Raw genomic sequence first — 114,499 nt, forward strand, 5'->3', positions numbered from 1 at the left:
GTTCGCGGGGGTGTCCGCGGCATGGATGCCGCGGCCAAGCCCCCAGGGATGGGTTCACGGCGTCCCCCGCGAATCCAACCCGCCCGGCCAACCACGGCTGTTGCTTTCAGCGCTCACCCACGAGGGGCTGCGCCGTTGGCCGACCTTCGCCGCCGATGCGCGCATGAATCTGCGCAAGCGCATTTCTGTAATCGTTCCCACAACGCCGCACAGCAGCATCGCCGCTGACGAAGTTCCATTAAAAGTGGGCGCCAATTCACATTTTGACGCCGCGTTGATCCTGATCAATGGACTTGTCGCAATCGGCCTGCACAATGGCGGCCCGTTCGGCATGGCGCGCAGTCTTTGATGCAGCGCGAGGGGCGTCGGATGGGAAAGCAGTACTGATCCAACGGGTACAGGGAGCGCGGAGCACTGCCACTGGGGAGCGGCAGCCGCGCAGGTACCGACCGGGTCCGGCGGCCGGTTGCGTCTGCGGGGATGGGGACGCAACCGGCAACCTCTGCCTGAATGGGGCAGGTCAATCACAACGTCTTCACATTTCGCACTGAACGCGTGCAAATCGTTGTGATTCATGGTGTTAGGGGTTTTAATTCATCCATGACCTGCTAACCTGCGGTGATGATTCGACGTTCTCTGGCCTGCATGCTCACCCTCGGCCTGGTCGCCTGCGCGACCCAGCCGACGTCCCCACCGACTTCGCCACAGGCCAGCAGTACGCCGCGCCACCCGGCTGCCAAGCCCCACGGCCCGGCCGAGGCCGCGCCGGAAGCGACCGCGGCCACGGCAGCACCGGTCGATCTCACCCCGGTGCCCTTCGAGACCGCGCGCGCCAGATTCATTGCCGACACCGCCAAGCGCTACGGACTCAAGCCCGACGAGATCCGCAACGTGCTCGACCAGGCGCAGGTGCGCCAGCCGATCATCGCCGCCATGTCGCGGCCGGCCGAACGGGTCAAGCCGTGGAACGAATACCGGCCGATGTTCATCAGCAAGGCACGCATCGATGGCGGCAAGGCGTTTCTTGCCCGGCATCGCGCCGAACTGGACCGTGTGCAGCAGCGCACCGGCGTACCGGCGGAAGTGATCGTGGCGATCATTGGCGTGGAAACCAGCTACGGCAAGAATGCCGGCAGCCATCGCGTGCTCGATGCGCTGTACACCCTGGCCTTCTATTACCCGCGCAGTGGCGACCCGGCCAAGCTGGAGCGCGAAGTGCGCCGCGAGCTGTTCTTCCGCGATGAACTGGCCAAGCTGTTCGAGCTGGGTCGCGAGGAAAAGCTGGACATCACCACGCTCAAGGGCAGCTATGCCGGTGCGATGGGCATGGGCCAGTTCATGCCCTCCAGCTACCTGGATTACGCCGTGGACGGCAATGGCGATGGTCGCCGTGACCTGTTCACCAGCTACGACGACGTGTTCTCGTCCATCGCCAACTACTTCGTGAAGAAGGGCGGTTGGGTGCGCGGCGGCCAGGTTGCCGTGCCGGCCACGCTCGCCGCCGGCCGCGAGGAGTTCAACCCGACCGAGTGGATGCCCACCTGGTCGCTGGCCGACCTGGCCCAGCGCGGCTACCAGCCCAGCGCGCCGGTGCAGCCGGGTGCCACCGCCACCCCGATCACCCTTGAAGGCAGCACCGGCAAGCAGTACTGGCTGGGCTTCCAGAACTACTACGCAATCACCCGCTACAACCTCTCGAAGATGTACGCGATGGCCGTGTTCCAGTTGTCGCAGGCCATTGCCGGACAGGAGCTGCCCCCGGCATGAACATCAGATGGCTGGTCCCTGGATTGATCGTCCTCGCGCTGGCCGCCTGCAGCAGCGCGCCGAAAAAGCCGGCGACCGCCGGCCACGGTGGCAAGCCGTCCGGCACGGTGGTGCAGGGCAAGGGCGGGCGTCCAGCGCATTGTCCGGAGGGCTCGCCGTACGCGGCCGCCACCGAGGACCTGTCCACCCGTGGCAACTACACTGCCGGTGGCCTGTACAAGCCTGGCGTGAAAGACACCACGCCCAGTTACGTGCCCAACGTGGCCTGTATTCCCGAGCCGGTGGTGACCAATGAGGACCGCTCGGCGATCGGCAACAAGTCGCCCTACGTGGTGCTGGGCAAGCAGTACAAGGTGCTCGACGACACCCGCAACTACGTTGAACGCGGCACCGCTTCGTACTACGGCGCCAAGTTCCATGGCCGCCTGACCTCCAACCGCGAGGTCTACGACATGTACCAGTTCACCGCTGCGCACAAGACCCTGCCGCTGCCCAGCTTCGCCCGCGTGACCAACCTGGACAACGGCGAATCGGTGATCGTGCGCGTCAATGATCGTGGCCCGTTCCACGATGGCCGCGTGGTCGATCTCAGTTACGCCGCCGCTGTGCGCCTGGGCATCACCCAGCGCGGTACCGGCAACGTGGAAGTGCGCGCAGTGCAGCCGGGTGAAACCAACCTGATGGCGCAGAAGCCGTCGCGCCGCGAACGCCGTGCTGCTGAAGCGGCTGCCGCTGCCGTTGCCAGCGCACGCCCCGCACCCGCCGCACGTGCGGTTGCCGACAGCGACATCGATCGACTGGTCAAGCGCCTGCCGGCCGACGCCGCGCCCGAGCGCGGCCAGCCGGCTACCACCCAGGCCGCTGTCAGCACGATGCCGGAAGTGGCGGTCAGCAGCCTGCCGCCCAGCGCACCCGCGTCGCGTCCGGCAGCGCCGGTCGTGGCCACCGCCATGCCGCGCAGCCCGGCCCCGGCCAGCAGCCCCAGCCTGTCGCAGAAGGTGGTGGGCGCGGTGATGCTGCAGGTCGCCAGCTTCTCCAACCGCGACAACGCCAACCGGGCGATGGGCCAGCTCAACGCTGCCGGCATCGTCGGTGCCACCATCAGCGACATCGCTGCGGGCGGCCGTACCCTGTGGCGCCTGCGGGTTCCCGCCAGCGACCATGCCAGCGCGGCGGAACTTGCCGGGCGCATCTCGGGTCTGGGCTTTGGCTCGCCACAGATCGTCAAGGACTGATTCCGCTCGGGCCGGTGCTGCCGGCCCTTGCCACCTCGGCCTTACAATGGCCACCTCGCCCCATCCTTCATTTTCCGGCCGTCCCCTGGAGCCTGCTGTCCCATGAATTTCCGTTCCGCCGCCACTGCCCTGGCCGCCACCCTGGTGGTGGGCCTGGCCTCCGCCCAGACGCCGCTGCCGACCCCGGCCACCCCGGCGCCTGCCGCCGCTGCTGCCCCCGCCACCGTGGCCACGCCGCCGGCGCCTGCACCCAGCGTTTCCAAGGCCTGGGTGCTGATGGACTACGCCACCGGCCAGGTGCTGGCAGGCGAGAACATCAACGAACAGCTGGCCCCGGCCAGCATCACCAAGGTGATGACGTCGTACGTGATCGCCGCCGAGGTCAAGAACGGCAAGGTACGTCCCGATGACCAGGTGATGATGAGCGAACGCGCCTGGCGCGAAGGTGGTGCCGGCACCGACGGCAGCTACAGCGGCTTCCCGGTCAACCAGACCGCGCGCCTGGAAGACATGGAAAAGGGCATGGCGATCCAGTCCGGCAATGACGCCGCGATCGCCCTGGCCGAGCACGTGGCCGGCAGCGAAGAAGCCTTCGCTTCGCTGATGAACAGCTACGCCGCCAAGATCGGCATGAAGAACTCGCACTTCGTGAACGCCCACGGCCTGACCGCCCCGGGCCATCACAGCAGCGCCTACGACTTGGCCCTGCTGGGCCGCGCGATGGTGCGCGACTACCCGGAAACCTACGCGTACAACAAGATCAAGGAATTCCAGGTCGGCACCATCAAGCAGCCCAACCGCAATCTGCTGTTGTGGCGCGATGGCAGCGTGGACGGCATCAAGACCGGCCACACCTCCGAGGCCGGCTACTGCCTGATGAGCTCGGCCCAGCGCGGTGACCAGCGCTTGGTCGCCGTGGTGCTGGGCGGCGCGTCGGAAAAGCAGCGCGCCGATGACAGCCTGGCCCTGTTGAACTGGGGCTTCCGCTTCTTCGAGACCCACCGCCTGTACGAGCCGGGCAAGGCCGTGGCCGAGCACAAGGTATGGAAGGGCACCACCGACAAGGTGCAGCTGGGCGTGGCGCAGCCGATGCTGGTCAGCGTGCCGCGCGGTCGCTACAACGACCTGAAGCCGAGCATCGACGTGCCCAAGACCCTGGAAGCGCCGTTCACCGCTGGCCAGCAGATCGGCACCGTCAAGGTCACCCTGGATGGCAAGCTGGTGGCCGAAGCGCCGCTGGTGGCTGTGGCCGCCGTCGAGCAGGCCGGCTTCTTCAAGCGCCTGTGGGACAGCTTCTGGATGTGGTGGGAATCGGAATGATCCGCAGCCTGCTGCGGTGAATGAAAAAGGCCGGCGAATGCCGGCCTTTTTCGTGGGATCCCGCCGGGCATGGCCCGGCGCTACCGATGATCGGGTAGCGCCGGGCCATGCCCGGCGGACGCAGTCCCGGATTACAGCGAGCGATTCAATCCGGTGTGCCGACCAACGGTCGGCACCTACCCGCTTCACCATCAGCCCCTCGCTTACAGCGAGCGGCTGATGGTGAAGCTGCCGAACACCGGGGCTTCGCGCTGGCCATTGAACTCGCGGGTGCTGTGGTAACGGGCTACCGCGAATTTCCAGCGGCCGCGCATCACTGCCACGCCGTAACCGCCGTAGGCGACCACGTGGCGCTTGTCCACGCTGTGGCTGTTGCGGAACGTGTTGCCGTCCAGGGTGATATCGCGGATCACCCACGCCGCATCGGTGGTGGCGAACATGTGCCACGACCAGCCACTGGGCTTGCCACCCCGGGTCGGCGCGGTGTTCTCGCCGGCCGGGCGCAGCGGGGTGCTGCCGAAATCGTCGGGCAGCTTCCAGCCGAAACGCACTTCGCCGCCGACGTTGGCCTTGGTTTCCAGGTTGCCGATCGAGCCGCCGTAATGGCTGATCGCATCCCAGCCCCAGCCGTCGGCATTGATGCTGGCATCGCCCGGCCAGCGGCGCATGCGCTCGTGGGTCAGCATGAGCACCGGTTCGTTGTGCAGCTGGTTGTCCCAGCCCTGGAATTTCTCATCACCCAGCACGTCGTGCACCGCGTTCTGCACCTGCCGGCCCTGCGCCCACGGGCCCACCACGCCCAGGGTCAGCTGGGTGGTCTGCAGGTGGTCGCCGCTGCGTGCGTTGTAGCCGAAGCTGGCCACCAGCACGCCCGCATACGGGCGGTCGTCTTCGATCAGGTCCTTCCGGGTGAAATCGGTGGGGGTGAAGATGCCCTGGGCCAGGCTGAAGATCATGTTCTGCTGTTCGAACCTGCCCGGGTGCAGTGCCTCCAGGTGGCTGTTCACCCAGCGCGCCAGGCGCGGCAGGCACGGGTCGTCGGTGTAATCGACCAGGTTGGGCGAGACCAGGGTCAGCTGGGCGCCGTTGGTATAGCCCTGGTCCTGGTGGCGGCCGCCGAACAGGTCGTTGTCGACGCGGAAATTGACCTGCGGCGGATGCTCGCGCATCGCGTCCGGGCCGCATTGCTCGGCTGCGTAGGCGGAAAGGGGGAGGGCGGTGGCCAGCAGGCCGGACAATCCAAAGGATGCGAGGTAGCGCATGGATGGGATGATCATCGGGAAGGGGGCTTTTGTCTGTCGTTTTATGCAACGACACGGTACTCCCGGCGCTGTGATGGAACGAGCGCGCTGGGATCACTTGTCTGTTCCGAAAACAACATTGTCTGATCGATACAATCGGTTACCGCAGGTGAAGCCGCAGCGATGGGGCAGGGGCCCTGGGAGGTGGGTCCCAGCCTGAATGGATGTTCAGCTGCAACGCAGCGGCCCGCCTGCAGTGCCGCCGGCTTACATGAATACTCTTGGGTTTGTTGCCCTGCGGCCCGATAATGGGCGCATGGAAATCAAGTCCGACAACCCCGAACACGGCTTCCAGTTCCCCGGTCAGTTCGAGCTCAGCGCGATGGGCCCGGCCAACCGCGGCCTGGAGCATGAACTCCCCCGCCTGCTGCTGGCTGCTGGCGTCGACGTGGTGAACGAGCGCATCAGCTGGAAGCATTCGTCCAACGGCAAGTACGTCTCGGTGCGCCTGGTCTTCCGGGCCGAGAACCGTGAACAGTACGACGTGGCCCACCAGGCCCTGCGCGACCACCCGGAAGTGAAGTGGACGGTGTAGCCGTCAGCTGCGCTGCCGAAGCGGCTGCCCCCGAGGCGCGCCCGCCGCGCCCGGCGGTGGTCCGTGACCTGGGGCGCCAGGCCTACGAGCCGGTCTGGCACGCCATGCAGCGTTTCACCGACCAGCGCGACGATGACACGCTGGACGAGCTGTGGGTGGTCGAGCACGATCCGGTGTTCACCCTGGGCCAGGCCGGTAAGGTCGAACACGTGCTGGCGCCGGGTGAGATCCCGGTGGTCCACGTCGATCGCGGTGGCCAGGTGACCTACCACGGCCCCGGCCAGATCGTGATCTATCCGCTGCTGCGGCTGCCGCGGCTGGGCATCGGCGTGCGCGACTACGTATGCCGCATCGAGCAGGCCATCATCGACACCCTGGCGGAATGGAACATCGGTGCCGAACGGCTCGATGGCGCCCCGGGCGTCTACGTCGGCGGCGCCAAGATCGCCGCGCTCGGCATCCGCGTGCGGCGCGGCTGCACCTTCCACGGCCTGGCCTTCAACGTGGCCATGGACCTCGACCCTTTCCACCGCATCAACCCCTGTGGTTACGAGGGGTTGCAGGTGACCACGGTGCTAGACTTGGGTGGTCCGTCCGGGATGGACGCCGTCAAGCCGGTGCTGCTGGACCACCTGGCCCGCCAGTTCGGCCTGCTGCTGCAGCCCGTGCCTGAACTGCCTGATCTCTCTGCGGCCGCCTGACCGCCCCCGGAAACGCCATGACTGAAACCACTGCCCGCACCATTCCCCTGCAGATCGTGCAGGCCGAGCTTCCGTCCACCGCGCCGTTGCAGGCCGGGGTCAAGCAGATGGGTGGGGACAAGATCAACCGTTCGCCGGTGCAGTTCGCCGACGTGCCGGTGCTGCGCAAGCCCTCCTGGATCCGCGTGCGCATTCCTTCGGGCAATGCCGTGCAGAACCTGAAAGCCAAGCTGCGCGAGAACCGCCTGGTGACCGTGTGCGAGGAAGCCAGCTGCCCGAACATCCACGAATGCTTCGGCCACGGCACCGCCACTTTCATGATCCTGGGCGAGGTCTGCACCCGCCGCTGCTCGTTCTGCGACGTGGCACACGGCCGGCCGAAGCCGCCCGATGCCAACGAGCCGGCCAGCCTGGGCCAGACCGTGGCCGACATGGGCCTGAAGTACGTGGTGGTGACCAGCGTCGACCGCGATGACCTGCGCGACGGCGGTGCCCAGCACTTCGTCGACTGCATCACCGCCATCCGCGAGAAATCGCCGGGCACCCGCATCGAAGTGCTGACCCCGGATTTCCGCGGCAAGGGCCGCATGGAGCGCGCGCTGGAGATCCTCGCGCAGAACCCGCCGGACGTGTTCAACCACAACATCGAAACCGTGCCGGACCTGTACCGCAACGTGCGCCCGGGTGCCGATTACCAGTGGTCGTTGAACCTGCTGAAGAACTTCAAGGCGCAGCACCCTGAAGTGCCGACCAAGTCGGGCATCATGCTGGGCCTGGGCGAAGACTTCGAACAGATCAAGGCCACCATGCGCGACCTGCGTGCGCACAATGTGGACATGATCACCATCGGCCAGTACCTGCAGCCGACCGCGCACCACCACCCGGTGCTGAAGTACTGGACCCCGGACGACTACAAGGCGCTGGAAGTCTACGGTTACGAGCTGGGCTTCAGCCACGTGGCCTCCGGCCCGATGGTGCGCTCGTCGTACCATGCCGACGTACAGGCCAAGGGCGCCGGCGTCCAGTAAGCGGTTGCGCGATGCGCGCTACCGCTTCCCACGGTGTGCTGCGCACACCGTGGGCCCCGGCTTACCACCACCCACACCCCCGCCGCTTCGCGGCCGCCCCCTGACTCAGGGGGCTTGCAACCCGACGGCCTCCGTAACCTGATAGACGTCACCGCAAGGTGGGCCGCTCTTCAGCGATTCACAATTTGCTACACCGGCCCCGCTAGGCTGGTTTTCCACTGGAAGTGGACGGGTGACAAACCCGGCAACTTTCGGCACTGTCGTGGTGTCTGAACACCCTGCAGTCTCCCCCTTGGCAAGGCGCCTTCGAGCACGTCAATGAAATTCAAAGCCCCCGCATTCCTGATGGCCCTGGCGCTGGTCGCGCCGTTGGCGCTGGCGGCCAAGGCCGACTCGCCGGCGTTGCCGGCGGCGGCTACCGCCGATCAGGTGACCACCTCCAAGCTGGTATACGGCCTGTTGTCCGACAGCCGCTACGCCTATCGCCCGCGTGCGCTCGATGAAGCCACCTCCAAGGATGTGTTCAAGCGCTACCTGGAGACCCTGGACGGCGGCAAGCAGTACTTCACCCAGGCCGACATCACCCGCTTCGCACCGTTCCAGGCCGGCATTGCCAATGCCATCCGCGGCGGCGAGCTGGAGCCGGCCTTCCAGGTGTTCGCGGTCTATAAGCAGCGCGTCGGCGAGCGCGTGGCCTATGCGCGCAAGCTGCTGAAGCAGGAACCGGATTTCACCACCGACGAGCGCTTCGAGTACGACCGCAAGGACGTGCCGTGGGCAGCGTCCAACGCCGAACTCGACGAGCTGTGGCGCAAGTCGGTGAAGAATGACTGGCTGCGCCTGAAGCTGGCCGGCAAGAAGTCCGATGACATCCGCAAGACGCTGGACAAGCGTTACGCCACCCTGGAAAAGTCGGTCAACGAGCTGAAGGGCGAAGACACCTTCCAGTTCTTCATGAACGCCTACACCAGCGCGGTTGATCCGCACACCGATTACTTCACCCCGCGTACCGCCGAGAACTTCAACCAGGCGATGTCGCTGTCGCTGGAAGGCATCGGCGCGCAGCTGCAGCGCCAGGACGACGTGGTGGTGATCCGCGAGATCATCGCCGGTGGTCCGGCGGCCGTGGACGGCACGCTGAAGCCGGGTGACCGCATCGTCGGCGTCGGCCAGGGCAAGTCCGGGCTGGTGGAAGATGTGATCGGCTGGCGCATCGATGATGTCGTTGCCAAGATCCGTGGCGCCAAGGACACCCAGGTGAAGCTGGAGTTCATTCCGGCCGAAGCGGGCGTCGACGGCAAGCACCACACCCTGGTGCTGACCCGGCAGAAGGTGCGCCTGGCCGAACAGGCCGCCAAGGGCGAGACCATGACCATTCCGGCCGTCAATGGCGAGCCGGCACGGAAGGTTGGCGTGATCAAGCTGCCGACCTTCTACCAGGACTTCGAAGGCCGTCGTCGCAACGCCACCGATTACGCGTCGGCCACCCGCGATGTGGCCAAGCTGCTGGCCGGTTTCAAGACCGACAAGCTGGACGGCGTGGTGCTGGACCTGCGCAACAACGGTGGCGGTTCGCTGGATGAGGCCATCGAGCTGACCGGTCTGTTCATCGAGCAGGGTCCGGTGGTGCAGGTGCGCGAATCCGGTGGCCGGGTCACCGTCAACAGCGACCGCAACCAGGGCGTGGCATGGGACGGTCCGCTGGCCGTGCTGATCAACCGTGGTTCGGCCTCGGCGTCGGAGATCTTTGCTGGTGCCATCCAGGACTACGGCCGCGGCCTGGTCATCGGTGAAACCAGCTTCGGCAAGGGCACGGTGCAGAACATCGTCGACCTGGACCGTTGGCCGAGTGGCGAAGCCCAGCGCTTTGGCCAGGTGAAGCTGACCATCGCCCAGTTCTTCCGCATCAGCGGCAGCAGCACCCAGCACAAGGGTGTGGTGCCGGACCTGGCGTTCCCGGCCAGCGTCGATGCCACCGAGTTCGGCGAGAGCACCTACGACAATGCCCTGCCGTGGACCCGTATCGCCGCGGTGCCGCACACCCAGTACGGCAACTTCGCGCCGTTGCTGCCGAAGCTGGAAACGCGCCATGACGCGCGCATCGCCACCGACAAGGAATTCCAGTGGTGGAACGAGGACGTGGAGCAGTTCCGTACTGAAGCGGCGAAGAAGTACGTCTCGCTGAATGAAGCGACCCGACGTGCCGAGCGCGAGCGCCAGGACACCCAGCGCAAGCAGCGCCAGATCGTGCGCAAGGAACTGGGCCTGGCCCTGGACCCGTTGGCCGATGACAGCAGCGATGACGGCCTGACCGGCAACGAGCGCGACATCGTCAAGGATGCCGCCCGCGAGAAGGCCGCCGAGAAGCGTCCGGATCCGTTGCTGCGTGAATCGGCCTCGATCCTGGCCGACGCGGTGAACCTGCTGGAGGCCGACCGTCCGCTGTCGGCGCAGGTGCTGCCGCAGTCCACCGCCGCAGGCCGCTGGGCCGACTGATTGACTGAAAAAGGGGGACGGAGGGATCAGGTCGTTAGTGGCACAAACGACTTGATCCTTCCGTCCCCTTTTTGCATGAACCGGGTACAACGGTGGCGGACGGGACCGGTGTTTTCGACCCGGCGCACACGGGCACGGGGCTACCCTCGGGGATAACGTCTTCGCAGGAGTACCCATGCGGGCCTCCCTTCTTTCTGCTTCCCTGCTGGCTGCCACCAGTGCCTTGGCATTGACCGCCTGTGGCGGTCGTGCCGCCGACAGCAGTCTGCTGCGGGAGTCCTTCGACTCCGGCGACACCTTTTCGCGCACCGTCGATGGCCGTCCCGCCGAAGCCTGCGAAGCAGCCCGGCGCACGCTGCTCAGCCAGGGCTATGCGATCGCACGCTCGGACGATGCGCAGGTGGAAGGCAACAAGAACTTCCAGCCGCGCGAGGACGACCATGAGCAGCTGGTGCTGCGTATCTCGTGCGCGCCGCGTGGCAGCCAGGCGTTGGTGTTCGTCAGCGCCGTGCAGGACCGCTATGCACTGAAGAAGAGCCCGACCTCGGCCAGTGTTGGCGTGGGCGCGCTGGGCTCGGTGTCGCTGCCGTTCGGCAGCAATGACGACTCACTGGTGAAAGTGGCCAGCAGCACGATCACCGATGCCGAGTTCTATCGGCGCTTCTTCCAGCGCCTGCAGCAGTACCTGCCAGCGGCAGCGAAGCCAGAGCCGCAACCGCAACCGCAACCGGCCGCGTCGCCGCAGCCTCCTGCCGGGCCTGAGCCCCAACCAGCGCCGGCAGCAACGGACCAGGGCTGAGCGTGCGCGGCAGGGTGATGGCGTGGGCCCTGCTGCTGGGCTGGCCCCTGAGCACGCTGGCCGCTACAGCCGAGTGCAGCCAAGGCCTGCTGCAGCGGCTGGGATGGCGCTTTGAAACCGCAACGATCACCACGCCACAGGTACAGGGTGGGCCGGTGTGTACGCGTGCCTCGCTGGCCGAGGCGCAGGCGGCCGGTGATCTGCGCGTGCGTTGGCCGGGAACGCTGGCCGAGGCCGACAGGAAGGCCCTGTTGCAGCAGTTGCTGGATGACCCGGCCACGGTCTGCGCCTACGCCTTTGAACTGGGCGGCGCCGTGCAACGCGCTACGCAGGCACTGCAGGACAATGAATCCTTCCGCTTCACCGGTGTGCAGCTGGGCTGGATAGGCTTTGGCGCACGCGGCGCCCCGGCACAGGGTTGGCAGCGGGTGCGCAGCTTCGGCCGCGGCTATGTACCTGCCGCCAGCAACAGCCGCGCACTGGATGCGTTCTATACGGGCCACGTTCGTGCCGAGTGCGGTGTCGGCCGCCAAGTCGCGCAGCTGGCTACGCAGCGCGAGCTGTACGGCGATGCGGCCTTCGATGCGGAATTCGCGCCCGCCGAACTGTCCATCGGCACGTTCCTTGGCCTGCACGACACCGACAGCATCCTGCTGGGCGCGCAGGCCGGCCAGTTCATGGCCGACGGCAAGGCCGTGCGCACGTCGGCGATGGGGCGGCAGGCCTTTGTCGGGCTGCCGGGCTTCATCGAACACGTCTTCGACAAAAGCACCTTGGACGATCTGAGCAACCAGGCGGAGAACTTCGTCGTGGTGGAGGTGGGCGCAGGCGCTGCGCAGGCACTGGCGGAGCACGGTGGCCTGGCCTGGTATGACCAGCGCAACCGTGCCCTGTGGCAGCTGGCGCAGGGCATTCCGCGTGTCGGCCAACGCTATTTCGAGCGGCTGTTGTACGAACGCGATCCAGCGCTGCGTGCGCAGCTGGCCCCGCGCTATCGTGACGTCGTGCAGCAGATGGACCAGTTGCTGGACGATCCGTTCTACCAGCAGTTCGTGATCTACGCGCACCCACGCGGTATACGTCCTGTCGGCTACCACATCATTCGCCTGCTCGACCGGAATCCGCGCACGCCGTTTTCCATCGACCTAGCGTTGCACAATCTGCATACCACGCTCTACCGGCGTTGGCGCGAGGCGCAGTTGCGCCATTGCGCAGCCACCGGCAGGCCAGGCAGCCTGACCCTAGACCCCAACTGAAGGTGAAACAATGGATATTGCAATGATCGGCCTCGGCCGGATGGGCGCCAACATGGCCCAGCGCCTGCACCGCGGTGGCCACCGCGTTGTCGGCTACGACCCGGGCGAGGGCGCCCGCCAGCGCGCCGCCGAGGCCGGCCTGGAGGTGGTTGATTCGCTGGCCGCAGCAGTGGCCGCGCTGCCGGTGCCGCGCGTGGTGTGGCTGATGGTGCCCGCCGGCGATACCGTGGACCAGACGCTGGGCCAGTTGACCCCGCACCTGGCCGAAGGTGACATCGTCATCGACGGTGGCAACTCCAACTACCAGGACTCGATCCGTCGCGCCAAGGCGCTGGCCGAAGATGACCTGGGCTACGTGGACTGTGGCACCAGCGGCGGCGTGTGGGGCCTGCAGGAAGGCTACAGCCTGATGGTGGGTGGCGATGCAGCGGTGGTCGAACAGATCGCACCGCTGCTGCGCACGCTGGCACCGGCCGAGGACCGCGGCTGGGCGCGCGTCGGCCCTTCCGGCGCAGGCCACTTCACCAAGATGGTCCACAACGGCATCGAGTACGGAATGATGCAGGCCTACGCCGAAGGCTTCGCGTTGATGGAGCGCAAGCAGGAGATGGAACTGGACCTGGCCCAGGTGGCCGAGGTCTGGCGCCACGGCAGCGTGGTGCGTTCGTGGCTGCTGGACCTCAGCACCGAAGCGCTCAAGCGCAATCCCTCGCTGGATGGCATCGCACCGTATGTGGAAGATTCCGGTGAAGGCCGCTGGACCGTCGCCGAAGCGATCGCGCTGGACGTACCGGCCCCGGTGATCACCCTGTCGCTGCTCGAACGCCTGCGTTCGCGCGAATCCAATTCGTTCACCGACCGCCTGCTGTCAGCGATGCGCAACGAATTCGGCGGCCACGCCATCAAGAAGTCGTAAGCACCGGTTTTATGTAGATCCACGCATGGCGTGGATCTACTGTGTCGACCAAGGTCGACACCCACCAAGAGCAGGCCATGCCGTGTCGACCAAGGTCGACACCCACCAAGAGCAGGCCATGCCGTGTCGACCAAGGTCGACACCCCCCAAGAGCAGGCCATGCCGTGTCGACCAAGGTCGACACCCCCCAAGAGCAGGCCATGCCGTGTCGACCAAGGTCGACCCCCACCAAGAGCAGGCCATGCCGTGTCGACCAAGGTCGACACCCCCAAGAGCAGCGGACAACTGTCGAAGGCGGGGTGGGTCCGGTTGCGGGGGTGTCCGCGGCATGGATGCCGCGGCCAAGCCCCCAGGGATGGGTTTACGGCGTCCCCCGCAACCGGACCCACCCCGCCATCCCACGGAATGCCCGCTTTTGACGTTGACGTTGACGTTGACGTTGACGTTGATTCGGCAGGTGCAGGGCGCAGCCCTGCCGATCACCCCACCTGCACCCGCCGCCCTTCGCGCGCGCTATCCATCCCCGCCTGCAGCAGCCGCATCACCTGCAGCGCCTGCTGCGCGCTGACCGTCGGCTCGCCCTCACCCTGCATCGCCGCCGCGAAGTCGGCATACAGGCGCCGGTAGTCGCCCGGCAGGTTGTCCACGGTGCTGCGCAGGACGTTGTCCTCCGCATCGCAGTGCAGCAGCTCGCCGTGGCGCGGATCGATACCCCATCCCGGCGCACCTGGCGCGATGCCGCGACGCAGCTGCCCCTCCTGCACGTCCAGGCCATGCTTGATCCAACTGGCCCGCGTGCCATGCACGGAAAAACGGGGGGCAGGCGCAGCGACCAGTGAACCGGCATGCACGATCGCACGATGGCGTGGGTAGTGAAGCACCGCATGGAAATAGTCGATACCAGCGCCGCCTTCGCGCTGCACCGCAAGGTCCGCATCGATCGCCTGCGGACAGCCGAACAGCACCAGCATCTGGTCCAGCAGGTGCGGCCCCAGGTCGTACCACAGGCCGCTGCCCGGTCCGTCCTGCTCGCGCCAGCGTTCGCGCACCTGCGGACGGTAGCGGTCGAAATGTGCGTGGCATTCGGCGATGTCACCGAGCGTGCCGTCGGCAAGCAGCGCCCGCAGGGTCAGGAAGTCCGCATCGAACCGCCGGTTCTGGAACACGGTAGCGATGCGTCCAGCATCGCGCGCTGCGGCCAGCACCTGTTCGGCTTCGCGCACGCTCACGGCGAACGGTTTGTCCACCAGCACATGCTTGCCGGCGGCCAGCGCGGCGATGGCCAATGGCGCGTGCTGTTCGTTCGGCGTGGCGATGACCACCGCATCTACTGCCGGGTCATCGAAGACCTCCTGTGCGGTAGCGCGTACGTGGACGTCGCTGAAGGTGCGCAGCAGCGTATCGCGCTGCGAACTGACCACGCTGTGCAGGGCCAGCCCCGGCGTGTGCTGGATCAGCGGGGCGTGGAAGACGCGGCCGGCAAGGCCGTAGCCGATCAGGGCCAGTTGCAGCTCAGGGCGCATGGGAAGACTCCGCGCAGATCGTGAAGTGCAGGACAGGAACCTCAGGGTAAACGAGATGACTACGCGCCCGGAAGCTGAACCATTCCCGCTGCGGGTGCGCCCATTCACGTGAGCGTGACCGCAGCGCCACGCCTGCACTACAAGCACTTGGCGACACTGGGCGCACCAACCAGTAGGAGAACCAAACGATGAGCACCACGACCCGTACGCTGTTGGCTTCCGCCCTCACCCTGGGCCTGGCGCTGTCCTCCTCGGCCGCATTCGCCCAGGACGCCGCAGCGAAGAGCCCGCCGAAAACCGATCATTCGGCGATGACCCATGCAGACCGCCATGATTCCAACGAGCCGGTCACCGACAGCTGGATCACCACCAAGGTCAAGGCCGATCTGCTCGCCAGCAGCAATGTGCCGGGTACCGAAGTAAAGGTGGAGACGGTCAATGGCGTGGTCAGCCTGAGTGGCACCGTTGCCACCAAGGCGGAGCATGACAAGGCCATCGCCACGGCCAAGGGCATCAAGGGCGTGACCCGCGTTGATGCCGCCGCACTGAAGGTCAGTGCCGCCAAGCGTTGATCGACGCCGCAGGTTATCGGCAGGGGCGCTCCCACGGGGGCGCCCCTGTTTTGTGCTGTGGCGCCTGCTCGATACGTGCTGGTGGGCGCCTCGCCGAATGACCCATTGCCCCAGAGATGTGACCGGCTGCGCTATATTGCCGGTTCCGCCGTGGCCGGTCCTGCCCGGATCGCACTCCCCGGCTGAGCTGACGAGGAACTATGGCGCTGGTTTTCAGTGATGACATCTGGGATCGCTGGCGACTGCCTGCTTTGGCACTGGCAGCGGCAGCCATCATCGTGGTCCCGTGGTTGACCCTGCGCAAACTGCAGCAGGACAACGAACTGGCCATGGGCTGGGTGACCCATACCCAGCAGGTGACCGTGGCCCTGCAGCAGCTGCAGACCGACGTGCGCGACATCGAATCTGCTGCGTTGACGCTGTCCAAGGGCGTGGACGCGCCGGGCCTGCGCGAGCGCATGGGCAAGGCCAACGACATCCCCGAGCGTCTGGCCGAACTGGGCCGGATGACCCGCGACAATCCCGACCAGCTGATCCGCATCGGCCGCATCCAGTCGATGCTGGAAGGCCGGCTGGGGGTTGCGCGTGAACTGGCGAAGTCCGAGCCGAACAGCGACCAGCGCGAGCTGGTGCAGGACCTGAGCACGCGCTACCCGATCCGCGGCCTGGTGGAAGAGCTGCAGGCCAGTGAGGAAGCGCTGCTGGCCCAGCGCACCGCGCAGGCGGAGCGACAGAAGCGGCAGACCAACTTCGTGTCGTGGAGCTCGCTGCTGGTGCAGCTGGCACTGCTCGGCCTGGTGCTGTGGCTGCTGCAACGGCAGATCGGCCGCCGCCTGCAGGCAGAGCGGCAGTCGCAGCGCGCGGCGGCACGCGCGGCGTCGGTGCTGCAGACCGTGCGCGAACCGATCGTGCTGCTGGATCGCGAGCTGCGCGTGCAGCTGCACAATCCCGCGTTCTCCGAATTGTACGGGCTGCAGGATGAGCGCGCCGACGGCCTGCTGCTGGAAGACGTAGGCGAGGGCGCGTGGCGTGACCCGGTGGTGCGCCAGCGTCTGGCCGATGTGTTGCTGCGCGGCCGCGAACTGTGGGATTTCGAACACGAACAACGCACCGTCGACGGCATGTCCCGTTACATGCTGCTCAACGCCCGGCGCATGCCGCTGCCTGACACCGACGATGAAGTGGTGCTGCTGACCGTCAGCGATGTGACCGTGCAGCGTGCGGTGCAGACACGTGTTGAAGAACTGAACCGGCAGCTGGAGGGCAAGGTTGCCCAGGTCTCGGAGGTCAACCGCGAACTGGAAGCGTTCAGCTACTCGGTGTCGCACGACCTGCGCGCGCCGCTGCGCCATGTCGCCGGTTTCTCGGACAAGCTGTCGCGCCATCTGGGCGAGGCTGCCGACGAGAAGAGCCAGCACTACCTGGGGGTGATCTCCGGTTCAGCGCGGCGCATGGCCACGTTGATCGACGACCTGCTGGTCTATTCGCGCCTGGGCCGTGTGGCGATGCGCCAGCAGACCGTGGACATGCAGTCGCTGGTGGCCGATACGCGCGCGATGCTCGACGCGAACGTGCAGAGCGAAGCCGAGAGCAGTGGCCACGCCCATCAGGTGGAGTGGAGCATCGCGCCGCTGCCGATCGTGGTGGGCGACGAAAACATGCTGCGCCAGGTCTGGCTGAACCTGCTGGGCAACGCGGTGAAGTATTCAGCCAACCGCGAGCCGGCCAAGGTCCGCGTGGACTACCAGCAGCAGCCCGATGGCGGTCATCAGTTCACGGTCAGCGACAATGGTGCAGGCTTTGACATGGCCTACGCCGGCAAGCTGTTCGGTGTATTCCAGCGCCTGCACAAGGCCAGCGACTATCCCGGCACCGGTATCGGCCTGGCCAGCGTTCGCAGGGTGCTGACCCGCCATGGCGGCCGCATCTGGGCCGAAGCCGCACCGGATGCCGGCGCCACCTTCCACTTCTATCTTCCCCCCGTGCTCGACACGGACAAACAGGGCCCCATCGCATGACGACGCTGCGCACCATCCTCCTGGCCGAAGACAGCCCGGCCGACGCCGAAATGGCGATCGATGCGCTGCAGGAAGCGCGCCTGGCCAATCCCATCGTGCACGTCGAAGACGGCGTGGAAGTGATGGATTACCTGCTGCGCCGCGGCGCCTTCGCCAGCCGCGAAGAGGGCCTGCCGGCGGTGCTGCTGCTGGACATCAAGATGCCGCGCATGGATGGCCTGGAAGTGCTGCGGCAGATCCGCGAACACGATGAGCTGAAGCGGTTGCCGGTGGTGATCCTGTCCTCCTCGCGCGAGGAAAGCGACCTGGCCCGCAGCTGGGACATGGGCGTGAACGCGTACGTGGTCAAGCCGGTGGACGTGGACCAGTTCTTCGGCGCAGTGCAGACCCTGGGCAAGTTCTGGGCACTGATCAACCAGGCTCCGGAGATCGAGTAGGCCCATGCCCCTGACCGGTCCCGCGCTCGGCGCATTGCGCATCCTGCTGGTGGAAGATTCCCCGGAGGATGCCGAGCTGATGTCCGAACAGATGCTCGATGCAGGCCTTGAGGCCACCTTCGAGCGTGTCGAGAGCGCGGACGACCTGCGCCATGCGTTGGCGCGCTTCCAGCCGGACATTGTCCTGTCCGACCTGAGCATGCCCGGTTTCTCCGGCGACGACGCGCTGCGCATCGTGCGCGATGCGTTGCCGGAGGTACCTTTCATCTTCGTCTCCGGCACCATGGGCGAGGAGAATGCGGTGGCGGCCCTGCAGAAGGGAGCCAACGACTACATCATCAAGCACCAGCCGGCGCGCCTGCCGTCGGCCGTGGCGCGCGCGGTGCGTGAGGCGCGCAGCGCCATCGAGCGCTCGCGGGTGGAAACCGAGCTGATGCGCGCGCAACGGCTGGAAAGCCTGTCGTTGCTGGCCGCCGGGCTCAGCCACGATCTGCGCAACATCCTGCAGCCGCTGCTGATCATGCCGGACCTGCTGAAGGCGCGTACCGAAGATCCGCAGCTGCACCACCTGGCCGACGTGATCGCCGAATGCGGTCGCCGTGGCCATGAGATGGCCGAATCGATGCTGTCGTTCGTGCGCGGCTCGCGCAAGGCCAGCGAACGCATCCACATCGATGACCTGTTCCAGGCCGTGGCGCTGCTGTTGCGCAGCAACGTGCCCGATGGCGTCCGTCTGGACTTGGTGGTCGAGGATGAGGGGCTGGTGGTCGATGCCAACTACACCGAGTTGCAGCAGGTGTTGTTGAACCTGGCGCTCAACGCGATCCAGGCGATGCCCCAGGGTGGCAACCTGAGCCTGACCGCCAGCCATGGTGGCCAGCGCGATGGCGAGGACTGGCTGCGCATCGCGGTGGTCGATGAAGGCACCGGCATGGATGCGGACACGTTGTCGCACCTGTTCAACCCGTTCTTCACAACCAAGGCCGATGGCACCGGGCTGGGCCTGATTTCCTGCAAGCGCATCGTTGAAGGTGCCGGTGGCAGTATCCACGTCGACAGCCAGCTGGGGCGGGGCACCTGCTTCGAGCTGCGCTTGCCGATGCATGCCAGCGCCGAGGGCGGCGAACCGATCGAACAGCTGGTGGCACTGGGCAGTGGCCAGTCGATCCTGGTGGTCGATGGTGAAGCCACCCGCCTGTCGCTGTTGGGCAATGCACTGTCCAGCCAGGGTTATCAGCTGCAGTTGGCCTCCGATGGCCCGGCTGCGCTGCGCTGGATGCAGCAGGAGGCGATGCCGGCGCTGGTGATTGCCGATGCCGGCTCCAAGCTGTTGTCGGCCAGCCAGCTGCTGGGCGAAATGGCCACGCTCGGCTACCGCGGCCCGGCGCTGGTGCTGGAAGACGCTGCCGGGGAGATGCCCGAAGATGTGTTCCCCGCTGGCATCGAGGTGCACCTGCTGCGCAAGCCGCTGCAGATGCAGCAGGTCTTCCGCGCGGTGGCCGACGCGCTGGGCTGAAATCAGGGGTAGTGCCGGCCGCTGGCCGGCACCGCAATGATCCGACCACACGCAGTTGCCGGCCAGCGGCCGGCACTACCGGTCCTGGGGTTCCCACGGGAACCGCGGCAGGCTTTCCACCGCCTGTTCCAGCCGTCGCGACCAGTTCTGGTGGATGTCGGCATACAGCGGCGAATCGGCGCCCAGCCGCAGCTGCTGGCTGATCCGCAGTTCGCCGGCGCGCAGCAGCGCCAAGTCGACCGGCAGGCCCACCGACAGGTTGGAACGGATGGTCGAATCCAGCGAGACGATCGCCGTGCGTGCGGCATCTTCCAGGCGCGTGGACGGGGTCAGGATGCGGTCCAGGATCGGCTTGCCGTACTTGGACTCACCGATCTGCAGATAGGGCGTCTCCGGCGAGGCGGCAATGGCGTTGCCCAGCGGATAGACCATGTACAGGCCGGGCTGTTCACCGGCAATCTGTCCACCGAAGATCAGCGTCGCCTGGGTGTTCACCCCGTCGTGGCCATGCTCGGTGTGCTGGCTCTGTACCTGACTGTCCACCAGCAGGGAGCCGACGTAGGCCGCAGCCTCGAACAGATGGGCCATGTCGCGCAGGTTCGGCGTGCGCCGCTCCTCGGCATCGCGCTTCAGCCGCGACACCAGCAACTGGGTCGTGGCCAGGTTGCCAGCGGCCATCACCACATAGGCGGCCTGGCCGGGATATTCGAACACGTGCAGTTTGCGGTGCACGCGGACATCGTCCAGCGCGGCATTGGTGCGGGTGTCGGCGGCGAAGACCAGGCCCTCGTCCACCTCGATTCCAACGCAATAGGTCATGTCGGTGCCCTATCATATGCGTCCCGGATTGTAGGCAGGCCGTTGTGACGATGGCATGCCCGCGCTCCACCTGATTGCCGTCACCGGAACCGCATGACCACCGTGCTCCTGAGCCTGGGCAGCAACGTCCATCCCCGCCGCTACCTCCACGCTGCGGTGGCGGCCCTGCGCGAGCGCTTTGGCGCGCTGCAGGTGTCTGCCGCCTACCGCACCGCTGCCGTCGGTTTCGACGGTCCGGCCTTCCTCAACAACGGCGTTGCCCTCGAGACCGACCTGCCGCTGCAGGAACTGGATGACTGGCTGCATGCGCTGGAAGATGCGCATGGTCGTGACCGCAGCGGCCCGCGCTTCTCCGACCGGACCCTGGACGTCGATGTGGTGTTCTATGGCGACCTGGTGGTGGAGGGCCCCGGCCATCTGCGCATTCCGCGCCCGGAACTGAAGCATGCCTTCGTGCTGAAGCCGCTGGCTGACATCGCCCCGGGCTTCGTCGATCCGGTCAGCGGCCTGGACCTGGCCACGCTGTGGCGGGCGCACAAGCAGTTTGGCGAAGCGTTCGAGGTCGTGGACCTCGAATGACGGGTTGTTGTTGCCGCTGCGCTCGCCAGGCATGGCCCGGCGCTACCGGTAGTGCCGGCCGCTGGCCGGCAACATTTCAGCTGACCGTACGCCCACCATCCACGCGCAACGTGTGGCCGGTGACGAAGCTGGCCTCGGCCGCCAGCCAGTAAACTGCTTCGGCGATTTCCTCGACCGTGCCGATCCGCGCCAGCGGCGTGCGCGCCAGCAGCGCCTCGCGGGCGAAATCGTCCTTGCCCTGTTCCGGCCACAGGATCGCACCGGGTGCCACCGCGTTCACCCGCACCTTCGGCGCCAGTTCCAGCGCCAGCGAGCGGGTGGCCATTTCCAGCGCGGCCTTGGCCATCGTGTAGGCAATGTGGTCGCGCATCGGGTCAGTGCCGTGCAGGTCGGTCAGGTTGACGATGCAGCCATGCTGGCGGCGCAGGTAAGGAGCCGCAGCCTGGGCCAGCAGCAGCGGCGCGCGCGCGTTGACCGCGTACAGCTCGTCCATCGCCTCGGCGGTGACCTGGCCGAGCGGGGTGGGGAAGAAGTTGGAGGCGTTGTTGACCAGCGCATCCAGGCGGCCGAAGTGGGTGACCGCCTGCTCGACCAGATCGGCCAGGGCATCGGCGTCGCGCAGGTCGGCCTGCAACGCCAGCACGCTACCGGGGCGCTCGTTGTCCAGGTTGAAGGCGGCCTGCTGCAGTTCGGCGCTGGAGGTATGGGCGTGCAGCACCACCGACCAGCCACAGGCGTGGAACTGGCGGGCGATGGCCGCGCCGATCCGGCGTGCGCTGCCGGTGATCAGGGCCACGGGGGCGGTGTCACTCATCGAGGGTCCTCCAAGGCTCGGCTATCCTGTGCACCATTGTCACCGCATTCGAAGACGCCATGCAGCCTACCTTCCCCCTGCCCGAAGCCGATGCCCTGGCCCACAGCGATCAACTGGCCGCCGCCCTGCGTGCCGAGATCCTCGCACAGGGGGGGGCGATGCCATTCTCCCGCTTCATGGAGCTGTGCCTGTACACGCCGGGCTGGGGCTACTACAGCGCCGGTGCCAGCAAATTCGGCGGCAGCGGCGATTTCACCACCGCACCGGAACTCGGCAGCCTGTTCGCCGGCAGCGTGGCCAATGCACTGGCGCCGGTGTTCGGCCAGCTCGATGCGCACGCGCGGATGCTGGAACTGGGCGGCGGCACCGGTGCCTTCGCCGAGGCGGTGCTGCTGCGCCTGGCCGAGCTGGAGGCGCTGCCGGCCCGTTACGCGATCCTCGAACCCAGTGCGGACCTGCGCCAGCGCCAGCAGGAGCGCCTGCAGCAGAACCTGCCGCCCGAACTGGCCGGCCGGGTGGAATGGCTTGATCGTCCGTTCGAGGACGACTGGGACGGCGTGGTGTTCGCCAACGAGGTGATCGATGCGCTGCCGACACCGCGCTTCCTCATCAAGGACGGCGAGGTATACGAGGAAACCGTCGAACTGGACGGGCAGGGCAACTTCATCCGGGGCGCACAGCCGGCCGACCTCCTGCTCAACGGCGCGGTGCGCCATCTCGAGCGCTACCTGGAAAAGCCCTTTGCCGACGGCTACCGTTCCGAAGTGCTGCCGCAGCTGCCGTACTGGCTGCAGGCGGTGGCCGGTGGCCTGCGGCGCGGCGCGATGTTGTTCGTGGACTACGGCTACAACCGGGGCGAGTTCTACCAGGAAGAACGCGATGACGGCACCGTGCGCGCGTTCTACCGTCACCACGTGCACAACGAGATCCACCGTTGGCCGGGCCTGCAGGACATCACCGCATCGGTCGATTTCACTGCCATGGCCGAGGCCGGCCTGCATGGCGGATTTGAATTGGCCGGGTACTGCAGCCAGGCCAGTTTCCTGCTCGGCAACGGCCTGGACCAGGTACTGACCCTGGCCGAGGAGCGCACCGATGAGGTGGGCCGCATCCAGTTGCGCGACCAGGTGAAGAAGCTGACCCTGCCAACGGAGATGGGCGAGCGTTTCCAGGCCATTGGCCTGCAGCGCGACGTCGATTTCGAACCGGCTTTCGAACTGGGCGACCTGAGCTGGCGCCTGTGAGTGCGGCGTTGCCGGTGATCAAGCCGCTGCGGCGGCCGCGACTGTGGACCGCGTTGTGGGTGTTGGCGGTGCTGACGGTGATCGTGGTCTGCCTGATTCCGCCGCCGCCGATCCCGTTGCCGGAAAACAGCGACAAGGGCGAGCATTTCCTGGCTTATTTCATCCTGGCTGGCAGCGCGGTGCAGTTGTTCCGACGAGGCCGCCCGCTGCTGTGGGTAGGTGCTGGCCTGGTGCTGATGGGCGTCGGCATCGAGTTCGCGCAGGGCGCGTTGACCAGCAACCGCATGGCCGATCCGATGGATGCGGTGGCCAACACCGTTGGCGTGTTGGCGGGGATGGCCACCGCATTGACCCCGCTGCGCGACATGCTGCTGCGCTGGCGGGGGTAAGGCAGCCAGGCATGGCCTGGCTCCGCGGTAGATCCACGCCATGCGTGGATGAATCTCGCCGGCGCCAACCAAGGTTGGCGTCTAACAAAGGCAGCCAGGCATGGCCTGGCTCTACCGTAGACCCACGCCATGCGTGGACGGATCTCGCCGGCGCCAACCAAGGTTGGCGTCTACCAAAGGCAGCCAGGCATGGCCTGGCTCTACGGTAGATCCACGCCATGCGTGGATGAATCTTCCCGGCGCCAACCAAGGTTGGCGTCTACCAAAGGCAGCCAGGCATGGCCTGGCTCTACGGTAGAGCCACGCCATGTGTGGACGGATCTCGGCGGCGCCAACCAAGGTTGGCGACTACCAAAGGCAGCCAGGCATGGCCTGGCTCTACAGTAGATCCACGCCATGCGTGGATGAATCTCACCGGCGCCAACCAAGGTTGGCGTCTACCGAAGGCAGCCAGGCATGGCCTGGCTCTACGTTAGATCCACGCCATGCGTGGATGAATCTCGCCGGCGCCAACCAAGGTTGGCGTCTACCAAAGGCAGCCAGGCATGGCCTGGCTCTACAGTAGATCCACGCCATGCGTGGATGGATCTCGGCGGCGCCAACCAAGGTTGGCGTCTACCAAAGGCAGCCAAGCATGGCCTGGCTCTACGGTAGAGCCACGCGATGCGTGTCCGCCGCTATTTCCCCAGCGTCACCTCATCCAGCACCCACATCGCCGGGCGCGTGTCGCCGGTGAAGTTGATGCACAGATCGCCCGTGCCCGAGGTGCCCTTCGGCAAAGCCGCACGCAGGGTCACGAAGCCGTCGGCATCGGTCTGCGCCGGCAGCGGCACCTGCGCCAGGACCTTGCCGGTGCAGTCACCGCGACGGATCAGCATTTCGCCGTGCGCGCTCCGGGCCTTTTCGAAGCGACGCTTCGGCTCGTCGTGGGCCAGCTGGAAGTAGTACGGAATGCGGCCTGCACGCACTTCCACGCTGCCGATGCCATCCAGCTGTGCCTGCGGCCAACGCCAGCACGGCTGGAAGATGTCGACGGTGAACACCGCACGCGCACCTTCGCGCGGACCATCATCTTCCAGGCGCAGTACCAAGCCCTTCTCGCCGACGCAGCTGCGCAGTGCTTCGCTGTGCCGCGACAGCAGCGACTGCGCGGTGTACGACGCCACCGTCGGCTTCGCAGCCAGCGGCTGGCCCTGGTAGAAGGCGGCAGCCTGCACCGTCGCCGGCAGCGTGGACGTCAGTGGCTGCTGGTACAGCGGCGACTGTGCCGTCACCGGCTTGCCGCCGCTGCTGTAGCGCACTTCATAGCCCAGAGGATTGGCCAGCGACACGGTCACCGTGTTCGCCGCGCGGTCATCGGTGTAGGCCACGCCTACTTCGAACGGCGTCTGCGCGTAGGCCAGGCCCCAGGCCCGATAGCGCTGCAGCTGCGAGGGCAGGCGGGCCAGGAAGTCGCGGAAATCGCGATGCTCCGGCGTGCTCCAGCCGGTCTCGGCCACGGCGGCCAGGCGCGGGAACAGGTTGTGCTGCAGACGCGCGTAGGTGCGCGTGTGCTCGGTGAACATGTTCGCCTGCAGGCCGAGGATGTGCCCGCGCTTGTCGGCGGCCAGTTCGGCCGGCACCGGTTCGTAGTTGTAGAGCTTGGCCAGGTTCACCTGCGTCGGCCGGCCCGGCGGTTCGTTCGGCGAGGCCGTCTGCAGGTAATCCAGGTACAGGTGGCTGACCGGCGACATCACCACATCGTGGCCGGCGCTGGCCGCAGCAAGGCCGCCTTCGGTGCCGCGCCATGACATCACCGTGGCCTGCGGCGGCAGGCCGCCCTCAAGGATTTCGTCCCAGCCGATCAGGCGACGGTCGTGTTGTTCCAGGAAGGTTTCCAGGCGCTTGATGATGTGGCTCTGCATGGCCATCTCATCCTTGATGCCGAGCGCGCGCATGCGCTGCTGCACCTGTTTTGATGCTTCCCACTGGTCCTTCACCGCCTCGTCGCCACCCACATGCACATACCTGGCCGGGAACAGCTGGATCACTTCTTCCAGCACGTTCTCCAGGAAGGTAACGGTGCCGTCCTCGACGTTGAACAGGTTCGGGAACACGCCCCATTCGCTCAACGGTTTCAACGGCGTGTCGATCGTACCCAGTTCCGGATAGGCGGCGATGGCAGCGGTGGCGTGGCCGGGTACATCGATTTCCGGAATGACCTGGATATGCAGCTTGGCGGCGTAGGCGATCACTTCGTGGATCTGGTCCTGCGTGTAGAAGCCGCAGTACGGATGTTCCTTGCCACTGACCGGATCGATGCCGCCATCACCGGCCGGAAGGCGGCAGCTGCCGACTTCGGTGAGCTTCGGGTAGCGCTTGATCTCCATGCGCCAGCCCTGGTCGTCGGTCAGGTGCCAATGAAAGGTGTTGAGCTTGTGCGCTGCCATCGCATCGAGCACGCGCTTGATCTCGTCCAGGCTCTGGAAGTGCCGCGCCGAGTCGAGCATGAAGCCACGCCAGCTGAAGCGCGGCGCATCCTGGATCTGCACGGCCGGCAGCACGCCGTTGCTGCCGCCGGTGGCGAGCTGGGCCAGGGTGGTGGCGCCGTAGAACAGGCCGGTCTCGTTGCCGGCCTGCACCAGCACGCCCCGCGCGGTGCTTTCCAGCGTGTAGCCCTCGCCGCTGTCGCGGAAGGTCGGCACGATCTGGAAGCGGATGCTGTTGCCCTTGGCGGCGGCCTTGCCGTTGGCCACGGCCAGTCGCGGCCCACCACTGCGCGCCAGCAGGTCGGCGAACTGTGCGGCCACGCGCTGTGCGGCTTCGCCATCGGCATGCAGCACGGTAGCGGCGCCCACGGTGATGCCCGCGCCGTTGCCGCGCTGCACGTTGGCCGGTGCGGGAATCAACATCAGGCTGCCGGCGCGCAGCTGCGGGCCAGGGCCGGTATCGAGTGCCGGGGCATCGGCGGCCAGTGCCGGCAGCACAGGCAGGGCGGCCAGCAGGCTGCCCAGCAACAGAAGGCTGCGCATCCTGGCGCGGGTGGGCTTCGTCATCTGAAGGACTCCTTGGATCGGGTGCGATGTTCGCTATACATGAAAAACGCCGGGCCCGGAATGACCCAGGCCCGGCGTGCGTGCACGACTCGGCGATGAGGCTGCCGCTGGATCAGTACTTGAAGCGGAAGTTCAGGTAGTACTGGCGACCGTTGCTGTAGAACGAGGTCGGAATGGCCGCGGTCTGGTAGTACTTGTAGGTCGGGTTGTTGAGGTTCAGGCCATCCAGGCTGATGCTCAGCCAGTCGGTGGCCTTGAAGCTCAGCGACGCCGACAGCGTGCCGAAGTCATCCTGGTAGTACGGGTTGGTGCCCGACAGGCTGATCAGGAACGAGGAACGGTGGGTATAGCTGACCCGTGCACCGAAGCGCTCGTTCTCGAAGTACGCTCCCACGTTGTAGGTGTTCTTCGAAGTGCCCAGCAGGTTGTGCGAACCATCGGACCAGGTGTGCGCGGTCGTGCCGTTGGCGTAGGTGTAGTTGGCGTTGACGCCGAAGTATTCGCCGATCGGCTGCTCGTAGGCCACTTCCACGCCGGTGACCTTGCCGTCGGCATTGATCGGGGTGGAGATCTGGTAGGTCTCAAGCTGGTTGGTCAGTTCGCTGTACAGCTGGCGCGAGACGACGTCGAAGGCGATGTAGTCCTTCAGGTCCATGTGGTAGGCGCCGATCGACAACAGGCCGCGCGGCATGAAGTACCACTCCAGGTTGGCATCCAGGTTGGTGGACAGGGTCGGCTTGAGGTTCGGGTTGCCGCCGCCGCCGGTCCGGTTCAGGTCGGAACCGTACGAGGACGCGCCCAGTGCCGAGTAGTCCGGCAGGGTCTGGGTCTGCGACGCGGCCACGCGCAGCACGAGGTTGTCGTCCAGGTCGAACTTGATGTTGGCGCTGGGCAGCACGCGGTTGCGCTTGTTCTGGAAGGCCATGCGTTCCCACATGCCGAACAGGCTGCTGACATCCGCATCGGCAGCATTGCTGACGGCGTTGTAGGTATCGATGTCCTGCTTGATGTTGACGTAGCGCAGGCCCAGGTTGCCGCTCCACCAGTCACCGCGGAAATTGGCCTGCACGTAGCCGGCGAAGTTCTTTTCCTTCACCCGCCACTCGGCACCGTAGTTGTGGCGACCGGTCGGACCGTCGTTGCCCGCCAGCCAGGTGGAGTTGTTGGTCACCGCCTCCTTCAGCGCACCGGGGGTGAAGTACCAGATGTTGCGCGGGAAGGTGCCGCCGATATCGCCGGCAAAACCGTTCGGGTAGTTGGAGGTGGCGCCGTTCTTCAGTGCACTCCAGATGTCACCCGGGGTCGCGCCTTCCGGCGACAGCGCTTCGCGCTTGTGATCGGCAAAGCGCACACCGAAATCGAGCGAGCTCAGCACGCCGCCGTCGTTGAAGTACTGGTTGAAGTCGAGCGTGGCCCACTTCTCCTTGTCTTCGGCGGTGACCTGCTGGTTGCCCCAGGTGCCGAAGCTGGTGACGCCGTTGGGCGAGAGGTCGCCGCCGACGTTCCAGTCGATCGGCGAGCCGCTGCCGTGCGTGGCCCAGCTGGCGCCACCGCCGCCGGCCAGAGTGACCTCGGCGATGTACTGGCGCGGGGTCTCACCGGTGCCCTTGGTGCTGCCGGCCTGGAACTTGGCGGTCAGGCTGTCGCTGATCTGCCAGTCGGCATCGAAGGTGACGTAGCTCGACTTGGCCTTCGACTCGCGGTAGATCATGTCGTACACCGCGTAGTTGGTGCCCGGCACGCCTGCATAGGTGGCGTTGGTCAGCACGCCATCCTTGACCACATAGCCCGGATTCGGCGCCTGCACCTTGGCGAAGCTGTTGCCGAACATCATGAAGTTGCGGTTGTAGTTGTTCGCCTTCAGCTCGGAGCTGAAACCATTCAGGCCCAGGGTGAGGGTGTCGGTCGGCTTGAACTGCAGCGAGACCAGGCCGCCCTTGCGCTCACGGGTCTGTTCGAACAGGGTCGAACCCAGCAGGCCGGGAACGTTGACGCCGATCAGGTCCGGATTGGTCAGGGCCACCGGATCCTTGGGACCGATCTGGAAGAAGCCACCCGGAATTTCCTGCGCTTCACGGCGCAGTTCGCGCTTCTGGCTGAAGCCCTGCACCATCACGCCGAAGGTGTTTTCTTCGTTCTTGTAGTTGAACAATGCCGAGTACTGCGGGTCGTTCGACTTGGCCTGGTCCGAACGCACCATGCCGATCGAGCCTTCAGCGGTGAACTGCTTGGAGAACTCCAGCGGCTTGCGGGTGATGATGTTGACGGTACCGGTGGTGCCACCGTCCTGCAGCTTGGCCTGCGAGGACTTGTTCACTTCCACCGAGCTGACCAGTTCCGACGGCAGCAGCGAGTAGCTGACGCTGCGGCCGACGTTGTTGCCCTGGCTGAGCACGAACCAGTCGGCCGAACCGACGGTGTGGCCGTTGATCAGGGTCTGGGTGAGGCTGGGGCTGGTGCCGCGCAGGCTGACACGGTCGGCTTCGTCGAAGCCGCCCTCATCGGCGCTGGACGAGCTGATGTTGACGCCCGGCAGGCGCTGCAGGGTATCGGCGACGTTGTGCGCCGGCAGCTTGCCCACGTCTTCGGCGGTGACCACTTCCACGCGCGCATTGGCTTCGCGCTTGGTGTCCAGCGACTTCTCCATCGAACCGCGGATACCGGTAACGGTGACGGTGTCCAGATCGGTGGCGGTCGGGGCGGCCTGCTGCGCGTGCGCACTGAAGGCGATGCAGCTGACGATGGCGGCCGAAAGCAAGGTCTTGCGGGTATTCATGATGTCTCTCCTCATCACTCGATTGGATGCCGGCGGCGATATGGGATTGCGGTTGCGATGACGTGCGCGGGGCGGCGGCGATGTCCCGGCATTGGCGTGCCACGTACTGCGTGCTGCGATTGCGTTGAAGCCGATTGCAGGTTCAGGCGTCGGCGTGGAGCAGGTACCAGCTGGCAGCGCCGATCACGCCCAGCTGTCCGTGCTCGACCACCTTCACCGGGATGCGTGCCAGCGCCTCGCCCATCGGCCCCTTCTGCAGGTAGCGTTCGACGAAGGTGCTGGTACGCAGGTACTCGCGGATCTGCGGCAGGATCCCGCCGGCTAGGTACACCCCGCCGTGGGCGCCATAGAACAGGGCCATGTCGCCGATGGTGCTGCCGAGCAGGCCGCAGAACACATCCAGCGCCTGACGCGCCAGCGGATCGGTGCCGGTCATCGCCGCAGCGGTGACCGCATCGGGGCTGGCCAGCGCCGGTGTCTGCCCCTGCAGCGCGCAGATCGCGCGGTACAGGTTCATCAGGCCGGGGCCGGAAATCGCATGTTCGATCGACACGTGCGCGCGGTCGCGCTGCATGTGGCGGACGATCGCCATTTCCAGTTCGGTGCTGGCGGCCAGGGTCGGCTGCCCGGCCTCGGTGGCCAGCACCACCGGGCCGTTGGCGGTGGGAATCCACAGCGCTGCGCCCAGGCCCGTGCCGGGGCCGACCACCAGGGTCGGGCCGCGCGGCGCCGTTTCCGGGCCGCACAGGTGCAGCACGCCGCTGGCATCGACCTGCGCGGCCGCGTAGGCCACCGCTTCGAAGTCATTGACGATGTGCACCCGCTGCAGGCCGACGTCGGCCTCGATCTGCCGCGCCGACAACGGCCACGGCACGTTGGCGGTGATCACCGTGCCGTCTTCGCGGGCATAGCCGGCGGTGGCGACCACGCAATGCGACGGGCGCGGGCCTTCGGCCAGGAAGTCGGCGAGGATCGCGCTGAGCCCGGCGTGGTCGGCGTTGCGGTACTTGCGGTAATCGAGCACCTGCACCGGATGGGCATCGTCGCCGCTGGCCTGGACCCGGGCGACACGCACATGGGTGCCGCCAACGTCGGCAGCCAGGAACGAGGGCGCGACGCGGGACAGGACATGGGCCGGGGCGGGATGGCTGGCGGTCACGCGGGCTCCTGCTGCAGGTGGGGCCGGCCCCGGGAAGGGCAACGATGGAGCCGGCGATTGGGCGGAGTCTGTAACCGCGTTGACAACGATGTCAACGAGTTCGTGACACTTTCGTTGCTGCGCCGCAACGAATGCAGATCGCCGTAAACGTTTACATGGCGTGAGTACTGCATCCCGGGCGGAACCGTTGCAGCAAGGGGCTTCAAGGGCCAAGCGCATTCAGCGGATGGCCGTGCAACGCGCTTGCGCAGTGCAACATGGGGTGTGGTGACCCGCGCATGGAAGTTGACAAACGGTCGCTGTCCATCGAAAGAATGTGACAACGTTGTTCCCAGCCACTCTCCGACGCCGTGTTCTGCGGCCGTCGCCGCAGGAGCCTTCCTGATGTCAGCCGTCCCCGCTGCAAGCGCACGCCCGAACGTGGCCTCGTCCATCGCCATCGTCGGCGTGCTGTTCTTCCTGATCGGCTTCTTCACCTGGCTCAACGGCCCGTTGATCACCTTCGTCAAACTCGCCTTCGAGCTGAGCGAGGTCGGCGCCTTCCTGGTGCTGATGGTGTTCTACCTGTCCTACTTCTTCCTGGCCCTGCCGGCGTCGTGGATCCTGCGCCGCACCGGCATGAAAAAAGGCCTGAGCCTGAGCCTGCTGGTGATGGCCGGTGGTGCGGCGCTGTTCGGTGAATTCGCCACCCAGCGCTGGTATCCCGGTGCACTGGGCGGCCTGTTCGTGATCGGTAGCGGCCTTGCGCTGCTGCAGACCGCGATCAACCCGTACATCTCCATCCTCGGCCCGATCGAAACCGCCGCACGGCGCATCGCGATGATGGGCATCTGCAACAAGATCGCTGGCATCCTTGCGCCGATATTGATCGGCACCCTGGTGCTGCATGGCATCGGTGATCTCGACGCCCAGGTGCAGGCCGCCGATGCGGCCACCAAGGCCACGCTGCTCAACCAGTTCGCGGCCAAGATCCACGCGCCGTATCTGGCCATGGCCGGTTTGCTGGTGCTGCTGGCGGTGGCGGTATTGTTCTCGCCGCTGCCCGAAATCAAGGCCTCCGAGGCCAATGCCACACCGGCCGGCGTGCCAGGCAAGGCCGAGCGCAGCAGCATCTTCCAGTTCCCGCATCTTTGGCTGGGCGTGCTCTGCCTGTTCGTCTACGTCGGCGTGGAAGTGATGGCCGGAGATGCCATCGGTACCTACGGTCATGGCTTCGACCTGCCGCTGGACCAGACCAAGATGTTCACCGCGTTCACCCTGTTTGCGATGCTCATCGGCTACGTGGTCGGCCTGGTGTTGATCCCGCGAGTGGTCTCGCAGTCGCGCTACCTGACCGTCTCGGCGGTACTGGGCGTGCTGTTCTGCCTGGGCGCTTTCTTCACCCACGGCTATGTGTCGGTCGCCTTCGTGGCACTGCTGGGCTTTGCCAACGCGATGATGTGGCCGGCGATCTTCCCGCTGGCGATCCGTGGCCTGGGCCGCTTCACCGAAACCGGTTCGGCGCTGCTGGTCATGGGCATCGCCGGCGGTGCGATCATTCCGCAGCTGTTTGCCGTGCTCAAGCAGCACATCGACTTCCAGCTGGTGTTCCTGCTGCTGATGGTGCCCTGCTACCTGTACATCCTGTTCTACTCGGTGGTCGGCCATCGCGTCGGCCTGCCGCAGGACAAGGTCTGATCGGCGATGATGGACGGCAGCCAACCCCAGGAAAAGCCGATGCGCAGAGCGACCATCAAGGACGTTGCCGAAAAGGCCAAGGTCTCGCTGAAGACGGTGTCGCGGGTGATCAACAACGAGCCCTCGGTGATGCAGGCCACTCGTGCACGGGTGCTGCGTGCCATTGCCGAGCTCGACTACGAACCCGATCCGTCGGCGCGCAACCTGCGCAGCGGCACCACCTTCGTGATCGGGCTGGTGTACGACAACCCCAACCCGTACCACATCATCGGCGTGCAGAACGGTGTGCTCGCGGCCTGCCGCGAAACCGGCTTCGGCCTGCAGATCCATCCGTGCGATTCCAGTTCGCCGCTGCTGGCCGATGAACTGGCCGACTGGGTGCAGCGCTCGCGCCTGGCCGGGCTGGTGCTGACCGCACCGATGTCCGAACGTCGCGACCTGGTCCAGGCGCTCACCGCGCGCGGCATCAAGCTGGTGCGGATCATCGCCGCTACCGAAGATCCGGCCGATGGCGCCTGCGTGTTCGTCGACGACCGCGAAGCCGCCTATGAAATCACCGAGCACCTGATCCAGCTGGGCCACCAGCGCATCGGCTTCCTCTGGGGTGGCACCTCGCACCGTTCTTCGGGCGAACGCTACGCCGGTTACGAGGCCGCGCTGAAGGACTACGGCATGACCGTGGACAAGCATTTGGTGGTGCAGGGCGACTACACCTTCGACGATGGTTTCCGCGGTGCGCGGCGCCTGCTGGCACTGCGCGAACCGCCCACCGCCATCTTCGGTTCCAACGATGAAATCGCCGCCGGCGTGCTGGCCGCAGCGAAGTCGGCCGGCATGAACGTGCCCTACGACCTGTCCATTGCCGGCTTCGAGGACAGTCCGTTCTCGCGCCAGTCGTGGCCGCCGCTGACCACCGCCAAGCAGGCCACCGAAGACATCGCCCGCCATGCCGCGCGCCTGCTGATCGCACAGCTGCGCAGCGATGCCTACGACGATGCGCCGGCGCCGCTGCACAACCAGGGCTTCGTGCCGCAACTGGTGGTGCGCGGCTCGACCGCACCGATGCGTCCTGCCGCCGCGCGCCCCCTTCCTTCCGATCCTTCCTGAGCCTGCCATGTCGCTGTCCGATCCCACCGCCACCCTGATGTTCGCCGAGGCCGCCGAAGCGGCCGAGGTCGTTGCCCGCCAGTTCGCCCGCAACCACGCCGTGATGGAGACGCTGGCAGCCAGCCTGCGCGCTGCGCCGCCGCCGTTCGTGGTGACCTGCGCACGTGGCAGCTCCGACCATGCCGCCACCTACGGCAAGTACCTGCTGGAAACCCAGCTGGGCCTGGTCGTTGCCTCGGCCTCGCCATCGGTGGGTTCGGTCTACGCCGCACCGCTGCAGCTGCGCGGTGCGTTGTTCATTGTCATCTCGCAGTCCGGCAAGAGCCCGGACCTGCTGCGCAATGCCGAAGCGGCCAAGGCCGCTGGCGCGCGCGTGGTGGCGCTGGTCAACGTCGAGGATTCTCCGCTGGCACAACTGGCCGACACGGTCATTCCGCTGCATGCCGGCGTGGAGAAGAGCGTGGCGGCGACCAAGAGCTACCTCGCTTCGTTGTCCGCGCTGCTGCAGCTGGCCGCGTACTGGAAGCAGGACAGCGCGCTGCGCAACGCTCTGGACCTGCTGCCCGATGCCATGCGCGAGGCCTGGCAATGCGACTGGAGCGCGGTGACCGATGGCCTGGTGGAGGCCAACAACCTGTTCGTGCTCGGCCGTGGCCTCGGCCTGGGCGCGGCGCAGGAAGCGGCGCTGAAGTTCAAGGAAACCTGCAGCCTGCATGCCGAGGCCTACAGCTCGGCCGAGGTCAAGCATGGTCCGATGGCGCTGGTCGATCGCGGCTTCCCGGTGCTGGCCTTTGCACAGCCCGATGAGACCGGCGCCGGTACCCGTGCCGTGGCTGAAGAGTTCACCGCACGTGGCGCCAAGGTGTGGCTGGCCGGTGCCGGCGGCAACCTGCCGGTCGCTGCCGCGCCGCATCCGCTGTGCGCGCCGCTGCTGACGGTGCAGAGCTTCTATCGCGCGATCAATGCACTGGCGCTGCGCCGCGGCTTCAACCCGGATCTGCCGCCGCATCTGAACAAGGTGACGGAGACGGTGTGATGGCAACCGTCCTGCGCAATGCCCGCATTCTTGCCGGCGATGAGTTCCGCGATGATCTTGCGGTGGTGATCGAAGACGGCCACATCAGCGCGCTGCTGCCCGACGCGGCGCCACAGCTGGGTACGGCCGACGAGCAGGTGGATCTGGGCGGTGGCTGGCTGCTGCCCGGCTTCATCGATGTACAGGTCAATGGCGGTGGCGGCGCGCTGTTCAACAACACGCCCGACGTCGAGTCGCTGCGTACGATTGCCCGTGCGCATCGCCGCTTCGGCACCACGGCAATGCTGCCGACCCTGATCAGTGACGACGTGGTCGTGATGCGCGAGGCGATCGGCGCGATGCGCCAGGCGATCGCACAGGGCGTGCCCGGCGTGATCGGCATCCACCTGGAAGGCCCTTACATCGCACCGGCGCGCAAGGGCACGCACGATGCCAGCAAGTTCCGCGTGCCGGACGAGCAGGAAATCGAACTGGCGTCGTCGCTGGACAACGGCGTGACCCTGCTGACCCTGGCGCCCGAGCGCGTGCCGCTGGAGACCATCCGTGCGCTGGTCGAGCGCGGTGTGATCGTCGCCGCTGGCCACACAGCCGGCACCTATGAAGAGATCCGTGCCGGCCTCGATGCCGGCGTGCGTGGCTTCACCCATCTGTACAACGCGATGTCACCGCTGCAGGGCCGCGAACCCGGCGCAGTCGGCGCGGCACTGGAAGATCGCGACAGCTGGATCGGCATCATCGTCGATGGCGTGCACGTGCATCCGGCCAGCCTGCGGGTGGCGCTGGCGGCCAAGCCGCGTGGCCGCCTGCTGCTGGTGACCGATGCGATGCCGCCGGTCGGTGCCGACGATCCGAGCTACGTGCTGTATGGCGAAACCATTACTGCCATCGACGGCGTGGTGCGCAACGCGGCCGGCTCGCTGGCCGGTTCGGCGCTGGACATGGCCACTGCCGTGCGCAACACCGTGCAGTTGCTGCGCCAGCCGCTGGCCGAAGCCGCGCGCATGGCATCGACCTATCCGGCGCAGTTCCTCAACGTCGATGATCGCCTGGGCTACATCGCCGAGGGCTACCAGGCCGACCTGGTGCTGCTGGACGACGCGCTGCAGGTGCGTGGTACGTGGATCGCCGGCCAGTACGAGGCGGCCTGACGATGAGCAGCGCGCCGCCACGCCGGTTGGGCTCGATCGACGCCCTGCGCGGCATGACCGTGGCGGCGATGCTGCTGGTCAACAACCCAGGCGACTGGAGCGCGGTGTTCGCACCGCTGCGCCATTCCGACTGGCACGGCTGTACGCCGACCGATCTGGTGTTCCCGTTCTTCCTGTTCCTTGTTGGCGTGTCGATGGCCTTCAGCGTGGCACCGCGCGCGCTGGATGCGGCCGCACGGCCTGCGCTTGCACGTGGCGTGCTGGAACGCGCGCTGCGCATCGCCGTTGCCGGTGTGCTGCTGCACCTGCTGGTGTGGTGGGCATTGCACACGCACCATTTCCGCATCTGGGGCGTGCTGCAGCGCATTGCGCTGTGCGCGGCCGTGGTGGGCGTGCTGGCGGTGTATGCGCGCCCGCGCGTGCAGGCGGCCGCGCTGGTGGCGCTGCTGGTGGGTTACGCCGCGCTGCTGCTGGGCGTGGGTGACCTGGCGCCGTGGACCAACCCGGCCAGTCGCCTGGATACCACCTTGTTCGCGCCATGGATCTACCAATGGCAGGCCGATACCGGTCTGGGCCATGACCCGGAAGGATTGCTGAGCAGTCTGGGCGCATTGGCCAGCACCGTGCTGGGCCTGCTGGCAGGTGGCCTGCTGCGCAGTGGCCGCGCCGGTGCATTGGCCGCGCTGGGTGCGGTCACCGCCGTGCTTGGCCTGCTGCTGGCAACCGTACTGCCGCTCAACAAGCAGCTGTGGACGCCCAGCTACGTGCTGTGGACCGGTGGCCTGGCCGCGCTGGCATTGTGGCTGGGCCACCTGCTGATCGACCGCAAGGGATGGCCGGCACTGGGCCGGCGCTTCGGCGTCAATGCCATCACCGCCTATCTGGGTGCCTCGGTGATGTCGGTGATCCTGTTGGCCACCGGCGCCTGGAGTTGGGTCTGGCAACAGTTGGCCGCAGCAATGCCACAGGCGCTGGAGCTGGCCTCGATGCTGCAGGCGCTGGCGTTCGTCGCGCTGTGGTGGGGCGTGGCGTGGTGGTTGGACCGACGTCGCATTTATCTGAAGATCTGAGCGCGGACGAAGATCGTGGAAAACGGCCCATCCACGCATGGCGTGGATCTACTGGGCATGGCCCATCCGTGTGTGGTGTGGCGCCACGGTTCATCCACGCGTGGCGCGGATCCATGGCCCATCCACACGTGGCATGTCTGCTGTAGATCCACGCCATGCGTGGATGTTCCATCCGGGCGATGGGAAATGAATCGGTTCATCGACATGCGGGCTGCGTGACTGCTTCCCGGTTTCACAACGAAAGCGTGACCGACTGCCGATAAGTTCACCTATCGAAACCATTCATGGCAGGGCAGACTGCATCAGCAGTGTCGTACAGAGCATCCGCAGTTCCTGATCCCCCGACCCAGGAGTGCTGTATGTCCCATGTCGTCCCGCGCGGGTTCCGCCAGCACCGCTTGACCGTTTCCCTGCTGCAGATCCTGGCGATGCCCTCGCTGCTCGCCCTGTCCGCCCCTGCCGCCTGGGCAGGGTGCGATGCAACGGCTCCCGTGGCCGGGCAGACCGTCACCTGCAGCAGCACCGCCCCCAATCCCGAGACAGCAGCCATCAGCGCCAGTGGCGCGACGGGCATCACCGTGAATGTTGGCAATGGCGCGCAGCTGCAGCAGGCCGGCGCGGGCAGCGCCGTCTCCCTGCTCGGCGCTGGCGGGCACGTGCTCACCAATCTCGGTGCCATCAGCTCGGCGAGCGGTACCGCGGTACAGCTTGGCGGCGGTAGCCGCGTCGACAACACCGGCAGCATCAGTTCCGGCAGCGGTATCGCACTGCAGTTCAGCGGTGCCGGCGACAGCGAACTGGTCAACCGCGGCACCATCAGTGGCAGCAGCGGCGTGCAGTTCGGTGCCGGCAACGATCGTCTGCAGATGCTGGCCGGCAGCATCAGCGGCGGCGTGCAGCAGGGCGATGGCAACGACGTGCTGCTGCTCAGCGGCGGCACCATCGACAGCCTCGACCAGGGCAATGGCGATGACCAGCTGACCGTCAACGCCGGCACCATCACCGGGCTGGTGACGCAGGGCAGTGGCCGCGATGATTTCGTCATGACCGGCGGCACCATCGGCGCCCTGCAGCAGGGCGACAACATCGACACCTTCCGCATGAGCGGTGGCCGCATCGTCGGCGCGTTCGAAGATGGCGACCAGGCGTGGATGACCGGCGGCCGCATCGGCCGCGTCAACATGAAACTGGACAAGAACCTGTGGGACATGTCCGGCGGCACCGTCGACGGCAACGTGGTCACCGGCTTCGACACCGACACCATCATCATCTCCAACGACGCCTACATCGGCGGCAACATCAGCGTCAGTGGCGGCGCCGACAGCGTCACCATCACCGGTGGCACGGTGCGTGGCCAGGTGCTGCTGAGCACCGGCAACGACACCTTCAACTGGAATGGCGGCGGCATTGTCTACGGCGCCATCGACATGGGCCCCGACGATGACGTCGCGACCCTGGGCAATCTCAACCAGGCCAACCTGGGCGCTGTACCGCTGTTCGATGGTGGCACCGGCAGCGATCGCCTCAGCTTCAACAACGTCAAGACCGCTGGCGTCGGACGCTTCCAGAACTGGGAAGCGATCAGCCTGGCCAGCAGCACCGAGCTCACCTTCGATGGCGACCTGGTGCTGGGCGACAGTGCCACCGGCACCGGCAGCTTGAACGTGGACGAGACCAGCACGCTGTTCGGCGGTGGCGGCAACCATGCGATCCGTCCGTTCGCGGCAGCTGCGCTGGTGAACATGGTCAACGCCGGACGCATTGATCTGACCAACAACAGCGGCGCCGGCGATGCCTTCACCATCCGTGGCAACTACCGCGGCGACGGCGGTGGCGTGTACCTGCAGACCGTGCTGGGTGCAGACGACTCAGCCAGCGACCGCCTGGTCTTTGATGGCGGCAGCGCCACCGGCAGCACCGGCCTGGGCATCATCAACACCGGTGGCGGAGGAGCGGCCACGCTGGTCGACGGTATCCTGGTGGTGCAGGCGCTGAACGGCGCAACCACCGCGCCAGGCGCGTTCTCGTTGTTCGCACCGGTCTCGGCCGGTGCCTACGAGTATTTCCTGTTCAAGGGTGGCGTCAGCGCCGGCACCGGCGAGAACTGGTACCTGCGTTCGACATTGGCGGCCGGGCCGACGCCCGCGCCGAACGGCGGCGGCGAAGTACTGCCGCCGCCACCGCCGACGCCACCGGTGGCGCCACCGCCGCCGATTCCCCCGGCACCCCCACCGCCGCCAGAGGGTGCCATCGATCCGGACCTGACCGCAGGCGAGACGGCACCGCCGCCACCGCCGCCGGAACCTGCGCCCGTAGCGCCGCCCAGTGATCCACCCGTACCGGACGTGCCGGTGGCCGGTGGCAGCCTGCCCGGTACCGGTTCGCCGCCGCCCAGTGCGGGGGCAAGGCCCGCCGCGCCGAACGAGAACGGCCTGGTGCCGCTGTACCGCCTGGAGACCGCGGCCTACGCCGTGGTGCCACCGCTGCTGCGCGAGACCTCGCTGGCCAGCCTGGGGACCTTCCATGAGCGCCAGGGCGAACAGCGCCTGCTGTACAACCAGGGCGCCTTCCGCACGGCATGGGGACGGCTGGTCGGGCAGAGCAGCGAGATCCACTGGAAAGGCGATGCACGGCCCGGCTTCGATGGTGACGTGATGGGTGTGCAGGCAGGCCTGGATGTGTGGGCTGCCAGCGGTGACAGCCACCGCAACCAGATCGGCGTGTTCGTCGGCCGCACCCGCGCCGATGGCAGGATCACCGGCCTGGCCGTGGGCTGGGACAACGTGTTGGTCGGCCAGAGCCGGTTGGACGACAAGCACGTGGGCCTGTACTGGACGTTGACCGACAGCAGCGGCGGCTACATCGACGCGGTGGCGATGCAGAGCCGCTACGACGGCCGCACGCGCTCCTCGCGCGGGCTGGGCATCGACCTCAAGGGCGACGGCACCACGCTGTCGCTGGAAGCGGGCAAGCCACTGCTGCAGTTCGGGCAGTCATCGTGGTGGCTGGAACCGCAGCTGCAGGTCATCTGGCAGCGCAGTTCACTGGATGACCAGCGTGATCTGGTGTCCACCGTTTCCTTCGACAACGACAACGCCTGGACCGGCCGCGTCGGCCTGCGCCTGGCGGGCGATTACCAGTTGGCCGACAACGGCTGGCAGCCGTACTTCAAGTTGAACTACTGGCATGGCCGTTCGGGCGAGGACCGCATCCTGTTCGACAGCGACGCGATCATCAATTCGCAGCGCTCGCGTGCTGTGGAGGCCGGTGTCGGCGTGGTCGGGCGCTTCAACCGCACGATCAGCGCGTATGCCGTGGCCGACTACACCCGCGAGGTTGGTGGCAGCGACAACGGCAAGCGCCGCATCATCGAAGGCAACATCGGCCTGCGCGCGGACTGGTGACGACCTCCGCTTGGGTGGGTGTCGACCTTGGTCGACACGAATCCAACCGACGCCATGACCCGCTCTGGTGGGTGCCGACCCAGGTCGGCACGAATCCCCCCGGCGCCATGATCCGCTCTGGTAGGTGTCGACCTCGGTCGACACGAATCCCTCCAGCGGCATGACCCGCTCTGTTGGGTGCCGACCTGGGTCGGCACGAATCCCTCCAGCGCCATGACCTGCTCTGGTAGGTGTCGACCTCGGTCGACACGCCCTGGCTACCAATCAAGCAATCCCAACGCCGCTGTATTACAACGGCGTACGCCCCAGCAACGCGCCCGCGTGATCGGCCAGCAGCTGCACCGCGTGCAACAGCCCTTCCTCCGTCAGCGGCGGGCACTGCGCTTCCGCGTCGTCCAGTTCACGCGCTGCCTGCGTCGCCAGCAGCACACCCCCCAGCGCCGACAACGCCAGCAGGCAGCGCGTGGTGCAGGCCAGATCGCGCGCCCGTGCCGGCGTGATGCGCAGTTCCGTCCACGGCTCGCCGTCAGCGGCGTGGCAGCGCGTGACGTCGCGCAGCCGCTTGAAGAAGGCGGGCGTGGGAGCAGCTTCATCGGCTTCGGCCAGCGCGTCTTCCAGCGCCTCGGCGGTGGCGTTGGGCAGCTGCAGGTCGGGCAGGGCATCGCCCAGCAATGTGTGCAGGCGCGGATAGGTGGGGTGGAGCGTGGTCATGGCAACAACCTCACAGGGCTGGGCCACCTGCGGAATGCAAGGTGGCGGGCGGTGCGGGTTGGCGTGCCGGTCAAGAGCAAAGAAGAAGCCGACGGACCCAAGGGTCCCCACGCACCGCCCGCCATGGACCGGCAGGTGGTGCATTGTCGCGAGTGCCTGCATCGAGGCAATCGGTCATCTTTGCTCATTGATTCAGGACGCCAATCCCGGCCGGCGCAGGTGGCGCCGGCACAGCGACCTTCGCGCGTTTGCCAGCGTGCCGACATGGGCAAAGTTGTAAATCGCAGTCCGATCCTGACGTGCCTGATGCGACACGCCGCGCGGCGGCCAAGGCGTTATGCTTCGCCTTCATTCAACGACAGGGAGATGTCGATGCGGAACAGCAAAGGATTGCCGGGACGTGCCCTCCTCATCGCCGCGCTGCTGGCAACGACCGCCGCCACTGCGGCTGACGCCATCGAGATTCCATCACCCGCCGCACAGGCACAGCTGCTGGACATGCTTGAACGCGAGGCGCTGTACCGAGGCAGGGTCGATTGGCCTGCCACGCGCACGCGCCTGAAGGATGCGCAGGGCGATCCGGCCAAGGTCCGGACCGTCCTGGCCGAGGCCATCGGTCGCAGTTCAGGCGGTCACGGCAGCTGGATGACCCCGCAACGACAGCAGCAACGCGTGGAGCGTTTCGCCCGCGAAAACGCCACCGCTGCTGCCCGCAGCGAAAGCGACGCCACTCGCGCACGTGACCCGCGTATCGGCCAGGTGCTGATCGAGGGCTATGCGGCAGACCCCGGTGCGCCGCCGCAGCAGCTGCAGCAACAGAACATCCAGCGTGCGGTGCGTTGGCAGAACGCCATCCGTGAAAAGGACAGCACGCCTCGCTGTGGCTGGATCGTCGACCTGCGCGACAACACCGGCGGCAACATGTGGCCGATGCTGCTGGGCGTTGCGCCGCTGCTGCGCACTTCGGCGATGGGTATCGAGGACGTGGGCTCATTCGAGACCGCCGACGGTCCGGTACGCTGGCAGACCACTGCCAGTGGCGTGCGCATGGGCGAGGCGACGCGCCTGGATTTCGGCCAGCCCGGCTATCTGCCCCGCCAGGTTGGCGCGCCGGTGGCGGTGTTGACCGGCCCGCGCACCGCCAGTTCCGGCGAAGCGACCGTACTGGCGTTCCGAGGCCGGGCGCAGACCCGCAGTTTCGGACAGCCCACGGCGGGTGTATCGACGGCCAACGTGGTGCGCCGGCTGGTGGACGGCAGCGCGTTGGTGCTGACCACCAGCGTCATGCGCGATCGCAATGGAAATGGCGACGGGCGGAAGATCGCGCCGGACCAGGCCACCGTCGGCGATGCCGCCACGGTGGCGGCGGCCGAGGCCTGGCTGCTGGCCCAGCCCGCCTGCAAGGAGGGCTGAACCTGCTGCTGATCGGCCAACACGAACGGGTGCTGATTGTCGGCCCCACCGAATCGCACCACTGCCTGCGCTGCCAGACCGAAACCGAATTCGCCCCGCAGCTGCGCTACAGGATGGCGCGCATCGACCTGCTGTTCGGCTTCGTCTACCAGCGCCGCTACGAGCTGGCCTGCACCGGCTGCGAGCACGGCTGGGTGCTGGATACCGAAAGCATGGACCAGCAGCTCGGCGGGGTGCCGATCCCGTTCCGGCACCGCTTCGGCCTGCCGGTGATGCTGGTGGTGGTGGCCGGGCTGGCGGTGGCGGGGTGGATGTGGCGGCATGGACACGGTGGGGGCTGACCGTATAACTGAAGTGCTGCGTGCGGCTTATGATCTGGTTGGCGCTTGTACTGCGGAGTTTCCATGAACATTCGTCCTGTTCGCACAGAAGTCGACTACCAGAACGCGTTGCGCGAGCTGGAGGCCTATTTCGAGAACGAACCTGCGCTGGATAGCGAAGAGGGAGATCGTTTCGAGATTCTCGCCACCTTGGTGGAGGCCTACGAAGCGAAGCACTATCCGATCGAGCTGCCGGACCCGATTGAAGCGATCCGCTTCCGCATGGAGCAGGGCGGTCTGACCGTCAAGGATCTGGTGCCCTCGATTGGTCAGCTCAACCGCGTATATGAGGTATTGAATCGCAAGCGCGGATTGGACCCTGGAGATGATCCGCAATCTGCACCGCAACCTGGGCATTCCGGCGGAAAGCCTGATCGGCCGCTGAGGTCGATTCCGCTGCGGAACGAGGTGTACGTAGCCGGATGCCGGGCCTGCTAAAGTTGCAGCCAGCAACCACGTACCGGAACCGACCATGGACCACGAAACGCCGTTCGAACCCGCCAACGACCTGGAAGTGCGCCTGTTGCAGGCCCAGGATGGAACCCTCACGGCCTCGCAGTTCCTTGACGGCCTGCTGACCGCGCCGGTGTTCGTGCTGCTGGACAAGGCCATCGGTGAAGACGGCGCTTGGGACGAGAGCATTTCGCCGCTGGTGCTGACCAGCGAAAGCGGCGAGCCGATGTTTGCGGTGTTCACCGCGCCCGAGCGCGCGGAGATCTGGCACGAGCAGCTGCCGCAGTTTGCCCACGCCATGCCCATCGCGGTGCATGCACTGCTGTCGGGCATCGGTGAGGGCGTCGGCCTGGTGCTGAACCCCGGCCTGGACGTGGGCATGGAGATGATCCCCGATGCGGTGGAGCAGCTGAAGCAACGCGCGGCGGCGATCACCCGCGGGAAGGCGCACTGATAGCGCTGTGGTTGCCTGCCAGCGGCCGGCACTACCGGTAAAAGTGCCGGATAAGCATCAGCGGGCGGCGGCGATCGCCCGTACACGCGCCTTGGCCAGCGCCTCACCAATGGCCGGGCCTTTGAGGTGTGTGGTGTCCAGGTCACGCGCCTGCACTGACAGCGCCGCCCGGTGAAGGCGCTTGAGTGTTTCGCCCTGCGGGTAGTCGCTGTCCTCGAAACCGAGCCGGCCGCGCTTGTCGGCCTCGCAGCACAGCGCGATGCGTGCCACCCGCTCCGGCCGGCGCAACGCATCGCAGCGGCCCAGCAGTTCCAGCACGGTGGCATCGCGCAGTTCGTCGATGCGATGCACGTTCAGATGCTCGCGGCAGACGGCCTCGGCCAACTGCTGGTGCTCGGTCGGAATCTTCAGGCGCGCGCACAGTGCTTTCAGCGGTTTGATGCCGCGCTGCTCGTGCATGATGTGGCGCGGCCATTCCTCGGCCGGGGTCAGGCCCTTGCCGAGGTCGTGGGTCAGTGCGGCGAAGCCGACCAGGTCATCACCGGGCGCCAGCTTTGCCGCCATGTCGCTGACCATTTCCTGGTGGATGCCGGTGTCGACTTCCGGATGGAATTCCGCGCGCTGCGGTACGCCGTACAGCGCTTCCAGTTCTGGCAGTATCGGGCCAAGCGCGTGCGCGTCGTGCAGGGTGCGCAGGAACGCCGATGGGCGCTCGCACACCAATGCCTTGCGCAGTTCCTGCCACACACGTTCCGGTACCAGCGCGTCGAGCTCGCCACTGGCGGCCACCTCGCGCATCAGCGCCATGGTTTCCGGCGCGACGGTGAAACCGAGCGAGGCGAAGCGGGCCATGAAGCGCGCCGCACGCAGCACGCGTAGCGGGTCTTCAACGAATGCGGGACCGACATGGCGCAGCACGCGCTGCTCGAGGTCGCGCGCACCGCCATAGGGATCGACCAGCGTGCCGCTGTCTTCATCGCAGGCGATGGCATTGATGGTGAAGTCGCGGCGCTGCAGGTCTTCTTCCAGCGTCACCGCCGGATCGGCATCGACCACGAAGCCGCGGTAGCCACGGCCGGATTTGCGTTCGGTGCGGGCCAGCGCGTATTCCTCGCCGGTCTTCGGGTGCAGGAAGACGGGAAAATCACGGCCCACGGCGGTGTAGCCCTGCGCTTCCATCTGCGCGGGCGTGGCGCCGACGACGACCCAGTCACGGTCGCCGGCAGGGCGCTGCAACAGGCGGTCGCGCACGGCGCCGCCGACAAGATAGATCTTCATGGGGGGATGATGGCACGGTAGCGCCGGGCGTGCCCGGCGGAACACATGGCGTTCGCCGGGCATGGCCCGGCGCTACCGATACCACGTGATCAATCGCCGCCCTGGTCGGCGTTGGCGGCGCAGGTGAAGGCCTTGCGCTTGTCCACCAGGCGGCCCATCAGGCGGTCGCTCAGCGGCAATGCGTCGCCATTGAGTCGCCAGTCGTAGATCACGCTGAAGGCCAGCACGCGGGCGACATACTCGCGCGTTTCCTTGTAGCTGATGGTCTCGATCCACAGGTCCGGATCGAAGCCCGGGCGCTGGGTCTGCCAGCGTGCGGTCGGCGTCGGGCCCGCGTTGTAGGCGGCGATGGTCACGTAGGGCAGGCCGTCGTACTTGTTCATCAACTGCCGCAGGTACGCGGTGCCGATGGCGATGTTGGTGTCCGGGTCGTACAGGCTGTCAGCGCCGCCGTAGCCGGTCAGGCCGATGGACCTGGCCACGCCGGCGCCGGTCGCCGGCAGTACCTGCATCAGGCCCATCGCATTGGCAGGCGAACGCGCGCGCGGGGTGAAAGTGCTTTCGGCGCGGATCTCGGCGGCCACCCAGGCCGGGTCGATGGCATTGCGTGCTGATTCACGGCGGATCGTGGCGTCGTGGTGCAGCGGGAAGCGCAGGTCGTACAGGCGTTGCTCCTGCGGCTGCTTGCCGAGCGCGAACACCGCGCGGTCGAACCAACCGTTGTCCTGCGCCACGCGCACGGCGAGGCGACGCTGGGTGTCATCGAAGCGCGACAGCGCATTGTTCCATTCGGCCACCGCCCAGCCGGCGCGGTCGATCTGGTAAAGCGCCATCGCCCGCTGGATGGCCGGATCGCGGGCCACCGCAGCCTGCGCCTGCGCGCTGTCGTTGGGCTTCCACGGGCACAGCGTGTAGGGCTGCTGCAGCTTGTCCGCAGCGAGGAAGCCATGGAAGGTCGGTGCGCGCGCGGCTTCGCGGAACAGCGGCTGCGCCTGCTGTGCCTGGCCGGTCTTTTCCAGCATGCGGCCTTCGAAATAGCGCCAGCGCGAATCGTTGCGCTGGGTCGGGCCCATCTTGCGGATCGCCGCCAGCGTCGCCGGCCAATCGCCGCGCGACATCGCTTCGCGCGCGCGCCATTCGTGCAGGCGCTCGTCATAGGCCGCATCGGGCACGGCATTCAAACGGCGAGCCGAGTCGGGCAGGTACGACGCCACCGTCCACAGGGCGATCTGGTAACGCACCTGGCCCTGCTGTTCGGCGCTCAGGCCCAGCGCCTGCGCGTACTGCGGCAGCTGCTGTTCGGTAGCATCCGGGTCGGCCTTGGCCAGCTTGGCCAGGCCGTCGGTGGCGATGCGCCGGCTGCGCTCGTTGCGCGGCCAGTTCAGGGCGCTGGCATTGGGCTTGTCGACGAAGGCCGCGTAGGTGTTGGCCAAGGCCAGATCACTGGCCGGCAGGCCGCGCGCGGCCGAACGCATCACCGCCGGCTGCTGTGCATCGGCAGCGGCATCGATGCGTTCCCAGCGCAGCGCATCGCTCATGCCACCCTGCGCCTGCAGCACGGCGAACACGGCGTCGCAGGCATCGGGCAACGACTTGCCGTTCTTGCGCCACAGATCCTGGGCTTCACCGATCCACTGCGGGTCCAGCTTGCCGGTGGCCTGGCGCGCTGTCAGCTGCGCACAGCGCAGGCCGAGGTTGTCGGTGGGAGCCCAGTTGGCCAGCAGCGTCGGCCAGTCCTGGCGGCGCGCGACAGAGGGCAGCCAGGCGCTGCGGAAGCTGTTGGCCACGGCCTGGCCCTGATAGCGCTTGAGGAAGGCCTGTGCCTGCGCCGTATCGACGGTGTCGATGTTGCGCCGCAGGTTGGCGAACTCCAGCCAGCCATACGCGGGATGGCGGCTGAGCGCGGCGGCCTGGCCGGGATCGAACTGGCCACGTTCGGCGGCGGCGATGGCGGCCTTCAGCTGGGCGTTCTGGGCATCGAGGGACTGGGCACTCGCGCAGCCGATCAGCAGCGTGGTGGCCAGCGGGAGCAGGGACAGGGCGGTCGAAGATCGTCGGGTCATGGCGACCAGCATAGCGGGCAGTGGCTGAATTCAGTTTCGCATTGTGTACACGGCCGAAGACGGCAACGACAGCTGAATGATGGTGGGATCCGCACTGCCGCGAGGGCGGTTGTGCGGCGTAGGTTTGGGCTGGGGCGACCGGCCCTGCTGCAGGGAGCGGCACATGGCATTCAGTAGCGCAGGAAGAAGCGGCCCGCTGGCGGACATCAACGTCACGCCACTGGTGGATGTAATGCTGGTGTTGTTGATCATCTTCATCGTGACCGCGCCGATGTTGTCGCGGCCGATCAACGTGCAGTTGCCGCAGGCCACCGATCGCGTGGTGGATCGCCCCGAACCGCCGCCGCCGATCGAGCTGCGCCTGGATGCGTCCAGTCAGTTGAGCTGGGACGGGCAGCCGATGGCCATCGGTGATCTGCAGTCGCGCCTGCAGGCGCAGGCCAGCGAGCATGCCGGTAACCTGCCGGAGCTGCGCATCAGCACCGATCCGTCGGCCGAGTACGACGGCATGGCCAAGATCCTGGCCGCCGCCGAAGCCACCGGCATGCAACGCATCGCGTTCGTGCAGTGAGTGGATCACGGGTGCGGCCTTCCCAAGGGAAGGCCGCACGTGTACCGGTAGCGCGGGGTCATACCCGGCGGCAGACCTGCGATGCGCGCCGGGCTTGGCAGAGACCTCTTCGACACTTCGCCGGGCATGGCCCGGCGCTACCGTGACCCCGGCGGGAATGAGCCAGCGCTACGGCGATGTTGTCGTACGCGCATTCTGGTGAATACGTAGGCAAATGACGTTATCTGCTTTCAGAATCGTCAAATTCGCGTGAAAGAGTGTCGGGCATCACGCCGCGATGTTTACCGCTTGTTTACAAAGGAGACGCTGCCGCCATGCAGGGGGGAGCGCGGCAGTCCATGTCCCGACATTCCTTTGGAGAGAGAGCGAATGAATTACCTGCATCACCGCCCCTTGGCGGTTGCCGTCGCGCTGTGCGTGACCGCACTGGCCCCGTTGGGGGCTGCTGCCCAATCGGCCACCACCGACCTGGATCGCGTCGAAGTCACAGGTACCCGCATCAAGCGCGCTGAAGTGGAAGGCCAGGTGCCGGTCCAGACGCTCAACCGCGCCGACATCGAACGCACCGGCCTGACCTCGATCGGTGAAGTGCTGCAACAGCTCACCGGCTCGGGCTCGGCGCTCAATGCCAAGTTCAATTCGTCGGGCAACTTCGGTTTCCCACCCGACGGCAGCGGCGTCGGCGCGGGTTCGGCGCAGGTGGACCTTCGCCATCTCGGTGCCAAGCGTGTACTGGTGCTGGTCGATGGCATCCGCTGGGTCAATGAATCCTCGGCCTCGGGCGTGGGCTCGGCCACCGACCTCAACACCATCCCGCTGGCGATCGTTGAGCGCATCGAAGTGCTGGAAGACGGCGCATCGTCGCTGTACGGCTCCGATGCCATCGCCGGTGTGGTCAACATCATCACCCGCCGCGATTTCGATGGCGGCCAGGTGACGATGAACTACGGCCAGTATGGCAAGGGCGATGGCACGCAGAAGGGCGTGGACCTGGCCTGGGGCAAGAGCGGCGACCGTTACAGCCTGTTCCTGGGGGCAAGCTGGACCAAGCAGGACCCGGTGTATGCGAAGGACCGCGAGCAGTCGCGCTTCCCGATCCCCGGCACCGGCCTGGCCTTCGGCAGCGGCGGCATTCCGCAGGGGCGCTTCGCCTTCGTCGATCCCAACACCGGTGCCGAACAGGACATCGTGCCCAACACCGGCGTGAGCAGCCCGCGTTACGACGGCAGCGCCGGCTGCAACCGCACCGACGACTACCACTGCTTCACCAGCGCCGATCGCTTCAACTTCGCCGAATACAACATGGTGCTGACACCGTCGGAGCGTAAGGGCCTGTTCGGCCAGTTCCGGTTCGACATCACCGACAACGTGCAGTGGTACGTCAAGGCACTGGGCAACCGCCGCGAGTCGACCAACCAGGCCGGCCCGGAGCCGCTGTTCTTCGGCCCTGATGGCGCCACCGGCAATCCGCTGGCCGACAACATCGTCGTCTCGGCACTGAACCCGTACAACCCGTTCGGCTTCGACCTGGTGTCGTCGGGCAACATGAGCCTGATCGGCCGCCGCCCGGTGGAAGGCGGCGCGCGCGTATTCGAACAGCAGGTGGATACCACGTACTTCGCCACCGGCCTGGTCGGCAACTTCCAGGCCGCTGACCGCAGCTGGTACTGGGACGTCAACGGCATGTACAGCAAGAACAAGGCCGAGCAGACCAACTACGGCAGCTACGACATCTACAACGTCAACATGGCGCTGGGCGATCCTGCGGTGTGCGCGGCCACGCCGGGCTGCGTACCGCTGAACATCTTCGGTGGCGCCGGTTCGATCACCCCGGACATGCTGCGCTGGATCCAGCCGGTGGTGCGCGACCGCAGCCAGAACGAGCTGAGCCTGTTCACCGCCAACCTGTCCAGCGATCTGTTCACCCTGCCGGCCGGCCCGGTGTCCTTCGCCACCGGTCTCGAACATCGCAAGTACAAAGGTTCGTACCAGCCTGACCCGCTGACGGTGATCGGCCACTACAACGGCGTACCGTCGCAGCCGACGTCCGGCTCCTACGACGTCAACGAAGCGTACCTGGAGCTGAGCGTGCCGATCTTCGCCGACTCGGCACTGGGCAAGAAGCTGGACCTGAGCCTGGCTGGCCGCTACTCGGATTACTCGACCTTCGGTGGCGAGTTCACGCCCAAGTACGGCCTGCGCTGGCAGGTGACCGATGACTTCGTGCTGCGTACCACCTACGCCGAAGGCTTCCGCGCACCGTCGATCGGCGAGCTGTACGGCTCGGCTGCGCGTGCTGACCTGCAGTTGTTCGATCCCTGCTCGGTGGGCCTGGGTGGCACACCGCCACGTGGCAGTGCGGCCAACTGCGCATCGCTGGGCGTGCCGACCGGCTTCCAGCAGGCCAACTCGCAGATCTCGGTGACCACCGGCGGCAACCGCGAGCTGGAGCCGGAGCGGTCGCGCAGCTTCAGTGCCGGTTTCGTGTGGAGCCCCTGGTTCGGCAACGATGCATCGTGGTCGGAGCGCTTCGACGTGGAAGTGACGTTCTACCGCCACAACATCGATGGCGCGATCCAGGCGATCAACGCGCAGACACAGCTGGACCTGTGCGTGGATACCCTGGACCCGATCTACTGCGACGGCATCACGCGTGCCAGCACCGGTGCGGTCAGCAGCTTCAACAACCGCCTGACCAACCTGGGTTCAATCAAGACCGACGGCTGGGATGTGGATCTGTTCTGGACCCTGCCGCAGAGCTCGATCGGCCAGTTCAAGCTGGGCTGGAAGAACACGTTCGTCGGTCGCTATGAGGCCACCGGTGCGGCCGGCCAGCGGCAGCCGCAGAAGCCCGGCGTGGAAGTGGCTGACAGTTCGATTCCGGAATGGACCAGCAACGCCAGCATCGGCTGGACGCTGGACAACTGGAGCGCCAACTGGACGGTACGCCACATTTCCGAACTGACCGAAGACTGCGGTGACGCCGTGGCGTTCCCGGTGTGCAGCAACCAGGCCGCCGGCACCAACACGCTGTCGGCCACCACCTTCCATGACATGCAGGTGGGCTACAAGATCGACTGGATGAAGGGCCTGCAGCTGACGGCGGGCCTGAACAACGTGTTCGACAAGGACCCGCCGATCTGCCTGTCGTGTTCGTTGAACGGCTATGACGCCTCCACCTACGACATCCCGCGTGGCCGTTACTGGTACCTGCGCGCGGACCTGCGGTTCTGATGTGGGTACAGCAGCGCCGGAGAGATTCCGGCGCTGCTGTTGCCGCGGTAGCGCCGGGCCATGCCCGGCGACGTTTTCTTCAGAACGACCAGGTAAACGTCAGCGAGCCGTTGCGACCATCGCCATACGCACCGTAGCCATTGATCTGCGAGAGGTACTTCTTGTCCAGCAGGTTGTTGAGGTTGGCCTGCACGCTGAACTCCGGCGAGATGCGGTAGCGCACGAAGGCGCTGACCAGTGCGTAGCCGCTCTGCTCGATGCGGCCATAGGCCGGCACCGGGTAGTAGATGCGGTTCTGCCAGTTGGCACCGCCGCCGACAGTCAGTTCCTGCAGCGACTGCGGGGTGTAGCTGGTGAACAGCTTCAGCGCGGTCTGCGGCAGGTTGGTGTTGATGTCGGCATCGTTGGCATCCTTGGCCACGTAACGGGAGGCGCCGAACGTGGCGTTCCAGCCCGGTGCCAGTTCGCCGTTGAGCTCGAACTCGAAGCCACGGCTCACCGTGCCGCGTGCGGCGCGATAGGCGAATTCGTTCTGGCTGCCGGGCACCGGCTCGCCAGTGATCTGGCCGACGTTGTCCTGTTCGATGCGGAACACCGCCAGCGAGGCATTCAAACGGTTGTCGAACCAGGCGCCCTTGACGCCCACTTCGTAGCTTTTGCCATCCACCGGGTCCAGATAGCTGCCGTTGCGGTCCTTCAACGTCTGCGGCTGGAAGATCTCGGTGTAGCTGGTGTACGTCGAGTAGGTGTCGTTGATGTCGAACACGAGGCCGGCATACGGCGTGGTCACCTTGTGCTCGCGATCTGCGCCTTCGCCCTCGCTCTTCCAGTCGGTGTAGCGCGCGCCGATGATCAGCTTCAACGGATCGGCCAGCGACAGGCGTGCGGCGGCATAGCCGGCCTTCTGGGTGATGGTGCCCTCGCTGGCCAGCGCCAGCGGGTTCCAGTTCGGCTCGCTGATGTTGCCCGTCCAGTTCAGGTAACTGGCGAACGGGTCCCAGCTCTGGCCGGCGCCGCCGACCTGGTAGTCGCCGTAGTTGGCGTAGTCGCGCTTGTTGTAGCTCAGCCCGGCCATGAACTGGTGCTCGCGGCCGAACAGCTGGAACGGACCATCAACATAGCCATCGACACCGGTGACCTTGCGCTCGGTGTTGTAGAAGCCTGCGGACGGCGAAATACCTGCACCGGTGGTCTTGTCGAAGTTCGAGGCGCCGGTGGTCCAATCGTTGTACGCAGGGTAGAACAGCTTGTCGTCGGCCTTGGTCTGGTCATGCGTTGCGCCGATCTTGAACTTCCAGCCGTTGCTGAAGGCGTGCTGCAGGGTGGCGAACGCGCGCTTGCTGGTGGTGTCCCAGTAGGTCCAGTTCGGGCTGGCGTTGAACGATTCGTCGTACGGGGTCGCGCTGCCGTCGGAGTACAGCATCGGGAAGCCACCCCAGGTCGCGCCGTTGGCGCGCTTCTGCTGGTAGTCGTAGCCCACGCTGAGCTGGGTATCCGGGGTCAGGTCGGCGTCGATCACCGCATAGCCCAGCGTCTTGCGCTGGTTGTAGCGGTCCATCTGCCCATCGGTGTCCAGGTAGCTGCCGATCACCCGGCCGCGTACGGTGCCGCTGGCGTTGAGTGCGCTGCCCACGTCCACGGTGGTGCGGGTGCGGCCCCAGCTGCCGACGTTGACCGACACGCTGCCGGTCAGTTCGGCGCTGTCGGCGTGCTTGCGGATCAGGTTCACCGAGGCGGAAGGATTGCCGGCGCCGCTGAGCAGGCCGGTGGCGCCACGCACCACTTCCACGCGGTCATACAGGGCCAGGTCCAGGCCGGAGTCACCGTAGCTCCAGTTCTGCACCATCTGCGTGGGCAGGCCATCGAACTGGTACGCATCGATGTAGAAGCCGCGCGCATAGAACTCGGTGCGCTCGCTGTCGGACTGGGTGCTGGTGACGCCGGTGGTGTTGCCCAGCACGTCGATGATGTCGTCCAGCTGCTGATCTTCGATGCGCTGGTGGCTGATGATGCTGACCGACTGCGGGATCTCGCGCGGCGCCAGGTCGAAGCGGGTGCCGGCCGAGGTACGGCGCACCGAATAGCCTTCGGCGCGCTCGCCCTTTACTACGACCTTGTCGAGGGTGGTCGGGTCGGTGGCGGTTTCGGCGAAAGCGGTGGGTGCGACGGCGCAGAGCGCGACGAGCACGGCAACGGACAGCCGCTGCGGCTGCGGGGTACGGAAGGCGGGACGGATCATGCGGATTCCTGCAACGGGCACGCGCGTTCGGCCGTCATCCAGGAGTCGAGGCGCTACGGGTAGGGGAAGGGCGGGCAGGCCGTCCTGGCACCACCGGAAACGAAAGAAATGGTAATACGAACTATTCCTATTTACAAATCATGAGCAAACGCGTGCGGCCTCGCGGCTCGGCTCGGTTGCCGTCAGCGGGTGCTCTGCGGTTGCAGCAGCGGCAGCGGGTCCCGCGCGCCGTCGGCGCCATAGATGCCCCAATGCAGATGGGGCGGCGTGCCCTTGGCGTTGCCGCTGTCGCCAACATGGCCGAGCAGGTCGCCGGGTTGCACCACCTGGCCGCGCGCCAGGCCATCGGCCCAGTCTTCCAGGTGCGCGTAGTAATAGCGCTCGCGTCCCGGCCCGATCACCCAGACCTGGCGGCCACCGAGTCCGCTGTCGCGGATGTCGGCGACAACGCCGGGGGTAGCGCTGCGCACCGGCGTGCCGCGCTTGCCGAAGATGTCGATACCCGCGTGCGTGCGGTCGCGCCCGCGCGGTGCGCCGAAGGTATCGGCGATCTGCCGGGGCCGCACGCCGTCCACCGGCACCGGCAGTTGCGTGGCCGGTGGCATGCGCGAGAGTGTCCACAGCATCTTCGGTGCGGCAGCCCACGGGCTGTTCCAGAAGGCCATCGCCGCGATGACCAGGATCAGCAGGAAGGCGCCACGCAGCAACCAGCGGCGCAGGCGTCTGGCGTTGGAGGGGGAAGCGGTGTTCATGCGTCACCAGTGTAGGAGCAGGACAGGCTCGACGGCATCTGCGTCATGTCAGCGGCACGTCGAACCCGCGCTTCAACGTGCCCAGCGCCACCGACGTGCGGAAGCGCTCGATGTTGTCATCACCGCCGAACAAGCGCTCGGTGATCGCCTCGTATTCCTCCATCGATGCCGCCGAGAGCAGCAGCAGGAAATCGCCGTCGCCGGTGATCGAGTAACACTGCTGCACGGCAGGGTCGTCCTGCACGCGGCGGCGGAACGGGGCGACCTTCTCGCGCTGTTCGCTGACCACGCGCACCTCGACGATGATGGTCAATGGCCGGCCGATTTTCGCAGCGTCGATCACCGCCACGTTGGCGGCGATCACCCCGCTGTCCTGCAGGCGCCTGATCCGCCGCTGCACCGCCGGCGTGGACAGGTGCACGGCTTCGGCGATCTGCCGCTGCGGCAGGGTGTTGTCCTGCTGCAGGAGGGCGAGGATGGCGCGGTCGAAGCTGTCCAGCACGGGGGCGGTGGCCATGGTGAGCAGAAGTTGCACGGACGGGCCGTCAATTGAGCCAAGTGCTCGCCGCCGACGCAATAGACTGGCGGCATGCAGACTTCTCGAATCGCGCCGATGTTGCCGGCGCTGGCGGTGCTCGGCTCGGTCACCGCACTGGCCATTGGTACCTCCTACGCCAAGCAGCTGTTTCCGTTGATCGGCGCGCAGGGCACCAGCGCGCTGCGCGTGGGCTTTTCGGCGTTGTTGCTGCTGCTGTTCTGGCGGCCATGGCGCTGGAAGACCAGCCGCGTGGATGCGGTCACCATCCTGCGCTACGGCCTCACCCTGGGCCTGATGAACCTGTTGTTCTACATGGCCTTGCGCACGATCCCGTTCGGCATCGCGGTGGCCATCGAATTCACCGGCCCGTTGACGGTGGCGATGCTGTCGTCGCGGCGGCCGATCGATTTCCTGTGGGTGGGTTGCGCGGCGGTCGGGCTGCTGTTGCTGCTGCCGATCGGCGGCGGCCCGGCACTGGACCCGGTGGGCGTGCTGTACGCCATGGGGGCGGCAGCGTGCTGGGGCCTGTACATCGTGTTCGGCAAGCGCGCCGGCCACCTGCACGCCGGGCATTCGGTGTCGCTGGGGCTGCTGGCCGCGTCGCTGGTGGTGGTGCCGGTGGGCGTGGTGCATGCCGGCGCGGCGTTGCTGGAGCCGAAGATCCTGCTGGCCGGGCTGGTGGTGGCGCTGGTGTCCAGCGCGATCCCGATGTCACTGGAAATGATGGCGCTCAAGCGCCTGCCCAAGGAGACCTTCGGCATCCTGATCAGCATGGAACCGGCGGTGGCCGCGCTGTGGGCGATGCTGCTGCTGCATGAGCACCTGCATGGCCTGCAGTGGCTGGCCATCGGCTGCACGGTGCTGGCCTCGGTGGGCAGCACGATGACCGCACGGCGGTTGAAGGTGCCGGTGGCGCAGGCGGGGTAGCGCTGGGCCATGCCCGGCGGAGAGCGTGCGGACCAACGGTCCGCACCCACCAGCTCAGCCTGCCAACGGGGTCCGCACCACCAGGGCAGCTTTCCAACCAAGGTTGGGCCCTTACCAGGGGCGGTAGCGCCGGGCCATGCCCGGCGAGCGCAGCGGCAGGGCTCAGCGCAGGGCGTCGGCCGGGACGTCGATTGCCATCGCCAAGGCAAGATGGTCGGAGAACGCAGCGGGCACCGCTTCCACGGTGCGGGTCTGCAGGCCGCTGCTGACCAGGATGTGGTCGATGGCGCGGTCGGGGCGCCAGCTGGGGAAGGTCGGCACGATGCAGCCGGGCGGCTGCAGCCGGGTCTTCTGGTACAGCACCTGCATTTCCGGACGTTCGGCCAGGCAGTTGAAGTCGCCCATCAGCACCGCATTGGGGTGGTCGGACAACAGCTCGGCAATGAAGCCGAGCTGGGCCATCCGCGAACCGGCGCCCAAGGACAGATGCGCTACCGCAACGGCCAGGCCATCGCGGCCATCGCCGAACTTGGCCAGCAGCACGCCGCGCCCGCCGATACGGCCGGGCAGGGCGTGGTCCTGCACTTCCACCGGTTCCAGCTTGCTCAGCAGGCCGTTGGCGCTGGAGGCGACGCCACCCATGCGCCGGTTCGGCTGGTGGCTCCAGTAATTGAAGCCGGCGCGTTGGGCCAGGTAATGGGTCTGGTTGGTGAAGCCCGAGCGCAGGCTGCCCGGGTCGGCCTCCTGCAGGCCGACGATGTCATGACCGCGCGCCAAAGTGGCAATCGCGTCAAGGCTGCTGCGCTTGCGACCCGCCGGCAGCGCATGTGACCAGCTGCGGGTCACATAGTCGCTGTAGCGGCGGGTACTTGAGCCGGCCTGGATGTTGGCCGTCAGCAAGCGCAGGGTCCGTGTTGTGGGGGAAGTCACGGCCGGAAAAACGTCTCTTTGATCAGTGAGCCTGGGCCGCACCGCGTTCGCGGGCGATCAGGTGGTCGGCAATGCGCAGCATGTCCGGGAAGCTCTTGCCCTTCACCAGGTACTTGCCGTTGACGATGATCGACGGGGTGCCGCTGATCTGGCTGCGCTGGGCGAACTGCTTGGCCGAGTTGGTCTTGGCATTGACCGCGAAGCTGCCCATGGTGGCGGCGAACTGCTTCGGATCCACGCCGTAGGCACCATAGAACTTGGCGATGTCATCGACCGAATCAGCACCGCGCTCGCCCTTCAGGGTCTTCTGCGAGTGGATGGCCGAGTACAGCGCTTCGTGAGTCTTCTCCTGCACGCCCAGGGTCTGTGCGGCGTAGAAGGCACGGGCGTAGTTGTCCCAGGTGCCGCCGAACATGGCCGGCACGTAGACGAAGTTCACATCGCTCGGCAGGCCAGCCTTCCACGGGCCGACCAGCGGCTGGAACGCAGCGCAGGCCGGGCAGACGTAACCGAAGATCTCGACCACTTCGACCTTGCCGGCGGCCGGCTGGAACGGCTGGCCGTTCGGGATCAGCTGGTAGTCGGCGCCTTCCACCGGGGCCGGGCCGGTCAGCGCGGCGGTGGTCGGGGCAGGTGCAGCGCTGGCAGCGGTCTTGTCACCTTCGGCAGCCGGTGCAGCGGCTTCGCCGCCTGCGGCCGGCGCGGCCGGTTCGGTGCTGGCCGGGGTCGCTGCCGGTTCTGCCGGGGCGGAGGTGTTGGTGGTGCCATCGTCGGCCTTGCAGGCCGCCAGGATCGGCAGCAGCGCTGCGAGGGCGAGGGCGGCGAAACGGGTCTTCATGGAAGCGTCTCCAGCATCTGGAAAGGTGGGGCCGGCGTCAGGCGCCGGCCAGAGGGAAATGATGACATGCGGCGGCGACAGCGCCGTGTCGATGGTGTGTGTTGGTTCAGCGGCCGCGGGCGGCGCGGGCCTGGGCGATCAGCGCCGAGGCGATGCGCAGCTGGTCGTCGAAGCTCTTGCCACGGACCAGGTACTGGCCATTGATGATGATGGCCGGGGTGCCAGGCACCTGGGTGCGCTGGGCGAAGGCACGGGCGGCATCGACCTTCTTCTGTACCGCCTCGCCGCGCAGGGCCTGCGTGTAGCGCTCCGGGGCCACGCCGTAGGCCTTGTAGAAGTTGGCGAGCTCATCGGCCGAGACGTTCTGCATCGGCAGCGTGCCGTCATCGTGCAGGGCCTTGAACACAGCGGCGTGGCTGCGCTTGGCCACGCCCACTTCGTCGGCGGCGTAGTAGGCCAGTGCCCAGGCATCCCAGGCACCGCCGAAGGCGGCCGGGACCGGGGTGAAGCGCACGTCGGCCGGCAGCTTGGCGGCCCAGGCGGCCAGCTGCGGTTCGAAATGGGCGCAGTGCGGGCAGGTGTAGCCGAACACCTCGACCACCTCGATCTTGCCGGCCAGCGGCTGGAACGGGCCAGGCTGGGCGATGCGCTCGTAGTCTTTGCCTTCGACCAGCGGGGCGTTGGCGGGGGTGGCGGCGCAGGCCGCCAACGGCAGCAGCACCAGCAGGGACAGCAGAAGGCGGGGAATCAACCTCATCGACACGCATCTCCGTTGAAAATGACAACGCCGGCGCAGCCGCCGGCGTGAAGGAAACATACCGCAGCGACGGGCCGTCGTGGCGACCGGCGCCGACCAGTGGCGGTCAGGGGGCGGCAGCCGGTCGCGTCGAAGCGCCTTCGGCGGCGAGATCGTCGGCCTTGTTGTGCAGGCCCTGCAGGTAGCTGGAAAGGGCCTGCACCTCCTGCTCGGTCAGCTTCTGCGCCACCGTGGCCATGATCTGGAAGTGCGCCTTGTCGGTCTCGTTGGTCTGTCCGGCCTGGTACTCCTGCAGGCGCCGGGCGACATAGCTGGCGTGCTGGCCGCCGATGTGCGGGTAGGCCGGGCCGGGGTTGCCGGCGCCGCTGGGGCCGTGACAGGCCATGCAGGCCGGCAGCCCGCGCTGGGCATCGCCGCCGCGGTAAAGCTGCTGGCCGATCTGGTAGAACTTCATGCCCTTGTACGGGCCCTCGGCCACCGGCGTGTCGTCGGCGATGCCGGCGTTGGCCTTCTGCGTGGCGAAGAACGCGCCGATGTCGCGCATGTCCTGCGGGGTGAGGTTCTGCACGAAGGGCACCATCGCCACGGCGGCGCCGGAACTGCGCTGGCCATTGGCGATCAGGGCCATCTGCTGGGCGACGTAGCGCTCGCTCTGGCCGGCGATGCTGGGATACATCTCCACCGTGGAATTGCCATCGGCACCATGGCAGGCGGCACACGCGGTGGCCTTGGTCTGGCCGGCCTTGGCGTCGCCCCAGGTGGTCTTGCTGAAATCCACCTCGAGCGAGGCGGTCTTGATCGGGCCGTTGTCGGGCAGCGGGGTCAGCGTGGTCTGCGCAAAGGCAGCAGCGGCAACAACGGCAGTAGCAAGGGCGGATACGGCAAGAACGCGAGCGTGGCGCATGCTGAAGCTCCGTATGGACCGGCCGGGCGGCGGCGGCCGGCATCGCCCGGATTATCAACGCCGTTTCCTTGCACGGTCAACGCAGCAGTGCAGCATTTTCCCGCTGGAAGGCCCCGGGCCGGGCGCGCGGCGCCGCAACATGCGATCCTATGCGCATGTCATTGCTCATCGAACGCGCCCAATACCACCTCTCTGCCCACAACATGGGGCAGCTGCCGCCCGATGAAGGTTCTGAAGTGGCCTTTGCAGGTCGCTCCAACGCCGGCAAGTCCAGCGCGCTCAATGCGCTGACCCGCCAGAACAGCCTGGCTCGGGTCTCCAAGACGCCTGGCCGGACCCAGCAGCTGGTGTTCTTCCAGGTTACCCCGGACGCCCATCTGGTCGATCTGCCCGGTTACGGCTACGCCAAGGTGCCGCTGGACCTGCAGGCGCACTGGCAGGCCTTCATCGACCGCTACTTCCGCACCCGCGAGGCCTTGAAGGGGCTGGTGGTGGTGATGGACATCCGTCATCCGCTGAAGGACTACGACCGGCAGATGCTGGCCTACGCCGTGCAGCGTGGCCTGCCGGCGCATGCGCTGCTGACCAAGGCCGACAAGCTCAGCCGCAGCCAGCAGATGCAGACCCTGCAGAAGGTACGCAAGGAACTGCATTCGTCGTTCGGCGATACGGTGAGTGTGCAGGTGTTCTCCGGCTCGGCCCGTACCGGCGTGGATGAAGCCCGCGGCATCATCGGCGGCTGGCTGGGGCTGGAATAAGGCGCTCCGCTGCGCTCGCCGGGCATGGCCCGGCGCTACCCTGATGTTTTCCGTCACCGCGATGCGGTAGCGCCGGGCCATGCCCGGCGGCACATCATTTCAGTGGCGAATATTCCGCCGGTACCCATGCATAGGCCTTGCCTTCGCTGCGCACGTGCCCCAGGCCGGGGAAGGGCAGGTGCGCGCCAGCAACCCACCAGCCCTTGGCGGTGGCTTCCTGCAACAGGCTGCGACGGCTGGCCGTAGCCGCCTTGCGATCCGAATCGGCCTCGAATGCCGCTTCCGGGTGTGCGAACTGCACCGCATGGAAATGCAGCACATCGCCCCACACCAGCAGTGACTGGCCCTGGCTGTCGAAGCGGTAGGACACATGCCCCGGCGTGTGGCCGTGGGTATCCATCGCCACCGCCTGCCCCGGCAGGGCGTCGCCAGGCTGGAAGGTGTGCAGGCGACCGGCGGCCTGGTACGGCGCGATCGCGTTGCGTGCCAGCGCGAAGGCAAAGCGCACGCCCTGCGGTGCCGTGGCTTCGCTGGCCGGGTCGAGCCAGTAGCGGGCATCGGCCTTGGACAGCCACACCGTCGCATTCGGATAGGCCGGCTTGCCCTGTGCATCGAGGATCCCGCACAGATGATCGGGATGGGCATGGGTCAGCAGCACTTCATCGATCTCGGCCGGGTCTACGCCGGCCGCACGCAGGTTGCCCAGCACCTGGCCCTGGTCAGGGCCGAAGCACTTCGCGGTGCCGGCATCGACCAGGGTCAGGTGCTTGCCCTGGCGCACCAGGAAGGCGTTGATCGCGGTCTGCAGGCCCTTCTTGTCTTCGGGCACATAGCGGCCTTCGAGCAGGCGGCTGACCAGCGTTGGCGGCACGTCGACCACTTCCTGCCGGCCGAGCGCAACCACGCCGTCGAACAGGGCCGTGACCTGCAGCGCACCGATGCGCTGGTGATGCACGCCCGGCACCTGCTGGGTGGGGGCGGGCGAGGTGGCCTCGGCCAGCGCGGCCAGCGGCAGGGAGGACAGGGCCAGCAGGAGGGCGGCGTGCAATGGCAGATGACGCAGGGTCATGGCGGTTCTTCTCGGTGAGTGATGGGCAGGCCCGTTGCGCACAGCGTGCCGTGTTGCGCGTGCGTGCGGCGCTCAAAGCACTGCGCGGAATGCTCAATGGGGGTTATCGGCAGGGCTGTGCCCTGCACCCGCAGAGGCAACAGCAACGGCAACGGCAACGGCCGAAGCAACAGCAGAAGCTGGTTTCCTGTGGGATGGCGGGGTGGGTCCGGTTGCGGGGGACGCTGCAAGTACGTCCATGTAAGCTCGGTCGCCGCATCCATGCGGCTCACGCCCCCGCAACCGGACCCACCCCGCCTTCGACAGATTCCCGCGATCTGTTGGAATGGCATGACCTGCCTTTGGTGGGTGTCGACCTTGGTCGACACGTAGATCCACGCCATGCGTGGATGCTCTTCGAATTCAATTCGGAATCATCGAAATGAATCGAATGGAATTGGAGGAAATCATCCACGCATGGCGTGGATCTACTGGCCACCGGAATCTGTCAGAGGTGGGGCGGTGTCGGATTGCGGGGTGTCCGCGGCATGGATGCCGCGGCCAAGCCCCCATGGATGGGTTTACGGCGTCCCCGCAATCCGACACCGCCCCGCCATCCCACGGAATGCACGCTGTTGCTGTTGCTGTCGCTGTTGCCGTTGCCGTTGCCTCTGCGGGTGCAGGGCGCAGCCCTGCTGAAGAACCCTAGATATCTGTGGGAGCCAGCCCGTACTGCTCGGCGAAGCGCTTGCTGAAACTCGCTGCGGAACGATACCCCGCGCGTGCTGCCACGGTCTTCAACGGCAGATCGGTGGTGTACAGCAGCTGCATGCCATGGGCCAGGCGCGCTTCGGTCAGCAGCTGGCGCAGGCTGGTGGCTTCGGCGGCCAACCGCCGCCGCAGGGTCGCACCGCTCAGCGCGAAGTGCGCCTCAACGTCGCGCGACTGCCAGTCGCGGGCCGGTTCGGCGGCGATGCGGTCGCGGATCTGCTCGCCCAGCGTCGGTGCGTGCGGCAACAGCAGGTTGCCGTGGCCCTGCCGGCACCACGCCAGCACCAGCGTGGCCAGCGCCAACCGCGCTTCGCTGTAGTGGGCGTCCTGCAACGACTGCCGCCAGCTGCGCAGTACCGTGGCGTGGTCGCCCAGCGCCTCCCGGGCCAGCGTCGCTCCGGCCGTTGGCAAGGCCTCGCTCCACAGCGTGCGCGCCGCCGCCAGGACTTCCGTGCACAGCGGCACGATCGCGCTGAGGTAGCGTCCGGTCTGCGGGTCCGGTGTGTTGACCACGTCGATGCGGCAGCGCTGGGTGATCAGCAGGATGTCGCCCGGGACGAAGGTCAGCGACTGGTGGGCGGTACGTACCTGCTTGCGGCCTTCCAGCAGGATGGCGAACTGTGGCTGGGGAATCTCCACCGAGCTGGCACCGTGCTCGCGGCGGGCGGTGATGCAGGCATAGCCTTCAGCGCGTTGGCAGCCGGCCAGGCTGGCCATCTCCGCCAGTAGTGCCATGGCGGTGGGGGGCATGCCGGTCATATGACGTGTGCGCCCAGCAGGCGACCGACCGCGGCCGCGGCGGCCATCGCCAGTGCACCCCAGAACATCACGCGCAGGGCACCGCGCGTGGGTGATGCGCCACCGGCGCGTGCCGCCATCGCGCCGGTCAGGCACAGGCCGGCCAGCGTGCTGGCCGTGGTGGCCGTGGCGACGTTCTGTACCGGCGTCAGCAGTGCGGTCAGCACCGGCAGCGCGGCGCCACAGGTGAAGGCGGCGGCCGACGCCAATGCGGCCTGCAACGGCCGCGCGCGCAGTTCCTCGGTGATGCCCAGTTCGTCGCGCGCGTGGGCACCCAGCGCGTCGTGGGCGGTCAGCTGTTCGGCAACCTGGCGCGCCAAAGCCGGCTCCAGCCCGCGATGGCGGTAGATCGCGGTCAACTCGTCCAGTTCGCTGTGCGGGTCTTCGTGCAGCTCGCGCTTCTCCATCGCCAGATCGGCATTTTCGGTATCGGCCTGGGTCTGCACTGACACATACTCGCCGGCGGCCATCGACATCGCGCCGGCCACGGTGCCGGCCACGCCGGTGGCCAGGATCGTGCTGGCCGAGGCGCCGCTGGCGGCCACGCCGACCACCAGGCCGGCGACCGAGACAATGCCATCGTTGGCGCCCAGTACGGCGGCCCGCAGCCAGCCGACGCGATCGGCACGGTGCAGCTCGGGATGTCGTGAATGGCGGCTCATGGCCCTGAGTGTACGAGGGTCAAGAGGGTGTCGGTAGGATGCTGAAACCCGTCACCGTCGCATGACGTAACGAGCCGCCACGCTATAGTGCGCCCTTGCGATGCAAGGCTCCCAGCCCCACATCCCCTGCCACCGTCCAGCGAGCCACCCCCTTGTCGAGCCCCAGCCACGTCGCCGATACGCCCATTACCGACCGCTCGCAACTGGTGGCGGAGATCGCCTCCGGCGAGAAGCCCCGTTCGCAGTGGCGCATCGGTACCGAGCACGAGAAGTTCGGGTTCCGCCTGGATGACCTGCGTCCGCCGACCTTCGATGGCGAGCGTGGCATCGAGGCCCTGCTCAACGGCCTGGTCCGCTTCGGCTGGACGCCGGTGCAGGAGAACGGCAACACCATCGCCCTGCTGCGTGATGGCGCCTCGGTGACCCTGGAGCCGGCGGGCCAGCTGGAGCTGTCCGGTGCGGCGCTGGAAACCATTCACCAGACCTGCGTGGAAACCGGCACCCACCTCAATGAAGTGGCGCAGGTGGCCGGCGAACTGCAGCTGGGTTTCCTCGGCATGGGCTTCCAGCCGAAGTGGACGCGCGATGAAATGCCGTGGATGCCCAAGGGCCGCTACAAGATCATGCGCTCGTACATGCCCAAGGTCGGTTCGCTCGGCCTGGACATGATGACCCGCACCTGCACCGTGCAGGTGAACCTGGATTACGCCAGCGAAGCGGACATGGTGAAGAAGTTCCGTGTGTCGTTGGCGCTGCAGCCGATCGCCACCGCACTGTTCGCCGACTCGCCGTTCACCGAAGGCAAGCCGAACGGCTACCTCAGCTACCGCTCGCACATCTGGACCGATACCGATGCCGACCGTACCGGCATGCTCGACTTCGTGTTCGAGGACGGCTTCGGTTACGAGCGCTATGTCGACTACCTGCTCGATGTGCCGATGTATTTCTCCTACCGCGATGGCATCTACCACGATGCCAGCGGGCAGAGCTTCCGCGACTTCATGCAGGGCAAGCTGCCGGTGCTGCCGGGCCAGCTGCCGACCCTGCGCGACTGGTCGGACCACACCACGACCGCGTTCCCGGAAGTGCGGTTGAAGAAGTACCTGGAAATGCGCGGTGCCGATGGTGGCCCTTGGAGCCGGCTGTGTGCGCTGCCGGCCTTCTGGGTGGGCCTGCTGTACGACGACACGGCGCTGGATGCGGCGTGGGATCTGGTGCGTGACTTCAGCCTGGCCGAGCGCCATGCGCTGCGTGATGGGGTGCCCAAGCACGCGATGGGCCTGCCGTTCCGCGGTGGCACCGTGCGTGACCTCGCCCGCGAGGCGGTGAAGATTTCGGTGGACGGGCTCAAGCGCCGTGCGGCGCGCAATGCCGATGGCCAGGATGAAAGCAAGTTCCTGGACGTGCTGCAGGAAATCGTCGAGTCCGGCCTGACCCCCGCCGAGCGCAAGCTGGCGCTGTTCCATGGCCGCTGGCACGGCGACGTCGACCCGGTGTTCCGCGAGTTCGCGTACTGAAAATGCGCCCGGCGCTACCCGCCACGAATCCGGTAGCGCCGGGCCATGCCCGGCGGGTGGCGTACGCAAAAAAAACCCCGGCAATGCCGGGGTTTCTTCATTCCATCAGCGCAGCGATCAGGCCTTGATGGTGGCCATGTCGATCACGAAGCGGTAGCGCACATCGTTCTTGGCCATGCGCTCCCAGGCTTCGTTGACGTTCTTGATGTCGATCATCTCCACGTCGCTGACGATGCCGTGCTCGGCGCAGAAGTCCATCATCTCCTGGGTTTCGGCCATGCCGCCGATCGCCGAGCCGGTCAGGTTCCTGCGACCGAAGATCACGCTGCCACCGGTCAACGGCGGGTCCAGTTCGGTCAGCACACCGACCAGGCACATGGTCGCTTCGCGCTTGAGCAGGCCCATGTACGGGTTGGTGTCATGGCTGACCGGGATGGTGTTGAGCAGGAAGTCGAAGCTGCCGGCATGCGCCTTCATCTGGTCGGCATCGCGCGAAACCAGCACTTCGTCAGCGCCCAGGCGCTTGGCGTCGGCACCCTTTTCCGGGGTGGTGGTGATCATCACCACGTGTGCGCCGAGCGCCTTGGCGAACTTCACGCCCATGTGGCCGAGGCCACCCAGACCGATCACGCCGACCTTCTGGCCCGGGCCGACCTTCCAGTGGCGCAGCGGCGACCAGGTGGTGATGCCGGCGCACAGCAGCGGCGCGGCTGCCTTCAGGTCCAGCGTTTCGGAGACCTTGACCACGAAGCGCTGCTCGACCACCACGTGGTCGGAATAGCCGCCGTAGGTCGGTGCGCCGCTTTCACGCTCGCGGCCGTTGTAGGTCCAGGTCGCACCTTCGGCGCAGTACTGCTCCAGGTCGTGCTGGCAGGCATCGCAATGGCGGCAGGAGTCGACCATGCAGCCGACACCGGCGTGGTCGCCGACCTTGAAGCGGGTGACCTCGCTGCCGACTTCGGTGACCCGGCCGATGATCTCGTGGCCCGGCACCATCGGGTAGATCGAGCCACCCCAGTCGTCGCGTGCCTGGTGCAGGTCGGAATGGCAGATGCCGCTGTACAGGATCTCGATGCGCACATCGTTCGGGCCAACCGCGCGGCGCTCGAATTCGAAGGGCACCAGCGGGTCGGTATGGGTGTGGGCGGCGTAACCACGGGCGAGGGACATGGGGAATCCTTGGCAGGGTTTGTCGAAAGGCGTTTTACAATACGCTCCGTACCTCGGGGTAAGAAGCGGATATATCGGCATGATTCATCAAGGCAGACTGCACAATCATGGCCACTGACAACCTGACCCACCTGGCCGCCTTCGCTGCGGTCGCCCGCCACCGCAGTTTCCGCCGCGCCGGTGCCGAACTGGCCCTGTCGACCTCGGCGGTGAGCTATGCGATCCGCGCGCTGGAGGAACGGCTGGGGGTGGGCCTGTTCCACCGTACCACCCGCAGCGTGGCCCTGACCGAGGCCGGGCAGCGCCTGCTGGAGCGCCTGCAGCCGGCGCTGGGGCAGGTGCATGACGCGCTGGAGGAAATGAACCACTTCCGCGCGGTGCCGGCCGGCCTGCTGCGGATCAATGCGACGCGGGCGGCGGTGGCGACCCAGTTGGGGCCGCGGCTGGCGCGGTTCCTGCACGCGCATCCGGACGTACGGGTGGAGCTGACCGAGAACGATGGTCTGGTCGATATCGTTGCCGAGGGCTACGACGCTGGCGTGCGCCTGCACGAGTTCGTGCCCGAGGACATGGTGGCGGTGCCGATGGGGCCGCCGCTGCGCGGCTTGATTGTTGGTTCACCCGAGTACCTGCGGCGCCGGCCGGCCCCGCAGCATCCGCGCGACCTGGCCGCGCACGAGTGCGTACGTTTCCGTTTCGCCAGCGGCCATCTGTACAAGTGGCAGTTCGAACGCGATGGCCAGACCCTGGAGATCGACGTACCGGGTCGACTGACGCTGTGCGAGCAGGGCACCGTGGTTGGCGCGGTGCTCGATGGCATCGGCCTGGCCTATGTGCTGGAAGACACCGCGCGGCCGTATCTGGACGACGGCCGACTGGTGGCGGTGCTGGAAGATTGGAGCGAACCGTTCGCCGGGTTTGCGCTGTATTACCCGAAGCAGCGGCAGATGCCCGGTGCGCTGCGTGCGTTCGTGGACATGCTGCGCGAGTGAATCGCGATCACCCGCGTCAGTAGATCCACGCCATGCGTGGATTGGCGCCCGCTACGCAGTGACCAATTCATTCGACCAGCGCGTCATACCCTGCATCGCTGAACTGGATCAGGCAGAAGCCATGGCCGAACGGATCGGACAGCACGGCGATCTTTCCCCAGCGGCGTTCGCGGATGGGATGTTCGAGCACGGCTCCGGCCGCAACCGCGCGGGCAAGCGCCGCGTCGATGTCAGCGACCACCCAGTCCAGATGCACGGGCGTCCAGTGGCGCTCGTAATCGCGCACATCGCCGTCATCGGTCGCTGCGCTGCCGGCGTCGTTCTGCAGCAGGTACAGCGGCGTGGGGCCACCGAGCAGTTCCAGCGCGCCGGGGCCGAGGCGGCGGCCGCTGCGCAGGCCAAAGGCCTGGGTGTAGAAGGCTTCGGCGGCGGTGATGTCAGGGACGTCGAGGTTGACGATGAAGGAGGCGGCGGAGGCGTTCATGGGGCAGGACCGAGGTCGGGCCGGGCCACGATGCGCTCATGGCCCGGCAGGATCAAGGCGCGGCACACCGGCGGTGGCCGGTGCAGCGCATCCACGCGTGGCGTGGATCTACGGGGCCGGCGGGTAGTCGAGGTAGCCCTCGCTGCCGCCGCCGTAATAAGTGCTGCGGTCGGGGATGGCCAGCGGGACATCGCGCTGCAGGCGCTCGACCAGATCCGGGTTGGCGATGAATGGTTGGCCGAAGGCGGCCAGATCGATGATGCCTTCCTCGACCAGCCGCAGGGCGCGTTCGCGGGTCATGCCGCCGGCCAGGATCACCGTGCCGCCATAGGCCTGCTTGAAGGCCTTGAGGAAGGCCTCGCCGATCACCGGTGCGCCGTGCAGGTAGTTGTCGTTCAGATGCACATAGGCCAGCCCGCGCTTGCCCAGTTCCTCGGCCAGGTACAGATAGCTGGCTTCGTTCTCCGCATAGGCGGGCATGTCGAAGACCTGGCTGTTCGGCGCAAGGCGCACGCCGATGCGGTGCGCGCCGATGCGCGCGGCCATCGCATCCACGGTGTCCAGGATCAGCCGCGCGCGGTTGCGCAGCGAACCGCCGTACACGTCCTGCCGGTCATTGGTGACCGGGTTGAGGAACTGCTCGAACAGATAGCCGTTTGCCGCATGCAGTTCGATGCCATCGAAGCCGGCGGCGATCGCGTTGTCGGCACCCTGCACGAAGTCGGCGACGATGCCCGGTACTTCTTCCGTGCTGAGTGCACGCGGCGGTGTCGGATCGGCATGGCCACGGCTGCCGTCGTCCAGGTACACGAACGAGGTGTTCTTCGGATCGCTCGCCACCGGCCGCGTGCCGGCGCTTACCGGCTGGCCGCCGTCGGGCTGCAGCGAGGCGTGTGACATGCGGCCGACGTGCCACAGCTGCGCGAAGATCGCACCCTGCGCAGCGTGTACAGCGTCGGTGACAAGCGTCCAACCGGCCACCTGCTCGGCCGACCAGATGCCCGGCACGTCGATGTAACCCTGGCCCTGCGCCGACACCGGCGTGCCTTCGCTGATGATCAGGCCGGCGCTGGCGCGCTGCCGGTAATACTGGGCGGTCAGTGCATTGGCGACGGCGCCGGGGTTGCGGGCGCGGGTCATCGGCGCCATCGCGATGCGGTTGTGCAGGGGTAGTCCAGCGAGGTCGAAGGGGCGGAACAGGGCGGCGGTCATGTCAGTCATCTCGGAGCGGGGGAGGGCGCCAACGGCGCGACAGCACCATGATGGAGGTGACATGCGGGCACATAAAGGCGGTAGATTTCCCGTCAGGCGGGACAATCTGTCCCCAATGAGCGAGCCTGCCGATGCTTCCCGTCGAATCCCTGAATGGCCTGGCGACCTTCGTCACCACGGCGCGCTCGGCCACCTTCACCGAGGCCGCCGACGCGCTGGGCATCTCCCGCTCGGCGGTCGGCAAGGCCATCGCCCGGCTGGAGGCGCGGCTGGGCGTGCGCCTGTTCCATCGCACCACCCGGCGCATCGCGCTGACCACCGACGGCGAGGCGTACTACGCCTCCTGCGCCGCGGCCCTGGATGAAATCGCGGCGGCCGAAGCCTGCCTGGGCTCGGCTGCGCATCTGCCGAGCGGCCGCCTGCGCATCGACATGCCGTCCTCGTTCGGGCGGCTGGTGGTGCTGCCGGTACTGCTGCGCATGTGCAATGAACACCCGGACCTGCAGTTGACGATGACCTTCACCGATCACTTCGTTGATCCGGTGGAAGAGGGCATCGACCTGCTGATCCGCTTTGGCGGTCTGCATCACGCCGAGCACCTGGTCGCGCGCAAGCTGGCCAGCCAGCGCCTGGTGACCTGCGCGTCGCCGGCCTACCTGCAGGCCTATGGTGTGCCGCAGACGCTGGACGAACTGCGCGACCATCGCAGCGTGGTCGGCTTCCGTCATGGCCAGTCGGTGGCGTGGCGGATCGGCAGCGAGGGCACCAACGGCAGCTTCATCCCCAGTGCCACCCATCAGCTCAATGATGGCGATGCGGTGATCGAGGGGGCCATCGCCGGGTTGGGGATCTGCCAGATGCCGATGTCACTGGTGCGCCATCACCTGGAATCCGGTGCGTTGCAGTCGGTACTGGACCACTGCACGCAGCACCATGTGGACATCCATGCGCTGTGGCCACAGACGCGGCATCTGCGACCGAAGGTGCGTTACGTGGTGGAAGAGCTGACCCGGCTGGCCGCAGAGGGGGCCTTTGATTGAGGTCCGGATCGGCTCCTGTATACTATCCCCCAGTATAGTTCCGAGGCCGGCCAGCGATGCCGCACTCTCCCGAAGAGAAAAAGAAGGTTCTGGCCCGCGTGCGCCGCATCCGCGGCCAGTGCGATGCGCTGGACCGCGCGCTGGAAGCCGGCGCCGACTGCGGGCCGGTGCTGCAGCAGATCGCCGCCATCCGTGGCGCGGTCAACGGCCTGATGTCCGAAGTGATGGAAGCGCACCTGCGCGAGGAGTTCGGCCAGCCCGCCGCCTCCGATGAACAACGCGCCGAACGCGTGCGCGACATGAGCGCGTTGATCCGCTCGTACCTGAAGTGAACGACGGCGCGACACAGCGCCGCGCATCCTGTTTTCCGCAAGCCCTTTCTGGAGAGTGCCATCATGAAATCCCGTGCCGCCGTCGCCTTTGGTCCCGGCCAGCCGCTGCAGATCGTCGAGATCGACGTCGCCCCGCCGAAGGCGGGCGAAGTGCTGGTCAAGATCACCCACACCGGTGTCTGCCACACCGATGCGTTCACCCTGTCCGGCGATGATCCGGAAGGCCTGTTCCCGGTGGTGCTGGGCCATGAAGGCGCCGGCATCGTGGTGGAGGTGGGCGAGGGCGTGACCAGCGTCAAGCCGGGTGACCACGTCATTCCGCTGTACACCGCCGAATGTGGTGAATGCCTGTTCTGCAAGAGCGGCAAGACCAACCTGTGCGTGTCGGTGCGTGCCACCCAGGGCAAGGGCGTGATGCCCGATGGCACCAGCCGCTTCAGCTACAACGGCGAGCCGATCTACCACTACATGGGCTGCTCGACCTTCAGCGAATACACCGTCGTTGCCGAGGTGTCGCTGGCGAAGATCAACCCGGAAGCGAACCCGGAGCATGTCTGCCTGCTCGGCTGCGGCGTGACCACCGGCATCGGCGCGGTGCACAACACCGCCAAGGTGCAGGAAGGCGACAGCGTGGCCGTGTTCGGCCTGGGCGGCATCGGCCTTGCGGTCATCCAGGGTGCGCGCCAGGCCAAGGCCGGGCGCATCATCGCGGTGGACACCAACCCGTCCAAGTTCGAGCTGGCCCGCGAATTCGGCGCCACCGACTGCATCAACCCGAAGGACTTCGACAAGCCGATCCAGCAGGTGATCGTGGAGATGACCACCTGGGGCGTGGACCACAGCTTCGAGTGCATCGGCAACGTCAACGTGATGCGTGCGGCGCTGGAATGCGCGCACCGTGGCTGGGGCCAGAGCGTGGTGATCGGCGTGGCCGGTGCCGGTCAGGAAATCTCCACCCGCCCGTTCCAGCTGGTCACCGGCCGCAAGTGGATGGGCACCGCGTTTGGTGGCGTGAAGGGCCGCAGCCAGCTGCCGGGCATGGTCGAAGACGCGATGAAGGGCGATATCGAGCTGGCCCCGTTCGTCACCCACACCATGGACCTGGACAAGATCAACGAAGCCTTCGACCTGATGCATGAAGGCAAGTCGATCCGTTCGGTCGTCCACTACTGAGCCGCGCCGGGCGGCAGGCGCCTGCCTGCCGTCCCTCGGGAGGAAACCTCATGGAACGTATCGAACACCGCGCCTGTGCCGGCGGTTGGCAGGATGTCTACCGCCATCATTCGACCACGCTGGGCTGCGACATGCAGTTCGCCGTGTACCTGCCGCCGCAGGCGGAAACCCGGAAGCTGCCGGTGCTGTACTGGCTGAGCGGGCTGACCTGCACCGAGCAGAACTTCATCACCAAGGCCGGCGCGCAACGCTATGCGTCCGAGCACGGCGTGATCATCGTCGCCCCGGACACCAGCCCACGCGGCGATGACGTGGCCGATGCCGAGGGCTATGACCTGGGCAAGGGCGCGGGTTTCTATCTCAACGCCACACAGCAGCCGTGGGCCAAGCACTACCGCATGCACGACTACGTCGCTCACGAGCTGCCGGCGTTGATCGAGGCGGGTTTCCCGGCCACCGACGCACGAGGCATCAGTGGCCATTCGATGGGCGGCCATGGCGCGCTGGTGATCGCGCTGCGCAACTCCGGCCGCTACCGCAGCGTGTCGGCGTTCTCGCCGATCGTGGCACCCAGCCACGTGCCGTGGGGGCAGAAGGCATTCGCCGCCTACCTTGGTGACAACCCGGCCGACTGGGCGCAGTGGGATGCCTGCGAACTTGTGGCCCACGCCGGCGAGCGCTTGCCGCTGCTGGTTGACCAGGGCGAGGGGGATGAGTTCCTGCACAGCCAGCTGCAGCCGCAGCGCCTGCAGCAGGCCTGCGATGCTGCCGGTCATCCGCTGAGCCTGCGCCTGCAGCCCGGCTACGACCACAGCTATTACTTCATCGCCAGCTTCATCGGCGAGCACATCGCGCACCACGCCCGCGCGCTGCACGCCTGACGTTTTGCTGGTAGTGCCGGCCGCTGGCCGGCAACCTGCAGACCCGTGATTCCCTGGGGTTGCCGGCCAGTGGCCGGCACGACCAGAGCGTGTGCCCGGAGTGCCGTTTTGCCGCAGTGGATCACGCCGCTGTGGCGTGCCGGCGCGCTATCGTGCCGCCATACGGCCTTGCGCATGGGGGATGCATGCTGGTTGTGCTGGCGCTGATGTTCCTGATCTGCCATGGCGTGGTCGTGGCGTTCTGGCCGGGTGCGGCCGGTGAGGGATCGTTCGTGTTCCTGACCGTGGCACCCCTGCTGGCGGCTGCGGCCTGCCTGTGGCGCGGTCAGCGCGACCGTGCTGCGCTGGGCTGGCGTGCCACTGCAGTGGCGCTGCTGCTCTGGGCCGGTGGCATGGCCTTCAACATGGCCGACGCACTGGGCGCCGGACGGGCCGACATCACCCCGCGCGCCAGCCTGCTGCTGTATGTGCTGTACGGTGTGCCGCTGGTGTTCATCCTGGCCCGCGCCCGTCGCGAACGCTGGACCATCAGCCTGATCGACGGCGTGATGGCGGCCCTGCTGGGCGTGTTGTTCTTCGTGCATACCCAGTCCTTCGCCGACCGCATCGATATCGACGACCAGGCGATGGCGCACATGCAGCGCATGTTCGACATCCAGAACCTGTGCATCGCCGGTTTCGCGGTGGTGCGCTGGGTCGCCGGCGATGCGCCTGAACGGCGCAGCTTCTACCGCGCGCTGGCGCTGTATGCGCTGTCCTATCTGCTGCTGGCGTTCTACATCAATCACTACACCGCCGAGCAGTCGTTCGGCGCCTACAACGATCTGCTGATCGACCTGCCGTTCCTGCTGCTGGCGCTGCTGGCGCTGCGTCAGGCACCCGCACCGGGCTTCGTGCTGCATCCTCGCCTGCTGCGATTGGTGCAGGCCGGTGGACCGATCATCCTGCCCTTGTTGCTGCTGGTGGTCGGCACCCTGGTGGTGGACCACGCGCGGCCGTTGGCGCTGACCGGGTTCGTGGTGGCAACGCTTGGCTTCAGCCTGCGCAGCACGTTGCTGCAGCTCGACCTGCTGGAACGACAGGCCGGCCTGGATCAGATGGCGCGGCAGGATGGCCTGACCGGCGTAGCCAATCGCCGTCAGTTCGATACGCTGCTGCTGGCCGAATGGAACCGGGCGCGTCGCAGCGGCAGCGAACTGGCATTGCTGCTGGTGGACATCGACCATTTCAAGGCATTCAACGACGAGCACGGTCATCCTGCCGGCGACCGCTGCCTGCAGGCGGTGGCCGCGGTGCTGCAGGCCACCGCCGGGCGCGCGGCCGACAGCGTGGCGCGCTATGGCGGTGAGGAATTCGCGGTGATCGTGCCCGGCAGCCCACTGTCGGGTGTGCTGGCGCTGGCCGAGCGCCTGCGCGAGGCGGTGGAAGCGCTGCCGCTGCCGGAAGGCCGGGTCAGCATCAGCGTGGGCGTGGGTTACCTGCATCCGCCGGCGCTGGCCACCGCCGAACAGTTGCTGGCCGATGCCGATGCCGGCCTGTACGCGGCCAAGCGTGCGGGCCGCAACCAGGTGATCCTGCACGCACACGTGCTGGACGACGACGGGGGCGCGCACGACACGCTGGACTGTTGAGCATGGCTGCGCGACTGCCACGGCAGGAAAGTGCGTGGTTGATCGGGGCTGGCGCGACCGCCCGGTCGGATCCAGCAGGCGCAGGCGTTGCCGGCCAGCGGCCGGCACTACCCTGGCAGGCAGCCCGCGTCAGGCCGCCGCAGGCCAGTACATTGCCATGCTGGCGATACCTACGGATCACGTGTTTCCACCAGCACCGGGCAAGGCGCATGGTCGATCGTCCATTGCCCCACCGAGGGCTCGAACAGGCGCTGCAGGCGTGACAGATGGCGGTGGCCGATGACGATCAGGTCGCATTGCAGGCGACGCGCCTGCGCGCTGATCACTTCGCCAGGATCGCCGCAAGGCAGCTGTGCGATGGCGTCCACGCCGCGCTCGCGCAGCTCGGCCAGGGCGTCGGCCAGTACCGCTTCGGCATGCGCCTGCTGCCGGGCGGCGGCGGGATACTCACGGCGGTCGGCATCGGTGGCACCAGCGGCCAGTGCGAATTCGGGGTCAAGCACGCACAGCAGGTGCAGGCGGCTGCGGGGGCCGGCCATGGTGGCGGCCAGGTCCAGCACGCGGTCGTGCTGGGGGCCGCCATCAAGCGCGACCAGCAGGGTGTTGAACATGGAAAGCTCCTTTGCAGGGCGCTGATGGTCGCTGATGTCGTCGCGCGCACCCATGCCGTGCGCCGCAGTCAATGCGTGCGTACAACGCAATTATGGATGATCTGGATTGCAGTAGAGTCATCCCATTTGCGGGAGACTGCCATGCCCTTGCCGGACCTGAACCTGTTGCTGGCACTGGATGTGCTGATCGACGAATGCAGCGTGGCGGCCGCTGCGCGACGGATGAATCTCAGTGCGCCGGCGATGAGCCGTACCCTGGGCCGGGTACGGGTAGCCCTGGGTGATCCGGTGCTGGTGCGCGCCGGCCGTGGGCTCGCTCCCACGCCACGCGCGCTGGAACTGCGTGAGCAGGTGCGCGATGTGATCGAGCAGGCACACCGCGTGTTCAATGCGGGCCGCGAGGTCGACATGGTCACGCTGGAACGAACGTTCAGCGTGCGCGCCAACGATGTGTTCATCGGCAGCTATGGCGGCCGCCTGCGTGATGTCTTCCGCCAGCAGGCACCGCGCTGCATGCTGCGCTTCGTGCCCGAAGGCGATACCGATGACGATGCGATGGTGCAGGGGCGGATCGACCTGTACATCAGCACGGCCGGCAAGCACAGCCCGGAAACCAAGGTGCAGCACCTGTTCACCACCTCGCTGCTGGGCGCGGCACGCGAGGATCATCCGTTGTTCGACGGCGACATCAGTGTCGAGCGCTTCGCCGCGTGCGACCACATCGCCGTGTCCCGGCGCGGGCTTGCGCATGGCCCGATCGACGAAGAGCTGGCAGCGCTTGGCCTGCAACGACGGGTGGCGGTGGTCATCCCTACCTTCCACGGCGCGATCTTTGCTGCCGCCGATTCGGACCTGGTGCTGCCGCAGATGCCAAGCGTGATGCTCGACCGCATCACCCGCATGGGCCTGCCGCTGCGGATGTTCCCGCTGCCGGTGCCGGTGCGGACCGTAGCGCTGGTGCAGGCCTGGCACCCACGCATGGACAACGACCCGGCCCACCAGTGGCTGCGGCGGGCGATCAAGGGCATGTGCGATTCGGTCGAGGCGGCCCACCACTGATTGCCCGCGGGCGTGCGTTGTACGCACGCCTGCGATGCCGGGCACGCCATTTTTCGCAGGCAACGGCCTTTCTAGACTGCGCTCCCGAAAGTTTCACTGAGCGCAATCCAATGTCTCCATATATGCCGTGTACTGCACGGATCGGCAGCCGGCAGTGAGCACGCCGGCCGCCATGCCCGCGGCGCCGGCAGCGCCCCGGCCCGTCGCTGCCCCCGGCTTCGACCGGCGCATCCTGGTTGGGCTGTGCGGTGTGCTGCTGGCAGTGCTGGTGTCGGGTTTCAACGAGAACGTCACCAAGGTCGCGCTGGCCGACATCCGCGGTGCGATGGGTTTCAGCGTCGATGACGGCAGCTGGATCGTGGCGCTGTACAGCGCCATGTCGGTCAGCGCGATGGCATTCGCACCGTGGTGCGCAGCCACCTTCTCGCTGCGCCGCTTTGCGCTGGCGATGATCGGCGGCTTCATGGTGCTGGGCGTGCTGTGCCCGCTCGCCCCCAACCTGCAGACCTTTCTGCTGCTGCGCGCATTGCAGGGCCTGTGTGGGGGCGCGTTGCCGCCGCTGCTGATGAGCGTGGCGCTGCGCTTCCTGCCGCCGGGCATCAAGCTGTACGGTCTGGCCGCCTACGCACTGACCGCCACCTTCGGGCCGAGCATGGGCACCCCGCTGGCCGCATTCTGGGTGGAGCAGGTGGGCTGGCACTGGGCGTTCTGGCAGATCGTGCCGTATTGCCTGGCGGCGATGGCGATGGTCGGCTGGGGCCTGCCACAGGATCCCCTGCGGCTGGAGCGCTTCGCACAGTTCAACGGCGTCGGCCTGATGCTCGGCCTGCCGGCGCTGGTGCTGCTGGTACTGGGCCTGGTGCAGGGCCCGCGCCTGAACTGGTTCGACTCGTCGTTGATCACGCTGATGCTGGGGGGTGGTGCGGGTCTGCTGGTGCTGTTCTTCATCAACGAGTGGTTCCATCCACTGCCGTTCTTCAAGCTGCAGCTGCTGGCCAACCGCAACCTCAGCTACTCGCTGATTACCCTCGGTGGCGTGCTGTTCGTGCTGCTGGCGGTGATCTCCATTCCTTCCGGCTTCCTCGCCAGCGTGCAGGGCTATCGCCCACAACAGACCGCGCCGATGCTGCTGTGGGTGGCGGTGCCGCAGGTCATCGCGCTGCCGTTGGTCGCCGCACTGCTGAACATCCGTGCGATCGATTGCCGTTGGGTGCAGGCCACCGGGCTGGCGCTGCTGGCGCTGGCCTGCTGGCTGGGCGCGCATCTGGACGTCAGCTGGATACGCGACAACTTCCTGTGGGTACAGCTGCTGCAGGTGTTTGCGCAGCCGATGGCGGTGCTGCCGCTGCTGATGCTGGCCACCGGCGGCTTGGCGCCACAGGACGGTCCCTTTGCCTCGGCGTGGTTCAACACGGTCAAGGGCTTTGCTGCGGTGCTGGCCAGCGGCGTGCTGGAAGCGGTCGCGCAGGGACGCCGCCATTTCCACTCCACCGTGCTGGTCGAGCGACTTGGCGAACAGCCGTGGCTGGCCGAAGGGCCGCAGCTTGGCGCGCGCCTGCATGCGCAGGTGCAGGCGTTGACCTCGGCCGATCTCTACCTGCTGGTCGCGTTGGTCGCGCTGGCCTTCATTCCCCTCATTGCCTGGATGCCCACCCGCATCCATCCGCCACGTGCCGTGGCCTGATCCCCTTCGCAGGAACTCCCCCATGACAATCAATCGAACGTATCTCAACGCGGGCCTCGGCCTGGGCGTACTGCTTCTGGCCGGTGGTGCCTGGCTGCTGCTGCGCGATGGCCGCCACCAGACCACCAACAACGCCTATGTGGTCGCCGACTACACCGTGGTCGCACCGAAGATCGCTGGCTTCGTCAGCGCGGTGGAAGTGCAGGACAACCAAGCGGTGAAGGCCGGTGACGTGCTGGCCCGCATCGATGACCGCGACTACCAGGTCGCGTTGCTGGCCGCCCGCGCCGACCTGGGCAATGCGCGCGCGCAGCTGGCCAACGCGCAGGCGGCGCTGGCACAGCAGGGCTCGCTGATCGAACACGCCCAGGCGAGTGTGGATGTCAGCCGCGCCGAACTGACCCTGGCCAGCGCCGACCAGCAGCGTTACCGCGAGCTGGCCCGCAACGGTGCCGGTACCGTGCAGAACGCGCAGCAGGCGCAGTCGAAGCAGGCCGTGGCCAGTGCACATCTGCAACAGGGACAGGCCGCGTTGTCGACCGCACGCCAGCGCACCGACATCCTCGCTGCCGGGGTGCAGGCCGCACAGGCGGCCGTGCAGCGCGCCGAAGCCGCGCAGGCGCGTGCCGAACTGGATCTTTCGCACACCGAGCTGCGTGCACCGATTGATGGCGTGGTGGGACGCCGCGCAGTGCGCGTCGGCGCCTACCTGACCCCGGGCACGCCGGTGGCCGCGGTGGTGCCGCTGCAGCGCGCCTTCGTTGTCGCCAACTTCCAGGAAACGCAGATGACCCGCATGCAGCCGGGGCAGCAGGTCGAACTGACGGTGGACGTGTTCCCCGGCACGCGGCTGCGTGGCCATATCGACAGCATCGCCCCGGCCACGGGGGTGACGTTCGCCGCGGTGGCGCCGGAAAACGCGACCGGCAACTTCACCAAGGTGGTGCAGCGCATTCCAGTGAAGATCGTGCTAGAGCCGGAGCAGGCATTGCTGGGCCAACTGCGTGCCGGCATGTCGGTGGAAGCCAGCGTGGATCTGCAGCGTCCGCAGCGGGTGCAGAGTGCGCAGCGCGAGCGGCACCGCACGGGCGGGGAAGGCGCATGATCCGCGTATTCCCGCGTGGACTGGCTGCAGCGGCACTGTGCACGGCGTTGACCGCCTGCACGCTGGGCCCGGACTTCGTGCGCCCGCAGGCCGAGCTGCCCACGCAGTGGCAGGGCGAAGCGGTGGCTTCAGCTGCGCTGGATGACGACGCCAGCTGGTGGTCCGGTTTCGATGATCCGCTGCTGGGGCAACTGGCGACGCAGGTACTGCAGGCCAATCTCGACCTGCAGCTGGCCGCCAACCGGGTGCAGCAGAGCCGCGCCGCGCGTGGCGTCACCGCGGCCGACCGGCTGCCCAGCGTCGGCGCCACTGCCAGTGGCGTACGCGCGCGCAACAGCGAGGTAGGCCTGAACGATCCGTCCGGTAATGGCGGTCGCGATGACTATGGGCTGTTCCAGGCCGGCATCGGCATGAGCTGGGAACTGGATCTGTGGGGACGCGTACGCCGTCAGGTGGAAGCGGCCGACGCACGCGTGCAGATGGCTGAGGAAGATGCACACGCGGCGCGCATCGCGCTGCTGGCCGAGACCGCGCGTGATTACCTGCAGTTGCGCGCAACGCGCCAGCTGCTGGCCATCACCGAGGACAACCTCAGCATCGCCCACGACATCAAGCGGCTGACCGAAGCGCGCCAGCGCCAGGGCGTGGCCAGCACGTTGCAGGTCTCCAGTGCGGCGGCGCAGGTGGCATCGCTGCAGGCTCGCATCGCACCGCTGCGGCACCGCGAATCGCAGCTGCGCAATGCACTCGCGTTCCTGCTGGCACAGCCGCCGCAGGCACTGGATACGCAGCTGCAGAGCGCGCGCCGCGATTGGCCCGCGTTGCCGACCGTGGCCGTGGGCGTGCCCAGTGAACTGGCCGAGCGTCGCCCGGATGTCCGCCGTGCCGAGGCTGCACTGCATGCTGCCACGGCGGGAATTGGCGTGGCCAAGGCCAGCTTCCTGCCGCGCATCACCTTGAATGGCGATGCCGGTTTCCAGGCCAGGCAGCTGGATGATCTGGATGGCTGGAACGCGCATCGCTTCAGTATCGGCCCGTCGATCAGCCCGCCGATCTTCCAGGGCGGACGCCTGAAGGCCAACCTGGCGCTGAGCAGGCTGCAGCAGCAACAGGCAGCCCTGCAGTTCCGCCGTACCGTGCTGCAGGCCTGGCATGAAGTGGACGATGCCATCGACGGCTATGCCGCCGAACAGCAGCGTGCCGCGCAGCTGCACGTGGCGGTGGATGAGAGCGAGACGGCGCTGGGTGCGGCGCGTCGGCAGTACCAGGCCGGCGTGGTCGACATGCTGGATGTATTGAGCACCCAGCGCATCGCGCTGGACAACCAGGCCGCGCTGGCCAACAGCCAGGCGACCGCCGCGATTGCACGCGTAGAGCTGTATCGCGCACTGGGCGGCGGTTGGTAAGGCGCAGGATGGGTAGTGCCGGCCGCTGGCCGGCAGGTGCCGTCTGCATGAGTAGCCGGCCAGCGGCCGGCACTATCCTGGCAGGCAGCCCGCGTCAGGCCGCCGGCTTTTCGCGTTTGCGGAACAGCAGATAAGGCCAGATACCGATCAACACCGCTGCGATGACCGTGCCGTAGACCAGCGCGAGCACTGACTTGCCCGGCTCGGTCCAGACCATGCCCAGCAGAAGCAGGCCGAACACGATGGTCGGCCCGCCCAGCAGGATCATGGCGAAGGTCTTTATCCGTCCACTGGTGGGCGCATTGGCGAGCTTTCCGACCATGTCGGTACCACCGAAATGCACCTGCAGTGCATCGCTGGTGGAACGGGCGGGCTGCGGTTTTGCGGGTTCCGGCGGTGCCACCGGCTGCTGCAGGTCCATTTCCCGAGGCGCCGGCGGCAGCAGGTCCGACAGGTTGGTCTGCTCGATGAGCGCTTTCAGCTTGGGGTCCATGTGCAATCCGTGCGGTCACCGTTGGCGGCGGCACGATACCAGCACACCCAGGTGCCGGGTAGTGCCGGCCGCTGGCCGGCAGCTCGGCAAGGTGAAGCCGGTAGTGGCCAACCTTGGTTGGCAGCCTTCAGGAAAGCGCCAACCAAGGTTGGCGCCTACCAGAGGCGGAACTCAACGCACGTCGCGCAGTTCCCAGTGGTGCCCGGCCAGCAGGCGCAGGCGCTGCTTGAACACGTCACTGTCGATGCGGGTGGTGGCCACCAGGTTGATGCGCAGGTCCTTCTGCTCACCGGTCACGGTGGCCTCCGGATCGGTCGCGCCCCACTGCGGCTCCACCGCATCCGGGTCCGGCTGCTTGTCGCGCCAGCGCTCGAACAGGCTGCCATTGCGCAGCGCGTTCTGCAGTTCTTCGGCGAAGCCGGCAGCGCCCTGCGAATGGAAAGACAGGTCGGGGTCGTTGCCGCGGGCCTTGGACGGTTCGGGCAGGCTGATGTGGTACTGCGCAGGCATGTTGATCTCCTTGAGGTGCGGCTAGGCTGGCATAGGCGCGGTGGAATCGATGTGCAGATTCCAGAGCGCGGTTGGCCTTCATTCAAATCGATGCGGCCCATCGGCAAAACCCACGGTGACCGCGCCCTTGCCGACGTTGACCATGCCGGTCAGGCTCATCACCGATTCGTACACGGTCACGCCATGGCCGGCGCAGACCTCCTTCATCTGCGCATAGCCGGGCAGGGCACGCAGCTCGTCCAGTTCGCCGCCGTAGCTGACGCACACGGTCGGCGTCATCAGGCCGGCGCGTACGCGCTGGCCGACCACGCCGAACAGCTTCAGCACGGCATTGTCGAAACCCTTGATCTTCGCCACCGGCCCGGTCTGCCCGCGATAACCATGCAACACCGGCTTGATGTCCAGCGCACTGCCCAGTGCGGCGCTGAGCAGGCCGACGCTTCGGTCGCCCTTGTGCCGGGCGCGGGCACGCATGTAGTACAGGTCGCGGGTGACCATGTAGCCGTGCACGTTGCCGGCCAGTTCTTCCAGGCGCTCGCGGATCTGCTGCACGCTGGCATCACTGGCGCGCAGCCGCACCGCTTCCACCGCCGTCACCGCCTGGGCGGCGAACAGGTTCTGGGTATCCAGCACGCGCAGCGCGAACGGCGAGTTGAAGCCGGCCGCCTGCCGCACCGGCTTGTAGTCGTTGAGGATGGCGAAGCTGGCCTGCAGTGCATTGTCGTGGATCGGGCTGCGGGTCTTGGTGATGGTCATGCAGAACACATGGTCGTAGTCGATCACCAAGCGTTGCAGGAACAGGTCGCGGATCTGGTTGACGCTGAAGGGGATGGTCTCCGCTTCGGCGCCGTGCTCGGCGACGTGCGCGTGCAGGAAGCTGAGCGTTGCCTGCTCGTCGCGGTGGTCGGCGAGCACCGCTTCGCCGATCCGCACGGTGATCGGCAGCAGCACGATGTTGTGCTCGGCAATGAAGTCCTGCGGCAGGTCGCAGGCCGAGTCGACGACGATTCCGATGCGCATCCGCGGCTCCCCCTCCAGGGCGGTTGTAGGTTCGGAAATGTGAAAACTATCTCAAAACGGGGGCGGGCGCGCGAGGGAAACGCGCCGCTCCCTGTTCAGCGACTGCGCTGCACCGCCACCGGCAGGGCCACCGCCTGCTGCCAGTCCGGCCGGTCCAGCAGGCTGGGGTCGTCCAGCACCGCCGCCATCAGCGGGTGGGTATCGTTGCCCCAGAACAGTTCGCCGTCGATGGCCAGGGTCGGCACGCCGAACACCCCGGCCTCGATCGCCGCCTCGGTGTTGCGTCGCAGTTGCTCCTTGATGGCCGGCTCGCCAATGGCCGCCTCTACGTCGCTGATACCCAGCCGGGCGGCGGGTTCGCGCAGGGCCTCGGCCGTGTCGCCGGCGTGGCCGTCGCGCCAGATCCAATCGAACAGCACGTCCACTGCCGCAGTGCTGGCACCGGCGGCCAGGCACAGGCGCAGGGCCGCCAGCGGATTGAACGGGTGCCCGGGCGGGAAGCGCAGTGGCGTGCCCTCGGCCTGCGCGGTCCACAGCAGCTGGCGGTACATGAAGCGGCGCTTGGCCGGGATCTCCGCCGGGCCCAGGTTGCCCAGATGGTGCAGTACCGCACCAAAGGCGATGGGCACCGGTTGGATGCGCCCGAACTGCGGCAGCTGCTTCACCTTCTGCCAGTGCAGGTAGGAATAGGGCGAGACGAAGTCGAAATACCAGCGCAGGGTGGGCATCGATGGCTCCTGGTTGCGGTCAGGGTTGCGCGTTGCGCTGCAGGTAGCGGTCGCGCAGTTCGGTCTGGCGCGAGCGCATCGGCATCGCGCGGCCGCCCAGCCAGACCTGCTCGGCATAGTGCGCCACATCCAGCGGATCGCCTTCCCACAGCACCAGGTCGGCACGCTTGCCCGGCTCGATGCTGCCGATCTGGTCGGCCACGCCCAGCACCTCGGCCGGTACCCGGGTCAGCCCGGCCAGTCCGTCGGCCCAGGGCAGGCCGTTGGCCACCGCATTGCCGGCCAGCTGGCGCATCTTGCGTGCGTTGTGCGAGGCATCATCGCGCTGGGCGAAGGCCACCGGTACGCCCGCGCGCTGCAACCGCGCGGCGTTTTCCAAGGTGGCGCCGATCTGGTCGAAGGTCGTCGGCAGGTTGCCCAGTGCGTCGACGAACACCGGCACCTTGGCCGCTGCCAGTTCCGGTGCCAGCTGCCAGGCCTCGGCACCGCCGGCGACGGCGATCTTCACCCTCTCGCGGGCCGCCCAGCGCAGCAGCTGGCGGATGTCGGCCGCGCGGTCCACTTCCACCACGATGCGGCCCTGCCCGGACAGATAGCGGGCGAGCGTGCGGCGGCCGGCCGGGGTCAGCAGCGCATGCGGCGAATCGGCGGCCACCTGGCCGCGTGCCTCGTCCACCATCTGCTGCAGCAGCATCCACTGCGCCGCGCGCGATTGACCGGTCAGTTCAGATGCTGCAGCACCCAGGCGCAGGAACAGCGCGCGCGGGCCGATCGGGTCGGCACTGCCATCGAAACGCACCACGCCGCCCTGGCCGGCGACGAAGCCACCGCCGGTGGCCGCGCCCAGCGCAGTGAAGCCGATGCCGTCCAGGCGCGCCACCGGAATCAGCACGGATGCCGGGTTATAGGCCAGTGTCACGTCGAACTCCGGGCGTAGCGGCTGCTCGCCGATCTTCAGTGCGCTGTCGACCGTGCTTGATTCACCGGATACTTCCTCGATGCCGATCTCGGTGATGCCACCGAACAGGGCAGGGGTCAGCATGCGTCCCTTGGCTTCGACCACCGGCACACCGGCCGGTGTGGACAGGCCCCGGCCCACCGCACGGATGATGCCGCCCTGCACCAGCACATCGGCATCTTCCACGTTGCCACGTGCGCTGGCGGTAGCGACCGTCGCACCGCGCACCAGCAGGTCCTGCGCCGAGGCTGCGGTTGTCATCACCAACAGCGCAACCAAGGTAGCGCCGGGCCATGCCCGGCGGCGCTTGTTCAACATGCCCATCAGCGCAACTCCTGTCCAAGCTGGAAATCCGACCGCGGCGTTGCCGATGGCGTGCTGCGGTCGTACACACGGCGGCCATCGACGAACACCTGCTCGGCCAGTGCATACGAACTGAAGGGATTGCCGTTCCAGATCACCACGTCGGCCATCTTTCCGGCCTCCAGCGTGCCGGTCTGCGCCTCGATGCCCAGCGCCTTGGCGGCGTTGGCGGTCATCCAGGTGATCGCGCGTTCCGGCGCGATCTCCGGCATGTGCGCGCGGCGCGCGGCGGCCATCACCTTGGCTGCCTCCTGGTTCAGGCGCTGGATGCCCTCGGGCGAGTCGGAGTGGACGATGGCGCAGCTGTTCTTCGGCCGGTCGACCAGCGCGATGTTCTCGGCGATGCCGTCGAAGGCTTCCATCTTGAAGCCCCACCAGTCGGCCCACAGTGCCCCGCACACGCCTTCGGCCGCCAGCCGGTCGGCCAGTTTGTAGGCCTCCACGCCGTGGTGGAAGGCGGCCACCTTGAAGCCGAATTCCTTGGACAGGTCGAGCATGGTGGCCATTTCATCGGCGCGATAGCAGTGGATGTGCACGCGGATATCGCCCTGGATCGCACCGGCGAGCGTATCCAGCTTGAGGTCGCGCTTGCCGCCGGCATCACCGGCGCTGTCGCCCTTGTCGCTGCCGAACCAGCCCTTGCGCTTGGCCGGCTTCGGCTTGTTCTTGGCGATGTAGTCGGCTGCGTCGATGAAGGCTGCGCGGTAACCGGCCACGTTGCCCATCCGCGTTGCAGGTGCCACGCCCTTGCCGCCACCGTAGACGCGCTTGGGGTTTTCGCCGCAGGCCATTTTCAGGCCCCACGGCGCGCCGGGGAACTTCATTGCCTGGTAGGTGGTGGCAGGCACGTTCTTCAGCGTTACGCCGCGGCCACCGACCAGGTTGGCCGAGCCGGGCAGCACCTGCATGCTGGTCACTCCGCCTGCCAGCGCCGCCTGGAAACCGGGGTCCTGCGGCCATACCGAGTGCTCGGCCCAGACGTTGGCGGTGACCGGCGCGGTCATCTCGTTGCCGTCGCTGTGCGCGCCGACACCGGGGCTGGGATAGACGCCCAGGTGCGAGTGCACGTCGATCAGGCCGGGCGTCACCCACTTGCCGTCGGCGTTGATGCGGGTGACGCTGGCATCGACCTGCAGCGCATCGCCGACGGCGACGATGCGGCCATCGCGCAGCAGCACATCGGCGTTGTCGAGGCGCTGGCCGGTGCCGGTCAGCACCGTTGCGTTCTGGATCAGCAGCGGCCCATCGGGGTGCGCCTGGTAGGTGCTCGGGTAGGGATCGGCCACGAAGCGCGAAGCGCCCACGGCCGGCGCCGTGCTCAGCGATACCAGCGCCAGACCCAACCCGGCGCGCAACAACGTCGATGTCATGCAGATCCCCTTGGCAGCGTGTTCAACCCACCGACGCTAGCCGGGGAGCGGCGTGCTTGCCAAGTGTCCTTTTTCACGGGTCGCCATCGGCCATCTCGACGGCAACGACCGCCTCCCGGAAAATGGTGCTCCCCACGCCGTACCGGAGCGCCCATGAAGAGCAAGCAGGACATCGTCGACAACTGGCTTCCGCGCTATACCGGCGTGCCTCTGGACCAGTTCGGCCAGCACATCCTGCTGACCAACTTCGGGGGCTACCTGCATACGTTCTCCGCGCTGACCGGGGCGCCGGTGATCGGCCTGGACCGGCCGATGGCCAGCGCCACCATCGACGGCATCACCATGATCAACTTCGGCATGGGCAGCCCCAATGCCGCGATCATCATGGATCTGCTGTCAGCGGTGATGCCCAAGGCCGTGCTGTTCCTGGGCAAGTGCGGCGGGCTGAAACGCAAGAACGAGCTGGGCGACCTGGTGCTGCCGATCGCGGCCATCCGCGGCGAGGGGACCTCGGGCGACTACCTGCCGCCGGAAGTGCCGGCCTTGCCGGCCTTCGCCCTGCAGCGTGCGGTTTCGACCATGATCCGCGACCTCGGCCATGATTACTGGACCGGCACCGTCTACACCACCAACCGCCGGGTCTGGGAGCACGACGAGGCCTTCAAGGAGCGGCTGCGGGCGATGCGCTGCATGGCCATCGACATGGAAACCGCGACGATCTTCGCTGCCGGCTTCGCCAACCACATTCCCAGCGGGGCCCTGCTGCTGGTTTCAGACCAGCCGATGATCCCGGACGGGGTGAAAACCGAGGCGTCCGACGCCAAGGTCAGCTCGCAGTTCGTGGAAAACCATATCCAGATCGGCATCGAGGCGCTTAAGCTTATCCGGCGCAACGGCAAGTCGGTCCGCCACCTGCGCTTCGACGAATGATGATGATGGCCTGGCGCGGCGCGCCGGCCCTGGGGAGTAGGTGATGGACGTTGCCGCGCAAGTGGTGGAATTCTGGAAGGACGCGGGCCCTGAAAAGTGGTTTGCCCGCGATGATGCGTTCGACGCGCGGTTCCGTACGCTGTTCGCGGACGAACACCACGCTGCCGCATCGCGCGCGCGCGAGCACTGGCTGGGCAGCGCCGAGGGCGCGCTGGCGCTGATGCTGCTGCTGGACCAGTTCCCGCGCAACTGCTTCCGCGGCACGGCCCATTCCTATGCCACCGATGGCCTCGCACGGCACTACGCCACGCGCGCGATCGAGGAGGGGCTGGACCTGCAGCTGGTCCCCAAACTGCGCGCCTTCATCTACCTGCCGTTCGAGCACTCCGAAGATCCGCTGGACCAGGACCGCTCGGTCGCGATGTTCGACGTGCTGGGTGACAAGGAATACCTGCAGTACGCCGAACTGCACCGCGACATCATCCGCCGCTTCGGCCGGTTCCCGCACCGCAATGCGGTGCTTGGCCGCATTCCGTCGCCGGAAGAACTGGATTACCTGGCCGAAGGCGGGTTCGCCGGGTAACCGGAACGTCAGCCCCCGCGCTTGGGACACGGAAGGAGTAGATCCACGCCATGCGTGGATGGGCTCAACAGAAAACGCCGGCTTTCGCCGGCGTTTTTCCTGTGCATCAAGCGCAGCCGATCAGTACTTCGGCACGCCGTTGTCCACTTCGTCCGACCAGGCATCGATGCCGCCGGTGACGTTGAACACCTTGCTGAAGCCCAGCGCACGGAACTGCTCTGCTGCCTGCGCGCTGCGGCCACCGTGGTGGCACAGGAAGGCCAGGGCGGTGTCCTTGGGCAGGGCTTCCAGCTCGGCGCGGCCGTTGCCATCGAAGCTCTTGAACGGCACGCCGACAGCGGCAATGGCGCGTTCTTCGGCCGGGCGCACGTCCACCAGCATCACGTTGCCGGCACGCACCAGGTCGTCGGCATCACGCACGCTGATTTCCTGCACCGGCTTGGGCGCGTTCGGGTTGTCGATCGCCAGGCCCTTGCCACGGATGTCGTCGACCCAGTCGATGGTGATGCCATCGGCGCGGCGGGCGCTGGCCAGGTCGAACTGCACGCGCAGGCCGTTGGACTCGGCGGCGATCGCGCCTTCATCGTACGGGGCCAGCTGGAAGTTCGGCTGGAAGCGGGCATCGATGCCCAACTGCAGCGACGCACCCGGCGAATCGGCCAGCGCGCCCTTCAGCATTTCCACCGCGGCCGGGGTGACGGTGATGCGCGGCGGGGTGCGGTCCGGTGCAGCCAGGCCCAGCACGCTGCTCAGCTCGCCGCTGGCGGCCATCTGCAGCACGATGTCGCTGCCGCCGACCAGTTCGCCGTCGATGTACAGCTGCGGGATGGTCGGCCAGTCGCCATAGGCCTTGATGCCTTCACGGATCTCCGCGTCAGCCAGCACGTTGACGTGGGCGAACTCCACGCCCAGGTCCTGCAGGGCACCCACGGCCTTGGCCGAGAAGCCGCACTGCGGCATCGACGGCTGGCCCTTCATGAACAGCACGACGCGGTTGTCGTTGAGGATGGTTTCGATGCGCGAACGCAGGGCGGGATCGAGGGACATGGCAGTCATGGGTCCGAAAAATTCGAATCATCAATTCTACCCCCCATGGCATCATGGGGCATGACCAACGCAGGAACATTGCATCGCATCCCGACCCAGCCCTGGCGCTGGGTGCCCTGGCTGGTGCTGTCGCAGCTGGCCGTGATCCTGGTCTGGGTGCTGGCGGGCTGGCACTGGGGCCTGGCCCTGATGGTGGCAAGCCACGCGTTGTTCATGGTGCCGGTGTTCCTGCCCAACAGCCGCTTCTACGCGCCGGTGCTGAGCCGGTTGCCCGAGGCTGGCAACAGCGTCTGGCTGACCATCGACGACGGCCCCAGTGAACAGACCCCGGCGGTGCTGGATCTGCTGGACCGGCACCAGGCGAAGGCGACCTTTTTCCTGGTCGGCGAGCGCGTATTGGCGCATCCGGCCCTGGTGGAGGAAATCCTGCGTCGCGGACACGACCTCGGCAACCACAGCCACAGCCATCCGCAGGCGCGCTTCTGGCGGCTGGGCCCGGGCACGATGGCGGCGGAGATCGAGGGCTGCCAGCGAGCGCTGCAGGCGGTGAGTGGGCGACCGGTGCGCTGGTACCGCTCGGTGGTGGGCATGACCAACCCGTTCGTGGCGCCGGTACTGCGCAAGCTGTGCCTGGTGCGCGTGGGCTGGAGCGCCCGCGGTTACGACGGCGTCGGCTGCACCCCGGATGGCGTGCTGGCGCGTCTGCTCCCGGACCTGCGCCCGGGCGCGATCGTGCTGCTGCATGAAGGTGCCGCACATGGCCACAACCTGGCCATCATCGAACGGGTGCTGCAGGTGCTGGACGAGCGCGGCCTGAAAGCCGAACTGCCGGCCAGGTGACCGGTGGCGCCGGGCCATGCCCGGCGAGCGCGCAGCGCGGCAAGAGCGAAGCGACCCGCGTTTGCCCTTCGCTTTTCTCCTGTCTTCCGTGGTGGACGCGCCCGTAAACCGTCCGTGTCCGGGTGGGGTGGGCTGCGCGGGGTATCCGCGCCATGGATGGCGCGGCTAAGCCCCCAAGGAGGGGTTCACGGCGTCCCCGCGCAGCCCATCCCGCCCGGGCAGCCCCCGTAGACAGCCGCCCACCACGAGGGGCTCAGCCGTTGGCCGCAGTTCCCGGCCGCTCGGCCACCAGCAACCAGCTGTTGAACGGCGTGCGCCCATGCAGCGGACGCAACGGAGCCACCTGCATGCCGGCAGCCGCCAGCGTGGCCTGCAGCCGCTGCGGATCCGGGTAATGGCGCGGTCGCGTGCCCATCCAGCCGACCAGCCAGGCCAGTCGGTCAGCCACCCGCGTGGTGCGGTCGCGGCGGTCGCCGGTCGCCAGCGGCGTGCGCAGCAGCAGGCGGCCACCGGGCGCGACCCGCGCGCTCACCGCGCGCAGCAGCTCCAGTTGCGGCGCTTCGTCCAGGTACTGCAGCACATCCAGCAGCAGCACATGTCCACCATGCACCGGCAACGGCGCCTGCACATCCAGACAGTCGAACCGTACGTCGGCCAGGCCACTGCCGGCGCGCTGCGCACGGGCGATCTTGTCGCTGTCCACGTCGACCCCGAGATACCGCTGCTGGCGGCCGCGCTGGCGAAGCACATGCGCGAACAGGCCCAGCCCGCAGCCCAGGTCGAGCACCGGCTGGCCGTCATCGGGAAGGTGCTGCAGTACGCCGTCATACAGCGGGTCGCTGCCCAGCTTGCCGCGCGTGTAGTAGTAATCGCGGCGGCTGCCCCAGGCCTGCATCGGCCGGAAGGACTCGGCGATCAGGCGCGCCTGCCCGGCATCCAGCGGCGAACAGGGCAGGGGCGTGCCGTTCCGTGGCGTGCCGTCCATCGTCTCAGTCCGTCCTGCCCAGCAGGTGTGCGGCCACCGGCAGCGCACGCGCGCTCCACAGCCCGTACATCCGTGCGGACGGGTGCAGGCCATCCTCGGCGATCATCGCCGGGTCAGCGCCGGTGTCGCGGCTGATATCGGTGATGTCGACGAAGGCCACGCCCTGCTGGGTGCTGATCACCTCGGCGGCAGCGTTGAACTCGTCGGTTTCCAGTTCGATCTGGCCCAGGTCGCGTCCGCTGCCTGCACCGTACGGCGTGGTGCCCCAGTCCGGGAAGGACAGCACCAGGACCCGGTCCGCACGGTCGCCGGCAAAACCAATCGCGCGCTGCAGCAGGGCCTGGAACTGCACCTGGTACTCGTCCAGCGGACGCCCGCGATACTGGTTGTTGACGCCGATCAGCAGGCTGACGAAGTCGAACGGCCCTTGCGGCGCCACTTCGTCGATGCCGGCGTCGAGCTCGTCGGTGGTCCAGCCGGTGGTGGCGATGGTCTGCGGGTCGCCCAGCGCGATGCCCTGCGCGCGCAGGGCGGCGGCGAGCTGATGCGGCCAGCGGCCGTCGACCGCGACCGCTTCACCGATGGTGTAGGAATCGCCCAGGGCCAGATACGACAAGCCCATCGATCAAGCCACCGACCGGCGGGGCTTCAGCGGCACCACCTTGGTGGCGTCTTCGGCACGGCGGGCGAGGGCGCGGTCGATACGGGCGAACACGTCACGCATCACCGACGCCTCCGGCAGCAGGGTCACGCGGAAGTGATGGCGGTAAGGCACGTTGAAGCTCGAGCCCGGCACCACCAGCACGCCGTCGTTGTTCATCAGGTCGAGCGCGAAATTATGATCGTCGAAGCCCTTGGCAGCGGCACCGACCACGGCCGGGAACGCGTACAGCGCGCCGGCGGGGGCAACCAGCGACAGGTGTTCGCTGGCCTCGCAGGCTTCGATCACCGCACGACGGGTTTCATACAGGCGGCCACCCGGTGCGCACAGTTCCGAAATGGTGTCCGGGCCGTTCACTGCGGCGTCGATGGCGTACTGGCCCGGTACGTTGGCGCACAGGCGCAGTGCGCCCAGCAGGTCCAGCGCGGCGCGGAAGTCGCCCAGCCGCGCGTCGTCGCCGCTGAGGTGCGCCCAGCCCACCCGCCAGCCGCAGGCGCGGTGCACCTTGCTCAGGCCGCCGAAGGTCAGGCAGGGATGGTCACCGGCCAGCGGTGCGACCGGCTGGAACACCGCGTCGTCGTACAGGATCTGGTCGTAGATCTCATCGACCAGCAGCAGCAGGTTGTGGCGGCGCGCGATCTCCACCACCTGCTCCAGCAGCTCACGCGGGTAGCTGGCACCGCTGGGGTTGTTCGGATTGATCAGCACGATGGCGCGCGTGCGCGAGGACACCAGCGTCTCGATCTCGCTCGGGTCCGGCTGGAAGCCGTTCTCGGCGGCACAGCGGTAATACACCGGGCGGCCATCGTTGAGGATGGTCGAGGCCGACCACAGCGGGTAGTCCGGCGAGGGCACCAGCACTTCGTCGCCCGGGTTGAGCAGCGCACGCAGCGACAGGTCGATCAGCTCGCTGACACCGTTGCCGACGAACACGCGGTCCGGATGGGCATCCGGTGCGCCACGGCGGGCGTAGGCGGCGGCGATGGCCTCGCGGGCGACCGGCAGGCCCTGCTGGTGGGTATACGGATCGGTGCGGCCCATGTCATCGGCGATCGCGCGCTGCAGGTGTTCCGGTGCACGGAAGCCGAAAGCGCCGGGATTGCCGATGTTGAGCTTGATCAGCTTGTGGCCCTGCGCTTCCAGCTCCCGGGCTCGCCGTGCCAGTTCTCCGCGGATTTCGTAGCGCACTTCGGAAAGGCGCTCGCGGATGACCAGGGGTTTGGGCGAGGGAGTGGACATGGGCGGTGGGCCGCAAAAGGCATGGGGCTTCCATGGTAGCGGAATTGCTGCAGCGCATGGCAAGGGCCGCAGGGCCCGCCAACATTGGGCTGGGCGGCACCACACAGGTAGAATGGCGGCGATGACCCAGACCCCCGATTTCACCGCTCTGCAGACCATTGGCTGGCCCTGGCCGGGCCCGCCGCAGCAGGCCGACTGGCAGGCCGTGATGGCCGCACACCCGCAGGCCCACCCGGCGCGGGTGATCGAGCAGCATCGCACCCACTATGTGGTGGCTGATGGCCCGGAGGCATCGATCAAGGCCGAATCGCTGCCGGAGTGGCAGCGCCCGCGCTTCCCCAGCCACGAACGGCCGGCGGTGGGCGACTGGGTGCTGCTGGATGGCATCCGCATCGTTGCCCTGTTGCCGCGACGTACCGCCATCAAGCGTGGCGCTGCCGGTGAGCATTACCACCAGCAGGTGATCGCCGCCAACATCGATACCGTCTTCATCGTCTGTGGCCTGGATGCTGACTTCAATCCGCGCCGTATTGAACGCTACCTGCTGCTGGTGGGCGGTGGCGGTGCCGAACCGGTGGTGGTGCTGACCAAGGCCGACCAGACCGAGTACAGCGAAGATGCGCTGGCGGTACTGGAAGAACTGGAGATGCAGGGCATCGCCCTGCATGCGATCAATGGCCTGGATGCCGACAGTGTTGCAGTGCTGGAGCCGTGGCTGGGCCCCGGCCGCACGGTGGTGCTGGTGGGTTCTTCCGGTGCGGGCAAGTCGACGCTGACCAACACGCTGCTGGGCGAACAGCGGATGAAGACCAATACAGTGCGCGCCAACGATTCGCGCGGCCGCCATACCACCACCCACCGCGCACTGATGCCACTGCCGATGGGCGCCTGCCTGATCGATACGCCGGGCATGCGCGAACTGAAGCCGACCGGCGAAGAAACGCTGGCCGAAGGCGGTTTCGCCGACATCGAAGCGCTGGCCGCGCAGTGCCGCTTCCGCGACTGCATGCACCAGCAGGAACCCGGCTGTGCCGTGCGTGCGGCGATCGATGCCGGCGAGATCGAAGAGAGCCGGCTGCTGAACTACTTCAAGTTGAAGGAAGAAGTGGCCGCCGCCGCTGCCAAGCTGGCCGTGCGCCAGGCCGAGACCGCGCAGGAACGCGGTGGCCGGAAGGGCAAGAGCCAGCAGTTCCGCCCGGCGGGCAAACCGCGCCGGCGTTGACCCCGCGGTGCCGGAAACCCGCTTCCGGTAGATGCCAACCTTGGTTGGCACGGAGGCGTCCGAAGCCGGCCTCTGCCCGCTCTTGGTGGGTGCCAACCTTGGTTGGCACGGAGGTGTCCGAAGCCCGCCGTCGGCGGATGCCAACCAAGGTTGGCACCTACCAACGCGCGGGCAGGGCGTTATAGTCCGCCCATGGAACCGACCGCGACGCTGGACCGTGACGTGGCCCACCATGCAGCGCTCGATGCGCGCCTGGTCGAGGCCGTAGGAGGCATCCGCCTGCTGGGCCTGACCAGCTGGCCGGCGACACTGCAGGCACCCTTCCTGGACAGCGTGGCCCGTGGCCAGCCGACGCTGCCGGTGGTCGACTACCCGAAGCTGGACTTCAGCGACGAGCGTCGCGCGCTGGCCGCGCTCGCTGCCGAGTGTGACGAAAGCCATCCGCTGGGCCATTACGTGCAGCAGTCCGCGCAGAGCTGGGATCTGGCAGCGCAGCTGCTGGAAGGCCTCGGTACCGCGGCCGTGGATGCCTGTTCGATGCAGTTGTTCGGTTCGCCCGAGCAACCGTTGCCGGGCAACGGACCGAGCACGCGCGATGCGGCGCGCCACTTCATCCAGATTGCTGCCGAACTGGATCACGAACTGCTGGCACCGGAAGAGCAGGTGCCGGTCTCGGCCATCGCCCTGCAGTTGCAGCTGCAGAATGATCTCGATGCGTTTTTCGAATCACGCATCATCCAGGTGCAGCTGGATCCGGAACTGGTCTCGAAGGCGGCTGCCGGACCGACCCGCATCCGCCTGCGCACCAGCGCGCGTTTCAGCGCTTACGATCGCGCGCAGCTGTTCCACCACGAAGCGCTGGTGCATTCGTTGACGGCGTTGAACGGTCGCGCGCAGCCGGTGCTGCCGAGCCTGGCGCTGTCTTCGCCACGGGTGACGGCCACCCAGGAAGGACTGGCGACGTTTGCCGAGCAGATCACCGGCAGCATCGACATCGAGCGCCTGAAGCGCATCAGCCTGCGTACCGAGGCGATCGCGATGGCGCGCGAAGGTGCGGACTTCATCGAGGTGTTCCGCTACTTCTGCGATGCCGGGCAGAACCCGGAAGAGAGCTTCGCGTCGGCGCAGCGGGTATTCCGCGGTGTGCCGCCGAGTGGCGGCCTGGCCTTCACCAAGGACACGGTGTACCTGCGCGGGCTGGTGTCGGTGCATACCTTCTTCCGCCACATGCTGGCCGAGGATCGCCTGCAGGTCTGCCGCTGGTTGTTCGCCGGCAAGATGAGCCTGACCGATGCGATCGCGTTCGCCCCGCTGTTCGAATCGGGTGTGCTGAAGCCCCCGCGCTGGCTGCCGCACTGGATGAGCCGGGCCAACGGCCTGGCTGGCATGCTGGCGTTCTCGCTGTTCGCCAACCGCATCCGGATGGACCAGCTGGCGCCGGAATGAAATGCGTTGGCGGGATGATGCGCTGGCGCCTCGATTGATATCGGTTGGCGGCGGTGGGGCACCCTGGCCAGGACACGCCGTAAACCCATCCATGGGGGCTCGATCGGCGCATCCATGCGCCTCACGGTCCTGGCCAGGGTGCCCCACCGCCGCCAGACAGTTTCCCGCGCGGGCGGCAGCACATCACCGCGCCGAAGGGATTGCGCTTGAAAAGCAAAGAGCCGGGCACTGCCCGGCTCTTTGCTTTTGCTCTTGCTCTTGCTTTCCATTGCCTCCGCGCCGGCGCGGGGAACTGTCCAGCGCGGGTAGGCAGGCCCATGCAGGACCGTTGGCGCCATGGATGGCGCCATCGAGCTCCCATGGACGGGTTTACGGCGTGTCCTGCATGGGCCTGCCTGCCCGCGCCATGCAGGAACAATCAATGCGCCGCAGCGCCCGCTTTCGACTTAGAACTCCGCCGCCACCGTCATGAAGATCTGCCGCGGCGCACTCGCATGGATTGCATACCGCGTGCCCTTCGGATCGGTCGGTGCGAACGAACTCAGCTGGCCCGCATAGCGCTTGTTGGTCAGGTTGGTCGCGTTCAACGACACCCGCACGTTGCGCAGGCCCATGCCCGGGCCGAAGTCGTAGCCGGCGCCGGCATCGAAGGTGGTCACGCCCGGCACCGACTGGTCGTTGGTGTAGGTGTAGTACCGCTTGCCGGTGTACTTGGCGCGCAGGCTGGCGAAGAAGCCATCGCGGTTCCAGCTGATCTCGCTGGACGCCATGCGCTGCGGCGTATCCACGGTGATCTTGCCGGCCACCGGTACGATCGCACCGCCCGAGGTGTAGTCATCCTCGTAGGTGGTCTTGTTCCAGGACAGCGCGTTGTACCACTGCAGGCCATCGACCGGCTTGAGGATGAAGGTCAGCTCTGCGCCATGGCTCTTCACCGAACCGACGTTGATGAAGCGCGTCACGCACTCCGGACGCGTGCCTACCTCGATGCTCGAGCACGGGTTCAACGACAGCAGACGGTTGTCGAACTTCACGTTGTAGGCCGCGATCGACGCCTGGTATTTCTCGCCGAAGGTACGGAAACCAGCTTCCAGGCTCTTGGACTTCTCCGGCTCGAGGCCGGCGCTGGCCGCGAACGATTCCGGCGACACCTGCAGCGGGCCACCGCTGCCGCCGCCGACGAAGGCGGCGATGTTCTCGGCGTACGAGGCGAACACTTCATTGTTGGCGTTGAGCTTGAAGCCCACGCCCAGCTGCGGCAGCACCGATTCCTTGGCGGTCAGCGTACCCGAGGCGATGCTGGTTTCCACGCCCGGCTGGGCCTTGGCAGTCATGCGCGTGTTGGGGCTCTTGATGCCCACGTCCACGGTCAGGCGCTGGTCGAGGAATCGCATGCGGTCCTGCACATAGAACTGGCGGGTGCGGATGTCGAAGTCCTGGTTGAACAGGCGACGGTCCGGGTTCTGCAGGTAGAGGTCGTCCAGGAACGGGCCGCTGATGTAGTAGAAGTTGCGCGATACGTTATGGTCGTTCTGCTCGTACCACACGCCGGCTTCCAGTTCGTGGATGCCCAGCGTCCACGACAGCGCAGCGGTCACGCCATCGCGGTTGATGGTGTAGTTGGTGCTGCGGATCGAGATCGGCAGCATCCTGTCGGTGCCCGGGTAGGACGGCTGGCCCGGTGCCCACCAGTGGCCCTGGCCACGGTTTTCGTGGTGGTAGCCCAGTAGTTTCAGGCGGCCCTGTTCACCCAGGCGGATGTCGGCGTCGATCGAGTACAGGTTGTCATCGCGCAGCGCACGGCTCTGGTAGTAGGCATCGTCGATGCTGTTGACGCCGCCGCTGAATGCACAGCGTGCCTTGTTGTAGGTGCCCGGTGCGCAGTATGCAGCCGCGACGGCGCGATCCCAGTCCGGTGCATAGATGTTCCAGTCATAACCCAGGCCGCGCGCCAGCATGTCCTTGGACAGGTAGGCATAGTTGGCCTGGCTGGCGCGCGAGGTGGCGACGAAGGCACCGAAGCGGTTGTCGCCCACGTTCCATACCGCCTTGGCATTGAACTGGCGGGTGGTCTGGTTCTGGTACGGCGCGGCCCACATGTCCTGGTCCTGGTGCACGCCGGACACGTAGGCCGAGAAGCCGTTGATGTCGCCGGTGTCCACCCGCAGGTAGCCGCGGCGCTGGTTGTCATCGCCGACGGTGATGCTGGCGCGGCCGCCGAATTCGGTGGACGGGTCCATCGAGAAGTACTGGATGGTGCCGCCAAGGTTGCTGGTCGAGGCCACGCCCAGCGAGCCGATACCCTGCGACAGCTCGGCGCCGGCCAGGTTCTCGGCGATCAGTGCACGGGCGATGCTCAGGCCGTTGTAGTTGCCGTAGCTGTTGTCGCCCAGCGGGATGCCGTCCAGCGTGTAACCCAGGCGGCTCTTGTCGAAGCCACGCAGGCTGATGGTCTGCGATTCCTCATTGGCACCGAATGCATCGTTGGACTGCACCGACACGCCGGGCAGGCGGTCGAGGATCTTCTGGCCGCTGGTACCCGGCGGCAGCACCTGCTTGTCGACGGTGGTGATGCGCTGCACCTGGCGGGTCTCGCCCTGGCCGATGACCGAGACGGTATCCAGCGTCTGCGCGCTCAGCGCGGTATCGGCGGTGGCGTCGGTGGCTTCAGCGGCATGGGCGCTGGCGGCGGAAAGCGCGATCGCCACGGCGATCGTCAGGTATCGGGTCTGCATGATGGTCCGTTGCATGGGGGATGGTCACCGGCCCGGGGGCGTGGTGCACGGCCACTATGCGAACGGAACATGAAACCTTGTTTACGGAAAACCAACGAACGGCGTCGTGGGGGAAGCCGCGCAGGGCGTGAATCTGCCGGGGGAGGGAAGCAGACCCACGCCCTGCGCGGAGAGGGCTAGCCCATGTACAGGCCACCGTTGACCGGATAGTCGGCACCGGTCACGTAGGAGGCTTCATCCGAAGCCAGCCAGGCACACAGGCCGGCCACTTCTTCCGGGCGACCCAGGCGCCGCACCGGTACCGACGCGGCCAGTCGATCCAGCACGTCCGGTGGGAAGCTGCTGATCGCCTGGCTGGCGATGTAGCCCGGCGACAGCGTGTTGACGGTGACCCCGCGCGAGGCGACTTCAGCGGCCAGCGCACGGCTGAAACCGTGCATCGCGGCTTTTGCCGTGGCGTAGTTCACCTGGCCGATCTGGCCCTTGTGGGCGCTGACCGAACCGATGTTGATGATGCGGCCCCAGCCACGCGTGGCCATGCCATCGACCACCTGCTTGGTCAGGTTGAACAGCGAATTGAGATTGGAGGCGATCACCGCATTCCAGTCCTCCACCGTCATCTGCCGGAACAGCAGGTCGCGGCTGCCGCCGGAGTTGTTGACCAGCACGTCCACCTCGCCGACCTCGGCACGCACTTTGGCGAAGGCCGCGGTGGTCGACGCCCAATCGGTGGCGTTGCCTTCGGAGGCGATGAAATCAAAGCCCTGTTCGCGCTGCTCGCGCAGCCAGTTGGCCTTGCGCGGCGAGTTGGGCGCGCAGCCGGCGACCACGGTATGGCCGGAACGGGCCAGGCTCTGGCAGATGGCAGTGCCGACACTGCCCATCCCGCTGGTGACGTAGGCGATGCGAAGAGTCATTGCAGAACGCTCCTTGGTAAGGAAATCAGGCCGTGAAGGGATAGAGCCCGAACAACAGGCCGCCGATCATCAGCAGCAGCGAAATGGCGATCGCCCACTTCAGGGTGAATTTCTGGTGGTCGGCGAATTCAACCTTGGCCAGCCCCACCAGCAGATAGGTGGAAGGCACCAGCGGGCTGAGCAGGTGCACCGGCTGCCCGGCCAGCGACGCGCGGGCCATTTCCACCGGGGTGATGCCGTAGTTGCCGGCCGCCTCGGACAGGATCGGCAGCACGCCGAAGTAGAACGCGTCGTTGGACATGAAGAAGGTGAACGGCATCGAGGCCACGGCGGTGATCACCGCCAGGTACGGGCCCCAGCTGTCTGGGATGATCGCCAGGAAGCTGTGCGACATCGCCTCGACCATGCCGGTGTTGTTGAGGATGCCGGTGAAGATGCCTGCGGCGAAGATCAGCGCCACCACCGACAGCACGCTGCCGGCATGGCTGACCACGCGGCGGCGCTGTTCGGCCAGGTTCGGGTAGTTGATCACCAGCGCGATGGCGAAGCCGATCATGAACAACACCGGCATCGGCAGCACACCGATGATGAGCGCGCTCATCAGCGCCAGGGTCAGCACCAGGTTCACCCACAGCAGCTTGGGGCGCTTGGTGTCTTCGGCGTCTTCCACGGTCGGCAGCGTGTTGCCGTCATCGGACACGCTGTTGTCCATCCAGCTGCCGCCCTTGGGCAGGGTCACCACGCCCAGGCGACGACGCTCCTTCAGGCCCAGGTACCAGGCCAGCAGCAGCACGCCAGCGCAGGCGATCACCATCGAGGGAATCAGTGGCACGAACACATCGGCAGGATCCACGTGCAGTGCGGTGGCCGCGCGCGCGGTCGGGCCGCCCCACGGGGTCAGGTTCATCACGCCACCAGCGAGAATGGTCACGCAGGTCATGTTCAGCGCGTTCATGCCCAGCCGCTGGTACAGCGGCAGCATCGCCGAGACGGTGATCATGTAGGTGGTCGAGCCATCGCCGTCGAGCGAGATCAGCATCGCCAGCACGGCGGTGCCAAGCACGATCTTCATCGGGTCGCCCTTGACGAAGCGCAGGATGATCCGCACCAGCGGATCGAACAGGCCTGCATCGATCATCACGCCGAAGTAGAGAATGGCGAACATCAACATCACGCCCGTCGGCGCGATCTTCTTGATGCCTTCCAGCATCATCTCGTCGATGCCGGCGGCGAAGCCACCGATCAGGGCGAAGATGATGGGAATGGTGATCAGGGCAACGAGCGGCGACAGTCGTTTGCTCATGATCAAGTACATGAACGTAATGACCATGCCAAAGCCGAGGATGCTCAGCATCATCTGCGGACTCCTAGAGGAAACAGGACGTGGGACGTGGAAGGGGCCCGAGCGTGCGTGCCCGGGGAAAACGCGTTAGAAGTCGAACTGCAGGCGCCCGGTGACCGCGCGCGTGCGATCCACCGTGGCGCCGGCGAGGCGGTCGCGGTTGCGGCTTTCGATCACGTTGAGCATGAAGCGCAGGTTGTCGCGCAGGTACCAGTTGCCGCCCAGCGTCCAGCCTTCGGTACTGCCACGGCGCAGGTCCGGCGCACCATCGAGGTGCTGCGCGCCCCACATCTGGTCGTAGCGCAGGGCCACTTCGAAGGCACCGGCCTTGTGGCGGATGTTCTTGACCCGGGCGAAGCGGCCGGTCTTGCGGTCGTAGGCGCGGCTTTCGCCGGTAACGAACCAGCTGAGCATGCCGTAGGCGGCCATCACGTCACCGCGCTGGGCGCCATCATCGAAGGTGGCGCCGCTGAACTCGCCCTGCCATGACAGCGGGCCGCGCACCTGCGCATATTCCAGCGACCACTTGTTGACGTCGGTATCGCGGCCAGCGGAGAAGTCGACCAGGGTCAGGCGGCTTTCGTCGGACAGATGGCCGGCCGGACGCGGACGGATCTTCAGGCCCGGGGTGCCGTTGCCGCCCGGGTTGTCATAGGCCTCGCGGGCCAGCGACAGGCCCAGGTGCAGCACGTCGCCCTCGCTGGGTGACGGCGCCCAGGTAACGCGTCCACCCGCAGCGCGGCCCTTGACCTGCCAGGCATCGATGCTCTCCAGGCTGTACACGCTGGCCGCCCAGGTGAAATCGCCCGGGTTGGCCTGCCACGAGGCGCCCAGCCGGTACAGCGGCGCCAGCGTGGTGCCGGCGTTGCCGCGCTCCAAGAAGCTGCCGTAGTTGGAACCGGTGCGGTCGTCCAGCGAGAAATACTGCTTGAACTGGCCCACGGTGAGGCGACCGGCATCGCCGAAGCTGCGGCTCAGGTAGACGTCCTTGGCCTCGACACGGTCGCCGGAGAAATCGGCTTCCAGCTTGTAGTCGACCACGAAGAACTTGCCGGACACGTCAACCCAGGCGCGGCGGATCTCGGTGTCGTCCTTGTTCGGCGTACCCCGGTTGTCGTTGTCGAAGGTGGCGAAGTCCAGGTGCAGGCGGCCGCCCACCGTGGCGGTCACTGGACGCTCGTCTTCGGCGAAGGCCGGCGCGGCCAGCGCAGCCAGGGCCATCATGGCGGCAGGACGCCGCCAGGCAATGCTCAATTCCACAAACCCTCCCAGGTGCGCGCCAGGCGCGCGGCAATCGTGGGCACCGGACGGTGCGCGGCCGCAGTCTGTGTCGCGCAAGCTGTCATCGTCCTGTCAGCGGTTTGTGCGGTGCAGCGTAAATGGTCTCCGCTGCGCTCCCCGGGCATGGCCCGGCGCTACCCGGCGACGATGCACCCAGGGGCGCCGATCCATGACCGGAGGAACAGGTCAGCATCGGTAGCGCCCGGCCATGCCCGGCGAGCGCAGCGGCGCCATGCGGTAGCATTCGTTTCCCCTCCCACTGTTGTGCCCATGCGCCTGCTGCTGGTCGAAGACAACCCGGACCTGGCCGATGCGATCATCCGTCGCATGCGCCGCAGTGGTCACGCGGTGGACTGGCAGGCCGACGGCCTGGCCGCCGCCAGCGTGCTGCGTTACCAGAGTTTCGATCTGGTGGTGCTGGATATCGGCCTGCCAAAACTGGATGGGCTGCGGGTGCTGGCCGGCATGCGCGAGCGTGGTGACAGCACACCGGTGCTGATGCTGACCGCACGCGATGGCATCGAAGATCGCGTGCAGGCACTCGATGTCGGTGCTGATGACTACCTCGGCAAGCCATTCGACTTCCGTGAATTCGAAGCGCGCTGCCGCGTGCTGCTGCGACGTGCACGCGGGCAAGCCAGCGAAGTGGTGCAGATCGGCGGCTTCCAGTTCGACAACGCTGCGCACCGGGTGACCCTGGATGGCGAGCCGATCGAGCTGCCCAACCGCGAGTATCGGTTGCTGGAGATCCTGGTCGGGCGCTTGGGCCAGGTGGTGGGCAAGGATGAGATCGGCAATGGCCTGTTCGGCTTCGATGACGAAGCCGGGCCGAATGCCATCGAGCTGTACATCGGTCGCCTGCGCAGAAAGCTGGCGGGCGCGCCGCTGCGCATCACCACGGTGCGTGGTGTCGGCTATCTGCTTGAAGCCAGCGACGGCCCGGCCGATGCCGATGGCTGACGCGCGCAGCGCAAGTGCCGCCCCCGGGTCGCTGCGGCGCACCCTGCTGCTGTACCTGGGCGCGTTGCTGGCGGTGTTCGCGGTGGCGTTGCTGTTCGCTGCACGCGACTACGGCCAGCGCGCCGCCAACCGCTCCTACGACCATCTGCTGGTGTCGTCGGCCCTGTCGATCGCCGATTCGGTGGCATTGGTCGATGGCCAGTGGCAGGTGGACCTTCCGTATGCCGCGCTGGACCTTCTGGCGATGGCGCCGGAAGACCGCGTGTTCTACCGGATCGCCGACAGCCGCGGCAACCTGATCACCGGCTACGGTGACCTGCCTGCGTCGCCGCGGCGGCCGGGCACGCAACCGCAGTTGTTCGATGCGCCCTACAGCGGCGAGATCGTGCGTTTCGTGGTGGTCGGCCGCAGCTTTGCCGCGGCCTCCGCGCAGGGCGAGGTGCAGGTGCAGGTGGGGCAGACCCGGCGTGCACGCGAAGCGGTGGCGCAGGAACTGGTCACCCGCGCGCTGTTGGCCATCGGCGTGCTGTCGGGATTGCTGCTGGCACTGGTGGCGTTCGGCGTGCACCGCGCGTTCCGGCCGCTGGTGCGGGTCGAGCGCGAACTGTCACGCCGTGAGCCGTCCGACCTGAAACCGCTCGATGCGCGCGTGCCACGCGAGATGGACCAGATGGTGGCCGCGCTGAACCGCTTCATGGAGCGCCTGTCCAGCAGCAATGAAACCCTGCGCGCGTTCATGGCCGAGGCCGCGCACCAGATGCGCACGCCGTTGGCCGCGCTGCGTGCGCAGGCACAGCTGGCGCTGGACGACGACGATCCGGAAGACATGCGGCGCAGCCTGCAGGCGATCGAGCGCAACGCCACCCACATGAGCCGGCTGCTCAACCAGCTGCTCAGCGATGCCAGCGTGATCCATCGGTCACATCTGCAGCGCTTCGCCACCGTGGACCTGGCCGAGACCGTGCACCAGGCCCTGCATGAAGCGCTGCCGCAGGCAGGGCCCGCCCCGCGCGTGCAGCTGGCGATGACGGCCGAGCCGGTGCAGGTGCATGGCGACGCGCTGCTGCTGCGCGAAGCCATCAAGAATCTGGTCGACAACGCGCTGAAGTACGGCGGTGATGGCCCCTTGCAGATCGCGCTGACCGCTGAAGGCGGACAGGCCGTGCTCACCATCGCCGACCACGGCACCGGCATCGCCGCCGCCGATGCCGAACGCGTGTTCGAGCGTTTCGCGCGCGGCGAGGGCGCACCCTCCGGCGGTGCAGGCCTTGGCCTGGCCATCGTCAAGCGGGTGGTCGACAGCCATGGCGGGCAGATCGATCTCAGCAATCGACCGCAGGGTGGCCTGGTCGCCACCATCCGCCTGCCCCGGAGCAGCACATGATCCGCCTGTTCGTCGTTGTTGTTGCCCTGTTGCTGGCGATGCCAGCACTCGCCGCGCCGGGCGATGTACGCCGCTTCCCCGCCCAAGGCGCCGCCACCGCGCAGCTGCGCATCCACGGCACTACCGATATCGAGGTCTTCGCCGAGGTCATCGCCGATTACCAGCGGCTGCATCCGGGCAGCGAGGTGGTGTACGAAGACATCATCACCCAGGACCTGTACGCGCGTTACCTGCGCGACCGCAGCGGGCCTGCGTCGCCGGACCTGCTGATTTCCAGCGGCATGGACCTGCAGACCAAGCTGGTCAACGACGGCCACGCGTTGCCACACCGCTCGCTGCAGACCCAGGCGCTGCCAGCGTGGGCGCAATGGCGTGGCGAGGCATTCGGCATCAGCTACGAACCGGTGGTGATGGTCTACAACACCCGCGGGCTGCCGGCCGCGAAGGCGCCGCACACGCGTCGACAGCTCCTGGACCTGCTGCGCGCGGAAGGGGCGCCGTTGCGCGGCAAGGTCGGTACCTACGATATCGAACGCAGCAGCGTGGGCTACCTGCTGGCGACCCAGGACGCCCAGCGCGGCAGCATCGCCGGGGCCCTGCTTGGTGCGCTGGGGGACAACGCGGTGGTGCGCGAGGAGCGCACCGGCGTGCTGCTGGACCAGGTGGCCAGCGGCCAGTTGTCGCTGGTCTACAACGTGCTGGGCTCGTATGCGCAGGCGCGTATCGATGCGGGCGCACCGCTGGCCATCGTCGAGCCGGAAGACTACACGCTGGTGGTACTGCGTACGGCGGTGATTCCGCGTACCGGCGCGCACCCGCAGGAAGCGCGGCGCTTCCTCGACTACCTGCTGTCGCCACGTGGCCAGCAGGTGCTCGCGCGGGAAGCGCGGCTGATGCCGATCGTGCGCAGCGATGCAGGCGGCGGGGATGCCCCTGGCCGCAGCCGTCGCCCGATCCAGCTCGGCCCCGGCCTGCTGGTCTACCTGGATGCGCTCAAGCGCCGCCAGTTCCTGGATGCATGGCGCAGCAGCGTGGAGCCGGCGGGGCGGTAGCGCCCGTACTGGTGCTCCGGTAGCGCCGGGCCATGCCCGGCGGAGGCAGTTCGCTGCCCGTACAATGGCCGCATGAGCGAATACACCATCCTGATCGCCGATGACCATCCGCTGCTGCGTTCGGCGGTGGTGCAGTCGTTGCGGCAGAGTCTGCCGCTGGCGCAGGTACGCGAGGTGGCCAGCGCCGAAGCACTGGCCACCTCGCTGGACGCACAGCCCGATGTGGATCTGGTGCTGCTGGACCTGACCATGCCGGGCGCACATGGATTCTCCGCGCTGCTGCACGTGCGCGGTTCGCACCCGGACATTCCGGTGGTGATCCTGTCCTCCAACGACCACCCGCGGGTGGTCCGCCGCGCGCAGCAGTTCGGCGCGGCCGGCTTCATTCCCAAGTCCGCGCCTGCCGAAACCATCGGTGAAGCGGTGGCAGCGGTGCTCGATGGTGGCCTGTGGTTCCCGGCGATGGCCGCTGAGCGTTCCGAGGCCGACGCGTTGCTGGCCAGCCGCCTGGCGCAGCTGACGCCGCAGCAGTTCCGGGTGCTGCTGTGCCTGGCCGACGGGCTGCTCAACAAGCAGATCGCCTATGAACTGGGCTTGGCCGAAAACACGGTGAAGGTGCACGTGACCGCCATCCTGAAGAAGCTCGAATGCCACAGCCGCACGCAGGCGGCAGTGCTGGTGAAGGCGCTGGAGCCGGAAGGCGATGCGCGCGTTGGATTGGATGGCTGACAGAGACGGGACGTTGGCGCATGTACTGCGTCGTTGTGGATGCTGTTCCGCTTTCCTGATCAGTTCCCGCTGATCGAATTCAGTTCGGGATCGGTAGAGAACATGAATCTGTTCTCGTATCCCGCGCCGAGCTTCTCAGATACTTCGGCGTAGCTGTATGTGGGAGATGATCGGTCTGACGCCAGTCTGTGGCCCCATGCTTCGTGATCGGCACTGCTTTGGGCGCGAGCGATACCAATGCATATGCTCAGGCCGCACGCGAGGCGATCAAGAACCCCGTCCTGACCCATTGCGCGCTCGAGAGATGATCGATAGTGCCTGGTCAGGTCCTGGGCATCAGGGCTGGACGCTGCGTCGATGGTCATACGGTCGATTGCATCAGAGCTGCTGCGGCTGGATCGCAAAAGGGTTTCAGCTGTCTGGTTCGAGATGCCCCCGTTTGCCATGAATCCGGATTCGACTTGAAGGTACTCGAATGTGCGTTCTCTACGATTGCTGGCCGAAGCTGAAACAGCTTCATTCGAAGACGTTCGGCCGGACCGGCCCGCTGGTTCGGGTAGGTCCGGATGAAAGTAATTGATGCCGCCTTCTTCTGTGGATCTCTGTTGATTGCGGTCTGCTGTTTGTGATTTGCCATCGACGCATCCGCTGCAGTACAGGCCGAGAAGCATTGCCGCGATCAGGCCGAAGTGTCTTGTAGATGCAGGGGGCACGGGACGAGGGAGCACGGTTGTTGCCTCTGGTCTGGCTGGCCGGTTGGCCCGGGCACGCAATTGTCTGATCTTCAGCAACGTTGGTAAGTAGGGCGATTGCTCGTTTGTTGTTCGGACTATGCCCATGCTTCGTCACGAGTACGTCGCTTCCCTTCCTCCTCTCAAAGAGCGGATGGCAAGCGAAGGATGTCTGGCCATCAAGTGGCGGAGCACCCGCTCACGTCAGAGCGTGAACGCTCTGACGCGGGCCGATGGTCCTCGCTCAGGTGCGACTGACTTACCCGCGATGCCGCAACAGCAGCTGCGTCATCAACGCCCGCAGCGCCGGCGGCCGCACGGGCTTGAGCAGGAAGCCCCAACCGTTCTCGGCAGCATGCACTTTCAGCGCATCATCGCGCTCAGCGGTCACCAGGATCACCGGTGGCCGCGCCTTCCACAGCGTGCACAGCGCTTCATACAGGTCCGGTCCGTGCCATTGCCCCATGCGTACGTCCAGCAGCAACAGCTGCGGCACGTTCAGCGCACTGGCGATTTCCAGTGCCCCCTGGGGGCCATCGGCAAGTTCCACATGGCAGCCCCAGCGTTCCAGCAGGGCACGGGTCGCCGCACAGACATGCGGGTCATCATCGATGCTCCAGACCCGACATTGCCGCAGCGGGCTGTCATCGGACGGCTCGGTCGCGACGACCGGCGCCGCCGGCGGCGCAATCACCTCGTCGGCGCGCCCGAGTGCCACGCTCACCGCGAATACGCTGCCCTTGCCCAGCGCGGAACGCAGGCTGATGCGGTGTCCGAGCAGTCGACCGATGCGTTCAACGATGGCCAGGCCCAGGCCGGCGCCCCGTTCCTGCTCCACGCCGTCGTTGAGGCGACGGAATTCTTCGAAGATCTCGCCCTGCAGGCTTTCCGGAATACCTGGTCCCTGGTCATGCACCTCGATGCGCAGCTGGTCGCCTGCACGCCGGCAGCCGATCAGCACGCGGCCACGTGGCGTATAGCGCAGCGCATTGGACAGGAAGTTCTGCAGGATGCGCCGCAGCAGTGCTTCGTCGCTGACGATCACCGCACGAGTGTCCACCCAGTCCAGCTGCAGGCCGCGGCTCTGTGCGGCGATGCCGAACTCGCGCGCCAGGGTTTCCAGCAAGGGAGACAGCGCGAATGCGCGCACCCGTACCTGCAACGACCCCGACTCCAGCCGTGAAATATCCAGCAGGCTGTTGAGGATCGCGTCCTGCGCGGCCAGTGCGGCGTCGATATGGTCGCTGGTCTGTTGCTGTTCGGGGTCGGTGAGCTTGCCGCGCAGCACCGACACGAACATGCGCGCGGCATTCAGCGGCTGCAGCAGGTCGTGCACGGCCGAGGCGACGAAGCGGGTCTTGTAACGGTTGGCCTGCTCGGCTTCGCGGCGGGCTTCGTCCAGATCCTGGGTGCGTTCGGCCACGCGGTGTTCCAGCGCATCGGCCAGCGAACGCAGCTCGCGTGCAGCGTTCTTGTAACTGGTGATGTCGGCATAGCTGGTGACGAAGCCACCGTCGGGCAGCGGGTTGCCGCGGATCTCCAGCACCGTGCCGTCGTCCTTCTCGCTCTCGCGCATGTGTGGGCGGCCACTGCGCAGGTGGGTCAGGCGGCGTTCGATGGCCTCGTCGATCGGGCCGGGCCCCAACAGGCCGCGACGTGCGTTGAAGCGGAACAGTTCCTCGATCGGGCGGCCCACCCGCACCAGTCCCGCCGGGAAGCGGAACAATTCCAGATAGCGCGAATTCCACGCGACCAGACGCTGTTCCTTGTCGATCACCACCACGCCCTGCGGCAGATGTTCGAGGCTGCGGCTCAAGCCAACGTCTGCATCGGTCGCGGCTTCCAGCAGGCCGTCCTGGGCGGTCCGCAGTTCCTGTGCATGCTGCTTGAGCAGGGTTTCCAGTTCACGCCGGCTGCGCTGGCGGTGCTTGGACAGGCGACGCCGTTGCTGCACGAACAGCACCAGGAAACCCAGCGCCAGCCAAGCGGCGGCGCCGGCCACTGCCGCGCCGCGGCCGGCGCTGGTGGCCGCGCTGGCGTCGTGCAGCAGGTGCAGGCTCCAGTCTTCGTCGGGCAGCGCCAGGGTCTGCCACAGCATCGCCTGCGGCAGTGCCGGGTCGAGCAGGCGCACCATGCGGCCGCCATCGGCCAGCACATCTTCGGTGCGCACGCGCAGCGGCTGCAGCGAGCGGTCGGCATACTGCCGCGCCGCGCGCATCTCGCGGCGTTCCTCCGTGCCGAGCGGACGCAGAAGGCGGTAGCGCCAGGCATCGCGGTTGGCCAGGAACACCACGTCGTGGTTGTCGCTGGTCAGCACCACGTCCGGGCTGTTCAACCATTCCTGTTCCAGTGCCGACAGCTCGATCTTGATCACGATCACGCCGATGCGCTGGCTGTCGGCATCGAGGATGGCCTCGGACATGAAGTAGCCGGGCACGCCGGTGGTCATGCCGATGCCGTAGAAGCGACCACGACCATGGGCCAGCGCCTGCTGGTAGTACGGACGGTAGCTGTAATCCTCGCCGACGTTGCTGGTCGGCTGGTCCCAGTTGCTGGCGGCCACGGCCACGCCATCGCGGCCGACCAGGGTCAGTGTCGAGGTGCGGGTAACCTGGTTGGCGCGCTGCAGTTTGAGGTTCAGGCGCTGCCGCTCGGCGGGCTGGGGCGGCACCTGCAGTGCATGCAGCAGGTCCGGGTCCAGCGCCATCACCTGCGGCAGGGTGCCGAACCGGTCGATGCGCTGTTGCAGGCCCTGGCCATACAGCTGCAGCTGCCGCTGCACCTGCGCGCTTTCGGTGCCCAGCGCGCGACGCCAGGCGTAGTGGCCTGCGGCGGCCGCGCACAGCACGGTGCCGGCCACCATCACCAGAATAGTCAGCAACTGCAGGCGGTGTCGGCTGAGCCAGTACATGGCGGCAGTCTACGCAGGGCCGGCGGGCGTGGCATGCACGCCCGCCGGGATCTGACGCGTGGAAGGGATCAGAAGTGCATCTGCGCGCGAAGTTCGAAGATCTCCGGGGTGCTGCGCACACCGCGACGGCTGGCGTCGACCTTCACGTAGTTGGCCTGGAACTTGAAGTGGCTGGTCAGGTACCAGTTCGCGCCCAGGGTCAGGTCGTGCTGGCGGCCACCGAGGATGCTGCCGTCGTCCAGGTCCAGGCGGCTGTAGCGGGCCACCAGTTCCACCGCACCGTAGTCGTGCGCCGGCTTGATGTTGGCAACGGCGCCGGCGTTGTACGGGCGTGATTCGCCGGTCAGCACCCAGCTGGCCATCGCGTACTGACCGTGGCCGGTGTAGTCGGGCTTGCCATCATTGCGGGTGACGGTGGCCTGCAGCGCTTCGGCCTGCAGCGAGAACGGACCGCGGATCCAGATGCCTTCCAGGCCGGTGCGGCGGATCTGGTCGGCGGTGACCAGCGCCCCCGAATCGACCAGGCGGATGTCGGTCAGGCCGGCTTCCGGACGGGCCCGCAGGCGCGCGCTGGCTTCGTGGTGCACGTCGCGGCCATCGTGGTAACCGCGCGGATTTTCCTGCGAATAGGCCAGGCCGAGGTGGATCACATCGCCCGGTGCCTTCACCGGCGTCCACACCGCACGCACCGCCTGGGTGGTGCCGGGGTTGTCGCCCTGCAGGTCCTTGCCGCCATAGGCGCCGGCCTGCAGCAGGTACTGCGGACGCTCCAGCACCCATTCCACGCCGGTGCGGCGGCCTGCGTAGAACGCCTGCACGGGCAGCGCGGTTTCCAGGAAGCTGCCGGCGCGCGAGGAGGTGTTGGCATCCAGGCCGACCGGGGTCTTCATGTAGCCGAAGCGGAAGCGGCCGACATCGCGGCCGAAGAACGCCTTGCTCTCGAAGCGCACGAACACGTCCAGCCAGGTATCGGCCTGGAAGTCGTAGTAGACCATCGCGTCGTACACACCCTTCTTTTTCAGGATCGCGCCGAACTCCTTGCGACGCACCGCATCGTCATCCTCGATGCCGCTGGCGGACGAGAAGTCGTTGTAGTCGTAGGCGATGTTGGCGGTAGCGGCCAGCTCGGTGCCGTCGCCGAAGGCGTACTTGGTCGGCCAGTTGTCGAAATCCGCAGCGGATGCGAAGGCGGGGAGGGCGGCCAGGGAAAGGGCCAGCAAGGTGGGAATCGGGCGCATGGGTGGTGCGGCTCTCTCGGATTGCGTGTGGACAGGACAACAACGGCCGCGATGGCCGGAACTTTCGCAATGACGCGCCCGGCCGTTCAGGTCGGGCCACCGGCGTCCCCGCGATCAGGGGTGCGGCGCCAGTGTAGGCAGCGCAGCCACCTGAACCGGGGGGCTAGTACCAATAGGTTATCTGCGCTGGCGTGCCCGGCGCGTACAAAGGCGTCCATTGGTCGCACCCCTGCGCCTGCAGTCACGGGGCGTGCGGTCAGTTTCCACGGTAACGGTTCCCGTGCATTTCCGGGGCCGTACGTGCCTGAAAACGCCCCTTCCGGAGTCCGCCATGCACATCCCGACCGCTGCGCCGGTGCCCAGCAAGCCGTTGCCGCTCTACCGCCAACTGTATTTCCAGGTGATCGTGGCGATCGTCTTGGGTGCTGTCCTCGGCCACTACGAGCCGCTGATCGGCGAGAAGATGAAGCCGCTCGGCGATGCCTTCATCAACCTGGTGAAGATGATCATCGCCCCGGTGATCTTCCTGACCATCGTCACCGGCATCGCCGGCATGACCCACCTGCGCACGGTGGGCCGGGTGTTCGCCAAGGCGATGGCGTATTTCCTGTTCTTCTCCACGCTGGCGCTGATCGTCGGCATGATCGTGGCGCACGTGGTGCAGCCCGGCGCCGGCATGAACATCAACCCGGCCGAGCTGGACCAGACCGCGGTGCACAGCTATGTCGAGAAGTCGCACGACCTGACCCTGGTCGGCTTCCTGATGGACATCATCCCGAAGACGCTGATCAGCGCCTTCGTTGACGGCAACATCCTGCAGGTGCTGTTCGTGGCGGTGCTGTTCGGCATCGCGCTGGCCTCGGTGGGCGAGAAGGGCAAGCCGATCCAGAACTTCCTGGAAGCGCTGGTCGCACCGGTGTTCAAGCTGGTGCACATCCTGATGAAGGCCGCGCCGATCGGTGCCTTCGGTGCCATCGCCTTCACCATCGGCAAGTACGGCGTCGGCTCGCTGGTCAACCTGGCCTGGCTGGTCGGCTCGTTCTACCTCACCGCGTTCCTGTTCGTTGCGGTGATCCTGGGCGTGGTCTGCCGCCTGTGTGGCTTCTCGGTGTTCAAGCTGGCCCGTTACCTGAAGGCCGAGCTGCTGCTGGTGCTGGGCACCTCGTCGTCAGAGTCGGCGCTGCCGTCGCTGATGGAGAAGATGGAACGTGCCGGCTGCAGCAAGTCGGTGGTCGGCCTGGTGGTCCCCACCGGTTACTCGTTCAACCTGGACGGCACCAACATCTACATGACCCTGGCCGCGCTGTTCATCGCCCAGGCCACCAACACCGAGCTGACCCTGGGCCACCAGATCGCGCTGCTGCTGGTGGCGATGCTCAGCTCCAAGGGCGCTGCCGGCGTCACCGGTGCCGGCTTCATCACCCTGGCCGCCACCCTGGCGGTGGTGCCGGAAGTGCCGGTGGCCGGCATGGCGCTGATCCTGGGCGTGGACCGCTTCATGAGCGAGTGCCGCTCGCTGACCAACTTCATCGGCAACGCGGTGGCCACGGTGGTGGTCTCGCGCTGGGAAGGTGCGCTGGACCGCGACCGCCTGAAGCTGGCGCTGGATGGTCGCGAAAGCGAACTGCCGCCGCCGGTCGATGCCGTGCCGCTGGCGATGACCGAGGCGCTGCCCGCCAAGGGCTGATCCGGGTGTGTGGTACTGCGGGGCCGGTCACGACAGTGGCACGGCCCCGCAGCGTTTCAAGGCGTCCCACGGCTGTCATCGCCAGCGCCGAAGCTGTGCTCTGGTAACGTCGCATACGCCATGGAATTGTGCGGTCGCAGCATCACTGCGACAGCATAGCGACAGGTCCGACCGCTCCAACGGGGGTATGATCCCCTGTCCCTTCTGCCCATTCATGTAACCCACATCGATGTCCAACGAAGATTTCAAACAGGCCGCCCTCGATTACCACCGGATGTCTCCGCCCGGCAAGATCAAGGTTTCCGCTACCAAGCCCATGCTGACCCAGCGCGACCTGTCGCTGGCGTATTCGCCGGGCGTGGCGTACGCCTGTGAAGCGATCAAGGCCGATCCGCAGCAGGCCAGCGAGCTGACCGCCCGCGGCAACCTGGTGGCGGTGATCTCCAACGGCACCGCGGTGCTGGGCCTGGGCAACATCGGCGCGCTGGCCGGCAAGCCGGTGATGGAAGGCAAGGGCGTGCTGTTCCAGAAGTTCGCCGGCATCGATGTGTTCGACATCGAAGTGGACGAGAACGACCCGGACAAGCTGGTCGACATCATCGCCTCGCTGGAGCCGACCTTCGGCGGCATCAACCTGGAAGACATCAAGGCACCGGAGTGCTTCATCGTCGAGCGCAAGCTGCGCGAGCGCATGAAGATCCCGGTGTTCCATGACGACCAGCACGGCACGGCGATCATCGTCGGTGCTGCGGTGCTCAACGCCATGGCGATCACCGGCAAGAAGATCGAAGAAGTGAAGCTGGCGACCACGGGCATGGGCGCGGCCGGCATTTCCTGCGTGAACATGCTGGTGCAGCTGGGCCTGAAGCCGGAGAACATCCTGGCCTTCGACCGCGAAGGCGTGATCCACACCGGCCGTACCGACCTGGACCCGGAAAAGCTGCGCTATGCGCGCGACACCGACAAGCGCACCCTGGCCGAGATCGTCGATGGCGCGGACATTTTCCTGGGCCTGTCGGCGCCGGGCATCCTGACCGCCGAGATGGTCAAGACGATGGCGCCGGACCCGGTGATCTTCGCCCTGGCCAACCCGACCCCGGAAATCATGCCGGAACTGGTGCGCGCCGCGCGTCCGGACGCGATCATCGGTACCGGCCGTTCGGACTACCCGAACCAGGTCAACAACGTGCTGTGCTTCCCGTACCTGTTCCGCGGTGCGCTGGACGTCGGTGCGACCGCGATCAACGAGGAAATGAAGATCGCCTGCGTGCGCGCGATCGCCGCGCTGGCCCGCCGCGCCGCCACCGACATGGGCTCTGCCTATGGCGGTGAGACCCCCAGCTTCGGCCGCGAATACCTGATCCCGCGTCCGTTCGACCGTCGCCTGCTGGTGGAGCTGTCGGCCGCCGTGGCCCAGGCCGCGATGGATTCGGGCGTGGCCGCCCGTCCGATCGCCGACATGGAAGCCTACCGGCAGAAGTTGTCGCAGTTCGTCTACCGCACCAGCCTGATGATGAAGCCGGTCTACGATCGCGCGCGCAGCGACAAGCAGCGCGTGGTGTATGCCGAGGGCGAAGAAGAAGTGGTGCTGCAGGCGGTGCAGAACGTGGTCGACGACGGCCTGGCACATCCGATCCTGATCGGCCGCCCGGAAGTGATCGAATCGCGCATCGAGCGCCTCGGCCTGCGCCTGAAGATCGGCGAGAACATTGAAGTCACCAACATCAATGACGACCCGCGCTTCAACGAATACTGGCAGTACTACCACGGCCTGACCGGCCGTCGTGGCGTCACCGTGGCCGCCGCCAAGAACCTGATGCGTTCGCGGCCGACCCTGATCGCTGCAGTGATGGTGGCCCGTGGCGAAGCCGATGCGATGCTGACCGGCATCGTCGGCCGCTTCCACAAGAAGCTGGGTTACGTGCGCAGCGTGCTGCCGCTGGAATCGAAGGTCACCTCGACCTCGGCGATGACCGGCGTGATCAACCAGCAGGGTGTGTTCTTCTTCGTCGATACCCACGTGCAGGAAGACCCGACCGCAGAGCAGCTGTGCGAAGCGACCCTGCAGGCCGCGTACCGCATGAAGCTGTTCGGCGTCGAACCGAAGGTGGCACTGCTGTCGCACTCCAACTTCGGCAGCCACGATTCGAAGGATGCGCTGAAGATGCGCCAGGTGCGCGAGCTGCTGCTCAAGCGCAACCCGCGTCTGAACGTGGACGGCGAAATGCAGGGCGACACCGCATGGGATGAAGCCCTGCGCCAGAAGCTGCTGCCGGGCTCGACCCTGCAGGGCCGTGCCAACCTGTTCGTGCTGCCGAACCTGGAAGCGGCCAACATCGCCTACAACCTGGTGCGCGTGTTCACCGATGGCGTGGCGATCGGTCCGATCCTGATGGGCGTCAACAAGCCGGTGCACATCCTGACCACCAGCGCGACCTCGCGCCGGATCCTGAACATGACCGCGATCGCCGCGGTCGATGCGCAGATCCGCAAGCAGATCGAAGCGGAAAAGAAGGCATAAGCCTTCGTTCCGCTGCGATCTGCAGAAACGCGCCCCACGGGGCGCGTTTCTGTTTCCGCCCATCGGAAACCGGATCGGGTAGCGCCGGGCCATGCCCGGCGAGCGCGCAGCGCGGCGCTTCCCGTATTCCGCCGGGCATGGCCCGGCGCTACCGGAGAAGCAACACGGAAACGGTAGTGCCGGCCGCTGGCCGACGAGCGCGCAGCGCGGCGCTTCCCGTATTCCGCCGGGCATGGCCCGGCGCTACCGGAGAAGCAACGCGGGAACGGTAGTGCCGGCCGCTGGCCGGCGAGCGCGCAGCGCGGCGCTTCTTGTGTTCCGCCGGGCATGGCCCGGCGCTACCGGAGAACTGCAGCCGCCCGGTAATCGCCCTGCAACCTCGCTGCGGCCCAATACGCCCACGCGGCCTGGCCGTGGGAAGGGACAGGACCGGCCTTCCCACCCTGGGCCCGACCAACTTTCCATGGGCGGAGCAGTGTCATGCGCAGTCGAGTGAGCAAGCGGTATTTCCAGCAGTTGTTCGCGCTGTACGCCGGCTTCGTGCAGTCGCGTTGAAAGCCGGGGCATCGCCCCGGCAACGTCGAGCTTACCGCCGCTTCGCGCGTCGCGCGGGCGGCGGCGCAGGGGCCGGGGAGCGCGGCTTGGCATACTCCGCCCACAGCGTCGGCAGGGTCTTGCCGGTGTGCTTCTGCCACAGCGCCGGCGCATAGCGCCCGTCGCGCAGATCCTTGTCCAGTGCCAGCACCAGTCCCGGGTGCGCCGCTTCGGCCCACTTCAGGAAGGCACCGGTCACCCGGTAGCCGCTTTCCACCGTCTGGCCCTGGCTCAGCTTGTCCGGCAACGCCCAGCCGGCAGCGGCGTTGTTCATGCCGTAGCGATCGCGGGCGTAGTCGGCGATGCCCTCCACCAGCCAGCCCGGCACGCGCTTGTCGCCGTAGCTGGGGTAGCCCTGCACGATGTGCATCGCTTCGTGGGTGACCAGATCGATGTCATCCGGGTGCTGGACCAGCCAGCCCGGATTGATCGTGATCGTGCTGGCCTTGTCCTTGTCGCCGACGAAGGCGACGCCGTTGTACGCCGGATCGATCACGATGCGCACTTCGTTCGGCGCGGCCGGGCGGAAGTCCGCACGCTCGCGCAGGTAAGCAAAGTAGAACGTATCGATGATGCGCTTGCGCACCGGCGCGGCCAGCGCGCCGGTGGCATCCTGGTAGTACAGGGTCACCCCGTCACGGCTGACCTGGCCATCGAAGGCCTGGGTCTGCGGTTGTGCGTGGCTGAGGCTGGGAAATACAAGGGCGGCAAGAGCGAGGGGGAGCAAACGTAGGCGCATGGACGTCATTGTAGGGGGGAGGGCGCCAACAGTTCGATCTCGGCCAGCTGCAGGCGCCCCGGCGCAGCCAGGCGCAGACGGTACTCGGCGTAGCGTGAGGGCGAGGCGATACGGAACGGGCGGGTCTGCCGCGGCGAGGTGAAATCTTCGCCGCGTCGCTGGTCCAGCGTTACCCAGCGCCCGTTGCCGGCACGCGCTTCCAGCGTCCACTCACCGCCACGGATCGTGCCGTCACCGCTGGTCAGCGTGTACATCGTCGGTACGCCATCGCCCACGTGGCTCAGTGCGATGGTCACGCCGCCGCCCAGCGGCACGGCGGTGTTGGCATCGTCGTCGATCAGCGCGGGCAGGGCGCGGCCATCAGCCAGTGCCGCCTGCGCGCCGTTGCCGAGCAGATCGTGCAGCAACTGCGGGCGCTGGCCGCGGGCGGTCAGCGAGCGCGGTACATCATCCACGCCGCTGCCCCAACGTGACGGCTGCGGGCCCATCACGAAGTCCAGGGTTGCACCCTTGGCGATCACTTCGTGCGGCACCCAGGTCTTGCTCCACGGCTTGCCGTTGATCTTCAGCGACTGCACGTACACGTTCTCCGGCGAATTCTGCGGTGCATTGACGGTCAACACCGCGCCGCCCTGCAGCTCGACGCGCGCATGCTGGAACGCCGGCGAACCAATCACGTACTCCGGCGCACCCATGCGCAGCGGATACAGGCCCAGCGAGGCCAGCACGTACCACGCCGAGGTCTCGCCGTTGTCCTCGTCGCCCGGATAGCCCTGGCCGATCTCGCTACCGACATACAGCCGCGACAGGATCTCGCGCACATGCTGCTG

96 protein-coding genes and 1 pseudogene (1 of these 97 cut by a window edge) are annotated in these 114,499 nt (G+C 67.0%); 54 read left to right on the top strand and 43 right to left on the bottom strand.

The features are described from left to right. The 4 genes from BW38_RS22075 to BW38_RS15655 form a co-directional block, all read left to right on the top strand. Positions 1-349: hypothetical protein (locus tag BW38_RS22075; RefSeq protein WP_235189908.1), on the top strand; the 349-nt coding region annotated here is incomplete at its 5' end. A gap of 272 nt (positions 350-621) precedes the next feature. Continuing rightward, positions 622-1,767, top strand: a complete 1,146-nt coding sequence (mltB, locus tag BW38_RS15665) for a lytic murein transglycosylase B (RefSeq protein WP_032975367.1) — start codon at positions 622-624, stop codon at positions 1,765-1,767. Then, the gene (locus tag BW38_RS15660; protein WP_032975368.1) at positions 1,764-3,002 is read left to right on the top strand and encodes a septal ring lytic transglycosylase RlpA family protein; all 1,239 of its coding nucleotides are present in this window, start codon (positions 1,764-1,766) and stop codon (positions 3,000-3,002) included. The genes mltB and BW38_RS15660 overlap by 4 nt, the downstream gene beginning before the upstream one ends. Positions 3,003-3,104: 102 nt before the next feature. After that, positions 3,105-4,322 carry a D-alanyl-D-alanine carboxypeptidase family protein gene (locus tag BW38_RS15655; protein WP_032975369.1) on the top strand — a complete coding sequence of 406 codons (1,218 nt, stop codon included), beginning with the start codon at positions 3,105-3,107 and terminating at the stop codon, positions 4,320-4,322. Positions 4,323-4,525: 203 nt separating this feature from the next. Here BW38_RS15655 and BW38_RS15650 read toward each other — a convergent pair whose 3' ends face one another. Then, positions 4,526-5,599: a lipid A deacylase LpxR family protein gene (locus BW38_RS15650; protein WP_032975371.1), complete on the bottom strand. Its 1,074-nt coding sequence runs from the start codon at positions 5,597-5,599 to the stop codon at positions 4,526-4,528. Between the two features lie 280 nt (positions 5,600-5,879). Between BW38_RS15650 and BW38_RS15645 the strand changes: the two genes are divergently transcribed. The 7 genes from BW38_RS15645 to gnd all read left to right on the top strand — a co-directional run bounded on the left by BW38_RS15645 (position 5,880) and on the right by gnd (position 13,354). Then, complete coding sequence (locus BW38_RS15645; protein ID WP_032975372.1) at positions 5,880-6,158, top strand: YbeD family protein; 279 nt, start codon at positions 5,880-5,882, stop codon at positions 6,156-6,158. A 56-nt stretch (positions 6,159-6,214) separates the two neighbouring features. Beyond that, positions 6,215-6,859, top strand: a complete 645-nt coding sequence (gene lipB, locus BW38_RS15640; RefSeq protein ID WP_223483263.1) for a lipoyl(octanoyl) transferase LipB — start codon at positions 6,215-6,217, stop codon at positions 6,857-6,859. Between the two features lie 17 nt (positions 6,860-6,876). Continuing rightward, positions 6,877-7,887, top strand: coding sequence for a lipoyl synthase (lipA, locus tag BW38_RS15635; protein ID WP_032975375.1), 1,011 nt, complete (start codon positions 6,877-6,879; stop codon positions 7,885-7,887). 318 nt (positions 7,888-8,205) lie between these two features. Continuing rightward, positions 8,206-10,383, top strand: coding sequence for a carboxy terminal-processing peptidase (locus BW38_RS15630; protein ID WP_025878702.1), 2,178 nt, complete (start codon positions 8,206-8,208; stop codon positions 10,381-10,383). 175 nt (positions 10,384-10,558) lie between these two features. After that, on the top strand, positions 10,559-11,182 hold the full coding sequence (locus BW38_RS15625; protein ID WP_032975376.1) for a DUF2242 domain-containing protein: 624 nt from the start codon (positions 10,559-10,561) through the stop codon (positions 11,180-11,182). A 17-nt stretch (positions 11,183-11,199) separates the two neighbouring features. Further along, positions 11,200-12,438 carry a hypothetical protein gene (locus tag BW38_RS15620; protein WP_032975378.1) on the top strand — a complete coding sequence of 413 codons (1,239 nt, stop codon included), beginning with the start codon at positions 11,200-11,202 and terminating at the stop codon, positions 12,436-12,438. Between the two features lie 10 nt (positions 12,439-12,448). Beyond that, a complete protein-coding gene (gnd, locus tag BW38_RS15615) occupies positions 12,449-13,354 on the top strand; it encodes a phosphogluconate dehydrogenase (NAD(+)-dependent, decarboxylating) (RefSeq protein ID WP_032975379.1) in 906 nt (301 codons plus the stop codon). A gap of 479 nt (positions 13,355-13,833) precedes the next feature. On the opposite strand, the gene BW38_RS15610 is transcribed toward gnd, so the two are convergent. After that, positions 13,834-14,877, bottom strand: a complete 1,044-nt coding sequence (locus tag BW38_RS15610; RefSeq protein WP_032975380.1) for an oxidoreductase — start codon at positions 14,875-14,877, stop codon at positions 13,834-13,836. A gap of 188 nt (positions 14,878-15,065) precedes the next feature. Between BW38_RS15610 and BW38_RS15605 the strand changes: the two genes are divergently transcribed. From BW38_RS15605 to BW38_RS15590, 4 genes are all read left to right on the top strand, one after another. Beyond that, positions 15,066-15,449, top strand: a complete 384-nt coding sequence (locus BW38_RS15605; protein ID WP_025878697.1) for a BON domain-containing protein — start codon at positions 15,066-15,068, stop codon at positions 15,447-15,449. 200 nt (positions 15,450-15,649) lie between these two features. After that, complete coding sequence (locus BW38_RS15600; RefSeq protein ID WP_025878696.1) at positions 15,650-17,467, top strand: ATP-binding protein; 1,818 nt, start codon at positions 15,650-15,652, stop codon at positions 17,465-17,467. Further along, positions 17,464-17,904: a response regulator gene (locus BW38_RS15595; RefSeq protein WP_025878695.1), complete on the top strand. Its 441-nt coding sequence runs from the start codon at positions 17,464-17,466 to the stop codon at positions 17,902-17,904. The genes BW38_RS15600 and BW38_RS15595 overlap by 4 nt, the downstream gene beginning before the upstream one ends. 4 nt (positions 17,905-17,908) lie before the next feature. Beyond that, positions 17,909-19,420: a hybrid sensor histidine kinase/response regulator gene (locus tag BW38_RS15590; RefSeq protein WP_032975381.1), complete on the top strand. Its 1,512-nt coding sequence runs from the start codon at positions 17,909-17,911 to the stop codon at positions 19,418-19,420. A gap of 75 nt (positions 19,421-19,495) precedes the next feature. On the opposite strand, the gene BW38_RS15585 is transcribed toward BW38_RS15590, so the two are convergent. Next, complete coding sequence (locus BW38_RS15585; RefSeq protein ID WP_025878693.1) at positions 19,496-20,239, bottom strand: 20S proteasome subunits A/B; 744 nt, start codon at positions 20,237-20,239, stop codon at positions 19,496-19,498. A 93-nt stretch (positions 20,240-20,332) separates the two neighbouring features. Between BW38_RS15585 and folK the strand changes: the two genes are divergently transcribed. Next, positions 20,333-20,818 carry a 2-amino-4-hydroxy-6-hydroxymethyldihydropteridine diphosphokinase gene (gene folK / locus BW38_RS15580; RefSeq protein ID WP_032975383.1) on the top strand — a complete coding sequence of 162 codons (486 nt, stop codon included), beginning with the start codon at positions 20,333-20,335 and terminating at the stop codon, positions 20,816-20,818. Between the two features lie 76 nt (positions 20,819-20,894). Here folK and BW38_RS15575 read toward each other — a convergent pair whose 3' ends face one another. After that, positions 20,895-21,632: a pteridine reductase gene (locus tag BW38_RS15575; RefSeq protein ID WP_025878691.1), complete on the bottom strand. Its 738-nt coding sequence runs from the start codon at positions 21,630-21,632 to the stop codon at positions 20,895-20,897. Between the two features lie 59 nt (positions 21,633-21,691). Between BW38_RS15575 and BW38_RS15570 the strand changes: the two genes are divergently transcribed. Together BW38_RS15570 and BW38_RS15565 are read left to right on the top strand one after the other, a co-directional pair. Next, entirely contained in the window at positions 21,692-22,876 is a 1,185-nt protein-coding gene (locus BW38_RS15570; protein WP_025878690.1) for an SAM-dependent methyltransferase, read from the top strand. Further along, positions 22,873-23,265, top strand: a complete 393-nt coding sequence (locus BW38_RS15565; RefSeq protein ID WP_025878689.1) for a membrane protein — start codon at positions 22,873-22,875, stop codon at positions 23,263-23,265. The genes BW38_RS15570 and BW38_RS15565 overlap by 4 nt, the downstream gene beginning before the upstream one ends. Positions 23,266-23,942: 677 nt before the next feature. Here BW38_RS15565 and BW38_RS15560 read toward each other — a convergent pair. The 3 genes from BW38_RS15560 to BW38_RS15550 form a co-directional block, all read right to left on the bottom strand. Continuing rightward, positions 23,943-26,300 carry a family 20 glycosylhydrolase gene (locus BW38_RS15560; protein ID WP_032975384.1) on the bottom strand — a complete coding sequence of 786 codons (2,358 nt, stop codon included), beginning with the start codon at positions 26,298-26,300 and terminating at the stop codon, positions 23,943-23,945. A 112-nt stretch (positions 26,301-26,412) separates the two neighbouring features. Then, on the bottom strand, positions 26,413-29,076 hold the full coding sequence (locus BW38_RS15555) for a TonB-dependent receptor (RefSeq protein ID WP_032975386.1): 2,664 nt from the start codon (positions 29,074-29,076) through the stop codon (positions 26,413-26,415). 142 nt (positions 29,077-29,218) lie between these two features. Further along, positions 29,219-30,235 (bottom strand): glucokinase family protein, encoded by a 1,017-nt coding sequence (locus BW38_RS15550; RefSeq protein ID WP_032975388.1) that lies wholly within the window; start codon positions 30,233-30,235, stop codon positions 29,219-29,221. A gap of 384 nt (positions 30,236-30,619) precedes the next feature. Between BW38_RS15550 and BW38_RS15545 the strand changes: the two genes are divergently transcribed. From BW38_RS15545 to BW38_RS15520, 6 genes are all read left to right on the top strand, one after another. After that, positions 30,620-31,912, top strand: coding sequence for a sugar MFS transporter (locus tag BW38_RS15545; RefSeq protein WP_025878685.1), 1,293 nt, complete (start codon positions 30,620-30,622; stop codon positions 31,910-31,912). A gap of 39 nt (positions 31,913-31,951) precedes the next feature. After that, a complete protein-coding gene (locus BW38_RS15540; protein ID WP_025878684.1) occupies positions 31,952-33,019 on the top strand; it encodes a LacI family DNA-binding transcriptional regulator in 1,068 nt (355 codons plus the stop codon). Between the two features lie 7 nt (positions 33,020-33,026). Beyond that, complete coding sequence (locus tag BW38_RS15535; protein ID WP_025878683.1) at positions 33,027-34,055, top strand: SIS domain-containing protein; 1,029 nt, start codon at positions 33,027-33,029, stop codon at positions 34,053-34,055. Beyond that, positions 34,055-35,203: an N-acetylglucosamine-6-phosphate deacetylase gene (gene nagA / locus BW38_RS15530; protein WP_032975389.1), complete on the top strand. Its 1,149-nt coding sequence runs from the start codon at positions 34,055-34,057 to the stop codon at positions 35,201-35,203. Before BW38_RS15535 ends, nagA begins: the two co-directional genes overlap by 1 nt. Positions 35,204-35,205: 2 nt before the next feature. After that, positions 35,206-36,273 (top strand): heparan-alpha-glucosaminide N-acetyltransferase domain-containing protein, encoded by a 1,068-nt coding sequence (locus BW38_RS15525; RefSeq protein ID WP_032975390.1) that lies wholly within the window; start codon positions 35,206-35,208, stop codon positions 36,271-36,273. A 359-nt stretch (positions 36,274-36,632) separates the two neighbouring features. Continuing rightward, positions 36,633-39,677, top strand: a complete 3,045-nt coding sequence (locus tag BW38_RS15520; RefSeq protein WP_032975391.1) for an autotransporter domain-containing protein — start codon at positions 36,633-36,635, stop codon at positions 39,675-39,677. A 288-nt stretch (positions 39,678-39,965) separates the two neighbouring features. Here the strand turns inward: BW38_RS15520 and BW38_RS15515 are convergent, their stop codons facing one another. Then, positions 39,966-40,388, bottom strand: coding sequence for a hypothetical protein (locus tag BW38_RS15515; protein ID WP_032975393.1), 423 nt, complete (start codon positions 40,386-40,388; stop codon positions 39,966-39,968). Positions 40,389-40,760: 372 nt separating this feature from the next. Between BW38_RS15515 and BW38_RS15510 the strand changes: the two genes are divergently transcribed. From BW38_RS15510 to BW38_RS15495, 4 genes and pseudogenes are all read left to right on the top strand, one after another. Beyond that, positions 40,761-41,801 carry a S41 family peptidase gene (locus BW38_RS15510; protein WP_032975447.1) on the top strand — a complete coding sequence of 347 codons (1,041 nt, stop codon included), beginning with the start codon at positions 40,761-40,763 and terminating at the stop codon, positions 41,799-41,801. Positions 41,802-41,803: 2 nt separating this feature from the next. Then, entirely contained in the window at positions 41,804-42,142 is a 339-nt protein-coding gene (locus BW38_RS15505) for a hypothetical protein (RefSeq protein WP_032975448.1), read from the top strand. Positions 42,143-42,205: 63 nt separating this feature from the next. Continuing rightward, positions 42,206-42,566: pseudogene (locus BW38_RS21095) on the top strand (transcriptional regulator). Positions 42,567-42,653: 87 nt separating this feature from the next. Beyond that, positions 42,654-43,088, top strand: coding sequence for an SseB family protein (locus BW38_RS15495; protein WP_032975394.1), 435 nt, complete (start codon positions 42,654-42,656; stop codon positions 43,086-43,088). 57 nt (positions 43,089-43,145) lie between these two features. On the opposite strand, the gene BW38_RS15490 is transcribed toward BW38_RS15495, so the two are convergent. Both BW38_RS15490 and BW38_RS15485 read right to left on the bottom strand, forming a co-directional pair. Further along, the gene (locus BW38_RS15490; protein WP_032975395.1) at positions 43,146-44,366 is read right to left on the bottom strand and encodes a multifunctional CCA addition/repair protein; all 1,221 of its coding nucleotides are present in this window, start codon (positions 44,364-44,366) and stop codon (positions 43,146-43,148) included. A gap of 89 nt (positions 44,367-44,455) precedes the next feature. After that, on the bottom strand, positions 44,456-46,441 hold the full coding sequence (locus BW38_RS15485; protein ID WP_032975397.1) for a transglycosylase SLT domain-containing protein: 1,986 nt from the start codon (positions 46,439-46,441) through the stop codon (positions 44,456-44,458). Between the two features lie 151 nt (positions 46,442-46,592). On the opposite strand from BW38_RS15485, the gene BW38_RS15480 reads away from it, so the two are divergent. Beyond that, positions 46,593-47,000: a biopolymer transporter ExbD gene (locus tag BW38_RS15480; RefSeq protein WP_025878672.1), complete on the top strand. Its 408-nt coding sequence runs from the start codon at positions 46,593-46,595 to the stop codon at positions 46,998-47,000. A 369-nt stretch (positions 47,001-47,369) separates the two neighbouring features. Continuing rightward, a complete protein-coding gene (locus BW38_RS15475; protein WP_032975398.1) occupies positions 47,370-50,234 on the top strand; it encodes a TonB-dependent receptor in 2,865 nt (954 codons plus the stop codon). A 79-nt stretch (positions 50,235-50,313) separates the two neighbouring features. Here BW38_RS15475 and fhuE read toward each other — a convergent pair whose 3' ends face one another. From fhuE to BW38_RS15460, 3 genes are all read right to left on the bottom strand, one after another. Further along, on the bottom strand, positions 50,314-52,473 hold the full coding sequence (fhuE, locus tag BW38_RS15470; RefSeq protein WP_032975399.1) for a ferric-rhodotorulic acid/ferric-coprogen receptor FhuE: 2,160 nt from the start codon (positions 52,471-52,473) through the stop codon (positions 50,314-50,316). Between the two features lie 182 nt (positions 52,474-52,655). Then, a complete protein-coding gene (locus tag BW38_RS15465) occupies positions 52,656-53,225 on the bottom strand; it encodes a M23 family metallopeptidase (protein WP_032975400.1) in 570 nt (189 codons plus the stop codon). 43 nt (positions 53,226-53,268) lie between these two features. Next, positions 53,269-53,742, bottom strand: coding sequence for an Lrp/AsnC family transcriptional regulator (locus tag BW38_RS15460; RefSeq protein ID WP_025878668.1), 474 nt, complete (start codon positions 53,740-53,742; stop codon positions 53,269-53,271). Positions 53,743-53,814: 72 nt separating this feature from the next. On the opposite strand from BW38_RS15460, the gene BW38_RS15455 reads away from it, so the two are divergent. Further along, complete coding sequence (locus tag BW38_RS15455) at positions 53,815-54,690, top strand: EamA family transporter (protein WP_025878667.1); 876 nt, start codon at positions 53,815-53,817, stop codon at positions 54,688-54,690. A gap of 162 nt (positions 54,691-54,852) precedes the next feature. Here the strand turns inward: BW38_RS15455 and BW38_RS15450 are convergent, their stop codons facing one another. The 4 genes from BW38_RS15450 to BW38_RS15435 form a co-directional block, all read right to left on the bottom strand. Then, positions 54,853-55,620 carry an endonuclease/exonuclease/phosphatase family protein gene (locus BW38_RS15450; RefSeq protein WP_032952088.1) on the bottom strand — a complete coding sequence of 256 codons (768 nt, stop codon included), beginning with the start codon at positions 55,618-55,620 and terminating at the stop codon, positions 54,853-54,855. Between the two features lie 22 nt (positions 55,621-55,642). Beyond that, positions 55,643-56,458, bottom strand: a complete 816-nt coding sequence (locus BW38_RS15445; protein ID WP_025878665.1) for a thiol:disulfide interchange protein DsbA/DsbL — start codon at positions 56,456-56,458, stop codon at positions 55,643-55,645. 106 nt (positions 56,459-56,564) lie between these two features. Next, entirely contained in the window at positions 56,565-57,215 is a 651-nt protein-coding gene (locus BW38_RS15440; protein WP_032975401.1) for a thiol:disulfide interchange protein DsbA/DsbL, read from the bottom strand. Positions 57,216-57,321: 106 nt separating this feature from the next. After that, positions 57,322-58,119, bottom strand: a complete 798-nt coding sequence (locus BW38_RS15435) for a c-type cytochrome (RefSeq protein ID WP_025878663.1) — start codon at positions 58,117-58,119, stop codon at positions 57,322-57,324. 155 nt (positions 58,120-58,274) lie between these two features. Here BW38_RS15435 and yihA point away from each other — a divergent pair, with 155 nt between their 5' ends. After that, positions 58,275-58,877, top strand: coding sequence for a ribosome biogenesis GTP-binding protein YihA/YsxC (gene yihA, locus BW38_RS15430; RefSeq protein WP_025878662.1), 603 nt, complete (start codon positions 58,275-58,277; stop codon positions 58,875-58,877). A gap of 94 nt (positions 58,878-58,971) precedes the next feature. On the opposite strand, the gene BW38_RS15425 is transcribed toward yihA, so the two are convergent. The 3 genes from BW38_RS15425 to BW38_RS15415 form a co-directional block, all read right to left on the bottom strand. Further along, positions 58,972-59,946, bottom strand: coding sequence for an MBL fold metallo-hydrolase (locus BW38_RS15425; RefSeq protein WP_032975402.1), 975 nt, complete (start codon positions 59,944-59,946; stop codon positions 58,972-58,974). A 684-nt stretch (positions 59,947-60,630) separates the two neighbouring features. Beyond that, positions 60,631-61,455 carry a helix-turn-helix transcriptional regulator gene (locus BW38_RS15420; RefSeq protein WP_032975404.1) on the bottom strand — a complete coding sequence of 275 codons (825 nt, stop codon included), beginning with the start codon at positions 61,453-61,455 and terminating at the stop codon, positions 60,631-60,633. Beyond that, a complete protein-coding gene (locus tag BW38_RS15415) occupies positions 61,452-62,156 on the bottom strand; it encodes a VIT family protein (protein WP_032975405.1) in 705 nt (234 codons plus the stop codon). Before BW38_RS15415 ends, BW38_RS15420 begins: the two co-directional genes overlap by 4 nt. Before the next feature lie 152 nt (positions 62,157-62,308). Here BW38_RS15415 and BW38_RS15410 point away from each other — a divergent pair, with 152 nt between their 5' ends. Then, entirely contained in the window at positions 62,309-63,673 is a 1,365-nt protein-coding gene (locus BW38_RS15410; RefSeq protein ID WP_025874082.1) for a glutamate--cysteine ligase, read from the top strand. A 117-nt stretch (positions 63,674-63,790) separates the two neighbouring features. Here the strand turns inward: BW38_RS15410 and BW38_RS15405 are convergent, their stop codons facing one another. Then, complete coding sequence (locus tag BW38_RS15405) at positions 63,791-64,843, bottom strand: NAD(P)-dependent alcohol dehydrogenase (protein ID WP_032975406.1); 1,053 nt, start codon at positions 64,841-64,843, stop codon at positions 63,791-63,793. Between the two features lie 107 nt (positions 64,844-64,950). Here BW38_RS15405 and BW38_RS15400 point away from each other — a divergent pair, with 107 nt between their 5' ends. Further along, a complete protein-coding gene (locus BW38_RS15400; protein ID WP_025874084.1) occupies positions 64,951-65,835 on the top strand; it encodes a LysR family transcriptional regulator in 885 nt (294 codons plus the stop codon). A gap of 67 nt (positions 65,836-65,902) precedes the next feature. Here the strand turns inward: BW38_RS15400 and BW38_RS15395 are convergent, their stop codons facing one another. Continuing rightward, positions 65,903-66,319 carry a VOC family protein gene (locus tag BW38_RS15395; protein WP_032975407.1) on the bottom strand — a complete coding sequence of 139 codons (417 nt, stop codon included), beginning with the start codon at positions 66,317-66,319 and terminating at the stop codon, positions 65,903-65,905. Between the two features lie 108 nt (positions 66,320-66,427). Then, positions 66,428-67,531 (bottom strand): alkene reductase, encoded by a 1,104-nt coding sequence (locus BW38_RS15390; protein ID WP_032975408.1) that lies wholly within the window; start codon positions 67,529-67,531, stop codon positions 66,428-66,430. Positions 67,532-67,662: 131 nt separating this feature from the next. Here BW38_RS15390 and BW38_RS15385 point away from each other — a divergent pair, with 131 nt between their 5' ends. From BW38_RS15385 to BW38_RS15365, 5 genes are all read left to right on the top strand, one after another. Continuing rightward, complete coding sequence (locus tag BW38_RS15385) at positions 67,663-68,571, top strand: LysR family transcriptional regulator (protein WP_032975409.1); 909 nt, start codon at positions 67,663-67,665, stop codon at positions 68,569-68,571. Positions 68,572-68,627: 56 nt separating this feature from the next. Further along, positions 68,628-68,903 (top strand): formaldehyde-responsive transcriptional repressor FrmR, encoded by a 276-nt coding sequence (gene frmR / locus BW38_RS15380; RefSeq protein ID WP_005411009.1) that lies wholly within the window; start codon positions 68,628-68,630, stop codon positions 68,901-68,903. 63 nt (positions 68,904-68,966) lie between these two features. After that, on the top strand, positions 68,967-70,076 hold the full coding sequence (locus BW38_RS15375) for an S-(hydroxymethyl)glutathione dehydrogenase/class III alcohol dehydrogenase (RefSeq protein ID WP_025874089.1): 1,110 nt from the start codon (positions 68,967-68,969) through the stop codon (positions 70,074-70,076). A 50-nt stretch (positions 70,077-70,126) separates the two neighbouring features. Further along, a complete protein-coding gene (gene fghA, locus BW38_RS15370; protein WP_032975410.1) occupies positions 70,127-70,957 on the top strand; it encodes an S-formylglutathione hydrolase in 831 nt (276 codons plus the stop codon). Positions 70,958-71,142: 185 nt separating this feature from the next. Beyond that, positions 71,143-72,588 (top strand): GGDEF domain-containing protein, encoded by a 1,446-nt coding sequence (locus BW38_RS15365; protein WP_032975412.1) that lies wholly within the window; start codon positions 71,143-71,145, stop codon positions 72,586-72,588. Positions 72,589-72,758: 170 nt separating this feature from the next. On the opposite strand, the gene BW38_RS15360 is transcribed toward BW38_RS15365, so the two are convergent. Then, positions 72,759-73,199 (bottom strand): universal stress protein, encoded by a 441-nt coding sequence (locus BW38_RS15360; RefSeq protein WP_032975450.1) that lies wholly within the window; start codon positions 73,197-73,199, stop codon positions 72,759-72,761. Positions 73,200-73,340: 141 nt separating this feature from the next. Here BW38_RS15360 and BW38_RS15355 point away from each other — a divergent pair, with 141 nt between their 5' ends. From BW38_RS15355 to BW38_RS15340, 4 genes are all read left to right on the top strand, one after another. Then, entirely contained in the window at positions 73,341-74,258 is a 918-nt protein-coding gene (locus BW38_RS15355; protein WP_032975413.1) for a LysR family transcriptional regulator, read from the top strand. A gap of 154 nt (positions 74,259-74,412) precedes the next feature. After that, positions 74,413-75,942 carry an MFS transporter gene (locus tag BW38_RS15350; protein WP_032975414.1) on the top strand — a complete coding sequence of 510 codons (1,530 nt, stop codon included), beginning with the start codon at positions 74,413-74,415 and terminating at the stop codon, positions 75,940-75,942. Between the two features lie 22 nt (positions 75,943-75,964). Then, the gene (locus tag BW38_RS15345; protein WP_032975415.1) at positions 75,965-77,047 is read left to right on the top strand and encodes an HlyD family secretion protein; all 1,083 of its coding nucleotides are present in this window, start codon (positions 75,965-75,967) and stop codon (positions 77,045-77,047) included. Next, the gene (locus BW38_RS15340; protein WP_032975416.1) at positions 77,044-78,453 is read left to right on the top strand and encodes an efflux transporter outer membrane subunit; all 1,410 of its coding nucleotides are present in this window, start codon (positions 77,044-77,046) and stop codon (positions 78,451-78,453) included. The genes BW38_RS15345 and BW38_RS15340 overlap by 4 nt, the downstream gene beginning before the upstream one ends. 94 nt (positions 78,454-78,547) lie before the next feature. On the opposite strand, the gene BW38_RS0120535 is transcribed toward BW38_RS15340, so the two are convergent. The 6 genes from BW38_RS0120535 to BW38_RS15315 all read right to left on the bottom strand — a co-directional run bounded on the left by BW38_RS0120535 (position 78,548) and on the right by BW38_RS15315 (position 83,895). Further along, positions 78,548-78,946 carry a hypothetical protein gene (locus BW38_RS0120535; RefSeq protein ID WP_051584927.1) on the bottom strand — a complete coding sequence of 133 codons (399 nt, stop codon included), beginning with the start codon at positions 78,944-78,946 and terminating at the stop codon, positions 78,548-78,550. A gap of 171 nt (positions 78,947-79,117) precedes the next feature. Further along, positions 79,118-79,456, bottom strand: a complete 339-nt coding sequence (locus BW38_RS15335) for a hypothetical protein (protein WP_025874099.1) — start codon at positions 79,454-79,456, stop codon at positions 79,118-79,120. A gap of 78 nt (positions 79,457-79,534) precedes the next feature. After that, complete coding sequence (locus BW38_RS15330; RefSeq protein WP_032975417.1) at positions 79,535-80,476, bottom strand: DegV family protein; 942 nt, start codon at positions 80,474-80,476, stop codon at positions 79,535-79,537. Positions 80,477-80,571: 95 nt separating this feature from the next. Further along, on the bottom strand, positions 80,572-81,204 hold the full coding sequence (locus BW38_RS15325) for a DsbA family protein (RefSeq protein WP_032975418.1): 633 nt from the start codon (positions 81,202-81,204) through the stop codon (positions 80,572-80,574). 19 nt (positions 81,205-81,223) lie between these two features. Beyond that, a complete protein-coding gene (locus BW38_RS15320; RefSeq protein ID WP_032975419.1) occupies positions 81,224-82,486 on the bottom strand; it encodes an amidohydrolase family protein in 1,263 nt (420 codons plus the stop codon). Next, positions 82,486-83,895: an amidohydrolase gene (locus BW38_RS15315; RefSeq protein ID WP_025874103.1), complete on the bottom strand. Its 1,410-nt coding sequence runs from the start codon at positions 83,893-83,895 to the stop codon at positions 82,486-82,488. Before BW38_RS15315 ends, BW38_RS15320 begins: the two co-directional genes overlap by 1 nt. Positions 83,896-84,048: 153 nt before the next feature. Between BW38_RS15315 and BW38_RS15310 the strand changes: the two genes are divergently transcribed. Together BW38_RS15310 and BW38_RS15305 are read left to right on the top strand one after the other, a co-directional pair. Then, complete coding sequence (locus BW38_RS15310; RefSeq protein WP_025874105.1) at positions 84,049-84,825, top strand: AMP nucleosidase; 777 nt, start codon at positions 84,049-84,051, stop codon at positions 84,823-84,825. A gap of 43 nt (positions 84,826-84,868) precedes the next feature. After that, complete coding sequence (locus tag BW38_RS15305; protein WP_032975420.1) at positions 84,869-85,408, top strand: DUF924 family protein; 540 nt, start codon at positions 84,869-84,871, stop codon at positions 85,406-85,408. A gap of 120 nt (positions 85,409-85,528) precedes the next feature. On the opposite strand, the gene grxD is transcribed toward BW38_RS15305, so the two are convergent. Next, positions 85,529-86,455, bottom strand: a complete 927-nt coding sequence (gene grxD, locus BW38_RS15300) for a Grx4 family monothiol glutaredoxin (RefSeq protein ID WP_025874107.1) — start codon at positions 86,453-86,455, stop codon at positions 85,529-85,531. 60 nt (positions 86,456-86,515) lie between these two features. On the opposite strand from grxD, the gene BW38_RS15295 reads away from it, so the two are divergent. Beyond that, positions 86,516-87,295, top strand: coding sequence for a polysaccharide deacetylase family protein (locus tag BW38_RS15295; RefSeq protein WP_032975421.1), 780 nt, complete (start codon positions 86,516-86,518; stop codon positions 87,293-87,295). Positions 87,296-87,548: 253 nt separating this feature from the next. On the opposite strand, the gene BW38_RS15290 is transcribed toward BW38_RS15295, so the two are convergent. Genes BW38_RS15290 through BW38_RS15280 form a run of 3 tightly spaced genes read right to left on the bottom strand, consistent with a single transcriptional unit; the run spans position 87,549 to position 90,180 of the window. Beyond that, positions 87,549-88,280, bottom strand: a complete 732-nt coding sequence (locus BW38_RS15290) for a class I SAM-dependent methyltransferase (protein WP_032975423.1) — start codon at positions 88,278-88,280, stop codon at positions 87,549-87,551. A 4-nt stretch (positions 88,281-88,284) separates the two neighbouring features. After that, entirely contained in the window at positions 88,285-88,902 is a 618-nt protein-coding gene (locus tag BW38_RS15285) for an SGNH/GDSL hydrolase family protein (RefSeq protein WP_032975424.1), read from the bottom strand. 3 nt (positions 88,903-88,905) lie between these two features. Beyond that, the gene (locus BW38_RS15280) at positions 88,906-90,180 is read right to left on the bottom strand and encodes a pyridoxal phosphate-dependent aminotransferase (RefSeq protein WP_025874111.1); all 1,275 of its coding nucleotides are present in this window, start codon (positions 90,178-90,180) and stop codon (positions 88,906-88,908) included. A 121-nt stretch (positions 90,181-90,301) separates the two neighbouring features. Between BW38_RS15280 and rsgA the strand changes: the two genes are divergently transcribed. Both rsgA and BW38_RS15270 read left to right on the top strand, forming a co-directional pair. Continuing rightward, entirely contained in the window at positions 90,302-91,402 is a 1,101-nt protein-coding gene (gene rsgA, locus BW38_RS15275) for a ribosome small subunit-dependent GTPase A (protein ID WP_227416527.1), read from the top strand. Between the two features lie 192 nt (positions 91,403-91,594). After that, positions 91,595-92,848, top strand: a complete 1,254-nt coding sequence (locus BW38_RS15270) for a flavohemoglobin expression-modulating QEGLA motif protein (RefSeq protein WP_032975427.1) — start codon at positions 91,595-91,597, stop codon at positions 92,846-92,848. A 446-nt stretch (positions 92,849-93,294) separates the two neighbouring features. Here BW38_RS15270 and BW38_RS15265 read toward each other — a convergent pair whose 3' ends face one another. From BW38_RS15265 to BW38_RS15250, 4 genes are all read right to left on the bottom strand, one after another. Beyond that, positions 93,295-95,583 carry a TonB-dependent receptor gene (locus tag BW38_RS15265; protein WP_081323768.1) on the bottom strand — a complete coding sequence of 763 codons (2,289 nt, stop codon included), beginning with the start codon at positions 95,581-95,583 and terminating at the stop codon, positions 93,295-93,297. Between the two features lie 176 nt (positions 95,584-95,759). Next, positions 95,760-96,500 carry an acetoacetyl-CoA reductase gene (gene phbB, locus BW38_RS15260; RefSeq protein ID WP_025874115.1) on the bottom strand — a complete coding sequence of 247 codons (741 nt, stop codon included), beginning with the start codon at positions 96,498-96,500 and terminating at the stop codon, positions 95,760-95,762. Positions 96,501-96,525: 25 nt separating this feature from the next. Then, positions 96,526-97,854: a CitMHS family transporter gene (locus BW38_RS15255; RefSeq protein ID WP_025874116.1), complete on the bottom strand. Its 1,329-nt coding sequence runs from the start codon at positions 97,852-97,854 to the stop codon at positions 96,526-96,528. Between the two features lie 75 nt (positions 97,855-97,929). Further along, a complete protein-coding gene (locus BW38_RS15250; protein WP_051584929.1) occupies positions 97,930-99,066 on the bottom strand; it encodes a porin in 1,137 nt (378 codons plus the stop codon). 327 nt (positions 99,067-99,393) lie between these two features. Here BW38_RS15250 and BW38_RS15245 point away from each other — a divergent pair, with 327 nt between their 5' ends. The 4 genes from BW38_RS15245 (at position 99,394) to BW38_RS15230 (ending at position 103,248) form a co-directional block, all read left to right on the top strand. Then, positions 99,394-100,083 carry a response regulator transcription factor gene (locus BW38_RS15245; RefSeq protein ID WP_025874118.1) on the top strand — a complete coding sequence of 230 codons (690 nt, stop codon included), beginning with the start codon at positions 99,394-99,396 and terminating at the stop codon, positions 100,081-100,083. Further along, positions 100,076-101,467 (top strand): sensor histidine kinase, encoded by a 1,392-nt coding sequence (locus BW38_RS15240; RefSeq protein ID WP_032975453.1) that lies wholly within the window; start codon positions 100,076-100,078, stop codon positions 101,465-101,467. The genes BW38_RS15245 and BW38_RS15240 overlap by 8 nt, the downstream gene beginning before the upstream one ends. After that, positions 101,464-102,519, top strand: coding sequence for an ABC transporter substrate-binding protein (locus BW38_RS15235; protein WP_032975431.1), 1,056 nt, complete (start codon positions 101,464-101,466; stop codon positions 102,517-102,519). The genes BW38_RS15240 and BW38_RS15235 overlap by 4 nt, the downstream gene beginning before the upstream one ends. 72 nt (positions 102,520-102,591) lie before the next feature. Then, positions 102,592-103,248, top strand: coding sequence for a response regulator transcription factor (locus BW38_RS15230; protein ID WP_032975433.1), 657 nt, complete (start codon positions 102,592-102,594; stop codon positions 103,246-103,248). A gap of 59 nt (positions 103,249-103,307) precedes the next feature. On the opposite strand, the gene BW38_RS21720 is transcribed toward BW38_RS15230, so the two are convergent. From BW38_RS21720 to BW38_RS15220, 3 genes are all read right to left on the bottom strand, one after another. After that, entirely contained in the window at positions 103,308-103,919 is a 612-nt protein-coding gene (locus BW38_RS21720; RefSeq protein ID WP_152543283.1) for a hypothetical protein, read from the bottom strand. Between the two features lie 319 nt (positions 103,920-104,238). Further along, positions 104,239-106,890 carry a PAS-domain containing protein gene (locus tag BW38_RS15225; RefSeq protein WP_032975434.1) on the bottom strand — a complete coding sequence of 884 codons (2,652 nt, stop codon included), beginning with the start codon at positions 106,888-106,890 and terminating at the stop codon, positions 104,239-104,241. Between the two features lie 68 nt (positions 106,891-106,958). Further along, on the bottom strand, positions 106,959-108,128 hold the full coding sequence (locus BW38_RS15220; RefSeq protein ID WP_032975435.1) for a porin: 1,170 nt from the start codon (positions 108,126-108,128) through the stop codon (positions 106,959-106,961). Between the two features lie 331 nt (positions 108,129-108,459). Here BW38_RS15220 and BW38_RS15215 point away from each other — a divergent pair, with 331 nt between their 5' ends. Together BW38_RS15215 and BW38_RS15210 are read left to right on the top strand one after the other, a co-directional pair. Then, positions 108,460-109,815 (top strand): dicarboxylate/amino acid:cation symporter, encoded by a 1,356-nt coding sequence (locus BW38_RS15215; protein WP_025874125.1) that lies wholly within the window; start codon positions 108,460-108,462, stop codon positions 109,813-109,815. A 229-nt stretch (positions 109,816-110,044) separates the two neighbouring features. Next, positions 110,045-112,336, top strand: a complete 2,292-nt coding sequence (locus BW38_RS15210; RefSeq protein WP_025874126.1) for an NADP-dependent malic enzyme — start codon at positions 110,045-110,047, stop codon at positions 112,334-112,336. A gap of 586 nt (positions 112,337-112,922) precedes the next feature. On the opposite strand, the gene BW38_RS15205 is transcribed toward BW38_RS15210, so the two are convergent. After that, positions 112,923-113,678 carry a basic secretory protein-like protein gene (locus tag BW38_RS15205; protein WP_032975436.1) on the bottom strand — a complete coding sequence of 252 codons (756 nt, stop codon included), beginning with the start codon at positions 113,676-113,678 and terminating at the stop codon, positions 112,923-112,925. Then, a protein-coding gene (locus tag BW38_RS15200; protein ID WP_032975438.1) for a GH92 family glycosyl hydrolase crosses the window boundary here: on the bottom strand, positions 113,675-114,499 show its 3' end. 2,520 nt of this gene lie beyond the right edge of the window; the window shows 825 of its 3,345 coding nt (coding positions 2,521-3,345); the start codon falls outside the window, past its right edge; its stop codon occupies positions 113,675-113,677. The genes BW38_RS15205 and BW38_RS15200 overlap by 4 nt, the downstream gene beginning before the upstream one ends.

It is taken from the genome of Stenotrophomonas sp. RIT309, from assembly GCF_000632045.1.
GTDB lineage: Bacteria > Pseudomonadota > Gammaproteobacteria > Xanthomonadales > Xanthomonadaceae > Stenotrophomonas > Stenotrophomonas indicatrix.

Excerpts from the sequence above, each read along its gene's own strand:
- BW38_RS15360 (WP_032975450.1), bottom strand. The coding sequence starts at position 73,199 with ATGTTCAACACCCTGCTGGTCGCGCTTGATGGCGGCCCCCAGCACGAC.
- BW38_RS15440 (WP_032975401.1), bottom strand. The coding sequence starts at position 57,215 with ATGAGGTTGATTCCCCGCCTTCTGCTGTCCCTGCTGGTGCTGCTGCCG.
- BW38_RS15650 (WP_032975371.1), bottom strand. The coding sequence starts at position 5,599 with ATGATCATCCCATCCATGCGCTACCTCGCATCCTTTGGATTGTCCGGC.
- BW38_RS15575 (WP_025878691.1), bottom strand. The coding sequence starts at position 21,632 with ATGAGTGACACCGCCCCCGTGGCCCTGATCACCGGCAGCGCACGCCGG.
- BW38_RS15645 (WP_032975372.1), top strand. The coding sequence starts at position 5,880 with ATGGAAATCAAGTCCGACAACCCCGAACACGGCTTCCAGTTCCCCGGT.
- BW38_RS15310 (WP_025874105.1), top strand. The coding sequence starts at position 84,049 with ATGAAGAGCAAGCAGGACATCGTCGACAACTGGCTTCCGCGCTATACC.
- BW38_RS15435 (WP_025878663.1), bottom strand. The coding sequence starts at position 58,119 with ATGCGCCACGCTCGCGTTCTTGCCGTATCCGCCCTTGCTACTGCCGTT.
- grxD (WP_025874107.1), bottom strand. The coding sequence starts at position 86,455 with ATGTCCCTCGATCCCGCCCTGCGTTCGCGCATCGAAACCATCCTCAAC.
- BW38_RS15510 (WP_032975447.1), top strand. The coding sequence starts at position 40,761 with ATGCGGAACAGCAAAGGATTGCCGGGACGTGCCCTCCTCATCGCCGCG.
- BW38_RS15515 (WP_032975393.1), bottom strand. The coding sequence starts at position 40,388 with ATGACCACGCTCCACCCCACCTATCCGCGCCTGCACACATTGCTGGGC.
- BW38_RS15315 (WP_025874103.1), bottom strand. The coding sequence starts at position 83,895 with ATGACATCGACGTTGTTGCGCGCCGGGTTGGGTCTGGCGCTGGTATCG.
- BW38_RS15395 (WP_032975407.1), bottom strand. The coding sequence starts at position 66,319 with ATGAACGCCTCCGCCGCCTCCTTCATCGTCAACCTCGACGTCCCTGAC.
- BW38_RS15415 (WP_032975405.1), bottom strand. The coding sequence starts at position 62,156 with ATGAGCCGCCATTCACGACATCCCGAGCTGCACCGTGCCGATCGCGTC.
- BW38_RS15320 (WP_032975419.1), bottom strand. The coding sequence starts at position 82,486 with ATGGGCATGTTGAACAAGCGCCGCCGGGCATGGCCCGGCGCTACCTTG.
- BW38_RS15250 (WP_051584929.1), bottom strand. The coding sequence starts at position 99,066 with ATGATGGCCCTGGCTGCGCTGGCCGCGCCGGCCTTCGCCGAAGACGAG.
- BW38_RS15420 (WP_032975404.1), bottom strand. The coding sequence starts at position 61,455 with ATGACCGGCATGCCCCCCACCGCCATGGCACTACTGGCGGAGATGGCC.
- BW38_RS15570 (WP_025878690.1), top strand. The coding sequence starts at position 21,692 with ATGCAGCCTACCTTCCCCCTGCCCGAAGCCGATGCCCTGGCCCACAGC.
- BW38_RS15270 (WP_032975427.1), top strand. The coding sequence starts at position 91,595 with ATGGAACCGACCGCGACGCTGGACCGTGACGTGGCCCACCATGCAGCG.
- BW38_RS15495 (WP_032975394.1), top strand. The coding sequence starts at position 42,654 with ATGGACCACGAAACGCCGTTCGAACCCGCCAACGACCTGGAAGTGCGC.
- mltB (WP_032975367.1), top strand. The coding sequence starts at position 622 with ATGATTCGACGTTCTCTGGCCTGCATGCTCACCCTCGGCCTGGTCGCC.
- BW38_RS15525 (WP_032975390.1), top strand. The coding sequence starts at position 35,206 with ATGAGCAGCGCGCCGCCACGCCGGTTGGGCTCGATCGACGCCCTGCGC.
- BW38_RS15295 (WP_032975421.1), top strand. The coding sequence starts at position 86,516 with ATGACCAACGCAGGAACATTGCATCGCATCCCGACCCAGCCCTGGCGC.
- BW38_RS15545 (WP_025878685.1), top strand. The coding sequence starts at position 30,620 with ATGTCAGCCGTCCCCGCTGCAAGCGCACGCCCGAACGTGGCCTCGTCC.
- BW38_RS15465 (WP_032975400.1), bottom strand. The coding sequence starts at position 53,225 with ATGAACACCGCTTCCCCCTCCAACGCCAGACGCCTGCGCCGCTGGTTG.
- lipA (WP_032975375.1), top strand. The coding sequence starts at position 6,877 with ATGACTGAAACCACTGCCCGCACCATTCCCCTGCAGATCGTGCAGGCC.
- BW38_RS15405 (WP_032975406.1), bottom strand. The coding sequence starts at position 64,843 with ATGTCCCTCGCCCGTGGTTACGCCGCCCACACCCATACCGACCCGCTG.
- BW38_RS15660 (WP_032975368.1), top strand. The coding sequence starts at position 1,764 with ATGAACATCAGATGGCTGGTCCCTGGATTGATCGTCCTCGCGCTGGCC.
- BW38_RS15385 (WP_032975409.1), top strand. The coding sequence starts at position 67,663 with ATGCTTCCCGTCGAATCCCTGAATGGCCTGGCGACCTTCGTCACCACG.
- BW38_RS15475 (WP_032975398.1), top strand. The coding sequence starts at position 47,370 with ATGAATTACCTGCATCACCGCCCCTTGGCGGTTGCCGTCGCGCTGTGC.
- BW38_RS15245 (WP_025874118.1), top strand. The coding sequence starts at position 99,394 with ATGCGCCTGCTGCTGGTCGAAGACAACCCGGACCTGGCCGATGCGATC.
- BW38_RS15585 (WP_025878693.1), bottom strand. The coding sequence starts at position 20,239 with ATGACCTATTGCGTTGGAATCGAGGTGGACGAGGGCCTGGTCTTCGCC.
- BW38_RS15520 (WP_032975391.1), top strand. The coding sequence starts at position 36,633 with ATGTCCCATGTCGTCCCGCGCGGGTTCCGCCAGCACCGCTTGACCGTT.
- BW38_RS15485 (WP_032975397.1), bottom strand. The coding sequence starts at position 46,441 with ATGCTGGTCGCCATGACCCGACGATCTTCGACCGCCCTGTCCCTGCTC.
- BW38_RS15215 (WP_025874125.1), top strand. The coding sequence starts at position 108,460 with ATGCACATCCCGACCGCTGCGCCGGTGCCCAGCAAGCCGTTGCCGCTC.
- BW38_RS15255 (WP_025874116.1), bottom strand. The coding sequence starts at position 97,854 with ATGCTGAGCATCCTCGGCTTTGGCATGGTCATTACGTTCATGTACTTG.
- BW38_RS15345 (WP_032975415.1), top strand. The coding sequence starts at position 75,965 with ATGACAATCAATCGAACGTATCTCAACGCGGGCCTCGGCCTGGGCGTA.
- BW38_RS15240 (WP_032975453.1), top strand. The coding sequence starts at position 100,076 with ATGGCTGACGCGCGCAGCGCAAGTGCCGCCCCCGGGTCGCTGCGGCGC.
- BW38_RS15205 (WP_032975436.1), bottom strand. The coding sequence starts at position 113,678 with ATGACGTCCATGCGCCTACGTTTGCTCCCCCTCGCTCTTGCCGCCCTT.
- BW38_RS15335 (WP_025874099.1), bottom strand. The coding sequence starts at position 79,456 with ATGCCTGCGCAGTACCACATCAGCCTGCCCGAACCGTCCAAGGCCCGC.
- BW38_RS15375 (WP_025874089.1), top strand. The coding sequence starts at position 68,967 with ATGAAATCCCGTGCCGCCGTCGCCTTTGGTCCCGGCCAGCCGCTGCAG.
- BW38_RS15610 (WP_032975380.1), bottom strand. The coding sequence starts at position 14,877 with ATGCGCCCTGAGCTGCAACTGGCCCTGATCGGCTACGGCCTTGCCGGC.
- BW38_RS15225 (WP_032975434.1), bottom strand. The coding sequence starts at position 106,890 with ATGTACTGGCTCAGCCGACACCGCCTGCAGTTGCTGACTATTCTGGTG.
- BW38_RS15340 (WP_032975416.1), top strand. The coding sequence starts at position 77,044 with ATGATCCGCGTATTCCCGCGTGGACTGGCTGCAGCGGCACTGTGCACG.
- BW38_RS15210 (WP_025874126.1), top strand. The coding sequence starts at position 110,045 with ATGTCCAACGAAGATTTCAAACAGGCCGCCCTCGATTACCACCGGATG.
- BW38_RS0120535 (WP_051584927.1), bottom strand. The coding sequence starts at position 78,946 with ATGGACCCCAAGCTGAAAGCGCTCATCGAGCAGACCAACCTGTCGGAC.
- BW38_RS15630 (WP_025878702.1), top strand. The coding sequence starts at position 8,206 with ATGAAATTCAAAGCCCCCGCATTCCTGATGGCCCTGGCGCTGGTCGCG.
- BW38_RS15590 (WP_032975381.1), top strand. The coding sequence starts at position 17,909 with ATGCCCCTGACCGGTCCCGCGCTCGGCGCATTGCGCATCCTGCTGGTG.
- BW38_RS15330 (WP_032975417.1), bottom strand. The coding sequence starts at position 80,476 with ATGCGCATCGGAATCGTCGTCGACTCGGCCTGCGACCTGCCGCAGGAC.
- frmR (WP_005411009.1), top strand. The coding sequence starts at position 68,628 with ATGCCGCACTCTCCCGAAGAGAAAAAGAAGGTTCTGGCCCGCGTGCGC.
- BW38_RS15265 (WP_081323768.1), bottom strand. The coding sequence starts at position 95,583 with ATGCAGACCCGATACCTGACGATCGCCGTGGCGATCGCGCTTTCCGCC.
- gnd (WP_032975379.1), top strand. The coding sequence starts at position 12,449 with ATGGATATTGCAATGATCGGCCTCGGCCGGATGGGCGCCAACATGGCC.
- BW38_RS15235 (WP_032975431.1), top strand. The coding sequence starts at position 101,464 with ATGATCCGCCTGTTCGTCGTTGTTGTTGCCCTGTTGCTGGCGATGCCA.
- BW38_RS15595 (WP_025878695.1), top strand. The coding sequence starts at position 17,464 with ATGACGACGCTGCGCACCATCCTCCTGGCCGAAGACAGCCCGGCCGAC.
- BW38_RS15400 (WP_025874084.1), top strand. The coding sequence starts at position 64,951 with ATGGCCACTGACAACCTGACCCACCTGGCCGCCTTCGCTGCGGTCGCC.
- BW38_RS15555 (WP_032975386.1), bottom strand. The coding sequence starts at position 29,076 with ATGAATACCCGCAAGACCTTGCTTTCGGCCGCCATCGTCAGCTGCATC.
- yihA (WP_025878662.1), top strand. The coding sequence starts at position 58,275 with ATGTCATTGCTCATCGAACGCGCCCAATACCACCTCTCTGCCCACAAC.
- BW38_RS15305 (WP_032975420.1), top strand. The coding sequence starts at position 84,869 with ATGGACGTTGCCGCGCAAGTGGTGGAATTCTGGAAGGACGCGGGCCCT.
- BW38_RS15290 (WP_032975423.1), bottom strand. The coding sequence starts at position 88,280 with ATGGACGGCACGCCACGGAACGGCACGCCCCTGCCCTGTTCGCCGCTG.
- BW38_RS15355 (WP_032975413.1), top strand. The coding sequence starts at position 73,341 with ATGCCCTTGCCGGACCTGAACCTGTTGCTGGCACTGGATGTGCTGATC.
- BW38_RS15460 (WP_025878668.1), bottom strand. The coding sequence starts at position 53,742 with ATGGCCACCGCCCCCGTGCTGGACAGCTTCGACCGCGCCATCCTCGCC.
- BW38_RS15280 (WP_025874111.1), bottom strand. The coding sequence starts at position 90,180 with ATGTCCACTCCCTCGCCCAAACCCCTGGTCATCCGCGAGCGCCTTTCC.
- BW38_RS21720 (WP_152543283.1), bottom strand. The coding sequence starts at position 103,919 with ATGCTTCTCGGCCTGTACTGCAGCGGATGCGTCGATGGCAAATCACAA.
- BW38_RS15445 (WP_025878665.1), bottom strand. The coding sequence starts at position 56,458 with ATGAAGACCCGTTTCGCCGCCCTCGCCCTCGCAGCGCTGCTGCCGATC.
- BW38_RS15425 (WP_032975402.1), bottom strand. The coding sequence starts at position 59,946 with ATGACCCTGCGTCATCTGCCATTGCACGCCGCCCTCCTGCTGGCCCTG.
- BW38_RS15535 (WP_025878683.1), top strand. The coding sequence starts at position 33,027 with ATGTCGCTGTCCGATCCCACCGCCACCCTGATGTTCGCCGAGGCCGCC.
- fghA (WP_032975410.1), top strand. The coding sequence starts at position 70,127 with ATGGAACGTATCGAACACCGCGCCTGTGCCGGCGGTTGGCAGGATGTC.
- BW38_RS15620 (WP_032975378.1), top strand. The coding sequence starts at position 11,200 with ATGGCGTGGGCCCTGCTGCTGGGCTGGCCCCTGAGCACGCTGGCCGCT.
- BW38_RS15390 (WP_032975408.1), bottom strand. The coding sequence starts at position 67,531 with ATGACCGCCGCCCTGTTCCGCCCCTTCGACCTCGCTGGACTACCCCTG.
- BW38_RS15655 (WP_032975369.1), top strand. The coding sequence starts at position 3,105 with ATGAATTTCCGTTCCGCCGCCACTGCCCTGGCCGCCACCCTGGTGGTG.
- BW38_RS15365 (WP_032975412.1), top strand. The coding sequence starts at position 71,143 with ATGCTGGTTGTGCTGGCGCTGATGTTCCTGATCTGCCATGGCGTGGTC.
- BW38_RS15490 (WP_032975395.1), bottom strand. The coding sequence starts at position 44,366 with ATGAAGATCTATCTTGTCGGCGGCGCCGTGCGCGACCGCCTGTTGCAG.
- folK (WP_032975383.1), top strand. The coding sequence starts at position 20,333 with ATGACCACCGTGCTCCTGAGCCTGGGCAGCAACGTCCATCCCCGCCGC.
- BW38_RS15455 (WP_025878667.1), top strand. The coding sequence starts at position 53,815 with ATGCAGACTTCTCGAATCGCGCCGATGTTGCCGGCGCTGGCGGTGCTC.
- BW38_RS15600 (WP_025878696.1), top strand. The coding sequence starts at position 15,650 with ATGGCGCTGGTTTTCAGTGATGACATCTGGGATCGCTGGCGACTGCCT.
- BW38_RS15480 (WP_025878672.1), top strand. The coding sequence starts at position 46,593 with ATGGCATTCAGTAGCGCAGGAAGAAGCGGCCCGCTGGCGGACATCAAC.
- fhuE (WP_032975399.1), bottom strand. The coding sequence starts at position 52,473 with ATGATCCGTCCCGCCTTCCGTACCCCGCAGCCGCAGCGGCTGTCCGTT.
- phbB (WP_025874115.1), bottom strand. The coding sequence starts at position 96,500 with ATGACTCTTCGCATCGCCTACGTCACCAGCGGGATGGGCAGTGTCGGC.
- BW38_RS15605 (WP_025878697.1), top strand. The coding sequence starts at position 15,066 with ATGAGCACCACGACCCGTACGCTGTTGGCTTCCGCCCTCACCCTGGGC.
- BW38_RS15625 (WP_032975376.1), top strand. The coding sequence starts at position 10,559 with ATGCGGGCCTCCCTTCTTTCTGCTTCCCTGCTGGCTGCCACCAGTGCC.
- rsgA (WP_227416527.1), top strand. The coding sequence starts at position 90,302 with ATGACCCAGACCCCCGATTTCACCGCTCTGCAGACCATTGGCTGGCCC.
- BW38_RS15285 (WP_032975424.1), bottom strand. The coding sequence starts at position 88,902 with ATGGGCTTGTCGTATCTGGCCCTGGGCGATTCCTACACCATCGGTGAA.
- BW38_RS15560 (WP_032975384.1), bottom strand. The coding sequence starts at position 26,300 with ATGACGAAGCCCACCCGCGCCAGGATGCGCAGCCTTCTGTTGCTGGGC.
- nagA (WP_032975389.1), top strand. The coding sequence starts at position 34,055 with ATGGCAACCGTCCTGCGCAATGCCCGCATTCTTGCCGGCGATGAGTTC.
- BW38_RS15230 (WP_032975433.1), top strand. The coding sequence starts at position 102,592 with ATGAGCGAATACACCATCCTGATCGCCGATGACCATCCGCTGCTGCGT.
- BW38_RS15540 (WP_025878684.1), top strand. The coding sequence starts at position 31,952 with ATGCGCAGAGCGACCATCAAGGACGTTGCCGAAAAGGCCAAGGTCTCG.
- BW38_RS15325 (WP_032975418.1), bottom strand. The coding sequence starts at position 81,204 with ATGCCCACCCTGCGCTGGTATTTCGACTTCGTCTCGCCCTATTCCTAC.
- BW38_RS15220 (WP_032975435.1), bottom strand. The coding sequence starts at position 108,128 with ATGCGCCCGATTCCCACCTTGCTGGCCCTTTCCCTGGCCGCCCTCCCC.